The sequence below is a fragment of the Aquabacterium humicola genome, from assembly GCF_030167915.1.
GTDB lineage: Bacteria > Pseudomonadota > Gammaproteobacteria > Burkholderiales > Burkholderiaceae_C > Pseudaquabacterium > Pseudaquabacterium humicola.
In genome coordinates this window covers 56,491-170,553 of the sequence record NZ_JARGNB010000005.1, presented here as the reverse complement: position 1 = coordinate 170,553, position 114,063 = coordinate 56,491, and the positions used below count along the sequence as shown (strand labels likewise).

General features: G+C 71.1%; 94 protein-coding genes (2 of these 94 cut by a window edge). 62 read left to right on the top strand and 32 right to left on the bottom strand.

The annotated features are described in order from the left end of the window. The 3 genes in view from P1K89_RS21980 to P1K89_RS21970 are tightly spaced (at most 42 nt apart) and all read right to left on the bottom strand, a layout consistent with a single transcriptional unit that may run on beyond the window. On the bottom strand, positions 1 to 547 hold the 5' portion of the coding sequence (locus P1K89_RS21980; protein ID WP_284618667.1) for a zinc-dependent alcohol dehydrogenase. 440 nt of this gene lie to the left of the window's left edge; the window shows 547 of its 987 coding nt (coding positions 1-547); it begins with the start codon at positions 545 to 547; its stop codon lies off the left edge, out of view. A gap of 18 nt (positions 548 to 565) precedes the next feature. Continuing rightward, positions 566 to 1,471 (bottom strand): lysophospholipid acyltransferase family protein, encoded by a 906-nt coding sequence (locus tag P1K89_RS21975; protein WP_284618666.1) that lies wholly within the window; start codon positions 1,469 to 1,471, stop codon positions 566 to 568. 42 nt (positions 1,472 to 1,513) lie between these two features. Beyond that, complete coding sequence (locus P1K89_RS21970) at positions 1,514 to 3,421, bottom strand: alpha/beta fold hydrolase (protein ID WP_284618665.1); 1,908 nt, start codon at positions 3,419 to 3,421, stop codon at positions 1,514 to 1,516. Positions 3,422 to 3,553: 132 nt separating this feature from the next. Here P1K89_RS21970 and P1K89_RS21965 point away from each other — a divergent pair, with 132 nt between their 5' ends. Both P1K89_RS21965 and P1K89_RS21960 read left to right on the top strand, forming a co-directional pair. Beyond that, positions 3,554 to 4,150, top strand: coding sequence for an MBL fold metallo-hydrolase (locus P1K89_RS21965; protein WP_284618664.1), 597 nt, complete (start codon positions 3,554 to 3,556; stop codon positions 4,148 to 4,150). 134 nt (positions 4,151 to 4,284) lie between these two features. Next, a complete protein-coding gene (locus tag P1K89_RS21960) occupies positions 4,285 to 5,700 on the top strand; it encodes a S41 family peptidase (protein ID WP_284618663.1) in 1,416 nt (471 codons plus the stop codon). Here P1K89_RS21960 and P1K89_RS21955 read toward each other — a convergent pair. From P1K89_RS21955 to P1K89_RS21945, 3 genes are read right to left on the bottom strand one after another with little or no spacing between them, the layout of a single operon-like run. Further along, positions 5,583 to 6,269, bottom strand: a complete 687-nt coding sequence (locus tag P1K89_RS21955; protein ID WP_284618662.1) for an aspartate/glutamate racemase family protein — start codon at positions 6,267 to 6,269, stop codon at positions 5,583 to 5,585. The genes P1K89_RS21960 and P1K89_RS21955 overlap by 118 nt on opposite strands. A gap of 7 nt (positions 6,270 to 6,276) precedes the next feature. Further along, on the bottom strand, positions 6,277 to 7,032 hold the full coding sequence (locus P1K89_RS21950; RefSeq protein ID WP_284618661.1) for an MBL fold metallo-hydrolase: 756 nt from the start codon (positions 7,030 to 7,032) through the stop codon (positions 6,277 to 6,279). A gap of 7 nt (positions 7,033 to 7,039) precedes the next feature. Continuing rightward, positions 7,040 to 8,035 (bottom strand): GlxA family transcriptional regulator, encoded by a 996-nt coding sequence (locus P1K89_RS21945; protein ID WP_284618660.1) that lies wholly within the window; start codon positions 8,033 to 8,035, stop codon positions 7,040 to 7,042. Between the two features lie 51 nt (positions 8,036 to 8,086). On the opposite strand from P1K89_RS21945, the gene P1K89_RS21940 reads away from it, so the two are divergent. Further along, positions 8,087 to 9,220, top strand: a complete 1,134-nt coding sequence (locus P1K89_RS21940; RefSeq protein WP_439898026.1) for a DJ-1/PfpI family protein — start codon at positions 8,087 to 8,089, stop codon at positions 9,218 to 9,220. Between the two features lie 58 nt (positions 9,221 to 9,278). Here P1K89_RS21940 and P1K89_RS21935 read toward each other — a convergent pair whose 3' ends face one another. Continuing rightward, the gene (locus tag P1K89_RS21935; RefSeq protein ID WP_284618658.1) at positions 9,279 to 11,918 is read right to left on the bottom strand and encodes a winged helix-turn-helix domain-containing protein; all 2,640 of its coding nucleotides are present in this window, start codon (positions 11,916 to 11,918) and stop codon (positions 9,279 to 9,281) included. Positions 11,919 to 12,055: 137 nt separating this feature from the next. On the opposite strand from P1K89_RS21935, the gene P1K89_RS21930 reads away from it, so the two are divergent. Continuing rightward, positions 12,056 to 13,102, top strand: a complete 1,047-nt coding sequence (locus P1K89_RS21930) for a LacI family DNA-binding transcriptional regulator (protein ID WP_284618657.1) — start codon at positions 12,056 to 12,058, stop codon at positions 13,100 to 13,102. A 75-nt stretch (positions 13,103 to 13,177) separates the two neighbouring features. Here P1K89_RS21930 and P1K89_RS21925 read toward each other — a convergent pair whose 3' ends face one another. The 4 genes from P1K89_RS21925 to P1K89_RS21910 are packed head-to-tail and all read right to left on the bottom strand — an operon-like array spanning position 13,178 to position 19,211. Further along, complete coding sequence (locus P1K89_RS21925; protein WP_284618656.1) at positions 13,178 to 13,987, bottom strand: peptidoglycan recognition protein family protein; 810 nt, start codon at positions 13,985 to 13,987, stop codon at positions 13,178 to 13,180. A gap of 11 nt (positions 13,988 to 13,998) precedes the next feature. Further along, positions 13,999 to 15,993 carry a peptidoglycan-binding domain-containing protein gene (locus P1K89_RS21920; protein WP_284618655.1) on the bottom strand — a complete coding sequence of 665 codons (1,995 nt, stop codon included), beginning with the start codon at positions 15,991 to 15,993 and terminating at the stop codon, positions 13,999 to 14,001. Between the two features lie 17 nt (positions 15,994 to 16,010). Further along, a complete protein-coding gene (locus tag P1K89_RS21915) occupies positions 16,011 to 17,480 on the bottom strand; it encodes a cell wall hydrolase (protein WP_284618654.1) in 1,470 nt (489 codons plus the stop codon). Positions 17,481 to 17,489: 9 nt separating this feature from the next. Continuing rightward, positions 17,490 to 19,211, bottom strand: a complete 1,722-nt coding sequence (locus P1K89_RS21910; RefSeq protein WP_284618653.1) for a hypothetical protein — start codon at positions 19,209 to 19,211, stop codon at positions 17,490 to 17,492. Positions 19,212 to 19,553: 342 nt separating this feature from the next. On the opposite strand from P1K89_RS21910, the gene P1K89_RS21905 reads away from it, so the two are divergent. From P1K89_RS21905 to P1K89_RS21885, 5 genes are all read left to right on the top strand, one after another. After that, positions 19,554 to 20,738 carry an ABC transporter substrate-binding protein gene (locus tag P1K89_RS21905; RefSeq protein WP_284618652.1) on the top strand — a complete coding sequence of 395 codons (1,185 nt, stop codon included), beginning with the start codon at positions 19,554 to 19,556 and terminating at the stop codon, positions 20,736 to 20,738. Positions 20,739 to 20,782: 44 nt separating this feature from the next. Continuing rightward, complete coding sequence (locus P1K89_RS21900; RefSeq protein ID WP_284618651.1) at positions 20,783 to 21,763, top strand: carbohydrate ABC transporter permease; 981 nt, start codon at positions 20,783 to 20,785, stop codon at positions 21,761 to 21,763. A 5-nt stretch (positions 21,764 to 21,768) separates the two neighbouring features. Next, positions 21,769 to 22,596, top strand: a complete 828-nt coding sequence (locus P1K89_RS21895) for a carbohydrate ABC transporter permease (protein ID WP_284618650.1) — start codon at positions 21,769 to 21,771, stop codon at positions 22,594 to 22,596. Between the two features lie 82 nt (positions 22,597 to 22,678). After that, positions 22,679 to 24,001, top strand: a complete 1,323-nt coding sequence (locus P1K89_RS21890) for a GH1 family beta-glucosidase (RefSeq protein WP_284618649.1) — start codon at positions 22,679 to 22,681, stop codon at positions 23,999 to 24,001. 16 nt (positions 24,002 to 24,017) lie between these two features. After that, positions 24,018 to 25,091: an ABC transporter ATP-binding protein gene (locus tag P1K89_RS21885; RefSeq protein WP_284618648.1), complete on the top strand. Its 1,074-nt coding sequence runs from the start codon at positions 24,018 to 24,020 to the stop codon at positions 25,089 to 25,091. Between the two features lie 15 nt (positions 25,092 to 25,106). On the opposite strand, the gene P1K89_RS21880 is transcribed toward P1K89_RS21885, so the two are convergent. Next, positions 25,107 to 25,838, bottom strand: a complete 732-nt coding sequence (locus tag P1K89_RS21880; protein ID WP_284618898.1) for a glycoside hydrolase family 16 protein — start codon at positions 25,836 to 25,838, stop codon at positions 25,107 to 25,109. Between the two features lie 451 nt (positions 25,839 to 26,289). On the opposite strand from P1K89_RS21880, the gene P1K89_RS21875 reads away from it, so the two are divergent. The 6 genes from P1K89_RS21875 to P1K89_RS21850 are packed head-to-tail and all read left to right on the top strand — an operon-like array spanning position 26,290 to position 35,208. After that, positions 26,290 to 29,391, top strand: a complete 3,102-nt coding sequence (locus P1K89_RS21875; protein WP_284618647.1) for a TonB-dependent receptor — start codon at positions 26,290 to 26,292, stop codon at positions 29,389 to 29,391. Positions 29,392 to 29,427: 36 nt separating this feature from the next. Beyond that, entirely contained in the window at positions 29,428 to 30,975 is a 1,548-nt protein-coding gene (locus P1K89_RS21870) for a tryptophan halogenase family protein (RefSeq protein WP_284618646.1), read from the top strand. Between the two features lie 24 nt (positions 30,976 to 30,999). Next, positions 31,000 to 31,725 carry a SapC family protein gene (locus P1K89_RS21865; RefSeq protein ID WP_284618645.1) on the top strand — a complete coding sequence of 242 codons (726 nt, stop codon included), beginning with the start codon at positions 31,000 to 31,002 and terminating at the stop codon, positions 31,723 to 31,725. Positions 31,726 to 31,733: 8 nt separating this feature from the next. Next, the gene (locus P1K89_RS21860) at positions 31,734 to 32,759 is read left to right on the top strand and encodes a cupin-like domain-containing protein (protein ID WP_284618644.1); all 1,026 of its coding nucleotides are present in this window, start codon (positions 31,734 to 31,736) and stop codon (positions 32,757 to 32,759) included. Between the two features lie 29 nt (positions 32,760 to 32,788). Then, the gene (locus tag P1K89_RS21855; protein WP_284618643.1) at positions 32,789 to 34,363 is read left to right on the top strand and encodes a tryptophan halogenase family protein; all 1,575 of its coding nucleotides are present in this window, start codon (positions 32,789 to 32,791) and stop codon (positions 34,361 to 34,363) included. Further along, positions 34,360 to 35,208, top strand: coding sequence for a polysaccharide deacetylase family protein (locus tag P1K89_RS21850; protein WP_284618642.1), 849 nt, complete (start codon positions 34,360 to 34,362; stop codon positions 35,206 to 35,208). The genes P1K89_RS21855 and P1K89_RS21850 overlap by 4 nt, the downstream gene beginning before the upstream one ends. Here P1K89_RS21850 and P1K89_RS21845 read toward each other — a convergent pair. Beyond that, entirely contained in the window at positions 35,205 to 37,238 is a 2,034-nt protein-coding gene (locus tag P1K89_RS21845; protein WP_284618641.1) for a tetratricopeptide repeat-containing protein, read from the bottom strand. The genes P1K89_RS21850 and P1K89_RS21845 overlap by 4 nt on opposite strands. A 74-nt stretch (positions 37,239 to 37,312) precedes the next feature. Between P1K89_RS21845 and P1K89_RS21840 the strand changes: the two genes are divergently transcribed. The 6 genes from P1K89_RS21840 to P1K89_RS21815 all read left to right on the top strand — a co-directional run bounded on the left by P1K89_RS21840 (position 37,313) and on the right by P1K89_RS21815 (position 43,008). Beyond that, positions 37,313 to 38,377, top strand: coding sequence for a lipase family protein (locus tag P1K89_RS21840; RefSeq protein WP_284618640.1), 1,065 nt, complete (start codon positions 37,313 to 37,315; stop codon positions 38,375 to 38,377). Positions 38,378 to 38,381: 4 nt separating this feature from the next. Beyond that, entirely contained in the window at positions 38,382 to 40,049 is a 1,668-nt protein-coding gene (locus tag P1K89_RS21835) for a serine protease (RefSeq protein ID WP_284618639.1), read from the top strand. A 58-nt stretch (positions 40,050 to 40,107) separates the two neighbouring features. After that, positions 40,108 to 40,629 carry a GNAT family N-acetyltransferase gene (locus P1K89_RS21830; protein WP_439898025.1) on the top strand — a complete coding sequence of 174 codons (522 nt, stop codon included), beginning with the start codon at positions 40,108 to 40,110 and terminating at the stop codon, positions 40,627 to 40,629. Between the two features lie 33 nt (positions 40,630 to 40,662). Then, positions 40,663 to 41,070, top strand: a complete 408-nt coding sequence (locus P1K89_RS21825) for a hypothetical protein (protein ID WP_284618637.1) — start codon at positions 40,663 to 40,665, stop codon at positions 41,068 to 41,070. Between the two features lie 35 nt (positions 41,071 to 41,105). Further along, positions 41,106 to 42,110, top strand: a complete 1,005-nt coding sequence (locus tag P1K89_RS21820; RefSeq protein WP_284618636.1) for a hypothetical protein — start codon at positions 41,106 to 41,108, stop codon at positions 42,108 to 42,110. Between the two features lie 79 nt (positions 42,111 to 42,189). Beyond that, positions 42,190 to 43,008, top strand: a complete 819-nt coding sequence (locus P1K89_RS21815; protein WP_284618635.1) for a class I SAM-dependent methyltransferase — start codon at positions 42,190 to 42,192, stop codon at positions 43,006 to 43,008. Between the two features lie 52 nt (positions 43,009 to 43,060). Here P1K89_RS21815 and P1K89_RS21810 read toward each other — a convergent pair whose 3' ends face one another. The 3 genes from P1K89_RS21810 to P1K89_RS21800 form a co-directional block, all read right to left on the bottom strand. Continuing rightward, complete coding sequence (locus P1K89_RS21810; RefSeq protein WP_284618634.1) at positions 43,061 to 43,585, bottom strand: hypothetical protein; 525 nt, start codon at positions 43,583 to 43,585, stop codon at positions 43,061 to 43,063. A gap of 155 nt (positions 43,586 to 43,740) precedes the next feature. Next, positions 43,741 to 45,462 carry a helix-turn-helix domain-containing protein gene (locus P1K89_RS21805; protein ID WP_284618633.1) on the bottom strand — a complete coding sequence of 574 codons (1,722 nt, stop codon included), beginning with the start codon at positions 45,460 to 45,462 and terminating at the stop codon, positions 43,741 to 43,743. Positions 45,463 to 45,529: 67 nt separating this feature from the next. Next, positions 45,530 to 45,742, bottom strand: coding sequence for a hypothetical protein (locus P1K89_RS21800; RefSeq protein WP_284618632.1), 213 nt, complete (start codon positions 45,740 to 45,742; stop codon positions 45,530 to 45,532). Between the two features lie 134 nt (positions 45,743 to 45,876). Between P1K89_RS21800 and P1K89_RS21795 the strand changes: the two genes are divergently transcribed. Continuing rightward, entirely contained in the window at positions 45,877 to 46,686 is an 810-nt protein-coding gene (locus P1K89_RS21795) for a helix-turn-helix domain-containing protein (protein WP_284618631.1), read from the top strand. Positions 46,687 to 46,712: 26 nt separating this feature from the next. Here P1K89_RS21795 and P1K89_RS21790 read toward each other — a convergent pair whose 3' ends face one another. Continuing rightward, positions 46,713 to 47,204, bottom strand: coding sequence for a GFA family protein (locus P1K89_RS21790; RefSeq protein WP_284618630.1), 492 nt, complete (start codon positions 47,202 to 47,204; stop codon positions 46,713 to 46,715). Between the two features lie 63 nt (positions 47,205 to 47,267). Between P1K89_RS21790 and P1K89_RS21785 the strand changes: the two genes are divergently transcribed. Further along, the gene (locus P1K89_RS21785; protein ID WP_284618629.1) at positions 47,268 to 47,927 is read left to right on the top strand and encodes a tRNA-uridine aminocarboxypropyltransferase; all 660 of its coding nucleotides are present in this window, start codon (positions 47,268 to 47,270) and stop codon (positions 47,925 to 47,927) included. Between the two features lie 26 nt (positions 47,928 to 47,953). Here P1K89_RS21785 and pepF read toward each other — a convergent pair whose 3' ends face one another. Next, on the bottom strand, positions 47,954 to 49,756 hold the full coding sequence (gene pepF, locus P1K89_RS21780; protein ID WP_284618628.1) for an oligoendopeptidase F: 1,803 nt from the start codon (positions 49,754 to 49,756) through the stop codon (positions 47,954 to 47,956). 265 nt (positions 49,757 to 50,021) lie between these two features. Here pepF and P1K89_RS21775 point away from each other — a divergent pair, with 265 nt between their 5' ends. Further along, a complete protein-coding gene (locus tag P1K89_RS21775; protein WP_284618627.1) occupies positions 50,022 to 51,584 on the top strand; it encodes a toll/interleukin-1 receptor domain-containing protein in 1,563 nt (520 codons plus the stop codon). Positions 51,585 to 51,657: 73 nt separating this feature from the next. Here P1K89_RS21775 and ggt read toward each other — a convergent pair whose 3' ends face one another. Beyond that, positions 51,658 to 53,568, bottom strand: coding sequence for a gamma-glutamyltransferase (gene ggt / locus P1K89_RS21770; protein WP_284618626.1), 1,911 nt, complete (start codon positions 53,566 to 53,568; stop codon positions 51,658 to 51,660). Positions 53,569 to 53,768: 200 nt separating this feature from the next. Between ggt and P1K89_RS21765 the strand changes: the two genes are divergently transcribed. From P1K89_RS21765 to P1K89_RS21740, 6 genes are all read left to right on the top strand, one after another. Then, positions 53,769 to 54,344: a YdeI/OmpD-associated family protein gene (locus P1K89_RS21765; RefSeq protein ID WP_284618625.1), complete on the top strand. Its 576-nt coding sequence runs from the start codon at positions 53,769 to 53,771 to the stop codon at positions 54,342 to 54,344. 485 nt (positions 54,345 to 54,829) lie between these two features. Next, positions 54,830 to 55,900, top strand: a complete 1,071-nt coding sequence (locus tag P1K89_RS21760; protein ID WP_284618624.1) for an alpha/beta fold hydrolase — start codon at positions 54,830 to 54,832, stop codon at positions 55,898 to 55,900. A gap of 120 nt (positions 55,901 to 56,020) precedes the next feature. Next, positions 56,021 to 56,479 carry a PaaI family thioesterase gene (locus tag P1K89_RS21755; protein ID WP_284618623.1) on the top strand — a complete coding sequence of 153 codons (459 nt, stop codon included), beginning with the start codon at positions 56,021 to 56,023 and terminating at the stop codon, positions 56,477 to 56,479. Positions 56,480 to 56,483: 4 nt separating this feature from the next. Beyond that, positions 56,484 to 57,482 (top strand): NADPH:quinone oxidoreductase family protein, encoded by a 999-nt coding sequence (locus tag P1K89_RS21750; protein ID WP_284618622.1) that lies wholly within the window; start codon positions 56,484 to 56,486, stop codon positions 57,480 to 57,482. A gap of 138 nt (positions 57,483 to 57,620) precedes the next feature. Beyond that, positions 57,621 to 57,869, top strand: coding sequence for a pyridoxal-dependent decarboxylase (locus P1K89_RS21745; protein WP_284618621.1), 249 nt, complete (start codon positions 57,621 to 57,623; stop codon positions 57,867 to 57,869). Positions 57,870 to 58,607: 738 nt separating this feature from the next. Then, positions 58,608 to 59,198, top strand: a complete 591-nt coding sequence (locus tag P1K89_RS21740) for an NADPH-dependent FMN reductase (RefSeq protein WP_284618620.1) — start codon at positions 58,608 to 58,610, stop codon at positions 59,196 to 59,198. Positions 59,199 to 59,495: 297 nt separating this feature from the next. Here P1K89_RS21740 and P1K89_RS21735 read toward each other — a convergent pair whose 3' ends face one another. Both P1K89_RS21735 and P1K89_RS21730 read right to left on the bottom strand, forming a co-directional pair. Continuing rightward, positions 59,496 to 60,758, bottom strand: coding sequence for a lanthionine synthetase C family protein (locus tag P1K89_RS21735; protein WP_284618619.1), 1,263 nt, complete (start codon positions 60,756 to 60,758; stop codon positions 59,496 to 59,498). Positions 60,759 to 60,799: 41 nt separating this feature from the next. Beyond that, positions 60,800 to 62,125, bottom strand: a complete 1,326-nt coding sequence (locus tag P1K89_RS21730) for an aminotransferase class V-fold PLP-dependent enzyme (protein WP_284618618.1) — start codon at positions 62,123 to 62,125, stop codon at positions 60,800 to 60,802. Positions 62,126 to 62,146: 21 nt separating this feature from the next. Between P1K89_RS21730 and P1K89_RS21725 the strand changes: the two genes are divergently transcribed. Beyond that, the gene (locus tag P1K89_RS21725; protein WP_284618617.1) at positions 62,147 to 63,181 is read left to right on the top strand and encodes a hypothetical protein; all 1,035 of its coding nucleotides are present in this window, start codon (positions 62,147 to 62,149) and stop codon (positions 63,179 to 63,181) included. 30 nt (positions 63,182 to 63,211) lie between these two features. Then, on the top strand, positions 63,212 to 63,769 hold the full coding sequence (locus P1K89_RS21720; protein WP_284618616.1) for a dihydrofolate reductase family protein: 558 nt from the start codon (positions 63,212 to 63,214) through the stop codon (positions 63,767 to 63,769). A gap of 88 nt (positions 63,770 to 63,857) precedes the next feature. Here the strand turns inward: P1K89_RS21720 and P1K89_RS21715 are convergent, their stop codons facing one another. The 3 genes from P1K89_RS21715 to P1K89_RS21705 form a co-directional block, all read right to left on the bottom strand. Beyond that, positions 63,858 to 65,756, bottom strand: coding sequence for an adenylate/guanylate cyclase domain-containing protein (locus tag P1K89_RS21715; protein ID WP_284618615.1), 1,899 nt, complete (start codon positions 65,754 to 65,756; stop codon positions 63,858 to 63,860). A gap of 88 nt (positions 65,757 to 65,844) precedes the next feature. Beyond that, positions 65,845 to 67,530 (bottom strand): calcium-binding protein, encoded by a 1,686-nt coding sequence (locus tag P1K89_RS21710; RefSeq protein ID WP_284618614.1) that lies wholly within the window; start codon positions 67,528 to 67,530, stop codon positions 65,845 to 65,847. A 142-nt stretch (positions 67,531 to 67,672) separates the two neighbouring features. Further along, positions 67,673 to 68,578 carry a bifunctional helix-turn-helix transcriptional regulator/GNAT family N-acetyltransferase gene (locus P1K89_RS21705; protein ID WP_284618613.1) on the bottom strand — a complete coding sequence of 302 codons (906 nt, stop codon included), beginning with the start codon at positions 68,576 to 68,578 and terminating at the stop codon, positions 67,673 to 67,675. A 288-nt stretch (positions 68,579 to 68,866) separates the two neighbouring features. Between P1K89_RS21705 and P1K89_RS21700 the strand changes: the two genes are divergently transcribed. The 19 genes from P1K89_RS21700 to P1K89_RS21610 all read left to right on the top strand — a co-directional run bounded on the left by P1K89_RS21700 (position 68,867) and on the right by P1K89_RS21610 (position 90,106). After that, positions 68,867 to 70,870: a proton-conducting transporter transmembrane domain-containing protein gene (locus tag P1K89_RS21700; RefSeq protein WP_284618612.1), complete on the top strand. Its 2,004-nt coding sequence runs from the start codon at positions 68,867 to 68,869 to the stop codon at positions 70,868 to 70,870. Further along, the gene (locus P1K89_RS21695; protein WP_284618611.1) at positions 70,867 to 71,799 is read left to right on the top strand and encodes a respiratory chain complex I subunit 1 family protein; all 933 of its coding nucleotides are present in this window, start codon (positions 70,867 to 70,869) and stop codon (positions 71,797 to 71,799) included. The genes P1K89_RS21700 and P1K89_RS21695 overlap by 4 nt, the downstream gene beginning before the upstream one ends. Next, positions 71,799 to 72,410, top strand: coding sequence for a hypothetical protein (locus P1K89_RS21690; protein WP_284618610.1), 612 nt, complete (start codon positions 71,799 to 71,801; stop codon positions 72,408 to 72,410). The genes P1K89_RS21695 and P1K89_RS21690 overlap by 1 nt, the downstream gene beginning before the upstream one ends. After that, positions 72,407 to 73,837, top strand: coding sequence for a complex I subunit 5 family protein (locus tag P1K89_RS21685; RefSeq protein WP_284618609.1), 1,431 nt, complete (start codon positions 72,407 to 72,409; stop codon positions 73,835 to 73,837). The genes P1K89_RS21690 and P1K89_RS21685 overlap by 4 nt, the downstream gene beginning before the upstream one ends. Further along, positions 73,837 to 75,336 (top strand): hydrogenase large subunit, encoded by a 1,500-nt coding sequence (locus tag P1K89_RS21680; protein WP_284618608.1) that lies wholly within the window; start codon positions 73,837 to 73,839, stop codon positions 75,334 to 75,336. Before P1K89_RS21685 ends, P1K89_RS21680 begins: the two co-directional genes overlap by 1 nt. 8 nt (positions 75,337 to 75,344) lie before the next feature. Next, complete coding sequence (locus tag P1K89_RS21675; protein ID WP_284618607.1) at positions 75,345 to 76,136, top strand: NADH-quinone oxidoreductase subunit B family protein; 792 nt, start codon at positions 75,345 to 75,347, stop codon at positions 76,134 to 76,136. 26 nt (positions 76,137 to 76,162) lie between these two features. Then, positions 76,163 to 76,918 carry a fused MFS/spermidine synthase gene (locus tag P1K89_RS21670; RefSeq protein WP_284618606.1) on the top strand — a complete coding sequence of 252 codons (756 nt, stop codon included), beginning with the start codon at positions 76,163 to 76,165 and terminating at the stop codon, positions 76,916 to 76,918. 83 nt (positions 76,919 to 77,001) lie between these two features. After that, positions 77,002 to 77,229 carry a ribbon-helix-helix protein gene (locus tag P1K89_RS21665; RefSeq protein ID WP_284618605.1) on the top strand — a complete coding sequence of 76 codons (228 nt, stop codon included), beginning with the start codon at positions 77,002 to 77,004 and terminating at the stop codon, positions 77,227 to 77,229. A gap of 176 nt (positions 77,230 to 77,405) precedes the next feature. Then, on the top strand, positions 77,406 to 79,421 hold the full coding sequence (hyfB, locus tag P1K89_RS21660; RefSeq protein WP_439898024.1) for a hydrogenase 4 subunit B: 2,016 nt from the start codon (positions 77,406 to 77,408) through the stop codon (positions 79,419 to 79,421). A gap of 4 nt (positions 79,422 to 79,425) precedes the next feature. Next, the gene (locus P1K89_RS21655; RefSeq protein ID WP_284618603.1) at positions 79,426 to 80,373 is read left to right on the top strand and encodes a respiratory chain complex I subunit 1 family protein; all 948 of its coding nucleotides are present in this window, start codon (positions 79,426 to 79,428) and stop codon (positions 80,371 to 80,373) included. Between the two features lie 11 nt (positions 80,374 to 80,384). Then, a complete protein-coding gene (locus tag P1K89_RS21650) occupies positions 80,385 to 81,044 on the top strand; it encodes a formate hydrogenlyase (protein ID WP_284618602.1) in 660 nt (219 codons plus the stop codon). Between the two features lie 3 nt (positions 81,045 to 81,047). After that, on the top strand, positions 81,048 to 82,508 hold the full coding sequence (locus P1K89_RS21645) for a hydrogenase 4 subunit F (RefSeq protein ID WP_284618601.1): 1,461 nt from the start codon (positions 81,048 to 81,050) through the stop codon (positions 82,506 to 82,508). Between the two features lie 4 nt (positions 82,509 to 82,512). Then, complete coding sequence (locus tag P1K89_RS21640) at positions 82,513 to 84,063, top strand: hydrogenase large subunit (protein ID WP_284618600.1); 1,551 nt, start codon at positions 82,513 to 82,515, stop codon at positions 84,061 to 84,063. Further along, complete coding sequence (locus P1K89_RS21635; protein WP_284618599.1) at positions 84,063 to 84,590, top strand: NADH-quinone oxidoreductase subunit B family protein; 528 nt, start codon at positions 84,063 to 84,065, stop codon at positions 84,588 to 84,590. Before P1K89_RS21640 ends, P1K89_RS21635 begins: the two co-directional genes overlap by 1 nt. 20 nt (positions 84,591 to 84,610) lie before the next feature. Then, positions 84,611 to 85,540, top strand: coding sequence for a LysR family transcriptional regulator (locus tag P1K89_RS21630; RefSeq protein WP_284618598.1), 930 nt, complete (start codon positions 84,611 to 84,613; stop codon positions 85,538 to 85,540). An 81-nt stretch (positions 85,541 to 85,621) separates the two neighbouring features. Continuing rightward, the gene (tcuA, locus tag P1K89_RS21625; RefSeq protein WP_284618597.1) at positions 85,622 to 87,028 is read left to right on the top strand and encodes an FAD-dependent tricarballylate dehydrogenase TcuA; all 1,407 of its coding nucleotides are present in this window, start codon (positions 85,622 to 85,624) and stop codon (positions 87,026 to 87,028) included. Then, the gene (tcuB, locus tag P1K89_RS21620) at positions 87,015 to 88,199 is read left to right on the top strand and encodes a tricarballylate utilization 4Fe-4S protein TcuB (protein ID WP_284618596.1); all 1,185 of its coding nucleotides are present in this window, start codon (positions 87,015 to 87,017) and stop codon (positions 88,197 to 88,199) included. Before tcuA ends, tcuB begins: the two co-directional genes overlap by 14 nt. A 29-nt stretch (positions 88,200 to 88,228) precedes the next feature. Beyond that, positions 88,229 to 89,206 carry a Bug family tripartite tricarboxylate transporter substrate binding protein gene (locus P1K89_RS21615; protein WP_284618595.1) on the top strand — a complete coding sequence of 326 codons (978 nt, stop codon included), beginning with the start codon at positions 88,229 to 88,231 and terminating at the stop codon, positions 89,204 to 89,206. Between the two features lie 123 nt (positions 89,207 to 89,329). Continuing rightward, positions 89,330 to 90,106 (top strand): N-acyl amino acid synthase FeeM domain-containing protein, encoded by a 777-nt coding sequence (locus P1K89_RS21610; RefSeq protein ID WP_284618594.1) that lies wholly within the window; start codon positions 89,330 to 89,332, stop codon positions 90,104 to 90,106. Between the two features lie 34 nt (positions 90,107 to 90,140). On the opposite strand, the gene P1K89_RS21605 is transcribed toward P1K89_RS21610, so the two are convergent. After that, a complete protein-coding gene (locus P1K89_RS21605; RefSeq protein WP_284618593.1) occupies positions 90,141 to 91,673 on the bottom strand; it encodes a methyl-accepting chemotaxis protein in 1,533 nt (510 codons plus the stop codon). Positions 91,674 to 92,001: 328 nt separating this feature from the next. On the opposite strand from P1K89_RS21605, the gene P1K89_RS21600 reads away from it, so the two are divergent. The 7 genes from P1K89_RS21600 (at position 92,002) to P1K89_RS21570 (ending at position 101,252) form a co-directional block, all read left to right on the top strand. Next, on the top strand, positions 92,002 to 94,575 hold the full coding sequence (locus P1K89_RS21600) for an ATP-binding protein (protein ID WP_284618592.1): 2,574 nt from the start codon (positions 92,002 to 92,004) through the stop codon (positions 94,573 to 94,575). A 231-nt stretch (positions 94,576 to 94,806) separates the two neighbouring features. Further along, positions 94,807 to 95,352 (top strand): PEP-CTERM sorting domain-containing protein, encoded by a 546-nt coding sequence (locus P1K89_RS21595; RefSeq protein ID WP_284618591.1) that lies wholly within the window; start codon positions 94,807 to 94,809, stop codon positions 95,350 to 95,352. Between the two features lie 89 nt (positions 95,353 to 95,441). Further along, entirely contained in the window at positions 95,442 to 96,635 is a 1,194-nt protein-coding gene (locus tag P1K89_RS21590; protein ID WP_284618590.1) for a M20 aminoacylase family protein, read from the top strand. A gap of 168 nt (positions 96,636 to 96,803) precedes the next feature. After that, positions 96,804 to 97,430, top strand: coding sequence for a LysM peptidoglycan-binding domain-containing protein (locus P1K89_RS21585; protein ID WP_284618589.1), 627 nt, complete (start codon positions 96,804 to 96,806; stop codon positions 97,428 to 97,430). A 20-nt stretch (positions 97,431 to 97,450) separates the two neighbouring features. After that, positions 97,451 to 99,595: an OmpA family protein gene (locus P1K89_RS21580; RefSeq protein ID WP_284618588.1), complete on the top strand. Its 2,145-nt coding sequence runs from the start codon at positions 97,451 to 97,453 to the stop codon at positions 99,593 to 99,595. A 5-nt stretch (positions 99,596 to 99,600) separates the two neighbouring features. Further along, positions 99,601 to 100,497 (top strand): hypothetical protein, encoded by an 897-nt coding sequence (locus P1K89_RS21575; RefSeq protein WP_284618587.1) that lies wholly within the window; start codon positions 99,601 to 99,603, stop codon positions 100,495 to 100,497. Beyond that, positions 100,494 to 101,252, top strand: a complete 759-nt coding sequence (locus P1K89_RS21570) for a hypothetical protein (protein ID WP_284618586.1) — start codon at positions 100,494 to 100,496, stop codon at positions 101,250 to 101,252. Before P1K89_RS21575 ends, P1K89_RS21570 begins: the two co-directional genes overlap by 4 nt. 468 nt (positions 101,253 to 101,720) lie before the next feature. Here P1K89_RS21570 and P1K89_RS21565 read toward each other — a convergent pair whose 3' ends face one another. Further along, positions 101,721 to 104,723, bottom strand: a complete 3,003-nt coding sequence (locus P1K89_RS21565; RefSeq protein WP_284618585.1) for an ATP-binding protein — start codon at positions 104,721 to 104,723, stop codon at positions 101,721 to 101,723. A gap of 277 nt (positions 104,724 to 105,000) precedes the next feature. Between P1K89_RS21565 and P1K89_RS21560 the strand changes: the two genes are divergently transcribed. The 3 genes from P1K89_RS21560 to P1K89_RS21550 all read left to right on the top strand — a co-directional run bounded on the left by P1K89_RS21560 (position 105,001) and on the right by P1K89_RS21550 (position 107,807). Next, entirely contained in the window at positions 105,001 to 105,993 is a 993-nt protein-coding gene (locus P1K89_RS21560; RefSeq protein WP_284618584.1) for a hypothetical protein, read from the top strand. An 11-nt stretch (positions 105,994 to 106,004) separates the two neighbouring features. After that, positions 106,005 to 107,273, top strand: coding sequence for an MFS transporter (locus tag P1K89_RS21555; protein WP_284618583.1), 1,269 nt, complete (start codon positions 106,005 to 106,007; stop codon positions 107,271 to 107,273). Between the two features lie 66 nt (positions 107,274 to 107,339). Next, entirely contained in the window at positions 107,340 to 107,807 is a 468-nt protein-coding gene (locus P1K89_RS21550) for a DUF1579 domain-containing protein (RefSeq protein WP_284618582.1), read from the top strand. 18 nt (positions 107,808 to 107,825) lie between these two features. Here P1K89_RS21550 and P1K89_RS21545 read toward each other — a convergent pair whose 3' ends face one another. From P1K89_RS21545 to P1K89_RS21525, 5 genes are all read right to left on the bottom strand, one after another. Beyond that, a complete protein-coding gene (locus P1K89_RS21545) occupies positions 107,826 to 109,712 on the bottom strand; it encodes an ABC transporter substrate-binding protein (protein WP_284618581.1) in 1,887 nt (628 codons plus the stop codon). Positions 109,713 to 109,818: 106 nt separating this feature from the next. Next, entirely contained in the window at positions 109,819 to 110,229 is a 411-nt protein-coding gene (locus tag P1K89_RS21540; protein ID WP_284618580.1) for a DUF1801 domain-containing protein, read from the bottom strand. A 95-nt stretch (positions 110,230 to 110,324) separates the two neighbouring features. Then, positions 110,325 to 110,732 carry a VOC family protein gene (locus tag P1K89_RS21535; RefSeq protein ID WP_284618579.1) on the bottom strand — a complete coding sequence of 136 codons (408 nt, stop codon included), beginning with the start codon at positions 110,730 to 110,732 and terminating at the stop codon, positions 110,325 to 110,327. Next, a complete protein-coding gene (locus P1K89_RS21530; RefSeq protein ID WP_284618578.1) occupies positions 110,729 to 111,235 on the bottom strand; it encodes a helix-turn-helix transcriptional regulator in 507 nt (168 codons plus the stop codon). Before P1K89_RS21530 ends, P1K89_RS21535 begins: the two co-directional genes overlap by 4 nt. Then, positions 111,232 to 112,161, bottom strand: coding sequence for a LysR family transcriptional regulator (locus P1K89_RS21525; protein ID WP_284618577.1), 930 nt, complete (start codon positions 112,159 to 112,161; stop codon positions 111,232 to 111,234). Before P1K89_RS21525 ends, P1K89_RS21530 begins: the two co-directional genes overlap by 4 nt. Positions 112,162 to 112,284: 123 nt before the next feature. On the opposite strand from P1K89_RS21525, the gene P1K89_RS21520 reads away from it, so the two are divergent. Continuing rightward, positions 112,285 to 113,289: a zinc-dependent alcohol dehydrogenase family protein gene (locus tag P1K89_RS21520; protein WP_284618576.1), complete on the top strand. Its 1,005-nt coding sequence runs from the start codon at positions 112,285 to 112,287 to the stop codon at positions 113,287 to 113,289. On the opposite strand, the gene P1K89_RS21515 is transcribed toward P1K89_RS21520, so the two are convergent. Beyond that, positions 113,273 to 114,063, bottom strand: partial view of an MFS transporter gene (locus tag P1K89_RS21515; protein ID WP_284618575.1) — the 3' portion only. Its footprint extends 379 nt past the window's final position; only the last 791 of its 1,170 coding nucleotides appear in the window; the start codon falls outside the window, past its right edge — the gene reads right to left on this strand; the stop codon is at positions 113,273 to 113,275. The genes P1K89_RS21520 and P1K89_RS21515 overlap by 17 nt on opposite strands.

Below are 114,063 nucleotides of genomic sequence, written 5' to 3'. Positions count from 1 at the left end.
CTGGCTGCACGTCGACCAGCTGCACCGCGCAGCCCGGCATCCGGGCCGCGAGCCACGCGACCAGCGCGCCCAGCGTGCCGCCGCCGACCACCGCGATGCGGTCGCCGATGCGCGGCGCGGCATCCCACAGCGCATTGACCGCGGTCTCGAGGTTGGCGGCCAGCACCGCGCGTGCGGGCGGCACGCCGTTCGGCAGCGGGTGCACCGCATCGGCCGGCACGACGTAGCGCGTCTGGTGCGGATGCAGGCAGAACACCACGCGGCCCAACAGTGCCGCCGGGCCTGCTTCGACCACGCCGACGCTGGCATAGCCGTACTTGACCGGGCCCGGGAACTCGCCCTGCTGGAACGGCGCGCGCATGCGCCGGTGCTCGCTGGCCGGCACTTCGCCGCGGAAGACCAGCGTCTCGGTGCCGCGGCTGATGCCGCTGTGCAGCGCACGCACCAGCACGTCGCCGTCGCCGGGCGTGGCCAGCGGCTCGTCGCGCAGCTCGGCGCGGCCCGGTTCGGCGAGCCAGCAGGCGCGGGCGGGGGCGGGGGCCTTCATCGGGCCTTCATCGGGCCATCAGCGGCGCGCCAGCGCCGCATCGTGCGCCGGTGTGCCGGCAGGGGGCGCCGTGCCGTCGGCGGCGGCCGCGGCGATCAGGCGCGCCATCTGGTCGAGCACCGCGGCATGCAGCGCGCGGGCATCGGTGCCGGCCAGCGGCGAGCCGAAGGCGACGCGCACCTGGCCGCGCTGGTAACGCGCCAGGGCCACCTGCAGCGCGGCGCCGAGCTTCTCGCGGTCCTCGGGCCGCCGGCGCAGCCGGGCCAGCGGGTGGCCTTGGGCGCCGGCGTCGAGCACGTGGCTGGCCAGTGCCGGCAGCACCACCGTGCGCGGCACGCGGCGCACGAAGAGCGCGAAGCTCGCCGACCAGACGGCCAGCGACGCCAGTGCCGGCGGCGCGCCGGCCAGCGCCGGATCGGGCTCGATGCGGGCGGCCGGGAAGGTCAGCAGCGCGCCGCCCGCGCGCAGGTGCTCGACACCCTGGCGCACGACGGCCAGCCGGCCGGCCTCGTCATCGGCCGGCACGAAGATCAGCCGCGGCGCCACCGCCGGCAGCGCGCGCAGGAAGGGCCGGTCGAGCGCGATCACGCGCAGGTCGGGCCGCACCGCGAGGCTGGCGATCAGCGCCACCGTGTCGGTCATGCCGGGATGGTTCGCCAGCACGCACAGCGGCCCGTGCGCCGGCACCTGTGCCGCCCCCTGCACCTGCAGGCCACCGGCCATGCGTTCGACCATCCACGCGCTGCCGCCGGCGAAGCCCCGTTCGGCGACGGCCCGGTCGAAGGCCATCGCGATGTGCGCGAAGCGCCGCGCCGGCCGCCTGAACAGCCGGCGCAGCGGCGTGCGGCGCCAGCGCACGAGGCCGGCGGCATCGAGCAGGTCGTCGACGTTGATCTCGGTCAGCGTGTCGAGGGTGCTCGACATGGCGGCGCGGGCGGGTCCAGGATGCGCCGAGTCTAGGCGGGTTCATCGCAGCGGCTGCAACAGCACGCTGGCCAGCGGCGACACCCGCCCCGGCATCACGACGTGCCGCGAGACGTGCGGCGCGTGGCCGTCCGCCTCGACGGTCAGCACGAACTCGCCGGCGGGCAGGTTCACGAAGCTGAAGACCGCGCCGTCGGCATCGTCCCGATCGTCCAGGAAGGCGGGCAGCAGGTCCGGCCGTTCGCTGTGGCGCGGCACCAGCGTGCGCACGCCGCCGGGGCCCTGCAGCACGATGCGGCGCACGGTCGCGCGGGTGTGCGGCGCGCGGTAGCTGCCGGCGGGCTGGCGCAGCGGGTCGCCGGCGACGTCGATCTGGCCGAACAGCGTGCCTTGCGGGGCGAGCGTGAAGTCCAGCGCCGTTTCGCCGCCGGGCTCGACCGTGACGCGGCGCCGCGCCGGTTGGGTGCGGAAGGCCGGCGCGGTGGCGCTGACCTCGTAGACGCCGGGCGCCACCGGCCCGACGCGGGTGAGGCCGGCCCCCGGGGTCAGCGACATCACCTGCGGCGTGCGCGGGGTGTCGGGCCCGCCCACCGGCGTCAGCGTCAGCGTGGCCAGCGCCGCCAGCAGCGATTCGGCGCGGCCGTCGGGCGCCGCCAGCCGCACCTGCAGCCGGCCGCCCGCCGGCATCGCGCCGGGGCGGTCGGCGGCGGCGAGCAGGGCCTGCACATGCTCGATCACCGTCGGCGCGGCGAGGATGCTGTCGTGGTCCTCGTCGAAGCCGGTGACCATGCGGGCCTCGGCCTGGGCCTCGGGGCGCAGCTGGCTGGCCAGGGTCACGGTGCCGTCGGTGGTCGGGCGCAGCAGGTTGTAGCCGCCGCGGTGGCCGAACAGCAGCAGGTGCCGCACGGACGGCGGCAGCGGCCGCGCATACAGCTGCGTCAGGAAGGCTTCGCCGGGCTGCATGTCGCGCCACGATGGCACCACCGCCGGCGAGTGCTTCACGCCCAGCGCGGCGCCGGATTCGCCGCCCCAGGGCGTCGACAGCGAGACGAAGGCGCCGACCAGGGAGCCGAGCTCGGCGCCGTGGTCGAGCAGCAGCCGCCGCACGACGAGGCCGCCCATGCTGTGCGCGACGATGTGCAGCCGTTCGACGCGGTGCCGCACCTGCAGGTTGAACAGCTTCCAGTACAGCAGGTGGGCCATCGAGTCGAGCGACGAGCCCGACGGGTACTGGAACACCCAGGCCTGGTAGCGCCGGCGGTCGAGGCGCGAGAGGAAGGGTGCGAAGTCCTGCGCCGAGCCGAGCGCGCCGTGCACGAACAGCACCGGCGTGCGCGCCGGGTCGTAGGGCTCGGCGAAGTAGATGTTGCCGCCGGTGCGGCGGAAGGCCTCCATCGGCGACCAGTAGCCCTGGCGCCCGGCCTCGGCCGAGAAGGCGGGCTCGTCCAGCCGCAGCGGCGCACCGACCTGCGTGCTGTGGCGCGGCGGCGAAGGGGCGTCGGCGGGCAGCGCGCGTCGCAGCGCGGCGGCCTGGCCGGGCGCGAGCACCAGGTCGAGCTGCAGCAGCAGGCCCTGGCTGCGCACCTCCACCGGCGCCGGCTGCAGCGCCGCCGGGTCCCCGTCATCGGGCCGGCCGTTGCCGTCGGCATCGCCGAAGGCCACCACGGTGGTGAGCCCGTCGGGCACGATCAGCTCGTAGCCGCCCGCCTCGTGCAGGCGCACCTGGTGCACGACCTGGCGGCGGCCGTCGGCGCCTTCGGCCACGGCGGCGACGACCACCGGCCCCTGCCAGCCCGCCGGCACCGCGACGCGCCCGGCCAGCACGGTGGCGGCGTAGAAGGCGCGGGCCTCGTCGCGCAGCGTGACCAGCGTGCAGGACGACAGCAGCGGCACGGCCAGCAGGCAGGCGAGCAGCAGGCGCAGCGGACGCAGCGGGCGGACAACGGGCATGGGCAGGACGGCGCAGGTGACGGCGCGCGCGAGCTTATGCGATGCCACCCGGCCCGAGGTCTGGGGCCAGGCCTTCGACACGTCGGGGCGGGGGCGCAGAATGCATCTCCGCCACACCCCGGAGATGCCGGCATGAAGCGCTTGCACCGCCCCGATCTCTACGGCTGGTCTGTCTTCGACGAGAGCCGCGACATCGACTTCAACGGCCTGGCGTGGATCCGGCCCGGCGGCAACGTGCTGGTCGATCCGCTGCCGATGAGCGCGCACGACCGCGCGCACCTCGAGCGCCTGGGCGGCGCGGCCTGGATCATCGTCACCAACTCGGACCACACGCGCGCCGCGGGCGAACTGGCCCGGCAGTTCGGCGCCACGCTGGCCGGTCCGCGCGCCGAGCGCGAGGGCTTCGCGCTGCCGTGCACCGCGTGGCTCGGCGACGGCGACGAGCCGGTGCCGGGGCTGCAGGTGATCGAGCTGCACGGCGGCAAGACGCCGGGCGAGCTGGCGCTGGTGCTCGAGCACACGACGCTGGTCACCGGCGACCTCGTGCGCGCGCATGCCGGCAACAGCCTGCACCTGCTTCCGGACGCGAAGATCGGCGACCGCGCCGCGGTCACCGCCTCGTTGCACCGGCTGCTCGAGCGCCATCCGCGCATCGACGCGGTGCTGGTCGGTGACGGCTGGCCGATGTTCCGCGGTGGCGGCGCCGCGCTGCAGGCCCTGGCCGGCTGACATCGCGGCGCCCGCGGGGTGACCCGCTGCCGCGCGGTATGCGACAGGCCGTCGATCCGGCCGACCGAACTGCACGCGGCAGGCGGTCCGCATCGCGCACAGTGGAGGCTTCGTTCACCCCCGAAGGACGCCCCGTGCTGCACCGATTGGCCGCTTCCTGCCTGGCGTTCGCCGCGCTGTGTCTCACTGCCGGCGCCGCGCGGGCGCAGACCTGGAGCGCGGACACGGTGCGCGCCGACCTGGCGCAGTTCCGCCGCGAGTTCTTCGAGCCCGACCGGGCCTACAGCGCGCCGGCGCGGCAGGCGGCGCAGGCGCGGCTCGCGCTGCTGGACGCCCAGGCGCGTGAACTGGATCCGGTGCGCTTCGGCCTGGCGCTGGCCCAGGTGGCGGCGCTGGCCGACAACGGCCACACGCTGAGCTACGGCGGGCCGCGGCTGGCGCGCAGCAACCGGGTCGGCCTCCGCCTCGCGCCCTTCGGCCGCGACTTCGTCGTGCTGCGGGTGCGCACGGCCGATGCCGACCTGCTGGGGGCTGCGCTGCTGGCGATCGATGACGTCCCATTGGAGCGGCTGCGCGAAGCCGCGCATGGCCTCACCGGCGGCCTGCCGTCGTGGCGCGACCGCCAGGCGCCGCTGCTGCTGGAGAGCCCGCAGCAGCTGCAGGCGCTGGACCTGGTGAAGGACGCGGCGGCCGCGCGCTACCGCTTCCTGCTCGCCGATGGGCGGGTGATCGAACGCCGGCTCGTCGCCGAAGCGCCGTCGCCCGACCGGCCGCGCTCGGACACCAGCCGCCTGCTGCTGCCCGACGTGGTGCCGGAGACCCGCGACGGCACCGACACCGGCTGGCGTTCGCTGCTGAGGGCCGGCGCGGCGCCCTGGTCGCTGCAGGAAGGCGGCCGGGCCTTCCGCTGGCGCCATGCGCCCGAGCTGGCCGCCGTGGTCATCGAGCTGCGCCAGACCCACGACGCCCGCGAGTCGACGCTGGCCGCCTTCTTCGCCGAGGTGCGCGCGGCCGTGCAGCGGCACCAACCGACGCACCTGGTGCTGGACCTGCGCCTGAACGGCGGCGGCGACCTGACGCAGGCACGCGACTTCGCCGAGAGCCTGCCGGCGCTGGTGCCGGGGCGGATCTATGCGCTGACGAGTCCGTGGACCTTCTCCGCGGCGATCTCGATCACCGGCTACCTGAAGCAGGCGGCGCCGGCGCGCGTGCGCATCGTCGGCGAGCCGGTGGGCGACCGGCTGGAGTTCTTCGCCGAAGGCCGGCCGGTGACGCTGGCGCACTCCGGCGAGGTGTTGCTGCCGGCGACCGAGCGCCACGACTACCGCGACGGCTGCCGCCGCTTCACCGACTGCCATGCGCCGGTCGTGCGGCGGCCGATCGCCGTCGAGTCGCTGGCGCCCGACCTCTTCGCGCCGTGGACGCCCGACGCCTACCGGCGCGGCATCGATCCGGCGATGGACGCGGTGGCCGCCGACCAGGCGTCGATCAGCAGCGTTTCGATGTCGTGCACCGGGCGGCCGGTGGCGCGGGCGATCGCCTCGCGGTAGGGCGGCATGTTGGTGCACTCGAGCACCAGGTCGCTCACTTGCGGGTGGCGCGCCACCAGCGCCTGCGCGGCCGCGACCACGTCGCGCTCGGCCTCGGCGAGGTCGAGCACCGGCTGATTGCCGAGCAGGCGGCGCTGGAACTCGCAGCCCGGCGCGACGCCTTGCACCGGGGTGCCGTCCGGCACGCCGGCGGCCTGCAGCAGCGCGGGCGTCAGCGACGCGGCATCGATGGTCACGATGCCCGGCCGCGGGTATCGCGCGGCCTGCAGCAGACTGGAGGTGATCACCGGCACCTGCACCGCCTGCGCGAGCGGGTGCTGCCAGGCGGCGAGGAAGCCGCAGCTGGTGGACAGCAGCGTCGCGCCGTCGGCGGCCAGCGCGCGCGCCGCATGGACGAAGGGCTGCAGCAGCGAGGGGTCCGACTCGCGCACGATGCGCTGCGGCGAAGCGCCCTGCACGGTGACGTAGCGCACCGGGATGCCGGCGCGCGACCAGGTCGACGGGTTGCCGATGTCGCCCGGCGGCCGCGGGAAGCGGGTGTCGAGCATCAGCAGGCCGAGGAAGCTCATGGCCGGTTCACAGCGCGATGCGCTCGCCGTCGGCCGGGATGCGCAGCCGCGCGGCCAGCGCCGGCTTCGGCGCGAACCAGGTGCGCAGGTCGGCGCGCGAGACGGTCGCGTGGTCCACCGCGTCGAGGTGGGTCGCGATCACCTGCGCGCCGGGCGCCTCCGCCAGCACCGCCTCGACCATCGCGCAGTCCATCACCAGCGGCGCGAGGCCTTTCCAGTCGGCGCCGCAGGCATGCACGACGATGCAGGCGGGTTGCGTGGCCGCGATCGTCCGCGTGACCTCGGGGCAATGGATCGAATCGCCGACCCAGTACAGCGGCCCGTGGCCCGGGGTGCGCAATACGAAGCCGTGCACCGCGCCCATCGCCTCCAGCACCGCATCCGGGCCGTGCCGGCCGGGGGTCATCTGCAGCGAGAAGCCGGCATGGGCGAAGGTGTCGGCGATGCCGGTCACGTTCGTGAAGCCGAAGGCCCGCAGCCCCTCGGCCACCGGCGCCGGGCACCACAACGGCTTGGTCGCCGGCAGCAGCGCGCGCGCCGCGTCGTCGAAATGGTCCGAATGCAGGTGCGATACGAACACCGCGTCGGCCTCGCGCACCAGGTCCTCGGCCGGCACCGGCAGCGGCACCAGCGGGCTGCGCACGGTGCCGGCATAACTGCGCCCTTCGCCGGGCGCGGCGAGGTAGGGATCGACCAGCAGCACGAAGCCGTCGATGGCCAGGCGCACGGTGGCGCTGCGGATCAGCTGCAGTTGCAGGGTCATGCGGTCCTCACGCGTCACGTTGCTGATAGGCCTTCGGCGTCTCGCCGTGCACGCGCACGAAGGCGCGCTGCAGCGCATCGACCGAGCCGAAGCCGCTGTGGTCGGCGACCTTCTGCTGCGTCCACGCGGTGTGGCGCAGCAGGTGCGCGGCCGCGTCGACACGCGCGCGTTCGACGAAACGCGCCGGCGTGCAGCCGGTCTCGGCGGCGAAGGCGCGGGCGAAGTGGCGCGGGCTCATCGCGGCGCGTTCGGCCAGCGAATCGACCGACAGGTTCTCGCCGAGATGCGCGCCGATCCACGCCACCAGCTCGCGCAGCCGGTGCGTGGCCGCGGCCTGCGCCTCGAGCGCCGGGCTGCGCTGCGGCTGGTCGCCCGAGCGCAGCAGCGGCAGCGCCAGCGTGCGCGCGACGTCCATCGCCACCGCGCGCCCGAGGTCGTCCTCGACCAGCGCCAGCGCGAGCTCCAGGCAGGTGGTGACGCCGGCGGAGGTCCAGACCGCGCCGTCGCGCACCCAGATGCGCCCGTGCTGCACCGCCACCTGCGGGCGCAGCGCCTGCAGCAGGTCGCAACTGCTCCAGTGCGTCGTCGCCTGGCGCCCGTCGAGCAGCCCCGCGGCGGCGAGCACGAAGGCGCCGGTGCAGACGCTGGCGATGCGGCGCATGCGTGGCGCGGCCTCGGCGAGCCAGGCCGCGAGGCCTTGTTCGAGGATCGCGGCGCGCACGCCGGCCTCGTCGCCGCCGGCGACGATCAGCGTGTCGATGGCCGCGGGCAGGGCCGACAGCGGCAGGGTCGCCGCCAGGTCGAGCCCGGCATTGCTGTGCACCGTGCCGCCGAGCGGCGAGGCCAGGTGCAGCCGGTAGGCGCCGGGCCGCAGCAGCGTGGCCTTCGCGAACACGCTGGCCGGGCCGGCGACGTCGATCGACTCGACGCCGTCGAAGACCACCAGCACCACGTCCCTGGCAGGAATCGCGGTTTCTTCGTCGTGGTGCACGGTGGGGGCCATTCCTAGACTGGTCCGATGAAGCCGATGTTCTACCAATTCGCAGGCGCGTCGATGTGGCGCCGTGTCGGGCGGCTGGCCGCCGTCGTCGCGATCGGCGGTGCCGGGCTGGCCGCCTGCGGCGGTGCCGGCCCGCTGCCGCCGGCGCTGGCCGATCCGGCGTTGCGTGAGCAGCAGCGCCAGGCCTTCGTCGATGCGATGAAGCCCGCGCGCGCGGGCCGGCCGGTGGTCGCGATCGTCGCGCTGAACGAGGGCACGGAGGTCACCGACTTCCTGCTGCCGCATGCGCTGCTGCAGCGCGCCGGCGTGGCCGACGTGCAGCCGGTGGCGGTGCAGCGCGGGCGCGTGCAGCTGACGCCGGCCCTGGCGGTCGACCTGCCGCAGAGCCTGGCCGACTTCGACCGCGCGCATCCGCGCGGCGCCGACATCGTCATCGTGCCGGCGATGGTGCAGGACGATCATCCGGCGGTGAGCGCCTGGCTGAAGCGGCAGGCGGGGCAGGGCGCCCGCATCCTCGGCATCTGTTCGGGCGCGCGGGTGGTCGGCCAGGCCGGCCTGCTCGACGGCCGCCGCTTCGCCGGCCACTGGTTCGACCGGTCGACGCTGCTGCGCCGCCATGCCGGCGCGGTGCACGTGCCGCACCAGCGCTACCTCGCCGATCGCGGCGTCGCGACGACCACCGGCATCACCGCGTCGCTGCCGGCGATGCTGGCGCTGGTGGAGGCGCTGGGCGGGCGGGAACGGGCGTCGGCGCTGGCCGCCGAGATCGGCGTGCCGGACTGGGCGCCCGAGCACGACAGCGCGCCCTTCGGCCTGACGCTGCCGCGCGCGGCGAGCTACCTCGCCGCGAAGGCGGCGTTCTGGCGCCATCAGCGCCAGTTGGTCGACGTGCGCGACGGCGCCGACGACATCGCGCTGGCGCTGGCTGCCGACGCGTGGTCGCGCACCGGCCACGTGCAGGTGAATGCGGTGGCCGAAGGCGCCGGCCGCGTGCGCCTGGCCAGCGGCCTCGCGCTGCAGGTGGGCGGGGCCGACGCGGGCCTGCCGCGCATCGTGCTGGCGCCGGGCCTGAAGCCGGCGGCGCAGCTGGACCGCACGCTGTGCGAGATCGACAGCCGCTTCGGCGCCGCGCGGCGGCAGTGGGTGATGCAGGAGATGGAGTACGCCGGGCCGCTGGCCTGCGGCTGAGGCCGAGGCCGAGGCGGCCGAGGCGGCCGATGGGGGCGGTGGCCGTGTCTTTCGGACGTCAGGCCTGTCCGCGGTACCAGGCGGCGGCCTGCCCACGCGAGCCGAGCGCCAGCTTGTCGAGGATGTTCGCGACATGGCGCTTGACGGTGTGCGGGCTCAGGCCCAGCGCGCGGGCGATCAGCTTGTTGCTGTCGCCGGCGGCGATGTGCTCCAGCACCTCGAGCTCGCGGCTGCTCAGGGCCTCGATCGCACCGCCACCCGCTGCAGCGGGCGGCGCCGCGGGCAGCGGCGCGGCCATCGCCGCCAAGGGGGCGACGCGCCGCAACCAGGCCGCCAGCTCGTCGCGGTCGGGCTCGTCGAGCGCAGCGCGCCAGTCGTGCCCGGCGAGGAACGGGGCCGCGGCCCGCGCGAACAGCGCCGAGCCGGTGGCGCCCTGGCGTGAGCGCTCCTGGAAGCCGACCAGCGGTGCGGCCGCGTCGCGCCAGCGGTTCGCGCGTGCGCAGGCCGCGGCCAGGAAGAGCCGGGTCGGCGCGTCGAGCCGGGTGCGCACCAGGTTCACCGGGTCGGCCAGCGCCCGCTGCCAGGCATCGATGGCGGCGTCGACGTCGCCGCGCAGCCACGCGACATGGCCTCGGGCGATGTCGGCCACGATCGCGTGCAGCCCGGGCAGCGCGCTCTCGACCGGCGTCGACTCCAGCACCGCGAGCTGCTCGCGCAGGGTCTCGGCATCGCCGACCGCGGCGGCGCAGCCGGCGATGTAGTTGGCGACGATCCAGCGCGCGCGGTGGCCCTGGCCGGTGGAGGGGCCCTGCAGCAGCAGCGCGGCCGCCTCGCGCGTCGCGGCCGCGTCGCCGGCCGCCGCGGCGATCTGCAGCTGCAGCACGGTGGCCAGCGCATTGACGCCGGTGGGTTCGGCCAGCCAGCGCAGCTCCTGCCGCGTGGCCTCCAGCGCGCCGCGTGCGCCGGCGATGTCGCCCTGCACCAGCAGCCGGTGCCAGCCGCGCGTGATCAGCGCCATCGCCTTCAGCGTCAGCGGCTGCTCGCCGCTGGCGCGCAGCGCGCCGTCGATCCAGCGCTCGATCAGCGGCCCCATGCCGGGGATGTGCACGCCGACCGTGCCCAGGTTGCCCTGGTACCACAGGTGCGGCTCATGGCTGCGCTCGAGGTGCGCCAGCGTCGACGCATAACGCCGCCGCGCGTCGTCGAAGCGGCCCTCGTCGATGTCCGCCCAGGCCAGCGCGACGCCGGTGACCACGTGCGGCGCCGGCGCGGTCGCGCGCAACTGCTCGACGCCGAGCGCGCGCAGGCCCTGGCGGCTCAGGAAGTTCAGCGCGATCGCCCGGTAGCCCAGGCCCATGTCGGCGACCTCGATGTCGCCGGCCGCTTCGCCCAGCGCCTGCGCGCTGCGGGCCGACGCGTCCATCGTCGGGAAGTCGCCGGTGCCCCAGGCGAGCAGGCACTGCGACAGGTGCCAGGCGGGCAGCCGTTCGCGAGTCGTGGCATCGAAGGCCGCCAGCATCGTGCGCACGGTCGGCAGCGCGCCGGCGGTGATCCACACCGGTGTCGCGTTCAGCAGCACCTGTGCCGCGGCGGCGGCATCGCCCGCGCGCAGCAGCAGCGTGATGGCGCGCACGGCATCGGCCTCGCCGGCCGCCGCGCGCTTCAGCAGCTGCGGCACCAGCGCCGGACGCTCGCGCTGCAGCCGTTGCTCCAGCGCGGCGCGGAACAGGTCGTGCAGCTTCAGCGTCGGCTCGTGCGCATCGAGCGCCGTGACGAACAGGCCCATCGCCTCGACCCGGTCGAGCAGCCGCGCCGCGTCGGGCAGGCCGGTGACCGCGGCCGCGCGCGACGCGGTGATCTCGGGCAGCACGCTGACCTGCAGCAGGAAGTCGCGCAGCTCGTCGTCGAGCGTGTCGATGACCTCCTCGCTGAGGAAATCGTGGAACGCGCGCTCGGTGCCCAGCGCGGCGCCACTGCCCGCGGTGCCGCTGCCCGTGCCGCCCACGCGCAGCGCCAGTTGCACGCCCGCGGCCCAGCCCTCGGTGCGCGCGAGCACGGCATCCAGCCGCTCCGGCGCCGCACCGGCCGCGGCCAGCCATCCGGCCAGCTCGTCGCGCGTCCAGCGCAGCGCATCCTGGCGGAATTCGGCCAGCTCGCCGGCGACGCGCCGGCGCGGCAAGGCCAGCGGCGGATCGTGGCGCGTGAGGATGACCGCCGTCCAGCGGGACCCCAGCCGGTCGATGAAGGCGTCGAGGAAGCGGTGCACGTCTTCGTCGACGATGCGGTGCAGGTCGTCGATGACGATCACGCCGTGCGGCACCTCGGCCGCTTCCAGCGCGTTGAGCAATTCGGCGGTGAAGCGGTTGCGGCCCGCGGCATCGCCCGCACCGGCGACCAGCGCCTCGGGGGCCGAACGCCACGGCAGGTCATAGGGTTCCAGCGCCGCGACCAGGCATTCGAGCAGGCGCGGCAGGTCGTCGCCCGCATCGGCCGCCACCCAGGCCAGCGCGACGCCGTCCGGCCAGTGCTGCAGTTGCTGCGCCATCAGCGCGCTCTTGCCGTAACCCGCCGGCGCGCTGACCAGCACCAGCCGCTGCGTCGCCAGCGCCTCGCGCAAGGGCGCGTCGATGCGCGGCCGCTGCAGCAGCACGCGGCCGCGCGGACGCGGGGGCTGGATCTTGGTGCGGGCGAAGGTCATGGGCGGTCGACGGGCGGCCTGCGCGACGCGGCGTGGGCAACGAGTGTAGGGGCGGCTCGAGGTCGATGGCACGCGGGCCATGAAAGCGCATGCACAATCCCCGCCCATCGCCTTCGCGCGGACAGAAGAACACACCGATGCGCAGCAAGTCCTCGCCCGCCCGCCACGCCGCTTCCGGCGGCAAGGTCACGCTCGAGATGGTCGCTCAGCACAGCGGGGTGTCGCCGGCCACCGTCTCGCGCATCCTCAACGGCACCGCCGTGGTCAGCGACGAGAAGCGCGAGGCGGTGGACCGCGCGATCGCCGAGCTGGGCTTCGTGCCGAACCCGATCGCACGCGGCCTGGCCGGCGGGCGCACGCTCAGCGTCGGCGTCATCACGCAGGCCATCGATTCGCCCTTCTACGGCGTCGCGCTGCGCGGCATCGAGGAGGTGCTGGACAAGGCGGGCTACATCCCGCTGTTCGTCAGCGGCCACTGGGATGCCGACGAGGAGAAGCGCTGCATCGAGGTGCTGCGCTCGCGTCGCGTCGACGGGCTGATCGTGCTGACCGGGCGGCTGGGCGATGCCGAGCTGGGCAAGGTGGCGAAGACGCTGCCGACGGTGATCACCGGCCGCGTGCTGAAGGCGCCCGGCCTCTATTCATTGCAGTTCGACGACTTCGAAGGCGCGCGGCTGGCCACCGAGCACCTGCTGCAGCTCGGCCACCGCCGCATCGCTTTCATCGCTGGCGACCCGGTGCACCCGGACGCGGTCGAGCGCCTGCGCGGCTACAAGGCCGCGCTGCAGGCCGCTGGGCTGAAGCCGCGCGCGGCGCTGCAGCTGCAGGGCAGCTTCATCGAAGAAAGCGGCCGCGAGGCGGTGCAGCGGCTGCTCGCCAGCGGCGAGCCGTTCAGCGCGATCTTCGCGGCCAACGACCAGATGGCCTTCGGCGCCGCGCTGGCGCTGTACGAACACGGCCTGCGCGTGCCCGAGGACGTGTCGCTGGTCGGCTTCGACGACCTCGCCGGTGCGACGCACTCGATCCCGCCGCTGACCACCGTGCAGCAACCGGGCCTCGAGATGGGCCGGCTTGCCGCGAGCAGCCTGCTGCAGCTGCTGGCCGGCGAGCGCCCGAAGGTGACGCTGCCGAAGCCGCAGCTGGTGGTGCGGGCGTCGACGCGGCGCATGGTGGCCGGCGGCTGAGAAGTCGCGAACGGGTCCGCAGGCCCGCCTGACGCGAACCCGGCGGGGCCGCGAGGCGCGCCTCCCCTGGCGACGCTACACGTTCGTATGCGGCAGGCGGACCCAGGTCTTCGGACCCACGATTCCATCGGGCACCAGCCCGTGCATGCGCTGGAATGCGCGCACGGCGGATTCGGTTCGCGGGCCGAAGGCGCCATCGACATCGGACAGCCCGAGCGCCTGCTGCAGCTTCACCACCAACGGCCCGCCGCTGCCGCGTCGCAGCGTGGGTCGCGGCGTCGTGCCGGTCGTCACGGTGGGTTCGGCGGCCGGGATCAGCGGCAGCGGTGGCACGCCACCACTCAGCAGTGCCGCGACTTCCTGGCGGAACGGTGCCATCTCGAACAGCGGGTCCGGCTTGCGGCCCGCGGGCAGGGCGTACTCCTTGTGGCCCACGCACCAGTCGGCGGACCGCCCTGCATGGCGCAACAGCGCTGCGACCCCGTGGCGCAGCGAGCGCGTCTGGATCTCCGGCCAGGGCATGTCGGCAGGCTGGCCGCTGTGCTCGCATTCGACGCCGATGAAGTGGCTGTTGCCGGCCTGGATGCCGTTCCACAGGCCCTTGCCCGCGTGGTTCGCCCGGCCCGCCGCGATGACGTACCAGGTTCCGTCCCGGCCGAGTCCGAGCTGGGACAGCGGCCCCGGCAGGTCGGCCCGGCCGTCGCGCAGCGTGCGCAGCGTCGGCATGTTGCCCATCGCCTGCGAGGCCGTGGCGGTGTGATGGATCATCACGCCGAGCACCTGCCCCATCTCGGCACGGCCCCGGCCCTGCCAACCGGGGTCTTCCGCCACCTTCAGGCCCGCTTCCAGCAGCACGCCGGGCATCCAGGTCAGTGCAAAGGCCATCGGAGCTCCCTTCAGGTCTCGTCGACGCCGCCGCGCGCTGCCGGCAGGTGCTCGTCCGGGGTGGCGTCGTCGACCGGACAGCCGCAGCCTTCGCCGTGTTCGTCGTCGTGCGCCGGCGCACCCGGGGGTGCGGGCGCCGGCGGCGCCGGTGCGGCCGCGGTGTTGTCCGACCCGGGCGCACTGCGCATTGCCTGCAGCTCGCCGATCTGGAACGCACTCAGCTCGCCGGTGGCGGGCAGCAGGCCGCGAGCTTCCTGCCAGGCCTTGATCGCGCGTCGCGTCGGGCCGTCGAACCAGCCGCTGACCTCGATCTCCTGCATGCCGATGCCGCGCTGCACGCGTTGCACCTCGGCCGTCGTCAGGGCGCGCTCGCTGTCGTTGAGCGCATCGCTCATCGCTTCGGGTGCGCCCCCTGCGCCGGTCCCGCTGCCCGTCATGCCAGCGGGGGGTGCAGGCGGCGTCAGCAGGCCCTGGCCCGCGGACTTGGCGCTGTCGCCGGCCGGCGGTGATGCCTCGGGACGGCCACCGGAACCACGCAGCCGCACCAGCTTGCTCAATGCATCGAACCAGAACGGCGCGCCGAGCGTGCAGGCCAGCGCCACGATCAGCCACCCGACCGGCATCAGGGCCCAGTCGGCCCATTGACGCTGGGCGCGATCGCATTCCGTTCCCTTCCGATCGGCCGGGCACGGGTCGGTGAACATCGTCGGCTGCGCGGAGCCCGTCCAGCCGATCGGCAGTCCCAGCTGCTGCAGGGTACCCAGGTCCTGGATCGTGCCGCAGAGCGCCTTCCAGTCCGCGTCGCGCGGGGCTTCCGGGCCGGCGCAGACGGCGCTCAATCGCCGGGGCACGGGCGCCGCCTTCTCTTGCTTGCCGGGGTCGAGCACGCGTGCGACGCTGGCCGAGAGTTCTGCGAAGCGGTCGATGAGCTGCTTCGGCGCCACTTCGGGAGGCAACTTCGCCGCGACGGCGGCAACGCGGTTCTGCAGTGCACGCACGGCGGGATCGTCGGCGCGGCCGCCGGCGGCACGCCACGCGCCGATCGCCTTGTCCAGCGTGAGCACGTCGTTGAACAGGGGTTTGAGCCGCGCGTCCGCCGTGGTCGAGATGCCATTCATCGCCGACCAGACGCCGTGCACCGCCGCCTCGACATCGGCTGCAGTCGCGGTGCCTGCCGGGCCCGTAGGCGCGGGCGTGGGCGGGCGCGTGGGCGATGCTGCCGCAGACGCCGGGCCCGCCGCTGGTGCGAGCAGGCGATCGGCGGCCGTGGCACCCCCGGACGCTTGATTTGCGGCATAGGTTTCGCTGGCCCGCTCGGCAGCCTTGACCACCGCATGTCGCAAGGGTTCGTCGGTCCACAGGCGCGACGCGATGACGATCGGGTTGATGTTCGCGGCTATCGCGACGAGCAAACCGATGGTGAACACGCCGGCCTGGGTCTTGCGCTTGAACCAGCCGGTGGAGCGTTCGCCGACGGCGTCGTACCACGCCGCCAGCCGGGCCTCGAAGGCTGGCCAGTCTTTCTCGACGCCCATCACCAGCGACGACAGGCCCCGCACGAACAAGGCGTTCGGGCGGACGGCGCCGGCGTTGGCCAGTCCGGTCGCGTTGACCTGGGGCGCCACCGCCGGCGCGGGGCCGGTCAACGCGGCTCGCAGCGCCTCGATCAATTGCAGCGGCGTCTCCGGCCGCACGCCCGCCGCATGGGTGTCGACGAGGTGGCCGAGCAGCGCAGCGACGATCGCATCGGCCTTGATGTAGCTGGGGCGTCTGTCGTCGTGCGCTTCCTGCTTCTGCGGCGACAGCGCAGCGAGCAGCGGATGGCCCATCAGCGCCGTTGCGAAGGTGTCGTCGTCGCCGACGAAGGAGGCGATCGCCTGCCGCAGCACCTTGCCGCGCAACCCGGTGGAGCTCGAGTACACCTCCTGCAGCGCGGTGACCAGCAGGCTGACCAGCGCGAAGACCAGCGCCAGGCCGATCGCGACGTCGATGACACGGGAGTCCATGTCCAGGCCTTTCTGCGTTAGGCGACGCCGGTGAAGAAATCGTGCCCACCGATGCGCGCGCAGGGCACGAGGCCCTGGGCCCAGCGCGGCCGGCGCACCCGCGCCGGGGCGTAGTAGTGAGTGGCGCCTTCGGTCGTGTCCAGGCGCGCGCGGCTGCCATCCGCCTTGCGATGGGCGGCGTGCACCCGCGCGGCGATGTCGACGGCGAGCGCGAAGCTGGCATCGGCTGCACTGACCTCGAGCAGGCGGCGTCGATTGGGGTCGTTGGCATTCCAGCAGCTGAATTGCCAGGGCTTGCGGCAGACCTCGATCACGCTGCCGCCCCACCAGCGCGCGGCGTCGACTCGGTTGCATACGACGTGTGCGACGGCCTCCATGCCGGCGCGGCCTTCCCCGCGCGCTTCGCCGTACATCGTGCGCGCCAGCACGTCGATCGCTTCGTCGTCGGGCGACACCGCGTGTGGGGCGATGCCGTCGCCGGCCGGCGACGGCCCCAGTCGCCGTCCTGAGACTGCCGCGGGGCGCCGCAAGGGATCGCCGCGGCGCACGACGCTCGCGCCGACCCACTGCAGGATCGGCCCGATCGGAACCGCGTACGCATGCGCGACGCCGTCGATCACCGCGCCGCCGGCATGGATCGCGACCAGTTCGTCGCGGGCGTTCCAGAGCGGCGCGCCGCTGTCCCCACCCACGGTGAGTTCGCTGCATTGCCAGTCGATGCCCTCGCCGAGCACATAGGCGCGGCTGTCGTCATGTGCGGCGCGCAGGGTCACGGAGCACAGTTCGAAGCCGCGACCGGCGATGTCGCGGCCTGGCGCCCGCAGCCGCAGCGCGTCGTCGCCGAAGAGCGGCGCCGAGCCGGTGGGCCACAGGTCGCGCTGCGCGTGCAGCGCCGCGAGGTCCTCGGGTTGCACTTCGGCGATGCCGGCGTCGATGTCGCAGCGCTCGTCCATGCGGGCGAAATTGGGCTGCCAGTCGAGCAGCGGACCTTCGAACCACAACGCGCCGTCGTCCCGGGCCTCGAAGTGCATCGTGTCGCCACGGCGCACGCCGGGCGCGGCGCCGCAGACATGACCGGCGGTCAGCGCCAGCAGGCGCTGCGGCTCGTCCAGCAGGCGCAGGATGGCGCCGAGCGCGCCGTTGCCGCGCTTGTTGGACCGGTTCCAGGCCAGCAGGGACGATTGCAGGCGCGGCACGGCGTCGCAGCGCTGGATATGCACCGGAATGGCTTCACCGTCGAGCGGCGACCTCACGGTGCGCGGCAGGGTGCGCGACGGGCACGTGGCGTCGACCAGCAGTGTCAAGGCACGGCAGCGTGCGCCGGCGTCGTCCGCCGCATGGCGGGCGCCCTGACAGGCCGCCGCTGCCTGCGGCGTCAGGCCGAGCCGTCGCGCGAGCAGGGTGTCGCGACCGCGCGTGCGGGCGAGCTCGGCCAGCGCATGGCGTGCGGCGTGAAGATGATCCAGCGGGCTCGGAGCCGAGGTCACATCCTGCCTTCAGGAAACCGGCGCGGTATTGGCCTTCTTGACCGCGGGTACGGAGGCCGCCGGCGCCGGTTTGGCCGCGGCGGCGCCGGCGTCGGCCTTCTTGACCGGCTCGTTGGCCGGCTTGTCCGCCGCGCCGTTCTCGGCCTTCGCGTCCACCGTCGCGGCGATGATGCGCAACAGCACGAAGTGGTGCGCAGAGCCGCCACCGTCGGTGAAACGCAGCGCCACCACATCGCCCGGCTGCGCGCTCGCCGGCGGCGTGTACTCGAAGCGGAACTGGCCGCCTTCGGTGCGCATCGCGACCTCCGACTTCGGACCCACGACAACCTGCGCCGAGGGCGCGCCGCTGCCGCCGGAGACGAAGAAGACCGCGCTGCTGCCGACCGCCACCGAGATCTCGCCGGCGGCCGGCGAGACCTTCAGCTCGATGCCCGTGGTGCGCACCGAGCAGGCGTTGATCGCTTCGCGCAGCGCGCTGTCGGTCAGGCCGGTGAACGGATGCACGAGGGCTTCGAGCGAAATGCGCGCGCGGGCCAGGCGCTGTGCGGCATCCAGCAACACGTTCATGGCCCGACGGTCCTCGGCCGTTTCCGGGCGCGGCTTGCCGCTCGACTGCTGTTGACCTTCGCGGGGCGTCTTCCTGCGGTCCAGCGCCGCGAAGTCGAGCCCGCTGATCGAACCGGCGACCGACGGCATGCCCTTGGCCGCGGCCAGCACCGACGCCAGGTCGGGCACCGTCTTGTCGACTTCCGCACTCACCTTCAGCTGGATGTTCAGCGACTTGTGCCACAGCGCAGGTCCCGCGGCGGCCAGCGCGCGGACCGCCGCATCGGCGCTGGTTTCGGTGGCCTGCGCCCGCCTGATCTCGCGGTCCACGGCGCTGAAGGCCGACAGCAGCGCCGGCGGCGCTTCGAAGGTCTCGCGCTCTTCCGTCGGCGGGCCACCCGGTACCAGCCTGGTGCGCGGCGGCCTGGCCTTGCACTCGTCCACCAGCGCGCGCTTGCGCGCCGGCGAAGGATCGTCGATGGTGTCGCAGTTCTCGGCAATCGGCACCCGCTTCGGCGGTGCCGGCCGAAGCGTGGTGAGGGTGATCGGCTGGCGCAGCGCGTCGAACTGGTCGATACGGCCTTGCGCGTGCAGCTCCTGCTCATTGAGCCGTCGCAGCGCACCGTAGACCGTGCGCTTGGCCGCGTCGTCGTCGGCTGCACCGAGTTGCGTGCGCCCGACACGCAGCGGTTCGACCGCCGTCATCGCGCACGACAGCGCCTCGGCGCCGGCGCGGTACACATCGAGTCTCGGCCGCGAGATCAGCGTGTTGCCATAGGCCCAGCCGGCGCCACCGAGCACGCCGGCGCCGGCGAGGTCCTTGGTGTTCGGATGGGTGACGCCCTTGAACAGCGAAACGGCAGACAGGCCGATCAGGGCTGCCGAGAGCTTGGGCATCGCATTGCCCTGCTCGGCAATGGCGGAGAGGTAGCGGCGCTGAGCCTGAGCGGCGTCGGCGTAGGCTGCGTCGAGCGTCACGGCGTCGTTGTCCGCGCCTCCCTGCGGCGCGGGCGATTGCGGCGCAGGCGACTGCGGCGCAGGACGCTTCGGGTCGTGGATGCGGTCGGAGAAGACGTGCGGATCCAGCGTGCCGCAGCTGGCCAGCAGCCACCCGGTGGCGACCAGCGCCGCGCTGGCAGGCAGGAGGCGCCGGCATCGGCGCGCCCGGGGCGTCGAATCTTCCACATGGCCTCCCTGTGGCAGCGGCGGGACGCCGCAGCACTGGCGGGCACTCTAGATGTCGCGAGGCGTCGGGCGCATCGTCAAGATGTGTGAGGCCGTGCGGGTGCCCGGAGCCCGCGAATACCCTGAGTTGACGCTTCAGCGCAGGCCGCTCAAAATGCTGAAAGCGCTTTCAACGTAGCCCAACGCAGCTTCATGTCTTCTCGCGGCCGTTCTTCTGACTCGAGCCTCCGGCGCCGTCGTGTGCTGGGGTGGTCGGCGGCCGTGATCGGTGCGGGTCGCCCGTGTTCGGCGCTGCTGGCGAGCAGTCTGGCGGCGTCACGCGCCACGGGTGCGTCGGGCGCCGTGAAGACGCTGACGGTCGCGGCCTTCCCGGCCATCGACAAGATCGTCGCCGGCGCGATCCCCGCGTGGCGCGACCTGCATCCGGACATCGAGCTGAAGATCGTCAGCCGGCGCGCGTCGGACCACCACGTCGCGATGACGACGGCGCTGTCGAGCCAGAGCAACCTGCCGGACCTGTTCGCGCTGGAGGCGGACTACGTCGGCCGCTTCTCGCTCGGCCACGGGCTCGAGGACCTGCGGCGCGCGCCGTTCAACGCCGAGGCGCTGCGGCCGCGCTTCGTGCCCTATGCGCTGCAGCAGGGCACCAATGCGCGCGGCGAGATCGTCGCATTGCCGACCGACGTCGGCCCCGGAACGCTGCTGTACCGCGCCGACCTGCTGCAGCGCGCGAGCCTGGTGGAGGCCGACCTGACGCGCAGCTGGGACGGCTTCGTCGAGGCCGGCCGGCGCATCCAGGCGGCCACCGGCGCCTACCTGCTCGCGCATGCGCGCGACATGAAGGACATCCTGATCCGCGCCGGCGTGACGCCGGGCGACGGCATCTACTTCGGCCGCGACGGCACCGTGCGGGTGAACTCGCCGCACTACGCGCGCGCCTTCGAGCTGGCGCGGGCGGTTCGGCGCGCGAAGCTCGATGCCAAGGTCGGCTCGTGGTCGTCGGACTGGACCGAAGGTTTCCGCCGCGGCGGCATCGCGACGCAGATGATGGGCGCCTGGCTCGCCGGCCACCTGAACAACTGGCTCGCGCCGACAACACGCGGGCTGTGGCGCGCCGCACAGCTGCCCGAAGGGTCGTTCGCCGCCTACGGCGGCACGTTCTACGCGATCCCGCGTGCATCCGACCCGGCGACCAAGGCCCTGGCCTGGGAGCTTGCGACCCTGCTGACCACCGACCGCCGGCTGCAACTGCAGGCCTTCCAGCAGCACGACGCCTTCCCGGCCGCGGTCGACACCTACGAGGACCCGTTCTTCGAGCAGCCGATCCCGTTCCTCGGCGGCCAGGCCGCGCGCACCGTGTGGCGCGAAGCAGCGCGCCGCATCACCGCGCCGGCGGTGCACAAGCAGGACCGCTTCGCCGAGGAGGTGATCAACACCGAGCTCGACAAGGTGCTGCTGCGCGGCAAGGACATCCCGACCGCGCTGGGCGATGCCGAGCGGCTGCTGAAGCAGCGCGCGCACCGCTGACGAAAGCCGCGAAGATGGCGCTCGACGGAACCACCACGTCCCCGATGACCACCCCACCGTCCCTGCGCGGCGCGGGCCCCGCGGCCGCGCCCGCGCTGCCCACGCGCCGGCTGCGCGTGTCAGCGCGCAGCGCCCCCTACGTGCTGCTGCTGCCCTTCCTGGCGCTGTTCTGCGTCTTCGGGCTGTTCCCGCTCGGCTTCTCGCTCTACCTCGCGTTCCAGACCTGGGAGCCGACCAGCGGCCTGGGCGCCATGCAGTTCGTCGGGCTGTCCAATTTCGCCTTCGCCTTGAGCGACGAGTGGTTCTGGAAATCGATGTGGAACACGCTGTGGCTGGCGGTGGCCTCCGGGGTGCCGCAGCACCTGGTGGCGATCCCGGTCGCGTGTTTCATCCACGCGGCCTTCAAGCGCTATCGAAATCTCATCCTCGGCGCCTGGTTCGTGCCCTACATCACGTCGACGGTGGCGGTGGCCATCGTCTTCACGCTGCTGTACTCCACCGACTACGGCCTGATCAACCAGGTCATCGCCGGCATCGCGCGCTGGCCGGTGATCGGCGCGCTGATGCCCGAGCAGTCGATCGACTGGATCAACGACCCCGAGCACCTGAAGCCGGCGATCGCGGTGCTGGTGTTCTGGCGCTACGTCGGCTTCAACATCGTGCTGTACCTCGCCGGGTTGCAGGCCATTCCGCGCGACCTGTACGAAGCCGCGACCATCGACGGCGCCAGCCCGCTGCAGCAGTTCTTCCACATCACGCTGCCCGGACTGAAGCCGATGATCCTGTTCGGCGTGACCCTGAGCGTGGTCGGCGGCCTGCAGCTCTTCGAGGAGCCCTTCATCCTGACGCCCGACGGCCGCGGCGGCTCGGACCAGGCCGGCATGACGGCGGCGGTGTACCTGTACCGCACCGCCTTCGACTTCAACGACTTCGGCGCCGCCAGCGCGATGTCGTGGCTGCTGTTCATCGCGGTGGGCGGGATCACGTGGTTGATCCACAAGACCATCGGCCGGGGGCTGAAGTGAGGACGATGAAGACCGCCGCGCGCGGCACCTGGGCTGCCTACGCCATCGTCGGCGCCGGTGCGCTGCTGATGCTGGCGCCGTTCTGGTTCATGTTCGTGTTCGCGACGCACTCGCGCACCGAGATCTTCAGCCTGCCGCCGCCGTCGTGGTTCGGCGACGACCTGCTGGCGAACCTGAAGATCCTGGGCGAACGCATCCCGTTCTGGCGCAACCTCGGCTGGAGCCTCTACGTCGCGCTGATGTCGACCGGGCTGACGCTGCTGTTCTGCTCGATGGGCGGCTACGCGTTCGCGATGTTCGAGTTCCGCTTCAAGAAGGCCCTGTTCGCGCTGGTGATCGGCACGATGCTGCTGCCGTCGTTCATGAGCATGATCCCGACCTTCATGATCATGGACGTGCTGGGCTGGATCGACCAGCCGCGCGCGCTGTACATCCCCGGCGCGGCCAGCGCCTTCGGCATCTTCCTGATGCGCCAGTACGTGACGAGCGCCGTGCCACGCGAGCTGATCGAGGCCGCGCGCATGGACGGCTGCGGCGAGCTGTCGATCTATGCGCGCATCGTCCTGCCGCTGCTGAAGCCCGCGCTCGGCACGCTGGGGCTGGTGACTTTCATCAGCTCGTGGAACAACTTCATCGGGCCGCTGGTGGTGCTGCGAAGCCCGGAGAACTACACCCTGCCGCTGGCGCTGCGCAGCCTGCAGAGCCCGGCGGATACCGAATGGGGCGCGCTGATGGCCGGCGCTGCGGTGGCGGTGCTGCCGCTGCTGGTGCTGTTCGCGCTCGCTTCCCGGCAGTTGATCGCCGGACTGACGGTGGGTGCCGTGAAGCAGTAGCGGCCACTCGCTCCCCTTTTCTTCTCAACATTGCACGCCGGCCTTGCAAGGCGCGGCCTCGACCATGAACGACCCTCTCGGGATGACGCCCCCCTTTCCGCCCGGCTTCGTATGGGGCGTGGCCACCAGTGCCTATCAGATCGAAGGCGCGGCCGGCGTCGATGGCCGCGCGCCGTCGATCTGGGACACCTTCTCGCACACCCCCGGCGCCATCGCCGACGGCTGCCACGGCGACATCGCCTGCGACCACTACCACCGCTGGCCGCAGGACCTGGACATCGTCGCGTCGCTGGGCGTTCAGGCCTACCGCTTCTCGGTCTCGTGGCCGCGTGTGCGGCCCGACGGCGCCGGCGCCTGGAATGCCGCCGGCATGGACTTCTACGAGCGGCTCGTCGACGGCGCACTTCACCGCGGCGTCACGCCCTACCTGACCCTGAACCACTGGGACCTGCCGCAGGCGCTGCAGGACGAGGGCGGATGGGGCGCGCGCGACACCGTGCACCGCTTCGTCGAGTACGCGCAGCATGTCAACCGGCGCCTCGGCGACCGCGTGCGCTCGATCACCACGCACAACGAGCCGTGGGTGATGGCCGTGCTCGGCCACCAGACCGGCGTCTTCGCGCCGGGCCTGAAGAACCGCGCGCTGGCGATGCAGGTGTCGCACCACCTGCTGCTGAGCCACGGACTGGCGCTGCAGGCCCTGCGGGCCGACGGCGCCCAGGCCGAGCTCGGCATCGTGCTGAACCTGTCGCCCTTCCACCCGGCGACGGACTCGCAGGCCGACCGCGACAAGGCGCGGCTCGAGGACGGCCAGCTGCGCCGCTGGTACCTCGATCCGATCTATCACGGAAAGTACCCGGATGACGTGCTGCAGGCGCTCGGCCCGGACGCACCGCTGGTGCAGCGCGGCGACATGGCCGACATCGCGCAGCCGATCGACTTCCTCGGTGTCAACTACTACACGCGCTCGGTCGTCAGCGCCGCCGAACCCTGGGATGCGAAGGACGCCGGGCACGAGACCACCGACATGGGCTGGGAGATCTATCCCCGCGGCCTGACCGAGCTGCTGGTGAACCTGGGGCGGGACTATCCGGTGAAGTCGCTGATCGTCACCGAGAACGGCGGCGCCTTCGCCGACCAGGTGGTGCACGGCCGCGTGCACGACGAGGACCGGGCGCGCTACCTCGCGCAGCATGTGGCGGCCGTCAGCGACGCGATCGCGCAGGGCGCGCCGGTCACCGGCTACATGGTGTGGAGCCTGCTCGACAACTTCGAGTGGGCCTTCGGCTACGGCAAGCGATTCGGCATCGTGCATGTGGACTACGCGACGCAGCGGCGCACGCTGAAGGACAGTGCACTGTGGTTCCGCGACTTCCTGGCCCGGCAGAAAGCCGCGCGGCCCTGAGCAGGAGATTTTCGCGATGGGACAACTCTCACTGCGCGGCCTGCGCAAGCGCTTCGGCGATACCGAGGTCATCAAGGGCATCGACCTCGAGATCCGCGACGGCGAGTTCATGGTCTTCGTCGGGCCTTCGGGCTGCGGCAAGTCGACCACGCTGCGCCTGATCGCCGGGCTCGAGGAGATCAGCGACGGCGAACTGCAGATCGACGGCCGGCGCGCCAACGAGTTGCACCCGGCCGACCGCGGCGCGGCGATGGTGTTCCAGAGCTATGCGCTGTACCCGCAGATGACGGTGGCCGAGAACATGGCCTTCGCGCTGCGCATGGCCGGCGTCGGCAAGGCCGAGCGCGAGCAGCAGGTGCGCAAGGCGGCCGACACGCTGCGCATCACCAAGCTGCTGGACCGTTATCCGAAGGACTTGTCGGGCGGCCAGCGCCAGCGCGTGGCGATCGGCCGCGCGATCGTGCGCAACCCGCGCGTCTTCCTGTTCGACGAGCCGCTGTCGAACCTCGACGCCAGCTTGCGCGTCGACATGCGGGTGGAGCTGGCGCGGCTGCGCGACGCATTGGGCACGACGATGGTCTACGTCACGCACGACCAGGTCGAGGCGATGACGCTGGGCGACCGCATCGCGGTGTTCAACGACGGCCGCATCGAGCAGCTGGGCGAACCGATGGCGGTGTACCGCGCGCCGGACACCGAGTTCGTCGCCGCCTTTCTCGGCGCGCCGCGCATCAATTTCATCGATGCACCGCCGTCGGCGGGCGCCAGCGCCGAGCATGTCGCGTTGTGGCAGGCCGTGGCCCAGTCGGCATCCGGTGCGCGCTTCGCGACGCCGCCGCGGCGCATCGGCCTGCGGCCCGAGCACCTGCAGTTGTGCACCGTCGACGACGGCATCGCCGCCACGGTCGCCCTGGCCGAGCGCCTGGGCGACAGCGTGATCGCCCACGTGCGGGTGTTCGGCATCGAGCCGCTGCTGACCTTGCGCATCAACGACGGTGCGTCGATGCTCGAGGCGGGCCAGGTGGTCTACCTGCGCGCGATGCCCGATGCGGCGATGGGCTTCGGCGCCGACGGGCGGCGGCTGCACTAGCCGCCGCCGCGCCGGTCACGGCGCCTGGTAGACCCGGACGTGCTCGATCTCGTACTTCACGGGAAAGATCGCGTCGTCGACCGGCCCGCCCAGGTCGCCGCCGATCGCCAGGTTCAGGATCAGGAACTGCGGCGCGTCGAAGGGCCACTGCGCCGCGCCGCTGCCCTTGTTGTCGACGACGTGATGCACCCGGCCATCGACCGCGAAGCTCACGCGCTGCGGCGTCCACAGCATCTGGTAGTCATGGAACGCGGTGCAGGCGGTCGGCAGCGACGTGGCGCCGGTGACGCCCTGGGCGCCATGGCCCGACGTGGTGTGCACCGTGCTGAACACCCTCTCCGGCGCGCTGCCCTGGTGCTCCAGGATGTCGAGCTCGCCGGTCGCCGGCCACTGCCCCAGGCCCAGCATCCAGATTGCTGGCCAGGTGCCGAGCCCGCAGGGCATCTTCGCGCGGACCTCGAAGAAGCCGTAGGTCCACTCGGCCTTGCCGCGCGTCAGCAGCCGCGCCGAGCTGTACTTCTGGCCACCCCAGTCGGCCTGGTCCCGCATCTCCTCGCGCCGCGCGGTGATCACCAGCCGCCCGTCGCGCACCTCGCTGTTCGCGAGCCGCGCCCGCGCGTAGTACTGCTTCTCGTTGTTGAACCAGCCCTGCTTGTTCATGCCGGTGTCGTAGTCCCAGCGCGACGCATCGGGCAGCCCTGCCTTGTCGAACTCGTCCGCCCACACCAGCCGGTAGCCCGCCGGCACCGCCAACGTCTGCGGCGCCGGTGCCGGCCCAGGGGAGGGCGCCGGTGCCGGCTCAGGCGCCGCACCCCCGGTCCCGCCACACCCCGCCATCACCGCCCCACCCAGGACAACACCCATCAACCGTCCAGCTCCAATCAAGTCAGCCCCCTCGCGGATGTAGGCACCCGCAACTCCGGGGTGACTACTGAAGTTAAGAACACAACGGATGTCTGCCGTCCCTCGCAACGCGCGTTCGAACCGCACAACTCCGGGTGACTACTAGGTCAAACAAGCCAACAAGGTCTCTATCATGCTGAAAGCGCTTTCAAGCGTCAATCGCTGAAAGCGCTTTCTAGAACCGGAAACTCGAACCACAACCCTCGTCCCGACACCGAGCGCTGCAGGCCCGAAGGGCTGCCGCCAAGACCGCCTGCAGCGCCACGGGTCCTTCTTCTCACCGGAGACAACGCTGATGAATTCCTTGCCCTCGGTCCACTCGGGTCACGGCCGGCGCCCGGTCCTTCGCATCTCGGCGCTGGCGGCGGCCTGCGGGCTGGCGTGCGGCGGGGTCGGTTCCGCGCTGGCGCAGACCGCTGCCACGCCGCCCGCGGCGGCGGCCTCCGCTTCTGCGCCCGCAGCGGCGGCGTCGGCGCCCTCGGCCGCAGCGCCGGCCCCCACCGTCGTCGCGCAGGCCACCACGCCCGCCACCGCACCGGCCGGCCAGGCCGCCGCGGCAGGCCAGGCCCCGATGACGGTGGTCGTCACCGGCATCCGCCGCAGCCTGGAATCGGCGATGGACCTCAAGCGCAACGCGCAGGGGGTCATCGACGGCATCGTGGCCGAGGACATCGGCAAGTTCCCGGACACCAACCTCGCCGAATCGATGCAGCGCATCACCGGCGTGTCGATCGACCGCTCGATCGGCGAAGGCTCGCGCGTGACGGTGCGCGGCGTCGGCCCGGACTTCAACCTCGTGCTGCTGAACGGCCGGCAGATGCCGGCCTCGCGCATCGAGGAGACCAGCGCGTCGAACTCCCGCGCGTTCGACTTCGCGAACCTGGCGTCCGAATCGGTCGCCGCGATCGAGGTCTACAAGACCAGCCGCGCCAGCACGCCCACCGGCGGCATCGGCGCGACGATCAACATCAAGACCGCGCGCCCGCTGGAGAACCCGGGCCTGCGCACCAGCATCGGCATCAAGGGCGTCAAGGACGACTCCGCCGGCCGCCTGCCGGATCGCCTGCAGGGCGACTCGGTGACGCCCGAGATCTCCGGCATCTTCAGCAATACCTTCGGCGACGGCCGCTTCGGCATCGCGATCAGCGGCAGCTACCAGGAACGCCACCTGGGCTACAACCAGGCCGCGGTGCCCAACGGCTGGCGCGCGTTCAAGGGCGACGAGAACAACTGGGGCACGATTCCCCAGCCCGGCACGCCCGGCAGCGAGAACATCACCAACCGGCCCGGCCCGAACGACATCTACTCGGTGCCGCAGAACCTGCTCTACAGCTTCAACGGCGTCGAGCGCAAGCGCACCAACGGCCAGCTGGTGCTGCAGTTCGAGCCGTTCAAGGGCCTGCGCGCCACGCTCGACCACACCTATTCCGAGAACAAGGTCCATACGCGGCGCAACGAGCTGTCGGCGTGGTTCAACTTCGGCCCGACCGTCACGTCGTGGACCAACGGTCCGGTGGCCGCGCCGAAGACCTACTCGGAAATCATCGTGCCGGCGAACAGCGACATCGCGATGGCTGGCGCCGACTACGCGACGAAGAACGAGAACAACTCCACCGGCTTCAACCTGGCGTGGAAGGCCTCGGACAAGCTGAGCTTCGAGTTCGACGCGCACAAGTCCACCGCCACGTCCGGTGCCAACAGCCCCTACGGCACGAACTCGGTGCTCGGCGCGGCCAGCCACACTCGCGGCACCACGACCGTCGACTTCACGAAGGACTTCCCGGTGCTGAGCATCGCCGGTCCCGGCATCGACGCGTCGAAGATGCTGGTCACCGGCTCGTCCTTCCGCAACAGCTACATGAAGGCCGGCGTCGAACAGGCGCAGGTCTCGGGCAAGTGGAAGATCGACGACGTGTCGCAGCTGAACTTCGGCGTCGGCGCGACCAAGGTCGACAACCGTTCGGCCTTCTCGAACGTGCAGCGCGACACCTGGGGCGGCGCGACCAGCGCGTCCGACTACCCGGACGACCTGTGGCGTGCCGACACGATCCGCCAGTACTTCGGCCAGATGCCCGGCAGCGGGGACTCGAACCTCTTCAACCAGTTCTTCGTCTGGGACTTCGAGAAGGTGCGCGCGATCGCCGCGCAGGTCGGCGGCGATCCGTCGCTGTACCTCGCCTCGGACAAGTTCACCACCGACCGCCGCGTGCGCGAGAACTCCACCAGCGCGCACGTGCAGTGGGACCGCGACTTCGAGCTCGGCCTGCCGATGCACGTGGCCGCCGGCGTGCGCTACGAGAAGACCAAGGTGACGTCGACCGCGCTGGTGCCCACGGCCACCGGCATCCTGTGGACCGGCAACAACGAGTTCTCGGTGCAGTTCGGCGCGCCGGGCTTCACGACGCTGACCGGCAAGTACGAGTACGTGCTGCCGAGCCTGGACTTCGACGTCGACCTGACCGACAACATGAAGCTGCGCGCGAGCTACGGCGAATCGATCGGCCGGCCGGGCTGGGGCGACATCCAGGGCGGGCAGACGCTGAACCAGCTGGCGCGGGTCAACGGCGGCACCGGCGCGCAGGGCAACCCTGGGCTGAAGCCGCTGGAATCGAAGAACTTCGACCTGTCCTTCGAGTGGTACTACGCGAAGTCGAGCTACCTGTCGCTGGGCGCGTTCCACAAGGCCATCGACAACTACGTCGGCGTGCAGACGATCACCCAGTCGCCGTTCAACCTGGCGACGCCTGCGGGAGGCGCACTGTTCAACGAGGCGGTGTCGCGCGGCGGCTGCTCGGCCACCGATCTCGGCTGCATCCGCACCTGGATCTTCAACAACTACGACGGCCGCAACGGCGTCAACAAGGCCGCCGGCACCATCCTCGGCCAGCCGGGCGATCCGATCGCCACCTTTGCGATCACCGTGCCGGCGAACCAGAAGTCCGCGAAGCTGAAGGGCCTGGAGTTCAACGTCCAGCACGTCTTCGGCAATACCGGCTTCGGCGTCTCGGCCAACTACACCAAGGTGTCGTCGGACCTGAAGTACAACAACGCGAGCCTGGGCGAGCAGTTCGCGCTGGAGGGCCTGTCGGACTCGGCCAACTTCGTCGGCTTCTACGAGGACAAGAAGCTCTCGGTGCGGGCGGCCTACAACTGGCGCGACAAGTTCCTGGTGGCGCGCGTCGACGGCAGCGGCCTGCCCAACCCGGTGTACGCCGAGCCCTATGGCCAGTGGGACGTGACGGTGGGCTACAAGCTCACCGACAATCTCACCGTGCAGGCGGAGGTGATCAATCTGAACGACGGCGTGCAGCGCCTGCACGGCCGCGCGAAGGAGCAACTGGTCTACATCACGCAGACCGGCCGCCGCTACATGCTGGGAGCGCGCTGGCAGTTCTGACGCCGCTGGCGTCGGCGCAGTAGGCGAGGGGGTTCGATGCAGCAGGTCCGCCAGGTGGTGATCGTCGGCGGTGGGTCCGCCGGCTGGCTCGTGGCGGGTGTGCTCGCCGCGCGCCACCCGGCGGGCGAGCCGGGCGGCCTGCAGGTCACGCTGCTCGAATCGCCCGACCGCGCGCCGATCGGCGTCGGCGAAGGCACCTGGCCGACGATGCGCGACACGCTGCGCACCATCGGCGTCAGCGAAGCGGGGCTGGTGCGCGAATGCGACGCCAGCTTCAAGCAGGGGTCGCGCTTCGACCGCTGGATCGGCGGCCGCGATCCGCTGGCCGACGGCGATCGCTACTACCACCCGTTCACGCTGCCCGAGGGCTACGGCGACGCCGACCTCGTCGCCGGCTGGCTGCACGGCCCCGCGCACGTGCCCTTCGCCGACCTCGTGGGCCCGCAGCCGCATCTGTGTGCCGAGCATCGTGCGCCGAAGCAGGCCCAGACACCCGAGTACGCGTCGATCGCGAACTACGCCTACCACTTCGATGCCGGCAAGTTCGGCCCGTGGCTGCGCACGCACTGCGTCGAGCGCCTGGGCGTGCAGCATGTGCTCGACGAGATGGTGGCGATCGAGTCGCGCGACAACGGCGACATCGCCGCGCTGAAGACACGCGACCATGGCCTCGTGGCCGGCGATCTCTTCGTCGACTGCACGGGGCTGCCGTCATTGCTGCTCGGCCGGCACTTCGGCGTGCCTTTCGTCTCGCAGCGCCACGTGCTGTTCTGCGACACCGCGTTGGCGCTGCAGGTGCCGTATGCACGTGACGATGCGCCGATTGCATCGCAGACCATCTCGACCGCCCAGGCCGCGGGCTGGATCTGGGACATCGGGCTGTCGAGCCGGCGCGGCATCGGCCACGTCTATTCGAGCGCGCACACCGATGACGCGTCCGCCGAAGCGGCGCTGCGCGCCTACATCGCGGCGAGCGGTGGCCCGCGCGACATCGGCGCCCCGCGCAAGATCTCGTTCGACCCCGGTCACCGTGAACACTTCTGGCACCGCAACTGCGTCGCGATCGGTCTGTCGGCCGGCTTCATCGAACCGCTGGAAGCCTCGGCCCTCGCGCTGATCGAACTCTCGGCGGCCATGCTGGCCGACGACTTCCCGCGCGACCGCGCGGCGGTGGACATCGTCGCGCGCCGCTTCAACGAGGCGTTCACCTACCGCTGGGCCCGCATCATCGAGTTCCTGAAGCTGCACTACGCGCTGTCGAGGCGCGACGACAGCGACTTCTGGCGCGACAACCGCCGCGAGGCGTCGATGCCCGCGCGCCTTCAGGAGCAACTGCAGCTCTGGCGGCACCGCAGCCCATCGCGGGTGGACCTGACGCGCAACGACGAGGTGTTCCCGTCGGCCAGCTGGCAGTACGTGCTCTACGGCATGGGCTTTCGCCCCGACACGCTGCCGCGGCCCGATCGCACGGCGGACGGCCATTTCCGTGCCGCTGCCGACCTGACGCGCCGTATGCTCGCCGGACTGCCCGACCACCGCGCGTTGATCGAGCACATCCGCCGCCACGGCCAGTCCGCCGTCTGATCCTTCTCCTTGCGAGCAAACCCGATGACCCGCCCCGTGCTGCTGAACAACATCGACCACCGCGACCTGCGCGTGCGCACCGAACGCACGCCCGAGCTCGGCGACGCGGTGATGTCGGCGATCACCTTTCCTGCCGAGTTCCGCAGCGTGCAGGCGCATTACCCGATCGTGTTCCAGAAGACCGCGGACGGCACCGGCTTCCAGCCGCTGGCGCTGTTCGGCTTCGAGGCCGGCGAGAACCTGTTCCTGTCCGCGACCGGCTGGGATGCCGCGTACCTGCCGATGGCCATCGAGCGCGAGCCCTTCCTGATCGGCCGCAGCGTGCACGAGGGCCGCGAGAGCCTGATGCTGCACGTCGACATGGACAGTCCGCGGCTGGTGGACGGTGCCGCCGGCGAGTCGCTGTTCCGCACCCATGGCGGCTCCAGCGACTACCTCGAGCGCATCACCTCGCTGCTGCGCACGCTCAACGACGGCATCGGCGCGACGCCGGCCTTCGTCGAAACGCTGTTGCAGCTGAAGCTGCTGGAATCCTTCGTCTTCGACGTCGAGCTCGACGACGGCTCGACGCACCGGCTCGCCGGCTTCTACACGATCGACGAGGAGCGCCTCGCGGCCCTGGACGGCGCGACGCTGGAGCGCCTGAGCCGCGACGGCCACCTGATGCCGATCCACATGCAGATCGCCTCGCTGTCGCAGCTGCGCGCGCTGGTCGAGCGCCGCAACCGCCGAAACCGCCGCGCCGGCTGACATCCGACATGAGCGTCCACCTGCCGATGCCGACGCCGGTGCGCGAAGTGTCCGGCATCGATCCGGCCGCGCTGCCGGTTGCGCTGCTGGACGCCACCGAGCCGCTGGTGATCCGTGGCCTCGTGCGCCCCTGGCCCGCCGTGCAGGCGGCCCTGGAAGGCGATACCGCGATCAGCGAGCTGCTGCGCCGCAGCTGGCGCGACGCCACCGTCAATGCCTGGATCGGCCCGCCCGAGATCCGCGGCCGCTTCTTCTACGACGAGGCCTTCACCGACTTCAACTTCCGCGCCGAGCGGCAGCCCTTCGGTGCGGTGCTGGACGCGCTGGCGCAGGTTCATGGCGATGCGGACGCGCCGGCGATCTACGTCGGCTCGACGACCGTCGACACCTGCCTGCCGGATTTCCGCGCGCACAACGACCTGGGCTTCGGCCCGATCCTGCAGCCGCTGATGAGCGTGTGGCTGGGCAACCGCACGCGCATCGCCGCGCACCAGGACCTGCCGGCCAATCTGGCCTGCGTGGTCGCCGGCCGGCGCCGCTTCACGCTGTTCGAGCCGGCCGAGGTGGCCAACCTCTACGTCGGCCCGCTCGACTTCACACCCGCCGGCCAGCCGGTCAGTCTCGTCGACATCAACGCCCCCGACCTCGAGCGTTTCCCGCGTTATGCCGAGGCCGCGCGCCGTGCCCGCGGCGCCGAGCTGGCCCCGGGCGACGCGATCCTGATCCCCAGCCTGTGGTGGCACCACGTCGAGGCCACCGCGCCGTTCAACGTCCTGGTGAACTACTGGTGGCGGCGCTCGCCGGCCCACATGGATGCGCCGGTGGCCGCGCTGCTGCACACGATGATGTGCGTGCGCGAGCTGCCGCCCGAGCAGCGCGACGCGTGGCGCGCGCTGTTCGAGCACTACGTGTTCGGCGCCGACGACATGACCGCGGCCCACATCCCCGAGCACGCGCGCGGCGTGCTGGCGCCGCTGGATGCCGACGCGTCGCGCCGGCTGCGCGCCCAGCTGCTGCAGAAGCTCAATCGCTGACCCGACCCGAACGACACGGAGACCCGCCGATGAACCCGACGCCTTCGAGCACCCGCACGCCGACCCGCCGCGTGGTCATCGCCGGCGGCGGCACCGCCGGCTGGATGGTCGCCGCGCTGCTGGGCAAGACGCTGGGCAAGCGGCTGCAGATCACGCTGGTCGAGTCCGACGAGATCGGCACCGTCGGCGTCGGCGAGGCGACGATCCCGACGCTGCTGGTCTACCACGACCTGCTCGAGCTGAACGAGCAGGAGTTCATGGCCGCGACCCTGGCCACCTTCAAGCTGGGCATCGGCTTCGAGCATTGGCGCGCGAAGGACCACCAGTACATCCATTCCTTCGGCCTGACCGGCCGCGACCACTGGAGCGCCGGCTTCCAGCACTTCTGGTTGAAGGGCCGCGAGCGCGGCCTGGCCTCGCCCGAATACGGCGACTATTGCGCCGAGCACCTCGCCGCGCGCGAAGGCCGCTTCGCGCACCTGCCGCGCGCCGGCATGAACTACGCGTTCCACCTCGACGCGACACGCTATGCGCGTTTCCTGCGCGGCTTCAGCGAGCCGCTGGGCGTGCAGCGGGTGGAAGGCAGGATCGTCGACGTGCTGACGCATGAAGACGGTGGCCACCATCGAGGACATGTCAAGGCGCTCAGGCTCGACGGCGGCCGCGAGATCGAGGGCGACCTGTTCATCGATTGCACCGGCTTCCGCTCGCTCCTGATCGGCGCGACGATGGGCGTGCCCTACGAGGACTGGTCGCACTGGCTGCCCTGCGATTCGGCGGTCGCGGCGCAGACAGCGTCTGTCAGCGAGGCCATTCCCTACACCCGCTCGATCGCCCGCGAAGCCGGCTGGCAATGGCGCATTCCGCTGCAGCACCGCGTCGGCAACGGCATGGTGTATTCGAGCAGGCACCTCGCGGACGAAGACGCGAAGCGCCTGCTGCTCGATCGCATCGAGGGCGAGGTCCTCGCGCCGCCGCGGGTGCTGAAGTTCCGGCCCGGCCAGCGTGCGCAAGCCTGGCGCGGCAACGTGGTCGCCATCGGCCTGGCCGGCGGCTTCATCGAGCCGCTGGAATCGACCAGCATCCACCTGATCCAGCGCGGCGCGATCAAGCTGATGCAGCTGTTCCCGTCCGAGGGCATCTGCGACGCCGACGTCGACGAATACAACCGCCAGACGCGCTGGGAGATGGAGCACATCCGCGATTTCATCGTGCTGCATTACCACGTGACGCAGCGCGACGACACCGCGTTCTGGCGCGCCTGCCGCGAGATGGACATCCCCGCGTCGCTGCGCCAGCGCATCGAGCTGTTCCAGGAAAGCGGCCGCGTGTTCCGCGCACCGAACGAGCTGTTCGCCGAGAACTCGTGGATCCAGGTGATGCTGGGGCAGGGCATCGTGCCGCGCCGCGGCAATGCCACCGCCGACCTGATGGGCGACGAGGAGCTGGGGCACTTCCTCGAGAGCATCCGCGCCGGCGTGCAGCGCACGGTGATGCAGCTGCCGAAGCACGAGGCCTACGTGCGCGACTACTGCGCCGCCGCCGCTGCGCGGATGGGGGTCGGCGCGGCCGGCAGCGTGCCGGCGGCGGCGATGCAGCGGTGAGCCGCCGCGCGCGGCAGCGCCTCGCGTTCGTGCGGGTGGTGTTGCTGGCGCTGGTGGCCTTCTGTGGCGCGCCTCGTGCTGACGCGCAATCGCAGCGGCCATCCGACACGCCGTTCGCCTGGCCCGGCGGTGCCCGCATCGCCGTCAGCCTGTCCTACGACGATGCGCTGCCGTCGCAGCTGAACCATGCGCTGCCGGCGCTCGATGCGCTCGGCCTGAAGGCCAGCTTCTACCTGACGCTGGCCAGCGAGACGGTCGCGAAGCGCCTGCCGGAATGGCGCGCCGCCGCCCGGACCGGCCACGAGCTGGGCAACCACACCGTCTTCCACCCCTGCTCGCGCACGGCCGGCCCCGGCCGTGACTGGGTGACGCCGCCGCGCGACCTCGACCGCACCACGGCCGCCGCGGTGCGCGACGAGATCGCCACGGCCAATGCCTTCCTGCACGCGATCGACGGTCGCACCGAACGCACCTTCACCGCGCCCTGCGGCGACGTGCTGGCCGGCGGCGAGCCGTTCCTGCCACTGGTGAAGCCGATGTTCGTCGCGATCAAGGTCAGCGAGGGTGGCGTGACCGCCGACGTGCTGGCGCAGGACCTGCATGCGATCGGCTCCTGGGCGCCGGTGAATGCCGACGCGGATGCGCTGATCGGCTTCGTCGAACGCGCGGCGGCCGGTTCGAACGGCCGCGCACTGGCCAGCATCATCCTGCACGGCATCGGCGGCGACTACCTGTCGATCCCGGTCGACGCGCACCAGCGCCTGCTGCGGCACCTGGCCGCGCATCCGCAGCGCTACTGGGTGGCGACCTTCGGGGATGTGGCGCGTTGGGTGCGTCGGCGCTAGCCGAGCAGCTCTCGCGCGTCGAGCTCGACCACCTTGAACTGGTGCTTCCGCGCTTCCTGGAGCAGATGACGGGTTCCGCCGGGACCGTCGGCATCGAGGACGGGATTGAACAGTGCAATCAGCGTGAGATGGCTGGCCTGAAGCGAGAGGGCGGTGAACATCATCCAGAGATTGTTGCGCTGCCACACATCGTAGCCCCCGTGCTCGGCAAGCCACAGCGGCATGCTCTCGGCATCTTGCAGTACGCGCGCCGCGGCTGTCGCACGCAGTTGGCTGAAGCGCTCCACCCACGAAGGTCCGCCATGCTGCACCGAGGTGACCTGAAAACGATCAGGGGGCAGTGCCAGCCACACCTTGTGGTCGATGCCGGCTGCAGCGGCGGCTTCATGGAACAGGATGTCCGCACCGCATGCACCGCCGGCGAGCGCCAGCGAGATGGGGCCGAGATTCGACTCTTCCTCCAAGGCCTTCCGGATCATCTGCTGCGCGATCTGCTCTGCGCGTTCGGTGCGTGGGAAACGGGGATGGGGGCGCCCGAGGCGGTCGACCATGTGCCCGGTGAAGAGCACGACACGCTGTGGCGGAGGCGGATCCACCGCCGGGTGCAGGCTCGCGACTTCCTGCAGGGCAGCGCTCGTCGCCGGCTCGAACAACTCCAGGTGCTGGAAGACTTCGAGATTCCGGCGCGTGGCTTCGACCGTGAACTGGTCTGCCGAGCTGAGCGCGCCAACGTAGGCTGCGCGAACACGCTCTTCGTCGTCCGGCCGTGTCAGCAGGACGAGTTCGGCGATGCTGCTCTTGCCCCAGTCATCCAGATCCGCCGGGCGGCCAACCACAGGGTCGCGGTCGAGCGCCAGCTCGAGCAGTGCGGCCACGCGATCGGCGGTGCGCGTACGCTGCTGCAAGGCGCGCGCGGCATCGTCGTTGCCCTCGAAGCGCGCCTGCCAGACCTGGGGTTCTGCGGCCGCCAGCGCGGCCTGGATCTTCAGCAACGCGAGCACATTGATGGCCGGGTAGTGGCGATCCAGCCGATGGCGCATCGCACCGAGGTAGGCATCGAGGGCATTCTGCAGGTGGGCCGAGCGCAGGGCCTGCCGCGCGAGCGAGGCGGGCGCGGCAGCGCGGCATTCGTCGATCCAGCGAGTCTTGGCGTTGCTGCCGAGCAGCGCTTGTGCCTCGGCTCGGTCGACACCGTTGCCGGCCGCCGCGAGTGCCTGCTTCACCGCCAGGTCGGAACGCGTCAGCAGGTCCGCCCGGTCCGTTTCAGGTGCGGTGCGCGACAGGCGCTGGTAGATCGTTCCCAGGCGCTGGTTCGCCAGCAGATCGTTCGGGTCGACCTCGCGCAAGGCTTCGAACGTCACCCGCGCACCATGGTTCGCCTTCAGCATGAACTGCGCATTGCCCACCAGGCGCAAGCCTTCGGTTCGCCACTCGAGGCCGTCGAGCTCCTGCGCCATCAGACGCAGCTTGCCGACATCGCGCGTGCTGACTGCGCGCGCGATCTCCTCCTGGAAATCTGCCGGCGCCGGTATCAGTTCGCTGCGCGCGTGCGGCCTGAGCTTGGGCAGTTGCTGGAAGACCGGACTGTCCTTGCCCGGGTCGGCAAGGCTGAGCCGAAGTGTCTCGGCGAGCCGGTCCACGCCGTCCGCGAGCTTCTCGCGGTCGTACAGGAAATAGCGGTCGCTCTGCAGGTCGAAGGGATAGGAGTTCTTGTCGTCGACTTCCGATCGCAGCAGCACGGTGTGTCGCTGTTGCAGGCCGTGGCGGATGCCAAGCTCGTAGAACACGTTGGCGTTGTGGATGGACACGTCGGCGATCACGAGATCACTGACCACGAGCTGGCGGAACATGTCCGTGCGAATGTTTCCCTGCTTGACGATCTCCCCGGTGGTTCCGCCAGTCACGCGAATGCCGTGGCGCGCTTCGAGCTTCGCCAGTGCGGGACGGATCAGGGCCGATTCGACGAGGTCGAAATCGAAGCCGCCCTTGATGCCGAAGGGACGCACGATGAACAGGGAGTAGAGGGGCATGGTCGTCTCCGATGGGAAAGCATAGGAGTCGCGGGCCGAATGCGTGGCCTGGGTTCTCGTCCGGTTCCTCACAATTGACGACAGCGCAGCTTGCGCACTCTTTGTCCTGCGAGGCAAAGTCGCCTTTCCGTCGCCCCGATGCGGGAGGTCTCGTGAGCGCTGCCATCGTTTTCATCCACGGCCTGGCGAAGAAGCCGCCGCCCGAGAAACTGCGCGAGATCTGGATCGACTGGCTCGGGCGGGACAACCCGATGCCGTCGGCGTTTGAGCCGCCGAACGATGGGCTGGTGCTCGAGGCCGAGGGCATCACCGATCACTTCGTGTATTGGGCCGATGTCTTCTACGGCAAGGCGTACGACACGGACTACTCCGCTTACGAGTCCTTCGAGGGGCTCGAAGTCGTGCGGGCCGAGGTGCTCGGTGGTGCCGATGCGCCGGCGCCGGCCGCCGTGCCGGCCAACGCGCGTGAAGCTGCTTTCCTGGCCGGCTTCGAGGCCAAGCTGAGCGCACAGCCCGTGCTCCAGCCGGCGCCGCCTTCGACGCACGAGGGCGCCGCGGCGGCGGGTCTCGAGATCGCCAGCTGGCTGCCCGAGCCGATCAAGCAGGCCGTGATCAAGAAGGCTGCGATGGAGGCCTACTACTACCTGTTCGACAAGGAGTTCGACAGCCCCGGTGGCCAGCGCGTGAAGGTGCGCCAGCACCTGCGCTCGCTCGTGCTGGCGCAGGTCGCGCAGGCGCGGCAGCAGGCCGATCGTGTGATCGTCGTCTCGCACAGCATGGGCACGATGCTGGCCTACGACGTGCTGCGCAATTGCGCGGAATGCCCGCCGGTCGATACGCTGTTCACGCTGGGTTCGCCGCTCGGGGTCCAGGAGGTCCAGGACGAACTGAAGGCCCAGGGCCAGGACAGTGTCGATTTTCCGGCCGAGAAGCTGGGGCACTGGATCAATGTCTACGACCCGCTCGATCCGGTGTGCGGCGCGGATCCGAAGTTCGTCAACGACTATGCCGAAGTGAGCGGCAAGCGGGTGGTCGACATCGAGGAGTCGAACTGGGGCAAGTGGCGGCACACCATCACGCACTACCTCGCCGGCACGCAGCTTCGTCGCGAACTCCGGCGGGCGGCCACAGAAGGTTGATGCGATGCGGCCGGCGACACCTGAGGAACGCGCCCGGATTCTCCTGACCGGAAAACTGCCCGACGCACAGCCCTGGGAGCTTGGCGAAGCCGCACAGTCGATTGCCTCCGAGTTGCGCGACGCCAGATGTCCGGTCACCCGGGAAGGCGTTCAGAAGGCGGCTACGGTACTGAACTCGGCGCGCCATTTCGAGGCCAGCCGCTCGATCACCGAGGCGTGGCAGGCTCTGCGAGCGCCGGATGCCACGATCGCGCGACTGCAGGCACAGGCGCTGATCGAGCTGAATGCGCTCGACGCGGCGGAGCAGGTGTTGAATCGGAGCATCGCCCGCTTCGGGCAGGGGGCCGATGCGCCGTCGCCGAAAGAGGCCGCCGAGCACCAGGGCCTGCTCGGCCGCATCGAGAAGCAGCGGTTCGTGGCCGACGGCGAGCCGGCACGGCTGCGCGAGGGCATCAAGCGCTACCTGACCACCTACCGCCAGCATCCGGCCCGGCCCTATTGGCATGGCATCAACAGCGTGGCACTGCTGTGCCGGCAAGAGCGTGACGGCCTCGGATCGATTGCCGACGACGGGACGACCGCATCGAGCCTGGCCAATGAGCTGCGCCAACAGTTGCTGGCGCAGTGGTTGCGCAATCCCGGTGACTACTGGATGGCAGCCACGTTGTCCGAAGCGGCCTTGGCACTCGACCTGCCCGAGGACGCGGAGTTGTGGCTGTACCGCTTTCTTCATCACCCGGACACCACACCGTTCGCGATCGACAGCTACGACCGCCAGCTGCGCGAGATCTGGGAGGGCCGCGCCGTCGGCCCCGGTCCGGCCCTGGCAAGCCGTCTCACTGGGATCATCGCATCGCACCTGCTGCGTACCCAATCGCGCATGACCGTGTCGCGCGATCAGTTGCGCGACATGGCGCGCCAGCTCGATGCCGACCCCGCGCACCTGGAGAAGAATTTTTCCGGCGAACGCGGCATCAGCCTGAGCCTGCTCACGCGCATGGTGCAGTCGTGCGCATCGATCGGCTGCGTCTCCAATCGCTCCGGTGAACGTCTGGGCACGGGTTTCCTGGTCGCCGGCAACTGCCTGTCGGAGGCCTGGGGGCCGGCGCCCGTGTTCGTGACGAATGCGCATGTCATCAGCAATGACGTCGCCAACGCCATTGCCCCGGGTGACGCGCTGGTCAGCTTCGAAGTCGAATCGCTGGCCACCAAGGCGCCGGTGTTCCATGAAGTGGCCGGCAACCTGCTCTTCTCGTCGAAGCCGGCCGAGCTGGGGTATCGATGCGCCGACGGCGATCACCTCGACGTCTCGGTCGTCCGTCTTGCCAATCTGGCCCCGAGCCATGCAAGCCTGGAGTGCAGCTTGCCGCTGCCGACGCTTCAGGGCAAGGCCAAAGCGTTCGTCGTTGGCCATCCGCAGGGCAGCGGTCTGCAGGTGTCGCTGCACGACAGCCTGCTGCTGGACATCGACGATGACAAGCGGTTGGTGCACTACCGGACGCCCACCGATCCTGGCAGTTCAGGTAGCCCGGTCTTCAACAGCGTCTGGAAGGTCATCGCGCTGCACCATGGCGGCTCCGCCACCACGCCGCGCCTGCACGGCGAGGGCAGCTACGAAGCGAACGAAGGCATTTCCATCGCAGCGATCAAGCGAAGGGCCTCCGCGGCCTGAGCTCGAAGGGCGGCACGTCGACGCACTGGCTTAGAGTGCGTCGATGGCCTCGCTCCAGATCGCCCCCGCCCGCGTCGCGCTGCGCCCGATGACCGACGACGACCTGCCGATGCTCCAGCAATGGATCGGCCGCCCGCACGTGGCCGAATGGTGGGACGCCGACGAAGCCGCGTGGTCGTTCGAGCGCTTCCGCGCCAGCTACCTGCCGCGCGTGATGGCCGAGGAGAAGGTCACGCCGTACATCGTGCAGCTCGACGGCCGCCCGGTCGGCTTCGCGCAGTCGTACGTTGCGATGGGCAGCGGCGACGGCTGGTGGGAGGACATCACCGATCCCGGCGTGCGCGGCATCGACCAGTTCATCGGCGAGGCCGATCTGCTCGGCCGCGGCCTGGGCACGGCGATGGTCAAGGCGCTGGTGCGGCAGCTCTTCGCCGACCCGGCCGTGACGCGCGTGCAGACCGATCCCGACCCGACCAACGCCCGCGCGATCCGCTGCTATCAGAAGGCCGGCTTCCGCGCCGTGCGCGAGATCGTGACGCCGGACGGGCCGGCGCTGTACATGCTTTGCGAGTGCGCCTGAGCCGGTGCGCGGCTTGCCCGGCTGGTCCTCCGCATGAAGCTCGACCCCTTCGTCACCGTCGACGACCTGCCGTTCACCACGACGATGGACGAGCTGCGCCGCCTGCACGGCGTGCCGCGCCGCGAGGCGCTCAACGACGTCGGCCTGCACGAGCTCGACTACGGCCACGTCGTCTACCGGTTCCAGGACAGCACCGGCCGGCTCGAGGAGGTGACGCAGCGCGCGACCGTGCTGTACCTGCCGGGCGGCGTGGCCGTGCCCTTCGCGTCGTTGCAGGCCTACCTGCGCGAGCACGACCCCGATGCTTTTCGCGCTGGCGGCTTCTTCGTCAGCCCGCGCCACGGCCTGGCTTTCGATCCGGCCGATTCGAACTGGGTGACCGTTCTGGCGGCACACTGCCTGCCGCAGTGGCGTGCGCTGGCGACGCATCCGCCGCCTTGAAGCGGGCACGCCCGAAGACGACAGGGAGGACTCCGATGTTTCTCAGACTGCTGCTGCTCTCGGCGCTGGCGTTCGTGCTGCCGGCGCGAGCCCAATCGGACGCGAGCCCGGCGGCCACGGCGCTGATCGCGGACACGGCCTTTCCGGCCGGTCAAGGCGCCGGCTTGTTCTTCCACCTGGCGGAGGTCGACGGCCAGCCGGTGGCCGACGACGCAGTCCGCGCCAGCCTGTTCGCCAGCCGGGGCCGCGGGCGAAACATGGTGCTGGTGCAGGTCACCCGTTCCGTGCCTTCGGGCCGGCATCGGTTGAAGGTCGTCGCGCGCACCGCCTTTTCGGCGCCGATCGAGTCCTTGTTTCGGGCGGCGCCGGCGACCTTCGAAGGGGTCCTCGAGGTGGACCTGGCGCCGTACGAGCGCTATCAGGTGGCCGGCGCGCTCGATGCCTTCCGCCGCGAGCTGTGGATCGAGCGTGCCGGGGGCGAGATCGTCGGCCAGAAGCTGATCGACGCGGGCGATCCCGATGGCCAGTCGGCCGAGATGGCGGGGGCCGCGTACACCTGCTGCAACCTGCACTACGACGGCGACTGGATCAGCGATGCGAACTGGAGCACTCTGCCGCTGATTCCCGCCGGCGCGCGCATCGTGGTCAAGGACTGGGGCCGGCACCGCGCGCACGTGCTGATCAACGGCCGGCCGATGCGCATCGGCCTCGACTACGGCCGCGAGCGTCTGACGCGCGAGCAGCTGCTGGCGTCGTTGATGGTCAAGGACGACCCGCGGGTTCGCCTCGCAACCTTTCCCGAAGCCGTGCAGCGCGCCGTGCGCGCCGGCCTCGCGATGGTCGGGATGACGCGCGAGCAGGCGCTGATGGCGCTGGGCCCGCCGCGCGCGGACCAGACGCCGTCGCTCGACGCGCTGCGCTGGACCTACTTCACGCAGCAGGAAGATCCGTTCGTGCTCGTCTGGGATGGGGAAGGGCGCATCGTGTCGATCGAAGCGGACCCGGCGGTGACGGCCATCGTCGTGCAGCCGGTGCCTTGACGACAGGGGGCCCGTGGCCCGGCCCGCCGCGCGCCGCGTCCTAACATCGTGTGCTGCCAGGACCACCGGACCGCGCACGATGAGCACCTCCTCCACCTTCGTCGCCCACGACGGCGACGGCTACGAATTGCTGATGGGCCGCTGGAGCCGGCAACTCGCGCCGGCCTTCGCCGAGTTCGCCGGCGTGAGCGACGCGCACCGCCAGGTGCTGGACGTCGGATGCGGCACCGGCCACCTCGCGCGCACGGTGGCCGAACGGCATCCGGCGGCGCAGGTTCAGGGGGTCGACCTGTCGCCGGCCTACGTGGACCATGCGCGCCGGCATCACGCCGGCGAGCCGCGGCTGGCCTTCGCGGTCGGCGACGCCTGTGCGCTGGATTTCGCCGACGCGCGCTTCGACGCGGTGCTGTCGATGCTGGTGCTGCACTTCGTGCCGCAGCCCGAACGCGCGGTGGCCGAGATGCGCCGCGTGGTGCGGCCGGGCGGCGTGGTCGCCGCGGCGGTGTGGGATGCACGCGGCGGCTTCGTCGCCAACCGCCTGTTCTGGGACACCGCGGCGGCGGTCGACCCGCAGGCCGTGGCGCGCCGCGCGCGCAACTACACGCGGCCGATGACGCGGCCCGGCGAGCTGGCGCGGGCCTGGCGCGAGGCCGGCCTGCAGGACGTGCAGGCGGACACCATCGGCATCCGAATGGACTTCGCCTCGTTCGACGACTACTGGGCGCCGTACGAAGGCCAGGACGGGCCCGGCGCCGAATACGTCGCGACGCTCGACGCCGCGCTGCGCGAGCGCGTGCGCGACGCGGTGCGCGCCGCCTACCTCGATGGCGAGGACGACGGCGCGCGCTCGTTCGCCGCGCTGGCGTGGTCGGTGCGCGGCAGGGCGCCCGGCGCGTAGCGGTGCTGCGGTCACGGTCACGGTCGCGGCGCGCGGGCCGCGCCGCGGTGCGTCACTCCTGCACCAGGATCACCACGCACGAGACGCAGGCCACCAGCAGCGGCATGCCCGAAGTCGGCACCACCTTGTACTTGCAGCGCGCGATCGCCCGCGTGACGCCGGCGAAGCGCCCGGTGCCGCCGCTGACCGGGCCCTCCAGGCCGGCCAGCAGGTAGAACTGCCCGTCGCTGCCCTGGGTGACGCCGACGGCCGTCGATGCGCCGAAGTCGGGCACCACGGTCTGGCCGTCCCAGCTGATGTCGCCGTACACCGGGAAGCGGCCGAGGTCCAGCGCATGGCTCGCGCGGGCCGGCTGGCCGTTCGGGTAGTACAGCGGGCAGCTGATGGCCAGCGCCGGCGCCTGGTCTTCCGGCGACTGGCCGATCAGCACGTCGGCCGATCGCCACAGGCGCGGCAAACCGTTGGCGGCCGAAGCTTCGGCGGGCAGCAGGGCCGCGGCGCCGGCGAAGGCGGCGGTCCAGGCGGCGGGCAGGGCCCCGCCGGTGCGCAACAGGGCGCGGCGTGTCGTGTCGATCATCTGCAAGCCTCCTGTGAGGCCCCGCACCCGAAGACGGTGGGCACGGCGGCAGACGAAGGCTAGGGCGCGCCGCTCGGCGCGGCTTCCAGCGAATCACCCACGCCGGCGGGCGACGGGCTGCGTGATTTCACCCAGCCGGCCCGCCGGCGCGGCGCTCACACCAGCTTGTGCTCGTAGGCCCAGGCGGTGGCGGCGGCCCGGGAGGCGACACCGAGCTTGGCGAACAGGTTGCCCAGGTGGCGGTCGACGGTCTTCGGGCTCAGGCCGAGCTGGCGCGCGATGGCCTTCGTCGTCAGGCCGGTCGCCACCAGCCGCAGCACCTGGCGCTCGCGCTCGGTCAGCGCGGCGGTCGGATCCGTGGCCTGCGCCGATCGCGCGGCGTGCGGCGCCGGCACCTGGGCCTGCGCACGCTGCCGTAGCGCGTGCAGCGCCTGCAGGTCCGGCAGCGCACCGAGACGCTCGAAGGTGTCGTGGGCACCATCGATCTCCAGCAGCGCACCATCGGCATCGCCCAGCGCCAGCCACGCGCGCGCCAGCAGCACGCGCAGCCGCGCCAGCCGCAGCGGCGCGCGCAGCTGCAGCCACACCTCGCGCGCCGGCCCGATCGTCGCGGGCAGGTCCGTGGCGCGGCCGTCGCACAGCAGCAGCGACGCGGCGGCTTCGCGCGCCTGCGCCGCGAACACCGGCGTCCGCCAGGTGGCGGCCACCTGCGCCAGCTCGGCGGCGGCGGCGCGCGCGGCGTCGACATCGCCCGCGGCCAGCATCGTGTCCAGCTGCGCCGGCAGGCAGCGTGCACGCGCCAGCGGATCGGTCAGCGTGCCCAGCAGCCGGCGCATCGTCGCGGCTGCGGTGTGCAGCTCGCCGGTCTGCAGCTGCAGCAGCGCGCGGCCGGGCTGCGGATCGAGCCCGCAGCGGCTGGCCTCGCGGTACGCGCCGTCGGCCAGTGCCGCATCGCCGCGCTGGCGATGGATCTCGGCCTGCTCGTAGTGCGCCAGGCCCAGCGCGTCGCGGTCGAAGTCGCCGACGCACAGGGCCACCGCGGCGCGCGCTTCGTCGAGCGCGCGCACCCAGTCGCCGTCGAGCGCGAACACCTGCGCGCGGTGGATGCGGCAGTGGCCCTTGAAGAGCACCAGCTGCGGCCGCTCGCCGCACCAGCGGTCGAGCGCGGCGGTCCATTCGCGCATGCGGTCGAGGGCGCCCACACGCTGGCAGGCGGCGATCGCGCTGCAGTAGACGAGGCCGGTGACCACCGGCGCCAGCTGGCCCGAACCGACGGCGATCATCGCCTCGTCCATCAGCGCCAGCCCTTCGTCGACACGCGCCTGCCGCAGCAGCGCGCGACCCTGCAGGTTGCTGGCGAAGGCCAGCAGGTCGCGGTCGGCGCGGCGCTCGGCCAGCACCACCGCGCGCGCGGCGGTCTCGCCGGCGGCGCGGTCGTCGCCGATGTTCATCAGCCGCTGCGCCTGCGGCAGCAGCAGGTAGCCCTGCTCGACACACTCCGGCCCGACCTCGTCGGCGAGCTTGTGCGCCCGTGCCAGCCAGGCGCCGGCGCGGCTGGCCTCGCCGCGTGCGAAGAGGCGAAAGCCCAGCCACAGCGCGGCGCGCGCGGCGCCCTGCAGGTCGGCGGCCTGCACCCGCGCGTCGTGCAGGCGCTCCAGCAGCACCAGCATCTGGTCGTCGCGTGTCGTCAGACCGGCCGACCAGGCCAGGCGGTCGAGGTCCTCGGCCACGAGCGGCGACGATGCATCGACCTGCGTCAGCAGATGGAAGGTCGATTCCCACTCGTGGCGCGCGTAGCTCTGCCGCGCGAGCGTCAGCACCGAGGGCGCGTCGGTGGTGGTGGCGGGTCCGGTTGCGGCGTCCGTGTGGCTGTCCAAGACGGGCCTCCTCTCTCCCGGAGAGAGCCCGACTTATACGCCGCCGCCGCGGCGTCGTGAATCGTGGTCAGGCCAGGACGGCGGCGGCGGGCGTGCCGCACAAGCAGCCCTGCTCGCCGGCATCGCAGCCGCAGTTCGGGCCGCAATGGCAGGCCGGTGCGGCCGCGGCCTGCATCGCCGGCATGGCGCTGCCGTGCTGGCAGCCGCAGGTGCAACTGGCGCCGGGGCAGTTGGCGCATTGGCAGCGGCGGTCCATCGAAGCGGTGGTGGTCGTGTACATCGGAATCTCCTGGGGTGGTTGAACAAGCAGCGGATCGGTGGATCCGTGAGGGCGAATTCTGGTGATCGGGGCGCGGCGCGACTTGAATGAAGCGGCTGTTCTCATAGACTGCCGCGGCAGCCTCTGGAGTGCCGATGCAGACGCAGCCCGCGATCGCCGCGAGAGCCCCCCGCCGCCCGGTGGCCGGTGTGGGCCGCGTGCTGCTGTGGAGCGGCGGCAGCCTGTGGATCGGCCGCCAGGCGGGGCGCGTCGAGACGCATGCGCACCATGCGCTGCAGCTCACCGTGACGCTGGACGGCAACCCCTACCTGCTGCGCGATGACACCGCCGGCTGGACCGAGCACCACGGCAGCCTGGTGATGCCGCACTGCGAACACCAGTTCGACGGCTGCGGCGGCAGCGTCGCCCACCTGTTCGTCGAGCCCGAGACGGTGCAGGGGCGCGCGCTGCTGGCGCGGCATGCCGGCGCGCGCATCGCCGACCTGCCGCCGGCGGCCGCGCAGGCGCTCGTGCAGCCGCTGCGGCACGCCCATACCCGGCAGGCCGACGACACGACGCTGGCCGCCACGGCGCGCGCCGCGCTGGCCGCGCTGGTCGGCCCGCTGCCTGCACCGGACAGCGTCGACCCGCGCATCGCCCGCGTGCTGGCGGCGCTGCGCGAACGGCTCGCCGATCCGCTGTCGCTGGCCGATGCCGCGGGCGTCGCGCACCTGTCGCCCAGCCGCTTCCGCCATCTCTTCGTCGCGCAGACCGGCATCTCGTTCCGCGCCTGGCTGCTGTGGGCGCGCGTCGAGCGGGCGGTGGCCGCCGCGATGGGCGGGCAGTCGTGGACGGCCGCGGCGATGGACGCCGGCTTCGCGGATTCAGCGCACCTCAGCCGCACCTGCCGGCGCATGTTCGGCATCGCGCCGGCGACGCTGGTGCGCGAGGCGGCCGCGCGCTGACAAGGCGCGCGCCTCGCGCTCGAACATCAGTCCAGGTCGCCCGCGACGAACGGATTCCCGGCTTCGTACTCGGCCCGGGTCTTGCGGCGGTGCTCGCCGGCCAGCCGGGCGCAGGCCATCGCCCGGTCCACGTAGATCTCGGACCGCAGCGGCCAGGCGCGGGCCGCGTCGAAGAGGCCCGGCATCAGCTCGTAGGTGCGCGGCTGGCCGCCTTCCTCGACATCGTTGAACCACAGGTGCGAGCCGCAGCGCGCACAGAAGGCGCGTTCGGCGAACGAGGACGACCGGTAGCGCGTGACCTCACCCGTGACGGTGACTGCGCAAGCGTCCGCGTTGAAGCACAGGAACAGGCCCCCCGACCAGCGCTGGCACATGCGGCAGTGGCAGGCACCCACGCGCGGGTCGTGTTCGCCGGCGACCGTGATCGACACGGCGCCGCAGAGGCAATGCCCGGTCAGCGCGGCCGGCGGTGGGGTCGTGGCAGGCGCGGTGTCGGATGCGGTGCTCGGTGCTTGCATGGTCATGCCTTCTTCGAGGGTGAGGCCGATTCTGGCGCCGCTTCGCTGTGCCACGATGCCGGAGTGAACGCTCCCGCCACCCCCGGCCGCGCGACCTGCGCGCGCTGCCTGCGCCCGCAGCCGACCTGCCTGTGCGCGCTGGTGCGGCCCACGGCCCACCGCACCGAGGTGCTGGTGCTGCAGCATCCGCAGGAACAGCGCCAGGCGAAGAACAGCGTGGCGCTGCTGCGCCTGTCGCTGGCGCACTGCGAGGTGGTGGTTGGCGAGCGCTTCGCGCCCGAGGCGCTGCAGGGGCTGCTGCATCCCCCCGGCCGGCAGACGCGGCTGCTCTACCCGGACGTGCCGGCCGCGCCCGCGCCGCCGGACGTGGCACCGGAGGCGCCACCGGCGGCAGACGGGTCGCTGCGGCTGGTGGTCATCGACGCCACCTGGCGCAAGAGCCTGCGCATGCTGCTCGAGCACCCGGCGCTGGCCGCGCTGCCGCGGCTGTCATTGGACGCGCCGGCGCCGACCCGCTATCGCGCGATCAGAGCGGCCCGGCGGGCCGACCAGGTCTCGACGCTGGAAGCCACCGTGCAGGCGCTGGCGATGCTGGAGGGGCCGGGCTTCGACGCCGCCCCGCTGCTGGACGCCTTCGGATGTTTCGTCGCCGGCGTGGCCGCGCGGCAGCGGCGGGTTGAGGCCCCCACGTCGCTTCGCTCCTGCCCCCCGAGGGGTCGCTAGCCGCCTTGGGGCGGCCCGGCGGCGGCTCAGTCGAACGAGCGCTCCAGCTCGTCGATCAGCCGGCCCACGTGAGCCACCGCGTCGTGGATCGGCTGCGGCGAGCGCATGTCGATGCCGGCCAGCTGCATCAGGTCCAGCGGCGGCCGCGTGCCGCCGGCCTTCAGCACCTCGAGCCAGCGCTGCACGGCGACGGGGCCTTCCTGCTCGACCCGCAGCGCCATCGCCGTCGACGCCACCAGCCCCACCGAGTAGGTGTAGGGGTACAGGCCCATGTAGTAGTGGGGCTGGCGCATCCAGGTCATGCGCGCGCCCTCGTCGATTTCCACCGTGTCGCCCCAGAACGCCGACAGGATGCGGCCCTTGCGTTCGTTGAGCACCGCCGCGGTGATCGAGCCGCCGCCCTCGGCCAGTGCAATCACCTGGCGCTGCAGCTCGGCTTCGAGCAGGTGGGTGACGAAGTTGTGGTGGTAGGTGCCCAGCACCTGCATGATGACCGAGCGCCGCAGGCGCGTCTCCTGGCTCCTGGCGAGGATGTGCTGCGCCAGCAGCATCTCGTTCATGATCGACGGCGCCTCGACGAAGGGCATCGCGCAGCGCATGTTCGTGTAGCGCTGGTGCTTCATCGCCAGGCCGAAGTGCCCGCCGTGGCCGAGCTCGTGCGCCAGCGTGAAGACGTTGCGCATCGTGTCCGACCAGGTGATCAGGATGTACGGATGCACGCCGTAGGGTGACGCGCAGAACGCGCCCGACGACTTGCCGATGTTGTCTGCCCGGTCGACCCAGCGCTGCTGCATCGTCTTGCGTGCGAAGTCGCAGTACTCGGGCCCCATCACCTGCAGCGCCTCGAGGATCAGCGCGCAGCCGTCCGCGTACGACATGCGCGGATTGAAGTCCGGGTCCAGCGGCGCCTTGATGTCGCAGTACAGCAGCGAGTCCAGGCCCAGCACCCGGCGCCGCAGCCGCGCATAACGCTGCATGTGGGGGGCCAGCCCGGTCTGGATGATGTCGAGGATGCTGGTGTAGACCGCGTGCGGGATCTTGTGCGGCTGCAGCAGGAACTCTTCGGTGCTGCGGTAGTTGCGCAGCCGCGCCATCGCCACGTTCTTGTTGACCTCGGTCGCGAAGGTGGCCGCCCAGGTGTGGTTGTAGGCCTTCAGCCCGGCGCTGAACGACGCCCACGCGCCGCGGCGCACGCTGGCATCGGCGTGGCTCTCGTAGTTCGACTCGAAGCCGTTGACCGAATTGGCGTAGACGGTGCCGGCGGCGTCGGTGAACGGCGCGAAGTGCAGGTCGCTGGACTTCGACCGGCTGTAGACCGTGTAGGGCGCGTCCAGCACCTGGCCCAGCGCGGCGAGGGCCCGCTCGGTGTCGGCATGCAGCCGATGCGGACGCAGCTGCAGCAGGTCGTCCAGCAGCGTCTTGAAGTCCGCCAGCCCCGGCTCGTCGGCCATGAAGCGCTGCAGCAGGCCGTCCGGAAAGGCCAGGATCTCGGACTCGACGAAGCTGGTGTCGGCCTCGAACCGCGCCTCCAGCGCCGACACCCCCGCCACCGCCGCCTGGTGCTGCGCATCGGTGCCGTCCTGCGCATTGCGCAGGTGCGCGAACGTGTCCACGCGCATCAGCCGCACCTGCACGGCCTCCACCGCGTTCAGGCAGGCCAGCAGCGTGGCGGCGTCCTGGCCCAGCCGGCCCTGGTACGCGGTGAGCGCCTGGCGGGCGTCGTCGATGGCCTGGACCTCGGCGGCCCAGGTGGCGTCATCGGGGAACAGGTCGTTGAGGTCCCAGGTGGTCTCGACGGGGACTTCGGCGCGGGAGAGGCGGGTGTGCATGCTGTCGTGGCTTCCGTTGCGTATGGCGTGGCATTCTCCAGCGTCAGGTGAAGGCGACCGGGGAAGGGCTCGCGCTGGATGAACGCCTTCAGGCTTGCCTGCGCCGCGGTTATGCGCGGTTGCTCTTGCTCTGGACCGCGCAGTGCTGAGCGCTCGTCCGTTCGGTAGTTGAGACTGCAGGTTGACATAGCGGGACGGGATAGGCAGCCTCGACCTTCCAGAGTTCCCCGGGTTCGCCCGGTCGCCGCGTGTCCTGGAGGTGTGCATGCCCACGACGCTAAACCTGTTCATCAGCTACGCGCGCGAGGACGAGATCATCGCCAACGCGGTCCGCGCGGCGCTAGCAAACGCGCTACCGACGCCGCCCGCTTTCGTCGACATGGACAAGTACACGATCGAGGTGGGTGCAGATTTTTCGGCTGAGATCAAGAAGAAGCTCAACCGTGCACACGTACTGGTGCTCGTGCACACCGCGCGCCCCAAAGAAAGCTTCGGATGGACCGGCCAAGAACTGGGTTACTTCAGGGCTCAGCAAGAGATAACACCGAAGCTCGACGAAATCGAACGGCGCATCGTCTTTGTGTCGCTAGCCGAGGATGTGCCTCCAGGCACAGAGATGCTAAACGGCATTCGCATCACGATCTCCTCGAAGGACCTCGACCTGACCAAGGAGGAGTATGCGAACCGCCTTCGAGTCACGGACGACGACACCTTCGTGCAGTTCCTCAACCAGATGCAAGGCGTCGTCGAGGAGATCTGGAGGCGTGACAACTACCCGGGCGTACCGCCCACCCGTGAGCGAGATCACGCCGAGTTCGCGAAGGACATGTACGTCGAGATCTTCGGCAACCTGAAGGCCAGTGTCGACGTCAATCGATCCACGCGGCCTCAGAAGCAACTGACCATCGACACCTCGGACACTGATCTGGACGCCCATCTGCCCGACCTTCCTCCGTCGGCCCAGTTGACTCCGGGTTCCGCGGGGGGACTAGGCATCTTCGGACTTCCCGAGGCGAGCCTTACTTGGACGGACTTTTGCGCGCAAACGCAGGGTCGTAAGAACGGGAGCGTGTGGACCGGCGCGATCCGGGCCGTCGTGACGTCGACGCTTCCCAACCAGGTGTCGGTCGACAACGGGCAGGTCATCTTTGCCCATGACGACGGGAAGATGTATCGTGTAATTTTGACGAGCGGCCTGCGCTACTTTGACGGCAGGCGCCGGTTCACGATCTACTTGGTCGAGGGCCTCGCGCGCACAGAGTTCGGTCGCGAGGAAACGAGCCTGCTTCTGAAGGGCCTTGAACTGGTCTGCCGCTACCGCTTCATGTTCCTCGAGGCAGACAGTCCGTTCGTCTACGAGAACATCGAGGTAACCCGCGACGAGGATCTCCACGACCGCGCCGCCAGCGTGATGCGCGAACTCGACTGGCTGAAGCGCGACGCGAGGCAAGCACGACTCGACGACACCGTTGTGTGGGCGCGGATGCTGAGGGGCTATGACCTCGTAAAGAAGATGGCGAAAGCCTATGGCGAGAACGAGCCTGCAGTCATCGCCGCCGCGAATGCGGTCCTCCGGTCCCGCACGGAGCCGCTGAAACTTCCGGAATTGAGAGCCCAGCTTGCGGGGGCAATTCGCGCCCTGGCGGAGGCGACCGACGACATCAATCGCAGGATGATGGTCCGGCTTATGGGCGTGCTGAAACGCTACATCGATGAGGAGAAGGCCAAGGTTCGGCCGGTGGAGGATCCGCAGGCGACAACGGATGGGGGGCCGCTATCGCCGAAGCAGTCCTCCACGCCGTCGTCCATGCAAACCCGGCCTTCTTAGGTGCCACCATCGACAGAGATCGAGATCGAGATCGAGATCAACCGCCGCAGTCTCCGCGTCCGCCTGACCGGCGCTACTTGCCTTGCGGCCGCGGCAATCCGATCACCGTGCCTTCGCGCCGCTTGTCGGCCCCGCCGTACTGCTTGCCCGTCTGACGGTCGAGGATCACCGCCTGCACCGAGCCGATCTCCGACGGCGTCAAGGTGTAGCCGAGCGCGCCCAGGGCATCCAGGCTCGCCTGCGGGAAGCCGGGTTCGATCGCGATGCCCGAGCCCGTGCCGGTGATGGAGATGCGCGGCGCATCGATGGCTTCCTGCAGCCCCATCTTGTGGTCGATGAGGTTGAGGGTGACGTTGAGCACCGAGTTGATGATGGTCGCGCCCCCCGGCGAGCCGTAGGCCACCAGCGGCTGGCCATCGGGCGAGAAGATCATCGTCGGATTCATGCTGCTGCGCGGCCGCTTGTTCGGCTGCACGTCGTTGAACCCCGGCGAGCCGGTGTAGGGGTTGGTGGTGGGCGCGGTGTTGAAGTCGGTGAGCTCGTTGTTCAGCAGGAAGCCGTGGCTCCTGAACGAACCATCGGCCCGTTTGTAGCCCGCGAAGACGCCGATGCCGTAGCCCGACTCGATGGTGTTGGTGTACGTGACCAGGTTGCCCCACTTGTCCACCACGACGAAGTGCGTGGTCGTCTCGCCGGGGCCGGTGACCGGCTCGGCCACCGCCAGGCGCGGGGAGGGGCCGGCCTTCGCGCTGTCGTAGAGCCGCGGGTCGCCGGCGGCCGGGTTGGGGAAGATGCGCGTGCCGGGCACGATGGCGGCGCCGCGCTGGCCGACGTAGGTGGGATGCAGCAGGCCCTTGGCGGGCACGGGCACGAAGTCGGCATCGCCCATCCACACCGCGCGGTCGGAGAACGCGATGCGCATCGCATCGGCCATCACGTTCAGCGTCTTGGCCGAACCGAAGCCATAACCCAGGCTCGCGTCGCCGATCGGGAAGCGCTCCAGCATCTTGAGCATCTGGATCATCGTGAGGCCGCCGGAGCTGGGTGGCGACATCGACTTGATGGTGTAGCCGCGGTAGGTGCCGACGATGGGCTCGCGAATGACGGCGTTGTAGTTCTCGAGGTCGGCGTAGCTCATGCTGCCGCCCTTGCCGCCGGGCGCCTGCGGCCGGTTGAACTTCTGGCCCTCGACGATGCCGGTGGCGATGTCGCAGCCCTTCTCGGGCATCAGCTTGTAGAAGCAGTCGGGGCCGTTGGCGGCGATGAGCCGGAAGGTGTCGGCCAGCGGCTTGTTGGTCACCAGCGCACCCGCCGGCACGGGCGCGCCGCCGGGACAGAAGTAGTCCTTGACCTCGGGCGAGTTCGCCGAGCGTGCCGTGGCGCCGCAGCCGATCGAAGAGGAGAAGCGCGGTGTCGCGGCGAAGCCCTGGTCGGCCAGCCGGATGGCGGGCTGCAGCACATCGGCCAGCGACAGCCGGCCCCATTGCTCGATGGCCATCGCGGTGCCGCGCACCATGCCCGGCACGCCGACCGCCACGCCCTGCAGCGAGCTGTTCGGCACGCCGACGAACATCGTCGGCGTGGCGCCGGCCGGCGCCTTCTCGCGCGTCTCGACCACGAAGGTGCGGTTCTCGGCGGCCAGGTGGATCATCATGAAACCACCGCCGCCAATGCCGGCGGACTGCGGCTCCACCACGTTCAGCGCGTAGGCAATGGCCACGGCCGCGTCGATGGCATTGCCGCCGCGCTCGAGTACCTGCGCGCCGGCCTCGGCGCCATAGGGATTGGCCACCGACACCACGCCCTGCCGGAAGGCCTTGCCGGCCCAGCTGGGCGGCGTGCCCTTGCCCTTGGTGGATGCGGGCACCGGCGAGATCACACCGAGGGTTTCGTCGCCCTCGTCGGCGTGCACCGGCGCCATCGCCATGCAGGCGATCAACGTGGCACAGCGGATGGCGGTCAGCGTGTGGGCAGTGCGGGCCATGGGGTGGGGAGGTGAGGGTGGGGGTCGGGCCATTACAGGGCTGCAGCCGGGGCAGGGCATTGGTGCCTTCCCTAGACCGGGCGCAGCCATTGCGCGGCACTGCAAGCCCGCCGGGCAGGCCAGGCGCACGCGGCCCGCGTTGCGGCACACTCGATGCGATGCCGGCCCTCCCGTCCACCCGTCAGGCCACGTCGGCCCCGATGTTGTTCAAGAACGCCCAGGCCTTCGAGCGCTGGCTGAAGACGCACCACGCCACCTCCGACGGCCTGTGGCTGAAGATCGCCAAGCGGGGCGCCGACGAACCGAGCGTGACCTATCCCGAGGCGGTGGAGATCGCGCTCTGCTGGGGCTGGATCGACGGCCAGAAGAAAGGCCTCGACGACCAGCACTTCCTGCAGCGCTTCACGCCGCGGCGCGCGCGCAGCGTGTGGTCGAAGATCAACGTCGACAAGGTGGCCGCGCTCATCGAGGTGGGCCGCATGCAGGCGCCGGGCTACGCACAGATCGAGGCCGCCAAGGCCGACGGACGCTGGGCCAAGGCCTACGACGGCGCCCGCACGTCCGCGGTGCCCGAGGACCTGCTGGCGGCGCTGGAAGCCGAGCCGAAAGCGAAGGCCTTCTTCGCGACCATCAACGCGGCCAATCGCTACGCGGTGTTGTGGCGCATCCAGACCGCCGTGAAACCCGAGACGCGCGCCAGACGCATCGAACAACTGGTGGCAATGCTGGCGCGCGGGGAGGTGATTCACATCTTCAAGCCCAAGGAGAAGGCGTGAGCATGGGGCGCGTGCGGGGCCTGGTGGCCAGCGGCTGATGAAACGGTGCTGGGGTGGCGATACGGCCCCAGTGACGTGTTAGCTGCACCGCAGCGGATCGAGCTTCAGGTCAAGGCTGAAGCCGGTTGCTCACGAATGGCCGAGTGACGGCAGCGACGATCACGGTCCTTCGATGAACAGACGCTTGATCGACCGCTTCAACTTCGCGTCACCGGTCACCTGACGCTGGCCGCCCTTGTTGGACGAATCGCGAACGACTGCTTGCGCCTGAAGTGAAGGGCCGTTCCCGACCCATTGCTGCCGGTGGACCAGGTCAGGACCGGTCGTTGGCCGACGTGCGTGTCGGCCAACGTGCCGACACCGGTCTAATCTGGCGCTCTCGTGTGAGGCGGCTTTGGCAGTAAAGTCGAGTGGAAGACTGGGCGCAGAAACACTGCGGCGATGAGTCGGCCCGGCGAACGGGTGGTGGGCCAGGAAGGAACTCTATGGGCCATGCGCGCGACATCGAGTTCGTCTCGTCTCGGGACGGGGTCCAGCTCGCCACCGCGCGCTACGGCGCGGGCCCGACGTTGATCAAGGCGGCAACGTGGCTTACGCACATCGAACGTGCCGCGCCCGGAACGATCCAGCAGGCGTTGATCGACGAGTTCGCTCCTCGATTCAGTTACGTCGAATACGACACGCGCGGCTGCGGCCTGTCGCAGCGCCGGGTGGACGAACTTTCCTTCGAGGCCTGGGTGCACGACCTGGAAGCGGTGGCGGACGCACACGGCCGCGAGCCGTTCACGCTGCTGGGATTCACTTGTGCAGCCGGCATCGCGGTCGAATACGCGGCCAGGCATCCCGAGCGCGTGAGCCGGCTGATCCTGTTCGGCGGGTTTGCGACCTCGTATCACAGCACCAGCCATCCCGATCCGGCAATTCGCCGCGAAGGCGACCTGATGATCGAGCTGGCCGAGCTGGGTTGGGGAAACAGCTCGCCCGCGTTCCGGCAGGTCTTCGTCTCGCGTTTCCTGCCCGCTGCCACGCAGGCGCAGTGGATGGCCTTCGACGAGAAGCAGCGCACGACCGCGACGCCCGACGTGGCGGTGCGCTACCTTCGGGCGATGTACGGCATGAACGTCAAGGAGGCGGCCGCGCGGGTGCGCTGCCCGACGCTGGTGCTGCATCCGAAGGATGACGAGATGGTCAGGTTCGAGCAGGGACGACGTCTTGCATCGCTCATTCCAGGCGCGCGCTTCGTGCCGCTGGAGGGTCGCAACCACATCCCGTTCCCCGACGAGCCGGCCTGGGAAGGCTTTGTGCGGGAGACCCGGCGCTTTCTCGGCACGAACGACGAGCCGGCCGGGCGCGCTGAGATCCGCTTGACCGAACGCCAGCTGGAGGTGCTGCGCCGGATCTCGCTCGGCCAGTCCGACAAGCAGATCGCTGCGGCGCTCGGCCTCAGCCCGCGCACCGTGGAGATGCACGCGGCTCGAGCCCTGCAGGCGCTCGGCTGCCGAACCCGCGCCGAGGCGGTGGGACGCGCATCCGAGCGCCGAATGCTCGCGACCTGACGCTTCACCGCCCTACCGGGATGCCCCGGTATCCACCAGAACGGCTACCGTAGTCGGCCGACTGTCGCTCGCGCGGCGACCCGTCGCAGACTCGCGGCACGGAGACTGCGGAGAACAAACATGGACGGACGCCCGCTGCAGGATGTGCGGAAGGTCCAGTGCTACGGATGCGGTGCGCTGAATGCGCACGGGATGCAGATCAAGAGCCACTGGGACGGCGGCGACGAACTGGTGTGCAACTGGCAGCCGCAGCCGTATCACATCGGTCATCCGGGCGTCGTCTACGGAGGAACGATCGCGTCGGTGGTCGATTGCCACGCGGTCTGGACCGCCCTGGCAACCCGCTGTCGCGATGAAGGCATCGACCTGGCGCAGGGTGCCCTGCCCTTTGCGGTGGTGACCGGCCGCCTCAGCGTGAGCTTTCTCAAGCCGGCCGTCATCGACCAGCCGCTGGAGCTGCGGGCGAAGGTGGTCGAGGCGGGGCCGCGTCGGGCCACCGTCGCGTGCCGCGTGCTGCAGCAGGGCAGCGAATGCGCAACTGCCGAGGTGGTGACGGTGTGCGTCGCCGCCATGGGGTGACCCGATGAGGGCGATCCTTTGCGCCGGCTTCGCCGCCGAACCGCAACTGCAGCTCGGCGAGACGACGGCCCCCACGCCCGGACGGCATGACGTCGAGGTCGCGGTACATGCCGCCGCGGTCAGCTTCATGGACTTGCTGATGGCCCAGGGGCGTTACCAGATGCGGCCGGAACTTCCCTACGTGCCCGGCACCGATGCGGCCGGCGTGGTCGTGTCGGTAGGTGCCGAGGTCACGCGCTTTCACGTCGGCGATCGCGTTGCCTGCGGCAACTGGCACGGCGCATGGGCCGAGAGGATGGTGGCCCCGGAAAGCAGCACGGTGCCTCTGCCGGCGGGCGTCGACTTCCAAACGGCAGCTGCTGTTCGCTACGCCTACGGGACGGCGCGTTATGCACTCGTCACGCAGGCCCGTCTGCAGGCCGGCGAAACGCTGTTCGTGACAGGAGCGGCCGGCGGCGTTGGGCTGGCTGCTGTCGACCTGGGCCGCCATCTCGGCGCACGGGTGATTGCTGGCGTGGGTTCGCGCAACAAGGCTGCTGTCGTGCGCGACCGCGGCGCCGAGCACGTGATCTTCTACACCGAGGAAGACCTGCGCGAGCGCATCCGGTCGCTGAACGGCGACCGCGGTGTGGATGTGTGCCTCGATCACGTCGGCGGTGACGTGTTCGCCGCCATGGCACGCTCGATGGCCTGGGGCGGCCGCCTGGTGCCCTTGGGCTTCGCCTGCGGGCAGATCCCAAGCGTCGCGGCCAACCTGCCATTGCTGAAGAACTACTCGGTCGTCGGCGCCTACTGGGGCGCATGGGCTGAGCGCCATCCGCGCGAGAGTGCCGCGGCCGACGAAGTACTGATGCGCCTGGTGGGGACCGGAGAGTTGCGCCCGCACGTCGGATGCACGATGTCCTGGGAGGAATTCGGCGTCGCGCTGGAGCTTCTGCGCCGTCGCGAGGCCCAGGGCCGCGTCGTGCTGCAGGTGCTGCAGCCGGGTCAGCCGCTGGAGTGAGGAAGCGACGATGACCGTCTCAGATGGATGCAACGCGGCGCTCACCGTGGGATTGAAGACAATGATGGCCCGCTCGGGTGCGGCGCTCGACGAGTACCTCCGGTTCCGGCACACCGATGCGCTGCAGGACGCCGAACGGTGGCGCCCCTGCGCGAAGCCATGGCTGAGGACCAGGGGGCGCGGCTGCTGCCAGTGGCCGCCGTCGCCACGACGGGCACCATCAGCACCGGCGCGATCAACCCACTGCGCGCCATCGGCGGGATAGCGCGCGAGCACGGCGTGTGGTTTCACGTCGACGGCGCCTATGGATTACCCCGTTTGCTGGACGGGCTGGCGGATCCGGCCATCGTGGACCAGCACAAGCGGCTCGGGCCTCCGTCGGCGTGACGGCCACCTACGTCCGGGATCGGGACCTGCTGCGGCGTGCGCTCATCCAGGACCCGGCAGACTAGCTCGTGGGCGCCGTCGAGTGGGCCGTCTTCGAGCCGGCGCTGCCCCGGTGGTCGAGCGATGATTTCGAAGTCCCGTACTAAGACCTCGGCGTGGAGCCGAGTTCCCCGTCGCGTGGCGTGGTGGTCTGGGCGCTGCTGAAGGAAATCGGCATCGGCGGGCTGCGCCGGCGCGTGCTGCGCCACAACTACGGGCTGCGTACGTCGCAGAAGTGGCGCGCTCGCATCCAAACCTCGAACTGCTGCTCGAGCCGAACGACAGGTCAGCGCCGGTGAACTCGAGAGCTACGACGCCATCTTCAGTTCGCCGGCCCAGTCCCCACGGCCGGATGCCACGCTGGGCTCGTCAGTCCGCTTATGGCCGGGCCGAGCCGAAGTGGAGCTCAAACTGACCGCCGTAAACCAGTCATCCAAGGCGGGCCAGAAGGGGAAGTTGTGAGCGGATCGCCAGGGGCCGGTTATGGCCGAGACGCGTCCCTCGCTTTGCGAGAGCACTTGGAGCAGCGAGCCCAGTGTCCAGGTCACATCCACCCGCCGGCCGGCGCGGCGCCCAAGGACAGCCCGCGTGCAGGCACGTCGGCGATGTACAGCGGCCGAGGCCAGAGCCGGCGACTGTGCGCCACGCCGGCCGACTGCGTGCACGGCTAGACTGAATGTACGCACGACGGAGCGCGAGATGGTCGACAAGATCCTGGTGTTCTACGGTTCCTACCGGTCCGACCGCATGGGCATTCGCCTGGCGGACTTCATCGTCGACGGGCTGCGGCAGCGTGGCGCCGAGCCCCAACTGGTCGACGCGAAGGCGCTCAACCTGCCGATGCTGGACCGCATGTACAAGGAGTACCCGCCCGGAACTGCGCCCCAGGCGCTGGAGACCCTGGCTCGCGAAATCAAGGGGGCCGACGCCTTCGTCTTCGTGACGGGCGAATACAACTGGGGGCCCCAGCCGGGCTTGAAGAACCTCACCGACCACTTCCTGGAGGAGTGGTTCTGGCGGCCGGCCGCGATTGCCAGCTATTCCGCCGGGCGCTTCTCGGGTGTGCGCTCGGGCACCCTCTGGCACGGCATCCTCAGCGAGATGGGAATGGTGGTGGTGTCGAGCACGCTGGCGGTGGGTCCGATCGCCCAAACGCTTGACGCCGCTGGCCAGCCGGTCGGCGCCTCGGGCGAGTCGCTGCGCAAGGCCTTCAGCCGCTTCGCCGACGACTTGGCCTGGTGGACCGAGGCGGCGCGAGCGCAGCGGGCGCGCCAGGCGCCGCCGTACTGAGGCTTCGGGGCAGCGGCAACCCCTTGCCAGCCCTCTGTGCTTCTACGGAAAGCGCTCTCTCGTGGCGGACCGCTCCTGGCCGGGACGTTCCACTCGACTCGCCGCCATGTAGCGGCCGTTCGACGACCGCGCCGGCAGGATGTCGGGCGCGACCGCGCTCCACATCTCGGCGTCAGGCCCATCCTCGGACGAGGTCACTCCATGATCGACCCGTCCTGCCCGGAGGAGTCTGAGTGTCGATAGGTGGGCATTTGAACTGTCTGTCGATCGGATCGGGCCCGCCAGCGTGGCTTTGATCTACGCCTTGGCGCTGGCGGCGGACATGCCGGTCACCGGCGCCGCGAAGAAGACATCCAGCGTCGGAAACTGCGCCCGCTCGCGCAGGCAATCCCACAGGAAGATCGCCAGGCCGACGTCTCCCGTCCACAGTGAATGCCGCAACCGGCCGACGCGGGCGGTCTCGTCCTCGAACTGGGCGATGGCGTGCATCGCGAACGCGCGGGCCCGCTCGCGCCAGCGCGGCTCCCGCGTGCGGGCGAGCAGCACCAGGAACGCATAGCCGTTGCCGGCCGTGCCGTGGCACAGGTTGGAGCCCTTGGCGAGCGGGCCCGCGGCCCAGGTGGCCTCGCCGGCCGCGGTCAGCAGCGCATCGAGCGCGTGGCCCGGCAGATCGGCCAGGCAGATGACGAAGCCGGGCGCACCGTGGCAATACTGCATCAGCCACTTCTGCGGCGTTCCGGGCGGCTCGTCGATCTGGCAGGGCCAGGTCGCGCGGCCGTCGTCGCGGACGGCTGTATGGGCCACCGTCGTCTCGATGCAGGCCTGCCATTGCAGCCAGTCGGCCTCGGGCAGCAGGTGGCGGCCCAGCAGCAGTGCGCGCGCGGTGGCGACGAAGCCGTGCACGGCGTCGATGTAGCGCGACTGGCGGCCGTACAGGTCCTGCGTCCAGTAGTGGCAGGCATGGCGCTGCGACCACTGCAGTTGTTCGCGCAGCCGTTGCGCGATGCGCCGGAAGAGAGCGGCCCAGCGCGCGTCGCCGCTCGCGCCGTGCATCATCGCGGCGGCCAGCAGCGAGCCGGGTGAGCCCCACATCAGTTCGCGCGCCGGATGATCGATGTTGCGCTCGATCAGCGCGGCGATCGTGTCGGCACGCACGGCCCTGAGCGGCCCGGTCGGCGCGTGGCCCCAGGCCATCATCTCGAACGGCAGGTCGCCCATCAGCCAGCTGCCGGTGTTGTCGCCGGGCATGGCGGCCACAGCGGCGCGGTTGCGTTGACGCAGCGGGTCGAGGTATGGCGCGAACGACGGGCTCTTCGCGGCGCCGGCCGCGCGCAGCCAGTCCAGCGCCCAGATCACGCCGGCCGCCCCGTAGTAGAGGTTGGTGACCGGCGCGTCGGGATCCTCGCCCGATTCGACGTCGCGCGGGTGCACGGGCCACAGCCCGTCGGGCGTGAACGCTGCCACCGTCTCGTCGACGATGCGCGCGATCGTGGCGCGCACGCGTGCTTCGTCCCACGCCATCGTGCGCAGCGGTTCATGGCGGGCAGGGTCGTGCAGCATCGTCGTGTTCCCAGGGTTGTCCGGCGCCATGGCAGGGCAGGTCAGTGCAGCGCGCAGTGGTCGTCGATCGCCTCGGCGAAGCGCTGAATGTCGCCGAGCTCGTTGTAGACCTGCGTGGCCACCCGGGCCCACAGGCGCCCGGCGCGGGCGAAGAGGGACAGTTCGATGCGGCGCTCGAAGAACAGCCAGTCCTTCAGGCGCTCCGCCGCGGCGCGGTCGCTGCCGAGTTGCGCCGGCAGTGGAACCGCGGCCATGCAGCCCACCATGCTCTCGGGTGTGCGCCAGGGCAGCCCCCAGCGTTCGCCGAGCATCCGGGCCGCCTGCCATGCGAGGCCGTGGTTGTGCTCGCGCATCGCCTCGGTGCCCAGGAACCCGGTGATGAAGGCGATGCCGTCGGGCGCACACAGAAAGGGTGTGGGGTCGCGCGTGCCGGTCCATTCGAACTCCTGGTGCCAGCCGACATCGAGCCCCCAGGAAATCACGTTCGGGTGCAGGCCCTCGCGCCGGCTCGGGCCCGCCCACAGCACGCCGCAGGCACGCGGTGCGAAGGCCCACTTGTGCAGGTTGGCCACGTACCAATCGACGCCGAGCATCGGGATGTCGACGTGGATCGCCCCCGGTGCGTGGGCGCCGTCGGCCAGCACCGGCACCCCCTGCTCGCGACACAGCGCCGCCATCTGCGCCAGCGGCATCACCAGCGCCGTCTCGGAGCTGATGTGGTCGAGGATGGCGATGCGCGTGCGGGGCGTGAGGGCCGCGGCGAGCGCCGCGATGCAGGTCGATGGATCGGCGACGGGAAAAGGCAGCGGCACCGTCACCACCCGCGCACCGTGCTGGCGTGCCACGAAGTCCGCGGTGCGAACGACCGCCCCGTAGGCGCTGTCGAACAGCACGATCTGATCGCCCGGCTGCAGGCGCAGCGAGCGCAGCACCGCATTGACACCGCTGCTGGCGTTGTCGACGAACACGATGTCGTCGCCACTTGCCCCGAGGAACGCGCCGACCTGGTTGGCAGCGCTTCGAAGCAATGTCGGCTGCGAGGGTGGCTGCGCCGCGAGGCTCATCAGCTCGCGGCCGAGAAAACGCGCCGGGTGGCGTTCGATCCTCTCGCGCAGCGCCTGCTGAGCCGCCATGACGCGCTTGGGCGTGACGCCGAAGGTGCCGTGGTTGAGGTACACGTCGGCCGGGTCGAGGGCCCAGTGCTGAAGCATTTCACGTCCGAAGCGCACGCCAGGATCCTTCGCAGCGACTTGATCGGCGCACAGGCTAACAAACGCCCCGCGCGGCAACCAGTGAAACAAGCGACAGGCCGGCTTGCAGGCCTGCGGCAACACGCCTGAAGCGGCACCGGCGAAGAATCTCCGCATCCACGCTCACGCCAATCGCTCATGTCGGTGTTCGGAAACCTCTGCCTCGTCGGCACGGCGCTGTGCCTGCTGGGCCTGCTCAACCTGGCCGTTCTGCAGAAGGCGCCCGGCGGCGATGCCGGCGTCGGCCACGCCTGGGCGATCGTCATCCTGTGCGTCGGCCTGCTGATCGTCGCGGGCCTGACGACGCTGGCCGTAGGGCTGCGCGGCGGCTTCGACCGCTTCGGCGACAGCGCGGGCGCGCGGGCCCTGGTGGGCGTGGGCTGGTTCGCGTTGACCGCGCTCGGCTTCTACCTGCTGTCGGACCCCGGCACCTTCCTGCCGAAGGTGGTGCGCGTGGCCGGCAGCTTCGTGCTGCCCGTGCTGGTGCTGGCCTGGGCTGCGGTGCACCTGAACGACGGCCTGGCCCGCGCCTTGCCGGCCGGCGCCGCCACTGCGCTGACCCTCGGCATCATCGCGCTGAGCGGCCTGCCGCTGGTCGGCATGGCGGCGGGCAGCGTCGCCCGGACCGTGGCCGGCATGGCGCAGCGCGGTGAGTTGGACAGCTTCCAGCAGGGCATCGTCCAGCACATCGAAGCGACCGACGTGCAGCAGGGCATCGCCACGCTGCTGGTGCACACGCCCGAGGGGCGCCATCCCATCATCCGCGAGCGCGCGCTGGCCAGGATCAAGTCCCGGGCCGACTGGCAGGACGAGATGGTGCGCCTGCTCAGGAGCGACGCCGCGCCCGAGGTGCTGGGCTTCCTGTCCGCCAACGAGGTGGACAACGCGGCGATGTTCGCCGCGGCCGTGCCCGAGGGTCTGCAGCGGCAGGCCGAGGCGATTCGTCGGCGCATCCGCAACTGCAACCATCCCAGCAACCTGTACGCGGGCATGCTCCATACCGAGGTCCGCCTGGCACTGGAGGTGGCCGGCGCCTATCAGGCCAAAGGCGCGGACGTCCGGCCGGCCGTGCAGGAGATGAAGCGCGCATTCGACGAACCCACGCCCTACCCCAGGCCGGCTTTCGCAGCCGTCGACCTGATCGACCGCTGGCTGGCGAAGCAGGGCCGCTAGTCCACCGTCAGTCCGGCCTAGACTCGCCGCATGGGACGCCTGATCTTCAGCATCAATGTCACCCTGGACGGCTGCCTCGACCACCAGGAAGGCATCGCCGACGACGAGACACACGCCTTCTTCACCGGCCTCCTGGACGACGCCGGGGCGATGCTGTGGGGCCGCGTCACCTACGAGATGATGGAGAGCTACTGGCCGGCGGTCGCCCGCGGCGACGAGGTGGCCCCGCCGGCGATGCGCGAGTGGGCGCTCAAGCTGGAGGCCAAGCCGAAGTACGTGGTGTCGTCGACGCGAAAGGACTTTCCGTGGACCAACAGCCACCACGTCGCCGGCGACCTGCGCACGGGCGTGCAGCGGCTCAAGGACGCGACCCCGGCCGGCGTGCTGCTCGGCAGCGGCAAGCTCGCGACCGAGCTGGATCGGCTCGATCTGATCGACGAGTACAAGGTGCTCGTCCACCCCCGGATCGCCGGCCACGGCCCGACCCTGTACCAGAGCGGGCTGCCCAGCACGCGACGGCTGGAACTGGTCTCGGCGAAGCCGCTGCGCAACGGCGCGGTCGCCATGCACTACCTGCGCGCGCGCTGATTCGGAGTCACGCGCCGCAGCGGCGCGCCGCGGGTCATCAGGAGTCTGCGAGAGGGCGACCGGTGAGCAAGCGCGATGCGCGATGTGATCACCGCTCCGGAATCCCCGCCTTCCGCAGCCCGCTTTCCAGATGCTCGCGCACCTGCTGCAGGAACAGCGGCGCGTCGGAGAGCCGGCGGTAGAAGTTGTTCTCGATCGTCAGGCCGGGGCGTTGCTTCAGCAGCTCCGCGCGGGCCAGCGCCGTTCTCGCCGCGTCCCCCTGGTGCGCGTAGATCGCGGTCAGCAGCATCTGGTCCTCGTACCAGCGCACGCGGGCCGCCGCGCGTTCGCAGTCCGGCGCGGCCTCGTCATGGCGGCCCATCAGCAGGCGCGTCGCGCACAGCGAGCGCAGCATGAAGGGATCGCCGGGCGGGTCGACGGCGATCGCCTGCAGGTAGCCGGCCTCCGCCTCGGCCTGCCGGCCGACACCGCTGTGCAGGTTGGCCTGCATGGCGATGTAGTTGGGCTTGTAGGGCGCCAGCGTGATGGCCCGCTCGATCGCGGCGAACGCCTCGCCCCAGCGGAACAGGTACGACAGCGCCACCGCGCGGGCCATCCAGGCCTCGTCGTCGAGGGGATCGACCGCGATGGCGCGGGCCGTGGCCGCCTCGAAGGCCGCCAGGGCCGCGGTGTCGCGCACGTCGGCCGAGTTGCATTCACGCTCGAGCGTCCAGGCGCGCTGCACGAGGGCGGGCATGAAGGTCGGGTCGATCTGCAGCGCCTTGTCGTAGTGCACGCGCGCCGCGCGCCAGCCGGCGTTCTCGTCGTTGGACCAGGCGGACGATGCCAGCGCCATCTGCACCGCGACGGGATGCGCGGACGCTTGCCCGGCCTCGCGCTCGAACGCCAACGCGGAGATGGCGTTGCGCGCGCGGTGGGCCAGGCGCTTCGCCATCAGCGCCTTCTGCTGTGACGTGGGCGGGGAGCCCGTCTCGAAGTCGCGGGCCCAGATCTGCGTGCCGCCGCGGGTCTCGACCAGGCGCACCGTGATGCCCACCTTGTCGCCCAGCGCACGGATGTCGGCCTCGACGAGGTAGCGAACGTCCAGTTCGCGGCCCACCTGCTTCGCGTCGATGACGCGTCCCCGGTACGCCTGCACCCGGCCGGGCGCGGTCACGCTGACCCACTTCCACTGCGAGAGCGCCGTCGTCGTCGATTGCGTCAGCGCGTCGGCCCAGGCGCCGTCCGTCGCGCCGCCGTCGGCGACGAAGGGCAGGACCGCGACGGTGATCGGCCAGAACGAGGCCTGGGCAGGCTCCTGCGTGCGCCACTGCCATGTGCCGAGCGCGCCGGCCGCCAGCACCAGCGCCAGCACGGCCCCGATCAACGCGGCCAACGCGAACGGGCGCCGCCGAAGCAAGCCCGCGGACCGTCGCCAGCGCCGCCCCGGCGCCTGCGGCGACTCGACGTTCGCCGCCTGGCGCAGGCCGTACACGTGCACGGGCTCGGCGATGTTCTTGACCGCCTGCGTCCCCATGTCCTCGAAGCCCACGCCGGCTCGCCCGCCCACCGCGCCGCGCACCGCCTCGGACACCGCCACGCCGCCCGGCGTGGCCAGCGCCTGCAGCCGCGCGGCGATGTTGACGCCGTCGCCGTACACGCTGCCGTCGGCCTTCTCGATCAGCTCGCCCAGGTGCACGCCCACGCGGAAGTGCAGGCGCCGGTCCGGACGCTCGCCGGTGGCGCGCGATTCGATCGCCTGCTGGGCCGCGAGCGCGGCGGCGATGGCCGCGCTGGCGGTGTCGAACACCGCCAGCACCGAATCGCCGGCCATGTCGACGACGCGGCCGCGATGGGCCTCCACGGCTTCCCGGAACGCCGCTCGCGCGGCGTCGAGAGCGGTCACGGTGGCCGCCTCGTCCAGCGCCATCAGCCGCGAGAACCCCGCGGCGTCGGCCGCGAGGATCCCCGCCAGGCGTCGATGTTGATCCAGCTCCGGAACGGCCACCGCATCTCCCTGCCGGTTGCGGTGCCGACATCGTAGCGAGGTCGCCGGGCGCCCCCAAGGGGCAGGGCGCGGGCGGATCGGCGCGCCTTCAGCCGGCGAAGTCGGTGCCGATCAGGGTCACCATCGTGCCGGACTCGATGCCCGCGCCGAAGACCGAGGCCGGCACGTCGTTGAACACCGCGATGTACTCCCAGCCGGAGGCGGCGGTGTTCGCGGCCAGCCAGGTGTCGTCGCCCGACTGGAACACCAGCAGGTAGTCCTCCAGGTCGATCGGCGCCACGCCGTCGGCAAAGAAGCCGCGGCTGAAGACCAGCTGGTCGTGGTACGGATTGAAGCCATTGACGGTGTCGAAACCGGTGTGCCCTGCGAGCCAGCGCAGGTCCTGGTCGCCCACCACCAGGTTGATGGTGTCGTTGCCGGCACCGCCGATCAGCACGTCATTGCCGCTGGCCTGCAGCACGTCGTTGCCCGCGCCGCCGTCGATCGTGTCGTTGCCGTTGCCGCCGTTCAGCGTGTCGTTGCCGGCGTCGCCGAAGAGCTGGTCGTTGCCGTCGCTGCCGTAGAGCGCGTCGTTGCCGTCGCCGCCGCGCAGCACGTCGGCACCGTCGCCGCCGATCAGCACGTCGTCGCCGCCCTGGCCGTGCAGCGTGTCGTTGCCGCCCTCGCCATCCAGGGTGTCGTTGCCGTCGGCCCCGTAGGCGTAGTCGTTGCCGCCGCCCAGGTCGGCGTTGTTGGCGGCGTTGTTGCCCAGGAACGAATCGCCGCCATTGCCGAGGCGGAACACCTCCAGGTTCTGGAAGGTATCGGTGCTGGAAGGGCCGATCACCATGCCGCCGCCGCTGCCGTTGAAGACGACGGTGGTGCCCCACATGCCGCTGAAGTCCCCGGTGTCGGTGCCCGCGCCGCCGTCGATGATGTCGTTGTCCGGGCCGCCGACGATCGTGTCGTTGCCGCCCATGCCGTTGAGGATGTCGGGCCCGGCGCCGCCGTCGAGCGTCTCGTTGGCATTGCCGCCGACGATGACGTCATGGCCATCGCCGCCATAGGCCTCGCCGTCCTCGCCGATGAAGAGCGTGTCGTCGCCGTCGTTGCCGTACAGCTTGTTGAAGCCGTCCTGGCCGTACAGCCAGTCGTTCTGGTCGCCGCCGTAGAGGTCGTCGTTGCCGCTGCCGCCCTCGATCAGGTCCTGGCCGGTGCCGCCGAACAGGTCGTCGTTGCCGTCGTCGCCGCGGACCGTGTCGTTGCCGGCGTCGCCGCGGATGACGTCGTTGCCGGCACCGCCGTGCAGCGTGTCGTTGCCGCCGCGCCCGTCGATCTCGTCGTTGCCGTCCATGCCGGTGAGGAAGTTGGCCGCGGCCGACCCCATGAGGATGTCGGGCTGCGCGGTGCCGTAGATGTCCTCGATGCTCACCAGGTAGTCGACGCGGGAGGACCACTGATTGGTGTCCGTGGAATAGCCGATCGCATACGCGCGGCCGAACGACGGGTCGTAGGCCAGGTCGACCACCATGCCGGCGTTGGACTGCGAATAGAACACCGTGTCGACGCCGGATCCGCCGTCGAAGAGGTCGGCGCCGCCGTGGTCGTGGTTGGCGCCGAGTCCGTTCTCCGCCATGAACGAATCGTTGCCGCCATGGCCGTAGAGGTAGGTGTTGTGGAAGAAGCTGCCGGTCACGCCCGGCTCCGTGACGAGGTTGCTCTGATCGACGAGGATGTCGTCGCCTGCGCCGCCGTGAACAACGGCGGTGTAGGAATTGGGGGCTGGCACGCTCATGGGATGTCCTCTGAAGGGTTGCAAGGTGGGGGGTCGCACTGCCTGATCGCCGGTGCGCGCCGGGCCCGGTGGGCCTGCGGCGCTGTGCCGACGAAGCAGTTGCAGTGTTCCGAAGCCCCAGGCCGTTGGCCTTCAGCGCGGCTTAAGACTTGTTAAAAGCGCGGCCCGCCGCCGGCAGACGCTTCTCGAAGAAGACGTCGGGGTAGGGGTCGTCGTTGAAGCGCGGAATCTCGGTCCAGCCCGAGGTCCGATAGAGCGCGACGGCTTCCGACAGTGCGCTGTTGGTATCCAGGCGCAGCACGCCGATGCCCAGCTGGCGCGCGATGTCCTCGATCGCGGCCATCAGGCGGCGCGCCAGCCCCAGCCCCCGCGCGGCTGGCGCCACCCACAGCCGCTTCACCTCCGCCACCGCGCCGCCATCGCCCTTCAGGCCCACGCAGCCCACCGGGAGTCCGTCCGACCAGGCGAGCAGGAACGTGCCGCGCGGGCGCACCATGTCCGCGGCATCCGGATCGCGCGAAAGCGCGACGTCGAAGCCGGAGGCGAAGCGCTGGTCGAGCTCCCGGTAGTAGGCCCGCAGGCAGGCACGGGCCGGTTCGCTCGTCGCGTCGGTTTCCTCGATGACCGTGCGGGCGCGCTGCAATGCACAGGCGATCACGTCCATCGCGGCCAGCAGCTTCTGCGGATCGGGATGCTGGGCCAGCATCGCGCCCGCCTGATCGTCGGACAGCTTCTCGTAGGCCCGGAACTCCCGCTGGCCTGCGCGCGTCAGGCGCGCCACCCGGCGTCGCGCATCGTCCGGATGTGCGACGGTCTCGACCAGGCCTTCTTCCTCCAGGCCGCGCAGCAGCCGGCTGGCCAGGCCCGAGTCGAGGCCCAGCGACTCGCGCAGGCGGGCCACGTCGGTGATGCCCCGCCCGATCGAGTTCAGCACGCGCGCGGCGCCGAGAGGCCGGCCCCGGCCGAGGAACGACGTGTCGAGTGCACCCACCTCGACCGTGACCGCCCGGTTGAAGCGGCGTACCCGTGCAACGGCGTCCGGATCCATATAGCTGACTTTAGTCAGGCAAATTGGGGGCGTCAACACCGGTGCGCTCGCTTGCTCGTGCGCCTGCGCAGAAACCAGCCGGGCGATGCGCCAGACAGCCGCACCGCCGGACCGATGGTGTGCAGTCCGTCGCCTGCATGGCATGTCTATAGCATTAACATAGTAGTATCATGCAACACACCTTGGATGACACCGGCCCGCCGTGACCCCGACCGCTCGCCACCGGCCTCTGCGCATCGGGCGCCCGCTCGGCCGGTGCGCTGACCAGGACCGGCGCGGGGGTTGACCGTGACCGCGCTGCTGGCGACCCAATGGGTGCTGCTGCTGGGGGCGGCAGCCTGCCTGCTGCCGCTGCGCAATGCCCACCGGGCCGCCATCGGCATCACCACGCAGGCGCTCGCCACGGTGCTGGTCTGGATGGCTGTCGCGCCGGTGCTGATGGGCGGCGCGCCCCTGGTGGCCGACCTGCCGTGGGCCCATCCCGTGGGCACGCTGCGCATCCGGATGGATGGCCTGGGCGCGTTCTTCCTCGCCTGGTCGGTGCCGATGACGCTGCTGGGCAGCGTCTACGCCGCCGGCTACCTGAAGCCCCATTTCGATACGCAGCGGCATGTCGGCGTGCACTACGCGCTGCTGAACATGACGTCGCTGTCCTTCGTGCTGGTCTACAGCGCCGACCACGCGCTCGTCTTCCTGCTCGGCTGGGAAATCGCGGCGCTGGCGGCCTGGCTGCTCGTGATCTGGGACTACTCGAACCAGAAGGTGCGCTTCGCCGGCTTCAACTACCTGGTGTCCACGCACATCGGGCTGATCTTCCTGGTCGCCGCGTTCATGATCCTGTACACGCACTCGGCGTCGTGGGAGCTCGGCAGCTTCGGCCAGTGGCTGCGCGATCAACCCGGCTCCGAGCGCAACCTCGTCTTCCTGCTGCTGCTGACCAGCTTCGCGCTCAAGTCGGCCTTCTTCCCGTTCCACTCGTGGCTGCCGCGCGCGCATGCCGCTGCGCCGGCCCATGTCTCGGCGCTGATGTCCGGCGTGATCCACAAGGCCGGCCTCTACGCCCTCGTGCGCTTCCTGCTGCTGATGGGGCGGCCGGACGAGTGGATGGGCTGGTTCCTGCTGGGCTTCGGCGCGTTGTCGGCCGTCATCGGCGCGCTCTACACCGTCGGCCAGCGTGACCTGAAGCGGCTGCTGGGCTACTCCTCCACCGAGAACGTCGGCATCGCCGCCATGGGCCTGGGGGTCGGCTGCCTGGGCCTCGCCTGGCAGCAGCCGATGCTGGTGGCCCTGGGCTTCGCGGGCGCGCTGATGCACGTGCTCAACCACGCCTTCTTCAAGTGCCAGCTCTTCTACGCGGCCGGGGCGGTCTACCAGGCCGCGCACGGCGTGGACATCGAGAAACTCGGCGGCCTGGCCCGGCTGATGCCGTGGACGGCGATCAGCTTCCTGGTCGGCGGCATCGCGATCTGCGCGCTGCCCCCCTTCAACGGATTCACCAGCGAGTTCCTCATCTACTCGGGCCTGTACACCGACCAGCCGGTACCGGTGCGGGCCAAGGTGGCGCTGGCGGCAGCGGGCGCGTTGCTGGCTTTTGTCGGCGCCGTGTCCGCGCTGAGCATCACGCGCGCCTTCGGCGTGGTCTTCCTCGGTGCGCCGCGCGACGAGTGCGCGACGCACGCCACGGAGGTCGGCTGGTGGATGCGCGTGCCGCTGCTGCTGCACGGCCTGGGCGTGGCCGTGCTCGGGCTCGTGCCGATGCTGGGGCTGGCGCTGGTGCAGCCGACCGCGGCGCTGGCGCTGGCCGGGCTTCCCGCGGCCACGGGCCACGAGCTGGCCGAGGTGGGCACGACGCTGGGCCGCATCGGCGCGCTCTCGGGCCTGCTGGTGCTGGCCATCGTCGCACTCTGGTGGCTGCGGCGCGCGGTCGCGCGCAGCGCGAGCGCATCGCACGTCACCTGGGGCTGCGGCTACACGGCGGTCGGTCCGCGCATGCAGACCACCGGCGCCGGCTTCTCGTGGGACTTCGCGAGCCGTTTCCGCGCGCTGATGGTGCTGCTGTACCGCCGCAAGGGGCCGCAGGCCTACTTCCCGAACGATGCCTACGTCATCACCGACTGCGTCGATGCCGTCGAGCGGCGCCTGTATTCGGTGATCGGCCATGGCGACACTTCCGCCGGCGAGCTGTCGCGCAAGCTGCGCGAGGACGACCCTCGGCTGGCCTTCGCCGCCGGCCTGATCGCGCTGGTGGTCATCGCCGGGTTGATCGTGATCTCCGGCGGGGCGCTGAGTTGAAGCCCTTGCTGATCGCCGTGCACGTGCTGCTGGTGCTGGTCATGCCGATCGTGATGGTCGGGCTGGTCAACCGCACCAAGTCCTGGTGGGGCGGCCGCCGCGGGCCGCGCATCACCCAATCGGCCTGGGACCTGCTGCGCCTGCTGCGCAAGCGGCCGGTGGTCAGCGAGGTCACCACGCCATTGTTCAAGGCCGGCGCGTGGGTGGTGCTGGCCGCGTCGCTGCTGGCCGCGATGATGGCGCCTGTGCTGGGGTCCGTCGCGCCGCTGCAGTTCGGCCGCGATTTCATCGTCTTCGCCTACACGCTGGGCCTGGCGCGCATGGTCCTGATGCTCTCGGCCATGGACACCGGCAGCTCCTTCGAGGGCATGGGCAGCGCGCGCGAGGCGTCCTTCACCGCCTTCATCGAGCCGGCGCTGTTCCTGCTCATCGGAACGGCCGGCGTGCTCACCGGCCAATCGAGCTTCGCCGACCTGGTCGGCCACTTCGGCCGCATCGGTCACCACGACGGCGCGGCGTGGCTGGCCGTGCCGATGGTCGCCGTGCTGTTCGTGCTGCTGCAGGCCGAGGCCGCACGCGTGCCGGTCGACGACCCGCTCACGCACCTGGAGCTGACCATGGTCCACGAGGTGATGGTGCTCGACCACAGCGGCCCGGAGCTGGCGGCCATGCAGTACGCCGCGGCGGTGAAGATGTCGATGTATGCGGGCCTGATCGCCACGCTGCTCAATCCCTTCGATGCCTGGCGCGAGCCGTTGCCGGCGATGGTCGCCGCCGTCGCCTTGATGGCGGTGGTGGCCGTGGCGGTGGGCTGTGTCGAATCGCTGGTGGCGCGCCTGCGCATGAAGCGGGTGCCGCGCTACCTGCTGCTGGCCACGGCAATCTCGGCCGCCGCGCTGCTGGCCAGCGGCTGGATCGCGAGGCCGTGATGACGCTGCCGATCACGCTGTTCCTGATCGCCGTGGTGGTGCCGGTGTTCTTCGGCCGCATCCGCACGGCGCCGGCCTGGCTGCTGGTGCAGGCGGTGGCGCTGGGCTGGGCCGGTTTCGTCCAGCATCCGCAGCTGTCGGGGCACGCCGTGGCGGCGCTGGCCGAAGTGATCGTCGTGCGGGCGCTCGTCGCGCCATGGCTGCTGGGCCGCGCGATCCGGGCGCGCGGCGAGCCCGACCTCGACCTGATGCCGTCCAACCTGTTCGCCTGGGCCGTGGCCATCGCGCTCATCGTGCTGGCCTTCCAGTTCGGTGCCCCGGCCGCCGACGACCGCCACGCGATGACCCTGGGCGCCGTCGCCGCCACGGTGGCGGTGGCGCTGCTGCTGCTGTCCACCAACGCCGCGTCGCCGGCGCAACTGGTGGCGCTGCTGACGATGGAGAACGCGCTCGGCCTGTTCGAGACCCTGCTGCCCGAGCCCTGGCCGCTGCCGGTGCATGCGGCGCTGGGGCTCATCTACTTCGGCACGGTCGGCGTGGGCGCCTGGCTGATCGGCACGCCGGACGAGGCGAGGGTGGCCCCGCTCCCGCCCGAGGGGGAGCGCGCATGACGATGCCAGCCGCCGCCGCGACCGAGTCGCTGCGCCGGGGCTTGCCGGGCGCCTGGGCCGGCCCGGCGCTGGTCATCGTGGCGCTGGCCTTTCTGGTCGGCTGGTCCGTCACCTACGCGCGGCTCACGCTGGCCGGGCTGCCGCTGGTCTTCGCGCAGCGCTTCCTCGTGCTCGACGCCACGTCGATGCTGTTCCTGCTGGTGGTCAACGCCGTGTTCCTCGGCATCAGCGTCTACATGTCCTCGCGGGCCAGCACCTCGCGCGTGCTGGCCGCGAACATGCTGCCGCGCAGCGCGCTCACGCTGGCCTTCATGGTGGCGATGAACCTGGGCCTGATGGCCAACCACCTGCTGTTGCTGTGGGCCTTCATCGAGCTGACCACCTTGTGCCTGGCGCCGCTGGTGGCCCAGGGCGACGCGCTGGCACCGCGGCGCGTGGCCTGGCACTACCTGCTGTACTCCAGCATGTCGCTCGCGCTGACCTTCCTGGGCCTGCTGTGCCTCGCGCGTTCGGCCCAGCTGCAGGGCATCGAAATGAGCTTCATGCTCGACGAGATGGCCGCCACCGTCTCGTCGAAGGGCGACGGCTGGCAGCGCCTGGGCCTGGCGCTGATGCTGTTCGGCCTGGGCGGCAAGCTCGGCCTGGCGCCGCTGTATGCCTGGCTGCCCGAGACCTACGAGGCCGCGCCCACCAGCACCAGCGCGCTGCTGGCGGCCATCCAGTTCAACATCAGCATCGTCGCGGTGCTGCGCATCCTGCAGGTCTTCCGCGGGCAGGACACCGGCTTCGTGCTGCACGAGCTCTTGATCCTCGGCTGCCTGACGCTGACCGTGGCCGCGATCCAGGTGATGGCCGCGCGCAACTACAAGCGGCTGATCGCCTACGCCTGCATGGCCTCGTCGGGCGTGATCGCCATCGGCCTGTCGGTGGGCCGCGCGGCGGCCTACGGCGTGCTGCTCTACGTCGTCAGCAATGCCTTCGTGAAGAGCCTGCTGTTCCTCACGGCAGGCCGCATGCGCGCGGTCTACCGCACCAACGAGACCGCGCCGCTGGCCGGCGTGGTCCGCGTGCTGCCGTTCTCCGGCGTGCTGTTCGCGGTGGGCACCTTCGCGCTGCTGGGCTTTCCGCCCTTCGGCAGCTTCCTGGCCGAGATGCTGATCCTCTCGGGCATCGTGCAGGCGGGCAACCTGATCGCCTTCACGCTGATGTGCACGATGCTGACGATCATCTTCGTGGCCACCGGCCGAGCCATCTTCCCGATGTTGTGGAATCCGCCCGAGCAGCACCGCCCGCCGGTGCGCGAAACCTGGGTGACGGCGCTGCCCAAGCTGGGATTCGTCACTGCGCTGGTGCTGCTGGGCGTCTACACGCCGGCGCCGATCAGCGACCTGCTGGCGCAGGTGGCGCAATCGATCGGGGGGCACTGATGGCCGACCTGCACCCGCCCGTCCCGCCCGCCCCGTGCGTCGCGCTGCGCCTGACGGCGGAACTCGCGCCGACGTCGCTCGACGCCTGGGCCGCACAGTGCGAGCAGGCGCTGGCCGCCGGCGCGCGCATGCTCACGCTGTTCGGGCGGCGCGAGGGCGACGATGTGGTCGTCACCGCGGTGCTGCTGCCGGCTTCCGGCGCGATGCACATCCTGCGCGGGCGCGGGCCGGCGGCGACGGGCTACCCGGCCCTGACCGCACGCTTCCCGTCGGTGCAGATGCTCGAGCGCGAGCTGTGGGAGCAGACCGGCGTCGTGCCGCACGGCCACCCCTGGCTCAAACCGGTGCGCTTCGAGGGCGAGCGTCAGCGCCGCATGCACGAGTACCCGTTCTTCAGCGTGCGGGGCCAGGAGGTGCACGAGGTCGGTGTCGGCCCGATCCATGCCGGCGTGATCGAGCCCGGTCACTTCCGCTTCATGTGCCACGGCGAGACCGTGCACCACCTGGAGATCCAGCTCGGCTACCAGCATCGCGGCGTCGAAGCCCTGATGCTCGCGCGCCCGCCGCTGACGATGGCGACGCTGGCGGAAACCATTGCCGGCGACAGCAGCATCGCCCACGCGTGGGCCTATTGCGCGGCGGTCGAGGCGCTGGGCGGCGTGCAGCTGCCGTTCGAGGTGGATCGCGTGCGGGGCGTCGCGCTGGAACTCGAACGCATCGCCATGCACCTGGTGGCGCTGGCCGGCCTGGCGACCGACATCGCCTTCCTACAGGGCGGCGCCACCTACGGCCGCCTTCGCACCGCCATCATCAACGCCACGATGCGCGTGTGCGGCAGCCGTTTCGGCCGCGGCTGGCTGCGCCCCGGCGGCGTGCGCTTCGGCATCACGCCCGGGCTGCGCGCGGACCTGCTGAAGACCTTGTCCGGGTTCAGTCGCGACTTCAACGAAGTCAACGCGCTGATGCTCGCCGCGCGATCGGTGCGCGCGCGCTTCCAGGCGGTGGGCACGGTGAGCCACCAAGCCGCCGCCGACATCGGCCTGGCCGGTGTCGCCGCGCGCGCCAGCGGTGTGCCCTTCGACACGCGCAGCCGCCTGCCGGGCCGCCTGCATGACGCCCATCCGGTCGAGACCCTGATCGAAACCGCCGGCGACTGCTGGGCCCGGCTGGTGCTGCGCATGCGCGAGGTCGGCGAATCGCTGCGCTGGCTGGAATCGCTGCTGGGTGCGCCGGACCTGCCGCTCGACGCGCCGGCGCTGCAGCCGCCGGGGGCCCTGTACCCCGACACCCTGTGCGTCTGCGTGCGCGAGGGCTTCCGCGGCCCGGTGGTGCACGCCTACGAAACCGGCCCCGACGGCCGGCTGCTGCACGTCAAGCTGCAGGACCCTTCGCTGCTGAACTGGTTCGGGCTCGCGCTGGCGGTGCGCGACAACGAGATCTCCGACTTCCCGATCTGCAACAAGAGCTTCGACCTCTCGTACTGCGGAAACGACCTGTAGGCCACGCCATGTTCAAGTCGATCGCCGTTCGCCGCGCCCAGGGCAGCCAGTTCATCCCGGACCCGCGCCGCGCCGCGCCGCAAGGCTTTCGTGGCCGGCCGGTGGTCGGCGAGGGCGCTTGCGGCACCGGCTGCAGCGCCTGCGTGGATTCCTGCCCGACCCGCGCCATCGCCCTGAAGCTGACCACTGCCGCGCCGACCCCTGCCGCGCCGACCACCGCGGCGCTCACCGTCGACCTCGGCCGCTGCATCCAGTGCGGCGACTGCGCGAGCGCCTGCCCCACCGGCAAGCTCGGCTACAGCAACGACGTCCGGCTCGCCGCCACCGACCTGGCGGGGCTGGTGATCGGCGTGGACCGCCCGACGCCCGATCCGGTGCGGGTCTCGGCCGAGTTGAAGCAGCGCTTCGGCCGCTCGCTCAAGCTGCGCTCGGTGTCGGCCGGTGGCTGCAATGCCTGCGAGCTGGAAGTCAACGCGCTCACCAACGTCAACTTCGACATCGGCCGCTATGGCATCGACATCGTCGCCTCGCCGCGCCATGCCGATGGCCTGGTGCTCACCGGCCCGATCAGCCGGAACATGGCCGATGCCCTGCAGCTGTGCTGGGACGGCATGCCCGAGCCCAAGCTGGTGATCGCCGTGGGCGCCTGCGCGATCTCGGGCAGCCCGTTCGACGGCTCCGAGGCGCTGGACCGATCCTTCCTCGATCGCATCAAGCCCACGCTGTACGTGCCCGGGTGCCCGGCGCACCCGCTGACCTTCCTGTGCGGCCTCCTGGACCTGCTGGGCATCCCGTCCTGATCGCTGCATCCTTCCCGCCTCGAGCCATGCCAGAAACCATCGACCCCGCGCAGCACGTCCGGCCCTTCGTCTACGAAACGCTGACGCGCAAGGCGCTGCACTTCTCGATCTGCGAGACCCAGAGCCGCATGGACCTGCGCGATCCGCATGCGCTCGACCTCGAGTACACGCGCACGATGATGGCGTTCCTGCTGCTGGTGCCGCAGCCCCGGCGCATCGCGATGATCGGCCTCGGCGGTGGGTCGCTGGCGAAGTTCTGCCACCGCTACCTGCCGGACACGCAGATCCACGTGGTCGAGATCAATCCGCATGTGATCGCGCTGCGCGACGAGTTCCACGTGCCGCCGGACGACGCGCGCTTCCGGGTCATCGCGGGCGATGGTGCGCACTACGTGCGCTACCGCGCGACGCGAAGCGACGTGCTGATGGTCGACGGCTTCGACAGCAACGGGCTACCGGACGCACTGTGCTCCCAGCGCTTCTACGACAACGCCTACGAGATGCTGCAACCCGGCGGGGTGATGGTGGTCAACCTGCACTTCGGCCATCGCGACCACCCGCGCCACGTCGAGCGCATCCGCCGCAGCTTCCATGGCGCGATCCTGGTGGTCGACGACGGCGAATGCAGCAACAGCATCGTCTTCGCCTGCAAGGGCCCCGCGCTGGCGCGATTCAGCGCGGGCGTCGTGCGCCCGCCCAGGGGCCTGGCCCGCGAAGCCGTCAAGCCCTTGCTCGCCTCCTTCGCGCTGTTCAGATCGGCCTGGAAGGATCAGTACGCATGAGCGGCGCGACGCCGCTTCCCGCACGAAACCCCTGAGAGTACGATGTGCATCCGAACAACATTCAATTGGCATACCGAGGATCTATGGAGCTGAAGACCGCGCGCTTGACGCTGCTCATCGATCCCAACAAGAAGGCTGCCTTCGAGCGCCTTTGCGCGCAGCAGGACCTGACGCCGTCCCAGGTCGTGCGCCGCTTGATACGCGATTACCTGGCGCACCACGGCGTGGCCTACCAGCCCAGCGGCACCGGTGACGACGACGAAGAGGCCTCCGCACCCGCCAGACGAGGGCCGCGTCCGCGCAAGGCCTGAGAGGCTGAGAGTCTTTCGATCATGCCCGCTCATCACGCCAGAAGACGCCTGCTCGTCGTTGCAAATGCTCGCCATAGCCCGGGCTATGGCTGCGCTTTGCGCCTAGATCAGACGCCTTCTGGCGCGCTGCTCGGGCACGCTCGAAAAACTCTCAGCCTCTGAACCCCGTGGCGCACCTGGTGGCACCGGCCGAATGGCTGGCCATCGACTGGCTGATGGCAGTCGGCCTCGGCTGGCTGGTCGTGGGAGCCGCTGGTGTGCTGATGCTGCATCGCCTGGCCCTGGTGGCCCATGTGCTGTTTCCCATCGGCGGCGTGCTCGCGCTGGCACTGGCGGGCGTGGCCGCGGTTGCGCTGACGGGCTCGCCGCAGACGGCGGTGCTGCCCATCGGCCTGCCGAGCCTGCCGCTGCACCTGCGGCTCGACAGCCTGGCGGCCTACTTCCTGCTCGTCATCGGCGCGGCGTCGGCCGGCATCTCGTTCTTCGCCGCCGGCTACTTCCGCAAGGGGGAAGGCACGCCGCCGGGCCTGTTGTGCCTGGAGTACCACGTCTTCCTCGCCAGCATGCTGGGCGTGGTGCTGGCCGACGATGCCTATGGCTTCATGGTGATGTGGGAGACGATGGCGCTGTCCTCGTACTTCCTGGTGACCGCGAACCACCGCGTGCCCGAGGTGCGCAGCGCAGGCTACCTGTACATCACGATGGCCAGGGTCGGCGCCATCGCCATCCTGCTGTGCTTCGGCGTGCTGCAGGCCAATACCGGCGACTACACCTTCGCCAACATGCGCGCGCAGGCGCTGACGCCGTTCTGGGCCTCGGTGGGTTTCCTGCTGGCCCTGTTCGGCTTCGGCGCCAAGGCCGGCATCCTGCCGCTGCACGTGTGGCTGCCCGAGGCCCATCCGGCCGCGCCGTCGCCGGTCTCGGCGCTGATGAGTGGCGTGATGCTCAACACCGCGATCTACGGGATGCTGCGCGTGGCGATGGACCTGCTCGAGCTGCGGCTGTGGTGGTGGGGTGCGCTGCTGCTGGCCGCCGGCCTGGCGACGGCGCTGTACGGCGTGATCTTCGCCGCCGTGCAGACCGACATGAAGCGCCTGCTGGCGTACTCGTCGATCGAGAACATGGGCCTGCTGTTCGTCGGCATGGGGCTCACGCTCATCTTCTCGGGCTACGGCATGGCGCCGATGGCCGCACTGTCGCTCACCGCCACGCTGTACCACGTGGCCAGCCATGCCTTCTTCAAGAGCCTGCTCTTCCTGGGCACCGGCAGCGTGCTGCACGCCACCGCCGAGCGCAGCCTGGGCCGGCTGGGCGGCCTGATTCGCACCATGCCCTGGGTGGGCTGGTTCACGCTGCTGGGCGTGCTGGCCAGCGCCGGCCTGCCGCCGCTGGGCGGCTTCGTGTCGGAGTGGCTGCTGCTGCAGAGCTTCCTGTTCACGCCGGGCCTGCCGGTGCCGCTGCTGACCATGCTGATTCCGGTGGTGGCCGCGCTGATCGCGCTGGTGGCTGCGCTGGCCGGCTACACGATGGTCAAGTTCTTCGGCGTGATCTTCCTGGGTCAGCCCCGGGAGGAGAAGCTGGCGACCGCGCACGACGCGGGCCTGCGCGAGCGCCTGGGCATGGGCTGGCTGGTCGCCGGCTGCCTGCTGCTCGGCCTGCTGCCGGTGCAGTTCATCGCGCTGATCGATCCGGTGACGCGCCAGCTCGCCGGCGCGGGGCTCGCCGAGCGCGTCGCGGCCAGCGGCTGGCTGCTGGCGCCCACCAGCCTCGAGCAAGCGAGTTATGGGCCGGTCATCTTCCTGCTCGGCATCCTCGGCAGCTTCGCGCTCGCCTTCCTGCTGGTGCGCTGGCTCTACCACGGCCGCCTGCGCCGCGGCATCGCCTGGGCCTGCGGCTTCCCGTGGGGCACGCCGCGCATGCAGGACACGGCCGAAGGCTTCGGCCAGCCGATCCGGCAGATCTTCGAGCCCTTCTTCCAGATGACGCGCGAGCTGCCGACGCCCTTCGACGAGCAACCGCGCTACAAGGTGGTCGTCGAGGACCACTTCTGGCGCTGGATGTACATGCCGATCGCCGATCTGGCCGGCACGCTGGCGCGCCTGATCGGCCTGATGCAGCAGGGCCGCATCTCGGTGTACCTGCTCTACAGCTTCCTCACGCTGGCGGCCACGCTGGTGGTGGTGATGCGGTGACGCGATGAACTGGGCCGGCGCGCTGTCGCAACTGCTCGAGATCGTGCTGGCGATCCTGCTCGCGCCGGTGCTCACGGGCTGGGTCAACCAGTGGCGCGCCTGGCTGCAGAACCGCTCGGCCCCGAGCCTGTGGCTGCCCTACCGGCAACTGCACAAGCTCTTCGTCAAGGAATCGGTCATCGCGGACAACGCCTCGCGCCTGTTCCGCGCGGCCCCCTACATCGTCTTCGGCTGCATGGTGCTGGCCTGCGCCATCATCCCGACGCTGTCCACCGACCTGCCGCTCGCGCCGGCCGCCGATGCGATCGCCCTGGTCGGGTTGTTCGCGCTGGCACGGGTGTTCATCTCGCTGGCGGCGATGGACGTCGGCACCTCGTTCGGCACGCTCGGCGCGCGGCGCGAGATGCTGATCGGCTTCCTGGCCGAGCCGGCGCTGCTGATGGTGCTGTTCTCGGCATCGCTGATCTCCAAGTCGACGTCGCTCACCACCATCGTCGAGACGCTGGCGCACCGCGAGTTCGCGATCTATCCCGGCCTGGCCTTCGCCGGCATTGCCTTCACGATGGTGTCGCTCGCGGAGAACGCGCGCGTGCCGGTGGACAACCCGGCCACGCACCTCGAGCTGACGATGATCCACGAGGCGCTGATCCTCGAGTACTCGGGGCGCCACCTGGCGCTGATCGAGTGGGCGGCCAGCCTGAAGCTGTTTGCCTACTCCTGCATCGGGCTCGCGCTGTTCTTCCCCTGGGGCGTCGCCGAGGCGCAGGCGCCGCTGGCCATGCTGCTGGCCATGCCGGCACTGGTATTCAAGCTGGCCATCGGCGGCTTCCTGCTCGCATTGCTCGAGGCGCTGTCGGCCAAGATGCGCATCTTCCGCGTGCCGGAATTCCTGGCGGCCGCCTTCCTGCTGGCGGTGATCGGCATGCTCGTCCACCTCCTGCTGGCGCGCTGAGGCGGGATGCGATGAACGCCCTGCTCACCCAGTTCGTCAACCTGCTCGGCGCGCTGCTGCTGATCCTGGCCTTCGCGATGATCGCGCAGCGTCGCATCCTGTCGCTGATCCGCCTGTTCACCATGCAGGGCGCGACGCTGGTGCTGGCCACAGCCGTGGTGGGTTACGTCACGCACCAGCCGCACCTGTACCTGTCGGCGGGCATCACGTTGGCGCTCAAGGTGCTGCTGATCCCCTGGCTGCTGCACCGCGTGGTCAAGCGCCTGGACATCCGCTGGGAGCTGGAAAGCCTGATCAACATCCCGACGACGATGCTGATCGGCATCCTGGTGGTCATCTTCGCGTTCAACCTCGCGCTGCCGATCTCGCGGCTGTCCAGCACGCTGGCCAGCGGCACGCTGGGCATCGCGCTGGCCTGCGTGCTGCTGTCGTTCCTGATGATGATCACCCGCGCCAAGGCCGTGCCGCAGGTGATCGGCTTCCTGTCGATGGAGAACGGCCTGTTCTTCGCCGCCACCTCCGCCACCTACGGCATGCCGATGGTCGTGGAACTGGGCATCGCGCTGGACGTGCTGATCGGCGTGCTGATCCTGGGCGTGTTCATGTTCCAGATCCGCGAGCAGTTCGACAGCCTGGACATCCGGCACCTCGAGAAGCTCAAGGAAGACTGACCCATGCTGGCCCTGGCATTCCTGTTGGCCGTGCCCCTGCTGGGCGGCATCGTGCTCGGGCTGGTCGGACACCGGGATCGCGCGCGCGACGTCAATGTCGCGTTCAGCGCCGGCACCTTCGTGTGCGCCTGCGTCTTGACGGCCGACGTGATCGCCGAAGGGCCGATGCTGGTGTGGGACCAGCACTTCTACATCGACGCGCTCAATGTCTTCCTGGTCACGCTCACCGCGTTCGTCGGGCTGACCACGTCGATCTTCTCGCGGCCCTACATGCGCGTGGAGCGCGACCACGGCAAGATGACACCGCCGCGGCTGCGCCTGTACCACAGCATGTACCAGCTGTTCAGCTTCACGATGCTGCTGGCGCTGACCACCAACAACCTCGGCATCGTCTGGGTGGCGATGGAGGCGGCGACCTTGAGCACGGTGCTGCTGGTCAGCGTCTACCGCACCGCCGCCAGCCTGGAGGCCGCCTGGAAGTACTTCATCCTCTGCGGTGTCGGCATCGCGCAGGCCCTGTTCGGCACCGTGCTGCTGTACATGGCGGCCGAGAAGGTGATCGGGGCCGAAGGCGGCGCGCTGCTGTGGACCAACCTCGACGCGGTGAAGGCCCGGCTCGATCCCAACATCATCACGCTGGCCTGGGCCTTCCTGTTCATCGGCTACGGCACCAAGGTCGGCCTGGTGCCGGTGCACAACTGGCTGCCCGACGCGCATGCCGAGGGCCCGACGCCGGTGTCGGCGGTGCTGTCCGGCCTGCTGCTGAACGTGGCGCTGTACGCCGTGCTGCGCTGCAAGGTGCTGACCGACGGCGCACTCGGCGGCAGCGCGCTCACCGGTGCGCTGATGATGGGCTTCGGCCTGGTGTCGGTGGTGGCCGCGGTGTTCTTCATCATCCGCCAGCGCGACGTGAAGCGTATGTTCGCGTACTCGTCGATCGAGCACATGGGCTTGATGACCTTCGCCTTCGGCATGGGCGGCCCGATCGCCAGCTTCGCCGGGCTGCTGCACATGACGGTGCACTCGCTGATCAAGTCGGCCATCTTCTTCGCCGTCGGCCACGCGACACAGAAGGCCGGCTCGCAGGTGATGGACGAGATCCGCGGGCTGATCCGCGTCAGCCCGACGGTCGGCTGGGGCCTGATGCTGGGTGCGCTGGCGATCCTGGGCATGCCGCCCTTCGGCGTCTTCGCGAGCGAGTTCCTGATCGTCACCACGGCGATGCGCGACCATCCCTGGGCCACGCCCTTCCTGCTGATCGCGCTGGGCCTGGCCTTCGCGTCGGTCTTCAGCCGTGTGCAGCCGATGGTGTTCGGCGAGACCACGCTTCAGCCGCTGGCGCACCCGCCGGCGCTGATCCCGGTGTTCGTGCACCTCGGCCTCGGGCTGATGCTGGGCCTGTATATCCCGCCCTACCTCGACGGCTGGTACCGGCAGGCGGCCGCCATGCTGGGGGGAGGCTGACACGATGCCGATCACCAACCTGGGCCCGAACGCCACGCGCCTGGCCGCGCCGATGGCCACCTGGCACGCGTGGGTGGATCGCGCGGCGTGGTCCGCCACCGCGGGCAAGGTGGCCGCGGCGGGCGGACGCCTCGTCGCGCTGTGGGGCATCAACGATTCCGGGTCCTCGCACAGTCCCGCATCCGTCAGCGCGGCGCTGGCCGGCGACTTCGGCCTGTTGTGGGTGGAGCTCGCGCTGGCTGACGGTTCGTCCTACCCGGACCTCACGCCCAGCTTCCCCTGCGCTTCGCGCATGCAACGCGCCGTGGCCGACCTGAACGGGTTTGCCGCCGAGGGCGCCCGGGACCACCGCCCCTGGCTCGATCACGGGCTGTGGTGCGACGGGCCGCCGTTGGCAGGCGATGCCGCGCCACGCGGGGCCGACGCCGCCACGCTGCCATCGAACTATGCCTTCGTGCGCGTCGAGGGCGATGGCGTGCACGAGATCCCGGTCGGGCCGGTGCATGCCGGCATCATCGAGCCCGGGCACTTCCGCTTCTCGGTCGTCGGCGAGAAGGTGCTGCGGCTGGAGCAGCGCCTGGGCTACACGCACAAGGGCATCGAGCGGCGCTTCACCTCCTTGCCGGCGCTCGACGGCCACCGGCTCGCCGGGCGCGTCAGCGGCGACTCGACCGTGGCCTTCGCCTGGGCCTACTGCATGGCGCTGGAGTCCGCCGCCGGCGTCGCGGTGCCCGAGCGTGCCGCGTGGCTGCGCGCGCTGCTGCTCGAACGCGAGCGTGTGGCCAACCACCTCGGCGACCTCGGCGCCCTGGGCAACGACGCCGCGCTGGCGTTCGGCCTCGCCCAGTTCTCGCGGCTGCGCGAGGACTGGCAGCGCCTGTCGAGGGCCTTGTTCGGCCACCGTCTGATGATGGACGCCGTCGTCCCGGGGGGTGTCGCCGTGGACATCGGCCCGGCGGACGCCGACCGCCTGCGTGCCCAGTGCGAGGCCATCGAGCGCGAGGTGCATACGCTGCGTGGCATCTACGACGAACACGCCGGCCTGCAGGACCGCTTCATGACCACCGGCCGCGTGCCGCGCGAACTCGCGCTGCGCCTGGGGCTGACCGGCCTGGCGGCACGCGCCAGCGGCGTCGCGTTGGATCTGCGTGTCGACCAGGCCTTCGACCCCTACCGTCGCGTCGATGCGCGGCCGAGCCTGCACACCGGCGGCGACGTGGCCGCGCGCGTGGCCGTGCGCTTCGATGAGGTCTTCGAGTCGCTGCGCCTGATCGGCCGCCTCAGCGAGGGCCTGCCCGTCGGCCCGGTGAAGCGCGACGTGCCGCTGCCGGCCGGCGACGGTGCCCGCGGCCTGGGCTGGGTGGAAGGCTGGCGCGGCGAGGTGGTGGTGGCGCTCGAACTCGGTGCGGGCGGGCGCATCATCCGCTGCCATCCGCACGACCCCTCCTGGCAGAACTGGCCGGTGCTGGAGCATGCGGTGATCGGCAACATCGTTCCGGACTTCCCGCTGATCAACAAGTCCTTCAACCTCAGCTATTCGGGGCACGATCTCTGATGTGGCGGATCCTGCGACAGATCGCCCGCACCGGCATCGTCAGCGAGCCGGCGCCGCCGGTGGACGACACGCTGCGGCGGGAGGCGGGCCGCATCCAGGACGAGATCCTCGCGACCCTCGGGCAGGCGCTGACGATACGCGAGGTGGACGCGGGCTCGTGCAATGGCTGCGAGCTCGAGATCCACGCGCTCAACAACCCCTACTACAACCTCGAAGGGCTGGGCATCCGGTTCGTGGCGAGCCCGCGCCACGCCGACATGCTGCTGGTGACGGGGCCCGTCTCGCGCCACATGGCCGAAGCGCTGCGACGCACCTACGAGGCCACGCCGGAGCCCAGGCTCGTCGTCGCGGTCGGCGACTGCGGCTGCTCGGGGGGCCTCTTCGGCGAGAGCTACGCGAGCTGCGGACGGGTCGCGGACGTGATTCCCGTGGATGTCGAAGTCCCCGGCTGCCCGCCGCCGCCGATCGAGATCCTGCGCGGCATCCTCACCGCGGTGAAACGCGACGCCGGAGCGCCGCGCCGCTGAGCGTGCGCCGCCGCGAAGCCATGGAACTGCGTCAGCTGCGCTATTTCGTCCGGGTCGTCGAGCTCGGCAGCATGGGCCGCGCCGCGCTGGATCTCGGTCTCGGAACGCCCGCGCTGAGCCAGCAGATCAGCCGTCTCGAGGGCGAGCTGTCGACGCGGCTGCTGCAGCGCACCGCGCGTGGCGTGCTGCCGACCGATGCGGGCCTGGCCTTCTTCGGCCAGGCGCAGCTCGCGATCCGCCATGCCGACGCTGCGGGCCAGGCGGCGCGGCAGGCCCGGCTCGCAGGGCACGTCAGCATCGGCCTCGCGCCGTCGACCTCCGGCGTGCTCGCGCTGCCGCTGATGGAGGCGATGCGCGCGCGTTATCCGGACGTTCGTCTGCGCCTCGTCGAGAGCCTGTCGGGCAACCTGGCGGCCCTGCTGAACGCGCGGCAGCTCGACCTGGCCGTGCTGTTCGAGACGGATTCCGCCGCCCGGCGCTGGAGCGTCCTGCCGCTGCTCGACGAGCGGCTCTTCGTCATCGGCCGGCGCGACCTGCCAGGCATGCCCACCGGCCGCAGCGTGCGCGTCAAGCGGCTGGCCGGCCTGCCGCTCGTGCTGCCGAGCGGGACGCACGGGCTGCGCGCCATTGTTGATGCCGCCTTCGCACGCGCGCGCTGCGAGCCCCGCGTCGTGCTCGAGGTCGATGGCCTGGCGGTGCTGATGGATGCGGTACGCGCCGGGCTGGCGGCGACCATCCAGCCCGGCGCCGCGACGGTGCGCCTGCCGGCCGACGAGATGGCGCGCATCGAGCTGGTGGAACGCGGTGCGCGACGGCGCAACCTGCTGGCCAGCCTCTCCGACGACGAGCTGTCGCCGGCCGCGCTCGCGGCACGCGTGGTGATTCGCAGCGTGGCCGGCGAGCTGGTCGCGCAGCGGCGCTGGCCCGGCGCGACCCTTCACGAACCCTGAACACCGCTTGCGCGGCGGCCGTCTACCGGCCCGGCGCGGCTGTTCCTAGAGTGCGTCTCCATGCGAACAGGAGACGAACCGATGGTCGACGTGCTGGTGATCGGCGGCGGCAATGCGGCGTTGTGCGCGGCGCTGATGGCGCGCGAGGCCGGCGCGTCGGTCTTGCTGCTGGAGGCCGCGCCGCGTGAATGGCGCGGCGGCAATTCGCAGCACACGCGCAATCTGCGCTGCATGCACGATGCGCCGCAGGACGTGCTCGTCGATGCCTACCCCGAAGAGGAGTTCTGGCAGGACCTGCTGAAGGTCACCGGCGGCATCACCAACGAAGCGCTGGCGCGCCTGACGATCCGCGCATCGTCGAGCTGCCGCGACTGGATGCGCAGGCACGGCGTGCACTTCCAGCCGCCGCTGTCGGGCGCGCTGCATGTCGCCCGCACCAACGCCTTCTTCATGGGCGGCGGCAAGGCGCTGGTCAACGCCTATTTCCGCAGTGCCTCGAAGCTGGGCGTGCAGATCCGCTACGACACGCCGGTCGCATCGCTGGAACTCGACGGCGACCGTTTCGTCGCCGCCCGCACCGCCGGCGGCGAGCGCATTGCCGCGCGAAGCTGCGTGCTGGCGGCCGGCGGCTTCGAATCCAATCGCGACTGGCTGCGCGAGGCCTGGGGCCGGAACGCGCGCGGCGAGTGGCCCGCCGACAACTTCCTGATCCGCGGCACGCGCTTCAACCAGGGCGTGCTGCTCAAGTCGATGATCGAGGCCGGGGCCGATACGGTCGGCGATCCGACGCAGGCGCACATGGTGGCGATCGACGCGCGCGCGCCGCTGTACGACGGCGGCATCTGCACCCGGATCGACTGCGTGTCGCTCGGCATCGTCGTCAACCGCGAAGCGCAGCGCTTCTACGACGAGGGCGAGGACTTCTGGCCCAAGCGTTACGCGATCTGGGGCCGGCTGGTGGCGCAGCAGCCCGGCCAGACCGGCTACTCGATCATCGACCAGAAGGCGATCGGCCGCTTCATGCCACCGGTGTTCACCGGCGTCACGGCGAACACGCTGGCGGAACTGGCCCGCAGGCTCGGCCTGCCCGAACAGGCGTTCGTGCAAACCGTCGCGGCCTACAACGCGGCCTGCCGGCCGGGCACGTTCGACCACACCACGCTCGACGACTGCCGAACAGAAGGCATCGCGCCCGCGAAGACGCACTGGGCACGGCCGATCGATACGCCGCCCTTCCACGGCTATGCGCTCAAGCCCGGCGTCACCTTCACCTACCTGGGCCTGAAGGTCGACGAGAGGGCGGCCGTGCACTTCGGAGGCCATGCCAGCCCGAACCTCTTCGTTGCCGGGGAAATGATGGCCGGCAACGTACTCGGCAAGGGCTACACCGCGGGGGTCGGCATGTCGATCGGCACGGCTTTCGGCCGCATCGCCGGAACGCAGGCGGCGCGGGCTGCACGCCAGGAGATCCAGCATGCAGCCGCTTGAATCGCTGGCCCTCGAAGCCGCGGCGCTGGCGACCGGCCGGCGCGCGGTCATACCCATCCTGAGCGCGCGGGAGGCCGAGGTCGGCCGCCAGATGCAGATCTGCAATGCCTGCCGCTACTGCGAGGGCTTCTGCGCGGTGTTTCCGGCGATGACGCGGCGGCTGGAGTTCGGCAAGGCCGACATCCACTTCCTCGCCAACCTGTGCCACAACTGCGGCGCCTGCCTGCACGCGTGCCAGTACGCGCCGCCGCATGAGTTTGCCGTGAACGTGCCGCAGGCGATGGCCCGGGTGCGCGGCCAGACCTATGTCGACTACGCCTGGCCGCCCGCCCTGGGCGCGCTGTACCAGCGCAACGGCCTGGCGCTCTCGCTGGCATTGGCGGCGGGCCTCGCGCTGTTCCTGATCCTGGCGGTGGCCATCAACGGCAACCTGTGGGGTGGGCCGCTCGGCGGCAACTTCTACAAGCTGTTCCCGCACAACCTCCTGGTCGGCTTGTTCGCGCCGGTGTTCCTGTTCGCAACGCTGGCCCTGGGGATGGGGGTGCGCGGCTTCTATCGGGACGTGGCCCCGGCCACCAGCGGCGCAGCGGCGAGTGCCCCGGCGGTGGCGGAAGCCACGGACGCCGTGCTGCGCCTGCGCTACCTCGACGGCGGCCACGGGGCGGGCTGCAACAACGAGGACGACGCGTTCACCCTCGCTCGCCGCCGCTTCCACCACTTCACGTTCTACGGCTTCCTGCTGTGCTTCGCGGCGACCAGCGTGGCCACGCTCTATCACTACGCGTTCGGCTGGCAGGCGCCGTACGAGCTGCCCAGCCTGCCCAAGCTGCTTGGCGTGGCCGGCGGTGTGAGCCTGATGGTGGGCACGGCCGGGCTGTGGCACCTGAACCGCCGGCGTCACGCTTCGCATGGCGACGCCGAGCAGAAACCGATGGACCTGGGCTTCATCGCCCTGCTGTTCCTCACCAGTGCCAGCGGATTGGCGCTCTGGCTGGGCCGCAGTACGCCTGCCCTGGCCGTGCTGTTGTGCGTGCACCTGGGCGCGGTGATGGCCCTGTTTGCCACGCTGCCCTACGGCAAGTTCGCGCACGGCATCTTCCGCAGCGCAGCCTTGCTGCGGCATGCGATCGAAAAGCGCCAGCCCGGCACGATCGGCCTGCCGGCCGACTGAACCACTCACGACACCCTCGGAGATCCACGATGACCAAGTTCGATCTGCTGCGCGCGACGGCGCTGACGCTTGCCGGGCTGTTGCCGGGCGTCGCCAGCCATGCCCAGGACTTCCCGCCGAAGAAACCGGTCACGCTGGTCGTCGGCTTCGCCGCCGGCGGCGCGGCCGACGCGGCGGCCCGACTGATCGCCCGGAAGCTGGGCGACAACATCGGCCAGACGGTGGTCATCGACAACCGGGCCGGCGCCGGAGGCAACATCGCGCACCAGCAGGTGGCCAATGGACCGGCCGACGGCACGGTGCTGCTGTTCGGTTCGATCGGCCCGCTGACGATTGCCCCGCACGTGATGAAGGTCGGCTACGACCCGTTCAAGGACCTGGCGCCGGTATCGGGCGGCGTCAACTTCCCGAACGTGCTGGTGGTGCACAAGGGCGTGGGGGTCAAGACGCTGGCCGAGCTCGTCGCGCTGGCCAGGAAGAAGCCCGGTGCGCTGGACTACGCGTCCACCGGCGCCGGCTCCGCATCGCACCTGGCCGGCGAGCTCTTCAACCAGCGCGCGGGCATCGAGATGATCCACGTGCCCTACAAGGGCGGTGCGCCGGCCCTGCAGGACCTGCTCGGTGAGCGCATCGCCGCGTACTTCTCGGCACCGCCGACCGCGCTGCCGCACGTGGAAGCCGGCAAGCTGGTGCCGCTGGCCACCACCGGACCGACGCGTCCGGCCTACATGCCGCAGGTCCCGACCGTCGCGGAGTCCGGCTACGCGGGTTTCGAGGCGCTGAACTGGTATGCCTTCGTCGCGCCGGGCAAGACGCCCGCGCCGCTGCTGGATCGCTGGAACCTCGAGATCGTGAAGGTGCTCAACGACCCGGGCGTGAGAGACGCGCTGAACAAGCACGGCCTGAGCCCCCAGCCCACCACGCGGGCCGAGTTGGCTGCCTTCATGAAGAAGGAGGACGCCAAGTGGAGCGCTGTCGTGCGGGAGCGCCGGATCACTTCGGAGTGACGCGCACGACCGGGCCGTGTCCGGTCGATGGCAGGCAAGCGTCTGATCACCGTTCTCACGATTCGGCGCAAGCTGCAACATGCTGGACCCTGTGGCGGCAGGCCTGCGGCGTACATTGCCGCGATGGATTCGGCGAACGACGCAGCGGCGGTGCGAACGGCCGACGAGGCCGACGACGTGCTGCACTCGATGCTGTTCGACGGCGACGAGCCGGCACCCTCCGCCGAAGTCCTGAAGGCCCGTCACTGCATGGTGATCCGGGCCGCGGACACCGAAGGCCACCGCAGCGCGGCGCACGTGCTCGTCGAACGCCGCTATGCCGACAGCGGCTACACCACCGCACCCTCGGCCGGCGCGCAGACGCCCGCCCGCTTCACGCTGACCGCGGAAGTCAACGACACCGTGCAGGGCACCTTGACGATCGGCTTCGACGGCAGCGGCGGGCTGCTTGTCGACCAGTGCTTCGGCGATGCCACCGCGCGGCTTCGCGACGAAGGCGCGACGCTGTGCGAGTTCATCAAGTTCGCCGTCGACAGCGTCGCGCATTCCAAGCGCGTGCTCGCGGCGCTGTTCCACACGGCGTTCATCTACGCCTATGTGATCCGCGGTTGCGACCGCATCGTGATCGAGGTGAACCCGCGCCATGTGCGCTTCTACGCGCACATGCTCGGCTTCGAGGTGCTCGCCGACGAACGCATCAATCCGCGCGTGAACGCACCGGCGGTGCTGATGTCGATCGACCTGCACTACGGCGCGGAACGCATCGCGATGGCGCATCGCGAGCCGGGCCGGCGCAGCGAGCGCTCGATGTACCGCTACTTCTTCTCGGCCGAAGAGACGCGCGGCATCGTCAGGCGGCTGCTGGCCAAGGACGAGCCGGCCCCGGCCCTGGCGCACTGAAGGCCGCGCGTCGTCCCGGCTCGACGACGACGCCTCAGCGGAACACCGACACCGCCTCCACCAGCCGCTCGGCCTGCTGCTGCAGGCTGGTCGACGCGGCGGCGCCCTGTTCCACCAGCGCGGCGTTCTGCTGCGTGATCTGGTCCAGGTGCGACACCGCCTGGCCGACCTGCGCGATGCCGGTGTTCTGCTCGCCGGTGGCGCTGCTGATCTCGGCGATCAGGCCCGACACCCGCGAGACCTGCGCGACGATCTCCTGCATCGTGCGGCCGGCGTCGTGCACGGTCTTCGAGCCGGCGTCCACCTTCTCGACGCTGGCGGCGATCAGCGACTTGATCTCGCGCGCCGCGTCGGCGCTGCGGCCGGCCAGCGCGCGCACCTCGCCGGCCACCACCGCGAAGCCGCGGCCCTGGTCGCCGGCGCGCGCGGCTTCCACCGCGGCATTCAGTGCCAGGATGTTGGTCTGGAACGCGATGCCGTCGATCACGCCGATGATGTCGGCGATCCTCTTCGAGCTGGCGCTGATGTCGTCCATCGTCGAGATCACCTCCGACACCGCGCGCCCGCCGGCCGCCGCGGCATCGCTGGCGGTGCCGGAGAGTTCATTGGCCTGGCTGGCGGTGTCGGCGTTGTTCTTCACCGTCGCCGTCATCTGCTCCATCGACGAGGCCGTCTGCTGCACGCTGGCCGCGGCCTGCTCGGTGCGTGCGCTCAGGTCGTTGTTGCCCTGCGCGATGTCCTTCACCGCGGCCTGCACCGTCATCACCTGCTGGCTCACGTCGTCGATCAGCCAGCGGAACATCAGGCCGAGCTGGCTGATCGTGCGCAGCGTCATGCCGATCTCGTCGACGCGGTTCATGTGCGCCACGCTCTGCGTATCGCCGCTGGCCACGCGCAGCGCCTGCGCGCGCACCTGCTCCAGCGGCGTGGCGATCTGCGATTCCAGCCACCACGACAGCAGCCCCAGCACCCCCGCGCCGATGCCGAAGGCGGCCGCGCCGGCGCCGACCATCCAGCCGCCGAGGCCCATCACCGGCAGCGCCGCCAGCAGCGCGCCGCGGATGCGCCAGCGCACGCTCATCGTCTGCCCCAGCGATCCCAGCCGGCCGAGGCCGCTGCGCACGATCAGGCCCTTGTGGAAGCGGCGGTTGCCGGCGCGGTTGTCGCGGAAGTCGCGGTAGAGCTTCTCGGCGGCCTCGATCTCGGCGCGCTCGGCTTTCGTGCGCACCGACATGTAGCCCACCGTGCGCCCCTGGCGCACCACCGGCGTCGCGTTGGCGCGCACCCAGTAGTGGTCGCCGTTCTTGCGGCGGTTCTTCACCAGCGCGGTCCACGGCTCGCCGCCCTTGAGCGTCGCCCACATGTCGGCGAAGGCCTGCCTGGGCATGTCCGGATGCCGCACCAGGTTGTGCGGCTGGCCGGCGATCTCGTCGCGGCTGAAGCCGCTGACGTCGATGAACGCCTGGTTCGCGTAGGTGATGCGGCTCTGCGTGTCCGTGGTGGACATCAATGTCGCGTTCTCGGGAAACTGAAACTCTCGCTGCGTGACCGGCTCGTTGAGTCGCATCGTGTGGGCTCCCTGGTGGTGCCCCGGAACGCGGGGCGTCGTTGCTGGTGATCGGCCGATCGTCGATGACGGTACAGGGCCGCAAACGTGCGAAATGAGCGGCAGACGCCTGATGAAACCGCGCCGATGGAGAACACCGAAGCGCCGCGATGGAGGGCTCCGTTCACGGGGGTCGAGATCGCTTGTCGGGACTGTGGGGAGTGCTCGAAGCCGAGCCTTGACATGGTCAAGCCGCCGGGTCGATGCGCCGCGCTGTGCGCCGGGGTCCCGAGGGGGCTCTCGAACGCCGACGGGCGACGCGGCGCATGCCTACACTCGGCCCCCTGCCATGTCGAACATGTCGAACCCGCCGCCGCTGCCCGCGGTCCTGCGTTTCGGTCGCTTCGAGCTGCGGTCGCTCGAGCAACGCCTGCTCGCCGACGGCGAGCTGGTGCCGCTGGGCGGCCGCGCCTTCGACCTGCTGCTGGCGCTGGCGCAGCGCGCGGGGCAGCTGGTCACGCGCAACGAGCTGATCGAGCAGGTCTGGCCCGGCCGGGTGGTCGAGGAAAACAACCTCAGCGTGCAGGTCAATGCGCTGCGCAAGGCGCTGGGCGCCGAGTGGCTGGTCACCGTGCCCGGCCGCGGCTACCGCTTCGTGGCGCCGGCGCAGCCGGTGCCGAGGGCCGCGGCGCCGCCGCCCGAGCCGCCGCGCGGCCCGCGCACCCGCCTGCCGGCGGCGCAGCCGCTGCTGATCGGCCGCAGCGAGGACCTGGCGGCGCTGGGCACGCTGATCGACCAGCACCGGCTGGTCACCGTCGTCGGGGCTGGCGGCATGGGCAAGACGCGGCTGGCGCAGGCGCTGCTGCAGCTGCGCGCGAATGCCTACGCGCAGAGCGTGTGCTGGGTCGAGCTGGGGCCCGTCGCGACCGCCGAGGCGCTGCCCGCCGCGGTGGCCGCGGCGCTCGAACTGCCGCTGCCGCCGGGCGATGCGCTGGCCCAGCTGTCGCAGGCAATGCGCGGCCTGCAGATGCTGGTGGCGCTGGACAACGCCGAGCACCTGCTCGACGACGTCGCCCGGCTGGCGCAGGCCCTGCTCGATGCGGCGCCGGGCCTCCGCCTGGTCGTCACCAGCCAGGCGCCGCTGCGACTGTCGTCCGAGCGCGTGCTGCGCCTGGGGCCGATGGCGGTGCCGCAAGGCGTGCTGCCGGCGCGCGAGGCGCAGGCCTTCGGCGCGGTGGCGCTGTTCTGTGAGCGCGCCGCCGCCGCCGACCACCGCTTCGTGCTGGCCGATGCCGACGTGCCCGCGGTCATCGCGCTGTGCCAGCGCCTCGATGGCCTGGCGCTGGCCATCGAGCTGGCGGCGGCCCGGGCGCCGCTGCTGGGCCTGGCCCGCCTGCTGGATGCGCTGACCGACCGGCTGGCGCTGCTGAAGTCCAGCCGCAGCCGCCTGGCCCCGGCGCGCCAGCAAAGCCTGCGCGCCGCGCTGGAGTGGAGCGTCGGCCTGCTGACGCCGATCCAGCAGCGGCTGTTCCGCCGGCTGGGCGTGGTGGCCGGCAGCGCGGGGCTCGACCTGGTGCAGCAGCTGGGCGCCGATGCGCCCGACGGCACCGCGTCCGATCCCTGGGCGGTGGTGGACGCGCTGGACGAGCTGATCCAGCGCTCGCTTGTCGACGTGCAGGTCGCCGACGGCGACGGCACGCCGCGCTACCGGCTGCTGGAATCGCCGCGCGCGCTGGCGCTGGAGCGGCTGGCCGAAGCCGGCGAGGAGCAGGCAGTGCGCGAGCGCCATGCGCGCGCGCTGCTCGACGCCTTCGAGCGGGCCGAGTGGACCATGCTGGCCGGCGCCCAGGACGTGGCCGGCTGGCGTCGCGACGGCGAGCCCCTGTTCGTCGACATGCTGCAGGCGCTGGCCTGGGCCGAGAAGGCCGCCGACCACCGGCTGTCGCTCGGGCTGGCCACCAGCCTGCTGGGACGCGTGCCCGACCCGCGCCACGTCGAGACCCGGGACGCCGTGCGCATCTGCGAATCGCAGCTCGCGTCGGGCGAGATCGCCGACGACCTGCTGGCCTGCCGCGCCTGGTCGGTCGTCAGCCTGGTGACGTTCCGCGGGCCGCAGCGCAGCCAGGAGGCCACGACGCGGGCGCTGGCGCGGGCGCGGCGCCTGGGCGCGTCGGACGACGAGCGCTTCATGCGTTACGACGTGCTGTGCGAGGCGGCCCGGGTGCGGGCCGCCGGCCAGGATTTCGAGCAGGCCCAGGCGCTGCTGGAGGAAGCCGATGCGCTGGCCGACCCGGCCTGGGCGCCGGTGCGCCTGCGCAACGCGCAGCGCGCCCGGGCCTTCCTGGCGCTGGCGCAGAAGCAGCCCGAGCTGGCGCTGCACCACATGCGGCAGACGCTGGCACTGAGCCTGGCCGCAGGCGACCCCAGCCTGGCGACCCGCCTCAACATCGCCGACTTCGAACTGACGGCCGGGCAGGCTGCCGCGGCCGTCGAGACCGGTCGCGCGCTCGTGCAGGCGCTGGCCGGGCGGCGCGCCACCGGCCTGCTGCAGCTGGCCCGCCTGAACCTGGCCGCGGCGCACCTGGCGCTCGAACAGACCGGCGAAGCGCGCGAGCTGCTGCAGGCCGCGTGGGACGCGTCGCGCAGCGTCGGGCGCGACTGGCCGCACCTGGCGCAGTACCTGGACCTGATGGCCCTGCTGTGCGCGCTGCAGGGCCGGCACGAGGCCGCTGCGCAGTGGCTCGGTGCGGCCGACGCGCGCTACGAGGCCGTGTCCGGCGGGCGCACGGCCAACGAGCAGTGGGCCGTCGGGCGCACGCTCGGCCTGCTGCACGACGCCTTGCCCGCGCCCGTGCGCGACGCGCTGCGCGCGCAGGGCCGCAGCCTCAGCGACGCCGAGCTGGCCCAGCTGGGCAAGAGCTGAGCGTCGCCCTCCCGCACAGCCCGGTGACGCTGCCCGTCAGCGCGCAAGCCGGCGCTGGCGATCGAAGCGCGCCGGCGACGACGCCGGCAGGCGATGCAGCGCCCGACGTCGATCCGCGGCCGCATGACCAATGGCCAAGCGGCGTGCTCGCGGCGAGTGAAGTCCGTCACTGCAGTGCGGGCGGGCGATCAATACATTGTGTTGCATCCAACCCGCCTTCGGAGAACGAACATGTCGCTCACTTCATTCGTCAGCACCGGCGTCGCCGTCCTGCTGGCGACGGCCCTGGCCGGCACCGCGCACGCCGAGACCGTCACGCTGAACCTGAAGGCATCGGACTTCGTCAACGTCGGCATTTCCTATCCGGGCTACGACGGCGAGATCGATGTGAACCTGACCTGGGACACGAACGACAAGGCCGATGCGATCCAGTCGTTCCTGAGCATCGACATCGAGATCGCCGGCCACCAGTACACGATGGCCGAGGTCGGCATCGCGAACCAGGGGTCGACGCAGACCGCCATCGGCGGCGTGCTGCGCGGCGCCAACACGGTCGTCGGCGATGGTGCCGGCGACGACTTCCTGATCGTCTTCGACCGTGTCGTGCCGAAGATCGATGCCTTCGCCTACTCGATCGCCGGCAAGTTCAATGCGATCTGGTGGACGCCGGCGCACACGAGCGCCGCATACCGGGAGAACACCGTGCCCGAGCCGTCGAGCGGGGCGCTGCTGCTGCCGGCGCTGGCCTGGCTGGCGCTGAGGCGCCGACGCGGCTGAGGCCGTGGCCGCGGCGGCGGCGGCGGGGCAGGTCCCGCCTGCCGCCGATGCACACTCGCGGGTTGCTGCCCTGACGGAGAAAGCAACCCATGGATGCCCGCTACAAGACGCTGTGCACCGTCGGCGACCTGGCCGATTCGGCCGAGTGGCTGACGCAGGTCCGCCGCCACCTGCACCAGCATCCCGAGCTGTCGTTCAAGGAAGCGGCGACGGCCGAGCTGGTCGCCGCGCGGCTCGTCGAATGGGGCTACGAGGTGACGCGCGGCGTCGGCGGCCATGGCGTGGTCGGCACGCTGCGGCGCGGCGACGGGCCGCGCAGCGTCGGCCTGCGCGCGGACATGGATGCGCTGCCGATCCTCGAGCAGACCGCGCTGCCGCACGCCAGCCGCCACGCCGGCGTGATGCACGCCTGCGGCCACGACGGCCACACGACGATGCTGCTCGGCGCCGCCCGCCACCTGGCCGCGCACGGGCGCTTCTCGGGCACCGTGCACCTGGTGTTCCAGCCGGCCGAAGAAGCCGGCCGCGACAGCGGCGCCCAACGCATGATCGCCGACGGCCTGTTCGAGCGCTTCCCCTGCGAGGCCATCTTCGGCCTGCACAACCACCCCGGCATGCCGGCGGGCAGCTTCGCCTTCGGCAGCGGGCCCTTCATGTCGGCCTCGGACACGGTGCACATCACGATCCATGGCCGCGGCGGCCATGCCGCGCGGCCGCACCTGGCGGTGGACCCGGTGCTGATCGCCGGCAGCCTGGTGATGGCGCTGCAGACGGTGGTCTCGCGCAACATCGACCCGACGCAGACCGCGGTGCTGACCATCGGCAGCATGCATGCCGGCAGCGCGCCGAACGTGATCCCCGAAAGCGCCACGCTCGGCCTGAGCGTGCGCTCGTTCAGCGAAGCGGTGCGCCAGCGGCTGCGCGAGCGCATCACCGAGCTCGTGCAACTGCACGTGCAGGGCTACGGCGGGCGGGTGGAGATCGACTACGAGGAGGGCTACCCGGTGCTCGTCAACAGCGAGGCCGAGACCACCTTCGCGCGCGAGGTGGCCGAGGCCCTGGTCGGCCCGGAGCGCGTCATCGCCCCCTTCGGCCCGGTGACCGGCAGCGAGGACTTCGCGTACTACCTGCAGCATCGCCCCGGCTGCTTCCTGCGCCTGGGCAACGGCGAGGACAGCCCGATGCTGCACAACGCCGCCTACGACTTCAACGACGCGAACCTGACGGTCGGCGCGGCGTACTGGACGGCGCTGGTGGAGCGTTTCCTGGCCGCGGAACGCTGACGTCGGCCGGCACGCCTTGTTACCGCGGCCGCCCCGGCCGCGCGGCCCCCCCAACCCGTGCCCCCCGCGGATGACCAACGTCATCGGTCGTGCCGGGCCCGCTTGGCTAGAGTGCGGCCAGCAACGTGCCCGCGGGCATGTCCCGCAGCAGCAAGGCGGCCCTTCACCATGCCCATCCACATCGTCGAGCAAGGCGATCACCTGTCGAGCATTGCCGAGAAGGCCGGCTTCCACGACCTGCGCACGATCTGGGACCATCCCGAGAACGCCGCGCTGAAGGCGCTGCGCAAGAACCCGCACGTGCTGCAGCCGGGCGACAGCGTCTTCATCCCCGAGAAGGAACAGCGCACCGAGCAGCGCCCGACCGACGCCCTGCACAAGTTCCGGCTGTCGAAGGAAGTGCTGAAGCTGCGGGTGAAGCTGCAGAAGGTGGACGGCGAGCCGGTCGAGGACACGATCTGCGGCCTGCTGATCGACGGCAAGGCCTCGCGCGAACCGATCTCGGCCGGCCTGCTCGACAAGCCGATCGCCCGCAGCGCGCGCAACGGCAAGCTCGAGCTCGCCGACGACCAGATCGCCATCGGCATCGGCGATCTCGATCCGGTGGAAGAACAGTCCGGCCAGCTCGCGCGCCTGCTGAACCTGGGCTACTACCGCCGCGCGCTGGACCCGGTCGACGAGGACGAGCGCAAGTCGGCCGTCGAGGAATTCAAGTGCGACCATGAGCTCACGCCGGTGAACCCCGAGTGCGACGCCGCGACGCAGGCGAAGCTGCTCGAGATCCACGGCTGTTAGGCGACGGCGGAAGGCACGACATGTCTGGCGGCATCTCCGGCACCCACACCCTCCAGGTCGATCACCTGCTGCGCGCGGGCCCGACCACCGAGGACAAGCACAACACCTACCGCATGGCGCTGGTGCCGCTGGCGTGCTGGCACATCAAGGACGTGCGCTTCGAGTTCGATTCCTCGTTCGTGCTGCCCGATGCCGCCGACGAGATGCAGATGCTCGCCAAGCTGCGGGCCGAACATCCGGGCGCGCCGATCTCGGTGTTCGGGCATGCCGACCCGGTGGGCAACGACCAGTACAACAAGGAGCTGAGCGGCCGCCGCGCCATCGCCGTCTACGCGATGCTGATCCGGCGCGAGGCGATGTGGGAAGAGCTGTACAAGAAGCCGCACTCGATGGGCGGCGACGTGTGGGGCCAGAAGTCGATCAACCGCATGCAGGATGCGCTGGGCCAGCCGCATTCCACGGTGAGCAAGCCGGTCGACCGCGCGATCCTGTTCCGCGCCTACATGGACCTGGTGTGCGGCGAGATGGTGCTGACGCCGGGCGACTTCCTGGCCCGGGGCGCGGACCCGGACGGCAAGGGCGACTACCAGGGCTGCGGCGAGTTCAACCCGCTGCTGGTGTTCTCCACGAAGGAGACGCAGGACCTGGACAAGAACCACAAGAAGCGCAACGAGGAGAACGCGCCGAACCGGCGCGTGCTGGCCTACCTGTTCCGGCCCGGCTCGGTGGTCAGCCCCGGCAAGTGGCCGTGCCCCCGGGCGAAGGAAGACACCGCGGGCTGCACGAAGCGGCTGTGGTCCGACGAGAAGGTGCGGCGCAACCCCTCGGGCGACCGGCGCGAGTTCGAGGAGACGAAGGACACCTTCGGCTGCCGCTTCTATCACCGGATTGCCGTGGAGTCGCCCTGCGAGCGCGCCAAGGCGGTGGTCTTCTTCATCAAGGACCTGCGCTTCGAGCCGGAGAAGGCCTTCTGCGGCGACAAGGTCAAGCTGCTGGCCACCACGAACCTGCCCGACGGCACGGCGGTGCGCTTCCAGCTCAAGGCGAAGCAGGGCTCGTCGACCTTGAAACCGCTGGACGTGATGCCCGCGGGCGGGCAGTTGAGCCACGAGTTCGAAGTCAAGGATGTCGACTTCAAGAACGGCAGCAGCTTCTTCGACAAGGTGGTGATCGAGGCCACCGTCGATGCGGCCAGCCCGGCCAAGGCGCTGGTCGATCCGGGCAGCAAGCCGCTGACGGTCGAGGCCCTGCTCGACGCGCCGGACGAGGAACTCTCCGAGCACCGGACCTGGAGCGGTTTCGGGAACGACTCGAAGTTCCTGATGAAGATCGACAAGTTCAAGGCCAAGGTGCATCCGGAATTCAAGATCATGAAGGTGTGGGGGGCCTACATGGTCGACCTCAACACCTTCGGCATCACCGGCACCGCCACGAACGGCCCGGGCAGCGCCGGCTGGCGCTGGGCGCGTGTCACCGGCAGCAATACCTTCATGCCCGACCAGTACCACGACGGCACGCGCTGGAAGGCACTGCCGGCCGGCTTCAAGGCGGCGGCGGATGCGAACGCGGTGTTGTACACGGCGATCGGGCTGATCAAGAACGGCGCGCAGTTCGTGCCGAAGCAGCCGAACACCGGCGGACCGTTCCCGACCACCTTCACCGACTACGACTTCAACGACCCGAAGCTGGTTGCCAAGCGCGACAAGTGGGTCAAGACCTCGCACGACAAGTGGAGCGCGGTGTGGCAGCTGCGGCGCAAGGACTGCCACTCGGGCAACGCGGTGCGATGCTGCCGCTACGACGTCGAGGTCGACGTCAAGCTCACGACGGTCACCGTCGACGGGGCGGACGTGATCGGCGTCGGCCGCGAGACCTTCCGCTCGAATGCCGGCACCTTCTTCATGGGCGATCCGCGCGATACGCTGCTGGCGCACGAGGCCGGCCACCACATGGACAACCCGGACGAGTACACCGGCGGCGCGGTCGATCCGGCGATGTCCGGCGATGGCGCGGTGGCCGGCATCGACAAGGATTCGATCATGGGCCAGAACCACACCAAGGTGAAGAAGCGGCACTACCACGCCTTCCCCGAGCTCATGAAGAAGAAGTCGATCAAGAACAAGTACGGCCGCGACTACGACTACCTCGTGGTCGACAAGGTGTAGGCGCCATGGCTGCCATCCAGGCCGTCTTCGATCGCATCCTCGCGGGGGATGCCCACCTGCTGGACGGCTTCGCGGTGCAGCGCGTCGTGACCTCCGGGCGCCGCACAGAGTCCGGCATCTGCATCCACGAGGACCGGCTCGACATCGCGGGCGACGGCCGCGTGCGGCTGGCGCTTCACCGTTCGTTGTCCGACATGCCCGGCCGGCAGGTGGGGGTCTTCGAGACGCAGGTGCCGATCGACGTGATCCTCGGCCTGGTGCGGCTGCTGAAGGCCCATCCGTTCGACGCGATGCCGCCCTCGCAGGTGCGGCCGGCCGACACGGTGATGCGGGTGTCGGTGGTCGCCGGCGGCCTGGTGTCGGAATTCGTCTTCCCGTCGTCCGACCGCGCCGCGGCCGCGGCGCTGCGGCCGCTGCTCGGCGAGCTGGCGTCGCTGCTGACGCAGGCCGAGCAGCATCCGTCGATGACGCTGGGCATGATGCTCGCCGCGCCGCAGCGCATCGCGATCACCGACAGGCGCCTGGCGCTGTCGGTGGTCTTCGGCAACTTCGGCGCCCAGGGCTGGTGGATGACGCACCCGGCGCGCCTGGCCGACGGCGACGACCTGTTCGCGCTGTACTACGGCCACCTGCCCGAAGTGCGCGACGACGTGATGCCGCCGCCGCTGGAGATCGCGCGCGTACCGCTCGAAATGAGCGTCCAGGACGTGCCCGAGCTGATCTGGATGGGGCCGCGCACGAAGGTGACGATCGAGTGCTCGGCGGACGTCCGGTTCCAGGCCGCCGGCCCGCACTTCATGCGCGCCGGCTACTGCGCCTATCGCGGCGAATCGACGGTGGCGTCGCAGCCGCGTTTTGTCGGCGGGGTCTTCTCGAGCGACGTCGAGGTGCAGGTGGCGTGAAGCGGCGATTCGCGCTCGCCGCGGCGGTGGGGCTGGTCCTCGCGACGGGAGGCATCATGGCCGCGACACCGGATTTCCGCTTCGAGTACGCGCAGAGCGCCGGCATCGGGCCGGCCGACAGCCGCCTCGAGATCGACGGCGACCAGGCCACCTGGTACCACGAGCCGCCGGTGGCGGTGATCGAGCGCGGCGCGATCGGCGTCTTCCGCACCGCCGTCAGCGCCGCCGAGCGCCAGGCGCTCGAAGCCGGGCTGCCGGCGCGTTCGACGCCCGGCCTGCGGCCGGGCATGCCGGCGCAGACGGTGCGGCTCAAGCGCGCCGGGCAGGAACAGGTGCTCGCGCTGGCGCCGGGCGACCCGGCGGCGGACCGGCTGAAGGCCGAGGCGCGGAAGATCATCGAGCGTGCGCGCGCGCAGCCCTGGCGCGCGCTGCGCATCGACCTGCTGCGGGCGCAGCCGGCCCGGGTGCGCATCGAGAACCTCGGCTCGCAGCCGCTGGTGCTGGCGCTCGACGAGCGATCGCTCTTCGTCGAGAGTTCGCCGGTGTCGGCGGTGGAGTGGCAGCGCGCCGGCCAGCGGGCGTGGCGCAAGACCGTCACGATCGCGCCGGGCGCGCACGAGGACCTCGATCTGCCGGCGGTGATTCCGGCCGGCCGGCCGCGCTGGCTGCGTGCGCTGTTCCAGCGCCCGGCGGCCGACAGCCTCGAGGACATCGGCGGCACCGCGTCCTCGCAGCACGTGCAGCTGGCGCGCTGACGCGCTGACGCGCTTCGGGCGGGCCGTCGTGGGCCCGCAGGTCGACGCTCACCAGATCGCGCTGATCACGCTGAACGACATCGCCGGCGCCACGAGGCCGAAGCAAAGCACGAAGGCGGCGATGCACAGGTTGTCGAAGAAGGCGTTCATGGTGGCTCCTGCTGCTGTCGTTGCCGGTGCGACATTCGCGCCGGGCTGAGAACAATGTAGGCGGCAGGCCCCGTTCTTCCGAGACGAAGACTGCAAACGCAGGGAGTGCGGTTTGTCACTGCGGCACCGGCGCCGCGGCGTCGTTCGCGACATCGCACCGCGACATCACCGCGACATCAGACCGCGATGTCGACGACGAGCGGGAAGTGGTCGCTCAGCGCGCTCCAGTCCGGACCATGCAGCACCTCGGCCTGCAGGCCGCGCCGCGCCGGCGCGGTCCGGCGCAGCGTCCCGACACCGCAGCCTGCCCGGCGACGTTCAGGACGACGCGCCGGGCGGCGGGCGCAGCGCGACGGCCAGCTTCGGCAACCCGTGCCCGGCCAGCGCGTCGATGCGTCGCACCAGTTCGTCGAATGCCGGCGCAGGCGCGTCGTGCGGTCCGTTGGCCTGCCACGCCGCCAGGAGCGCCAGGTGGTCCTCGCGATCGGCCGGCTGCGCCAGCGGGTGCGCCACCGCGGCGCGCATCACGTGCGCGGCGCAGGCCGTCTCGCCATGTGACGCCAGGATCTGCGCGCACAGCGCCACGCCGGCGATTTGCCACGTCGGCCGGGCGATCGCGATGGCCATGCGCAGGCCCTCGCCGAGCGCGACCAGCGCGGCATCCGGATCGCCGCGATGCAGCGCGATGTGGCCGAGGTCGAACTGCAGCGCCATCATCAGCGCGCGGTAGCCGTTCGCGCGCGCGAGCTCCAGGGCCCTCAGCGCATGGCGTTCGGCGGTGGCGAAGTCGCCGGCCGTGCGCGCGTGTTCGACCAGGGCGCCCAGCGCGGACGTGCGCAGTGTCACCAGGTCGTGCCGCTCGCACAGGGCCAGCGCCTCGCCGAGCCGCAGCCGCGCGGACTCGAGATCGCGCCGCTTCAGGTGGGCGATGCCCAGCACCACCAGGCCGGCGGCCTCGCCGGCGACGTCGCCGATCTGGCGACGCACCTGCAAGGACTCGGCCATCAGGCGCAGCGCGTCGTCGTAGCGGCCCTGCTCGGAAGCGAGCACCGCCAGGTTGTGAAGCATCGCCCCCGCGCCGTGCGGGTCGACTTGGGGCGGCGCCAGTGCCAGCGCACGTTCGAAGTGCGGCCGCGCCTCGTCGTAGCGCCCGAGCCGCAGCGCACTGGCGCCGAGCACGCCGCAACTCTGCACCTCGGCCTCGACGTCGTCGGCGGCACGCGCCGCCTCGGCCGCCGGACGGGCCATCGCCTCGGCCTCGGCATACCTGTCGCGGCGCAGCTCCAGGTGGGCGGCCAGGGCCTGCAGCAGGGGCCAGGGCGGCGCGCGGTCGGCGAGCGCCGGTGCGGCGAGCGCGGCTTGCAGCAGCGCGAGGCCATCGGCAAAGCGGCAGCGGTGGTCGTAGAAGTCGGCCAGGGTCGATGCGCTGCCGCGCACGCTGTCGAGATCGCCCTGCGCGACGGTCCACAGCCAGGCGGCCCGGCAGTTCTCCAGCTCGGTGTCGATGCGCGCCAGCGCCTCGCGTTCGCCGTGTTCCGCGGCGCGCTTCAGCTGGCGCAGCAGGTGGTGGAAGTACTGCGCGTGCGCGCGCCGTGCGGCCTGTTCCTCGCCGCCGGCGGCCAGCCGGGGCTCGACCATCTGCTGCACCAGCGGGTGCAGCGACAGCCGCGCACCGTCCTTGCGCAGCAGCGACTTGTCGACGAGCGCGCCCAGCACCGGCAGCGGCGCGCCGGCCAGCGCCCGCGCGGCCTCGAACGAGCAGCCGCCGCGAAACACCGCCAGCCGCGCGAGCGTCTCGCGCTCGGCGGTGGTGAGCAGGCTCCAGGAGTGTTCGAACACCGCCTCGATGCTGGCGTGCCGCGACGGCCGGGTGGCATCGACCGCGCGCAGCAGCTCGGTGCCCTGCTGCAGCTCGGCGGCGATCGCCTCGCACGACAGCACGCGTGTCCAGCCGGCGGCCAGCTCCAGCGCCAGCGGCAGCCCGCCGGTGAGGCGGCAGATCGCGACGATGGCCGCCGCTTCCGCCGACGCCTGCAGCGCCGGCTCGACGCGACGTGCCGCGTGGATGAACAGCCGCGCCGCGTCGAAGGCCTCGACGCGGTCGACGTCCTCGTCCTCGGGGCAGGGCAGGCCGTCGATCGGCAGCAGCCACTCGTCGGCGATCGACAGGCGCACGCGCGAGGTGGCCAGCAGCGTCAGGCCGGTGCAGCCCTGCAGCAGCCGCTCGATCGCCGCCGCTGCGCCGTCGAGCTGTTCCAGGTTGTCGAGCGCCAGCAGCTGCGAGCAGCCCGCCAGCGCGGCGATCACCTGGTCGATCGGATCGCGGTTTCCGGCCAGCTTCACGCCGAGCTCGCGGGCGAGGCGCGGGCCGATCTCGTCGGCGCTGCGCAGGTCCTCGAAGCCGATCCAGGTCGCACCGTCGGCGAAACGCGGTGCCAGCTGGGCCAGCGCGCGGCGTGCCAGCCGCGTCTTGCCCGCGCCGCCCGGGCCGAGCAGGCAGAGCAGCCGGCAGCCCGGCTGCTGCAGCAGCTCGGCGATGTGTGCAAGCTCCACGCTGCGGCCCACGAAGCCGTCGGCATCGGCCGCCGTGGCCGCCGAATGGCGGGCCACCGCGCCGACGCGCGCGTCCGCCGCGTCCGCACCGGCGAGCGTCTCGTGCAGGGCCTTCAACGCGGTGCCCGGCGCGAGGCCGAGCTCGGCCTGCAGGCGCACGGCGAACTCGCGGTAGACCTGGTGCGCGCGCGCGGCCTGTCCGCTGCGGCCGAGCCAGCTCATCTGCGCCGATACGGCGGCTTCGTCGAGCGGGTCGGCCTCCAGCAGCTGCGCGGCCAGCGCCAGCGCGGCGACGGGCTCGATCGGGTCGGCCAGCCGCGCGAGGGCCGCGCCGCGCCACGCGTCGCGCAGCCGGTGGCGTTCGAAGCGCAGCCACTCGGTCCACGCCGGATTCGCGTCGTCGTCGAAGCCCGCGAGAAACTCGCCGCGCCGCAGCGCGAGCGCGTCGTCGAACCGCGTGCCGGCGATGGCGGCATCGAACGCTGCGACGTCCGTCGCCACCACGAGCCGCAGCGCGTTGCCCTGCAGTTCGGGTTCCAGCGCCCAGCCCACCAGCTGCAGCCGGTGCAGCGTCTTGCGCAGGTTCGCCAGCGCCGCCGCGTTGTCGAGCTCGGGCCACAGCAGCGCCGCCAGCTCGGCGCGGCCGACCCAGTCGCGCCGGCAGGCCAGGAATACCAGCAGCTGGCTGCGCCGCTCGGACGGCAGCGTCTGCGGGCCGGCGTCGCCGGCCACGGCCGGCGCACCGAAGAGGATCAGCCGTACGGACATCGCTGGACCTGCACCTTGAAGCCGCTGCATGCCCCGGCCGGCGCACCGGCGCGGCCACTCCCGCGGCCATTCTCGCGGCCATTCTGACAGTGCCCAGCGCTGCTGGAACGCCGTGGGACGGTCGTGCCACGGTCCTGCTCGCACAGTGCGCTCCGCACGCAGGACACGAAGCGCTTTACCGATCCGGGACCTGCGCGGCACGCGCGCCGGCGGCACCCGATCCGGGCTCCGCACGGCGCACCCATCGACCCTTTCCGAGCCCACAGGACGACCCACCATGACCCTGCCGACCCCGACCGCCCCCGCCGCCGACATCCAGCGCCAGCGCTACGCCAAGTGCGTCGAAGCCTCGAAGCGCGTGCGCTGGGACATCGATCGCGACATCCTCCGCGACCGCCGCTTCGACTACAGCCGCAGCTTCCTGCCGCGCGGGCTCTCGCTCGTCGACGAGCTGCCTTTCCTGACGGCTGACGAACGGCGCCTGCTGAGTCAGGTGCAGGGCCGCACCTACGCCTACCTGTTCGGGCTGGTGGAACGCTTCATCGCCGTCAAGACCATGGAGCTCGGCCGGGCCGAGGCCTTCGGCGACCAGACCGCCGTCGAGGCGCTGGTGCGCATGACCGACGAGGAGCTCAAGCACCAGGAGCTGTTCCGCCGCCTCGAGGCGATGATGGCCGCCGACATGCCGGCCGGCTACACGATGACCGCCGCGCCCAACGACGTTGCGCGCGCGGTGCTGGGCCAGAGCAACTGGGCCGTGCTGGCGCTGACGCTGCACATCGAGCTCTTCGTGCTGGCGCACTACCGCGCCAGCATCGAACCCGACACCAGCCTCAGCGAGCTGTGGAAGGACGTGTTCCTGTTCCACTGGAAGGAAGAGTCGCAGCACGCCACCATCGACGAGCTGGAACTGCTGAAGGAGGACGCCAAGCTCACGCCCGCGCAGCGCGATGCCGCGGTCGACGAGCTGATCGGCCTGGTCGGCGCGGTCGACGGCATCCTGCAGGCGCAGGCCAGGGCGGATGCCGCGTACTTCTGCGGCATGACCGGCCGCACGGCCCCGAGCGACGAGCGCCGCCGCATCGAGGACGGCGTGCTGAAGGCCTACCGGTGGCAATACATCGTCTCCGGCGTGATGGAACCGCGCTTCCAGAAGGTGCTGTTCTCGCTGGTGAACGAGGCGCAGGCCGCCCGCATCCAGGCGGCGCTGGCGCCGCTGGCCTACGCCGTGCCCGCGCAAGCCGAGCCGGCGCTGGCCGCGGCCGCCTGACGAGGCGCACGATGGACCGCCGCGCCTGGCTCGTCACGCTTGCCGCCGCCGCGCTGATGGCGCTCGCCTCGGGCCTGCGCGCGTCGGGCGGGCTGTTCGTCTCGCCGCTCAACAGCGCCAGCGGCCTCGGGCTGGCGACGATCAGCCTGCTCTTCGCCACCGGGCAGCTCGCGCTGGGCCTGGCGCAGCCGGTCATCGGCGCCTGGGCCGACCGCCACGGCAGCGCCCGCGTGGTGGCCGGCGGGGCGCTGGTGCTGGCGCTCGGCACGGCCCTGCTCGCGCTGCCGGGCGCGGGGCTCGCGCCAGGCGCCGCGCTCGCGGCGCTCGCCGTGGCCCTGTGCGCCGCGGCGATGGCCAACGGCGCGGTCGGCGGCAATGCGCTGCTCGTCGGCGAGCTCAACCGGCGCCTGCCCGCGGCGCACGCGGGCGTGGCCGTCGGCGTGTTGAGCGCGGGCGCCTCGATCGGGCAACTGCTCGTCGCGCCGGCCACGCAGGCGCTGATCGAGACCCGGGGCTTCGTGCCGGCCGCGCTGGCGAGCGCGGCGCTCGCGCTGTGCGCCTTGCCGCTGGCAGCCGTGCTGCGCCGCCCGGCCGGATCGAGCGACGTCGCGCCGGCCGCGCCGCTGGGCGATGCGCTGCGCGATGCGCGCTTCCTGCGCGTGGCCGCGAGCTTCGGCATCTGCGGCTTCCATGTCTCGTTCCTCGCTGTGCACATGCCGGGCGTGATCGAGCGCTGCGGCCAGGATGCCGCGCTGGCCGGCGCGTGGATCGCGGTGGCCGGCGTGGCCAACGTCGCCGGCAGCCTGGCGGTCGGCCGTGCGATGCCGCACGTGGACATCGCGCGCCTGCTGGCCGCGCTGTACGCCGTGCGGGCGGCGGGCATCGCGGCCTTCCTGTGCGCCGCGCCGAGCCGCACGTCGCTGGTCGCGCTGGCCCTGGTGATGGGCGCCAGCCACATGGCCACGCTGCCGCCGACGGCGCAGCTCGTCGCGCGCCAGCACGGCGTCGCGCGGCTGTCGAGCCTGCTCGGCATCGTGATGCTGGTGCACCAGGTCGGCGGATTCGGCGGCATCTGGCTCAGCGGCTGGCTCGCCGAACGCACCGGCCGCGACACGCCGTTCTGGATGGTGGACATCGCGCTCGCGCTGGCCGCGGCCGCGCTGGTGTGGCCCTTGCGCGCACGACGCGTCTCGTCGCAGCCTGCAGGCTGCGCGGCGTCGCGGCGCGGCGTGGGCGAGGTGCAGACGAGCGCCCGAACCGCCGCCGACGCGAATAGCTGACATGCGCTGTCAGTGTTACGGGCCTACGCTGCGGCGCCTGTGCATCCACCCCTCCGGAGACCCGCCATGAGCGCCCACGACTTCGATTTCTTTCACGGCCGCTGGACCGTGGCCCACCGCCGCCTGAAGGACCGCCTCGCCGGCTGCACCGAGTGGGAGCTGTTCGGCGGCACCAGCGACGTGCGGCCGCTGCTGGGCGGCGCCGCCAACATCGACGACAACGTCATCGACCTGCCCGGCGGCGCCTACCGTGCCGCGACGCTGCGCTCGTTCGACCCGGCGACGAGACAGTGGGCGATCTGGTGGCTGGACGGCCGCCACCCGCATGCCCTCGATGCGCCGATGCTCGGGCGCTTCGAGAACGGCATCGGCACCTTCTTCGCCGACGAGACCTTCCGCGGCCGGCCGATCACCGTGCGCTTCCTGTGGTCGGCCATCACGCCGACCACCGCGCGCTGGGAACAGGCCTTCTCGCCCGACGGCGGCCGCAGCTGGGAAACCAACTGGGAGATGGACTTCACGCGCGCGGCGTGAAGCCCGGCGTCCCGCTTCCTAGCGCTTCTTCGACGCGTCCCGCTTCGGGCCGTCGACGTCCACGTACTGCCACCACTGGTTGCCGAACGGCGGGCGGCGGTAGCCGGCGAGCCACGGGTGCACCAGTTCCAGCGCGACGCGGTGCACGCTGTACTTCATCGGCGCGTAGGCCAGCAGCAGCTTGTTGGCATCGTTGATCGCCTGCAGGCGCTCGGGTCCGTCCGGCAGCGACTGCATGCGGTCGTACAGGCGGTCGAAGGCGTCGAGCTTGAAGCGCGGCAGGTTCTGGCCGCCCGCGGCGGGGCCGTACACGGCCTGGAAGGCATCCTGCACGTCCGGGTTGCTGGCCGAGTAGCCGAGCTGCCAGGTCATCAGCTGGCCGGCCCGCGCGCGCTTGAGCTGCTCGGGCCACTTCGCCGTGACGATCTTCGTGCGCACGCCCAGCGCATCCATGTCGTGCTTCCACAGCTCGTCGAACTGGCGCGACGACTCGTCGGGTTGCGACGCGTAGTCGATGACCAGCGGCTGGCCGTCGGGCCGGTCGCGCCAGCCGTCGCCGTCGCGGTCGACATAACCGAACAGGTCGAGCAGCGCCTTCGCGCGCGGCAGGTTGTAGTCGCCGTTCTCGCTCTTGAAGTTGTCGTCGTAGCCGAAGGTGTGCGGCGAGATCATCGACTGCGCGGGGATCGCCTGGCCGCGGCGCACCAGCGTGATCTCGCGCTTGATGTCCATCGCCAGGCCCAGCGCGCGGCGCAGCGCGACCTTGTCGGCGGTATAGCCGCCGACCACCGGGTCTTCCATGTTGTAGTACAGCAGCACGCGGTCCGGCAGCAGCGTGCGGTACATCTTCAGGTTGCGCTTGGCCAGGTTGGGCGCCAGCTGGTTGTTCGGCGCCGCGATGCTGGCGAACTCGCCCGGCACCGAGATGTAGTCGATCTCGCCGTTCAGGAAGGCGAGCCAGCGGGGCTGGCTGGCCTCGATGATGCTGATCTCGACGCGGTCGACCATCGGCAGGCGCCGGCCCTTGAAGCGCTGCAGGATCGCCTGGCCTTCGGCATCGTCGGCCTGGGGCTCGGCGTCGTACAGCAGCTCGCGGTAGTTCGGGTTGCGCTCGAGCACGATGCGCGAACTGCGCCGCCACTCGGCGAGGCGGAACGGGCCGGTGCCGACCGGGTGGGCCATCGTGTCGCCGGCATAGGCCTCGATCACCTCGCGCGCCACCGCGCCCACGGTGCTCGAATCGGCCAGCTGGAACAGCAGCCGCGGGCGCGGCGCCTTCAGGTTGAACTGCAGCGTGTAGCGGTCCAGCGCCTTCAGGCCATCGATCGGCGTGTCGTAGTCGAACGGCGTCTTGTTCTTGATCGCCCGCTCGCGCAGCTCGTCGAGGCCGATGATGCCGGCTTCCTGCCAGGTCGAGATGCCCGGGCTCTTGTTCGTCGGGTCGAAGGTGCGCTTGATCGCGTAGACGTAGTCCTCGGCCACCAGCTCGCGCTTGCGGCCCTTGAACGCCGGGTCGTCGACGAAGTGGATGCCGGGCTGGATGCGGATGGTCCAGGTCTTGAATTCATTGGTGACCTCCGGCAGCGCGGCCGCGGTGTGCGGCTTGATCTTGTACGGCCGCGCGAGGTAGTCGTACTTGTAGAGCGCCTCGAACAGGTGCGCGGTGACGATGCGCGAATAGAGGTCGCTGATCTGCGCCGGGTCGAAGCCGGTCTCGGCGATCAGGAACGCATAACGCAGCACCTTCGGCGCGGTGGCCGTCGGGGCGCCGGCCGGAGCTGGTGCCGCGGCGGGATGGAGGGCCGGCGCGGAGGCCGACGGCGGGGCGGAAGCCCCTTGGGCGCCGGCAAGGGCGGCGCCGGCGATCAGGAACAGCGACAGGGCCCGTCGCAGGACACGCTTCATGGGGAATGCCTGTGAGTTGAGGGCGGCCCGCCGGGTGGGCGGGCGCCCGAAAGCCGCGAGTATCGTCGCGCGGCTTCCCCAGGGATTCGTCAGCGCCCCCTCGGTTTCACCGCTTGCGCTGCGTGGCCGAGCGGTTGAAGTCGGCGGCGGCCTTGAACAGCGCGGTCAGCGCCTTCCTGTCGAGCTCGGCGACTTCGGCGAAGTCGATCGCGCGGCGCACGTTGCCGTCGAGGCTCGAATTGAACAGGCCCGCCGGGTCGGGCAGCGAGGCGCCGTGCGGGAAGGTCAGCTTCACGACCTTCTTGTAGCTCTCGCCGGTGCAGACGATGCCGTCCTGCGACCACACCGGATTGCTCCACTTCCATTCCTCGGTGACTCCGGGCAGCGCGGCGTGGATCAACGCGCGCAGCGTCGCCAGCAGCTCGCCGCGCCAGTCGCCGAGTTCGGCGATGCGGCCGTCGATCAGCGCGCTGGCCGAGCCGGCGGTGCCGGCCGGCGTCGTCGGCTCGCGCTTCATGCGGCCACCCGCCGCTGTCCCTGGGTCCGGTTCACGAGGGTCTCCTTTCGTCGTCATCAGTGCGATGTAGGCCAGGCACATCGTGGCCACCGGGTTCAACCGCGCGACTGGATCAGTTTCCAGCCGTTGCCCGACGGGTCGCGGAAGCTCGCGTCGACGCTGCCGTAGCGCTCCACCGGTTCCTGCGTGAACTCCACGCCGCGTCCGAGCAGGCGGTCGTACGTCGCCCGGCAGTCGTCCACCGTCATCACCAGCGGCGGCATCGCGCCCTTGGCGACCAGCGCCTTCAGCGTCTGCGCGCTGGCCGCGTCCACCGTCGGCGGCCCGGGCACGAACAGCCCGAGCTGGAACGACGGCTGGTCGGGAAGCTGCACCGTCAGCCAGCGGTAGTCGCCATTGCGGGCGTCCGTGTGCACGCGGAAGCCGAGCTTGTCGACATAGAAGGCGATCGCCTCGTCCTGGTCTCGCACGTAGAGACCCACCACCTGAACACCTTGCGTCATTTGTTTGACTCCGTTCCGTTTTCGACAGACCGGTTTGTACCGGCGTCCTCCTGGCGGCGCTTCTCCGAAACTGCTGTCGTCAGGTCGGGACGCTGCCCGGCGGCCAGGAAGCACGGCGGCACCTGGTCCAGCGCGTTCGCGGCGGCACGCGCGCGTTCGCGCACCGCGCGCGGGCTCTCGCCGGTGATGTCGCGGAAGGTGCGGCCGAAGGTGCCCAGGCTTTCCCAGCCGGTCTGGAACGCGATGTCGATGATCGGCTGGTCGGTGTCGCGCAGCAGCGTGGTCGCGCGCTCGATGCGGCGCGTCAGCAGGTAGCGGTGCGGCGGCACGCCGAACGCCTGCTTGAACGAACGCGCGAAGTGGGCCTCGGACACGCCGCTGACGTCCGCCAGCCGCGCCACCGGCCAGGCCTCCTGCGACGCGGCGTCCATGCGGTCCTTCGCGCGCAGCAGGCGGCGCAGCAGCTCGGGGTCCTGCGGCGGCGGGGCGACGGGTTTGCTCATCGGGACACGAGCCCGCTTTCCAGCGCCTGCGGCAGATCGGCCGCCAGGCGGTCGATCGCCACGCGCGTCTTCATCGGCAGGAACGGCGTGTGCGGCCACACGGCATGCACTGCCATGCGCTGCGCATGCCGGCCTTCCCACACCCAGCGCAGCGTGCCGGCCTGCACGTGCGCCGCGGCCAGCCAGCGCGGCAGCCGCGCGATGCCGTGGCCCGCGAGCACCGCGTCGGCGATCGCGTCGAGGTCGTCCATGCGGATGCGGCGCTGCACGCGAAGTTCCTGCTCGACCCCGCCGGCGCCGGCCGCGAGCCACGGCGATTCGGGCCCGCTGCGCGCGTAGACGATGCCGACGTGGCGCTCGAAGTCGTCCGCCGTCTTCGGCATGCCGTGCCGGCGCAGGTAGCGCGGCGCCGCGCACAGCAGGAAGTCGAAATGGCCCAGCGAACGCGCCGCCAGCGTGCTGCTGTCGCGCAGCGGGCCCAGCCGCAGCGCGAGGTCGATGCCGTCCTCCAGCAGGTCGATCACGCGGTCGTTGAACGAGAGCTCGAGGTCCAGGCGCGGGTGCGCGTTCAGCAGCCGCGCGAGGATGGGCGCGGCGAGGTGCCGCCCCAGGTGCAGCGGCACGCTGACGCGCAGGCGCCCCGTCAGCTGGCGGTCCTTCGCGTCCAGCGAGGCTTCGGCGGCGTCGATCTCGGCCAGCGCGCGCTTGCAGCGCTCGAAGTAGGCCTGGCCGTCCTCGGTCAGGCTCTGGCGCCGCGTCGAGCGGTTGAAAAGCCGCGTGCCCAGCCGCCGTTCCAGGCCGGCCACCTGCTTGCCGACGGCCGAGCGCGTCATGCGCAGGCGTTCGGCGGCGACGGCGAAGCTGCCGGCCTCGGCTGCCTGCACGAAGGTGGCGACGCCCTTGAGGCGGTCTGCGGCATGGGTCATTGGCGCATTCTCGGCTCGATTGGTTCCAGATCGGCAACTCTGATCGTCCGAAGATGAATCAATGGCGATGCTGTGGACCCCTAGAGTGCGTGGCAAGACAAGTCACCCCCAGGAGCATCTGCCATGCAGGCCTACCACCTTCACCGCGGCCAGGGACCGGCCGGCCTCGAACGCTGCGAGCTGCCGACGCCGCCGGTCGGCCCGCACGACGTGCGGGTGCGCGTGCATGCCGTGTCGCTGAACCACCGCGACCTGACGATCGCCGCATCGACCGCGCCGGTGCCGCCGCACGTGCCGCTGTCCGACGGCGCCGGCGTGGTCGTCGCGGTGGGCGAGGCGGTGACGCGGCTCGCGGTCGGCCAGCGCGTGATGAGCAACTTCTTCCCGCGCTGGGCCGACGGCCCGCCGACGCCGGAGAAGACCGCCGGCGCGCTCGGCGGCCGCGGGCCCGGCCTGCTGGCCGAGGAGGTGGTGCTGCCGGAGTCGGCCTGGGTGGTGCTGCCCGACGGCCTGGACTTCCGCCAGGCCGCGACGCTGCCCTGCGCCGGCGTCACCGCCTGGAACGCGCTCTTCGGCGACGACCCGGCGCGGCCCGGCGACACCGTGCTGGCGCTGGGCACCGGTGGCGTCTCGTTGTGGGCGCTGCAGCTGGGCCGCGCCGCGGGGCTGCGCATGATCGTGACGTCGTCGGACGAGCACAAGCGCGAACGGGCGCTGGCGCTCGGCGCCTTCGCGACGATCAACCACCGCAGCATGCCCGACTGGGCGCCACGCGTGCGCGAGCTCGCCGGCGGCCGCGGCGTCGACCGGGTGCTGGAGACCGCCGGCCGCGAGACGCTGGCGCGCTCGATGGCCGCGACGCGCCATGGCGGCACCGTCGCGGTCATCGGCGGCACCTCGGGCTGGGGCGGCGAAGTGGATGCCGATGCGCTGATCGACGGCGCGCTGCGGCTGCGCGGCGTGCTGGTCGGCAGCCGTGCGATGGCGGAGTCGCTGCTGCGTTTCGTCGAGACCGCGCACTTCGCGCCGCTGATCGACCGCGTCTTCCCCTTCGGCCAGGCGCGCCAGGCCTACGAGCACCTCGCCGCGCAGCAGCACTTCGGCAAGGTGCTCATCGAGATCGGCTGAGCACCGGCGACAACGCGACGCTCAGCACCACCAGCGGCAGCCCGAGGCCGAAGGTCCATCGGATGCCCCAGTGCTCGGCGACGAAGCCGAGCAGCGGCGGCGCCAGCAGGAAGCTGACGAAGGAGATCTGCGCCAGCGCGGCGACGTTGGTGGCCGCCGGCCGGTCCGTGCGCTGCGCGGCCGCCGACATCGCCAGCGGGAACATCACGCTGGTGCCGATGCCGATCAGTGCGAAGCCCAGCAGCGCCAGCGGCATCGCCGGGGCGCCGGCCACCAGCGCGGTGCCCGCCGCCAGCACCGCGAGCAAGGTGCGCGCGATCGCGCGCGGGCTGTGGCGCTCGACGAAGCGGTCGGCGACATAACGCGCGATGCCCTGGGCCAGCGCGACGCAGGTGACGGCCAGCGCGCCCTGGAACGGCACCGCGCCGAAGACGTCGCGCATGTAGATCGCCGACCAGTCGATGCCCGCGCCTTCGAGCACCAGCGCCGACAGCGAGAACAGCACCAGGCCCATGATCGCCAGCGTCGGCCGCGCGACGTGGTGGGCGGGCTCGTCGCTGGTGCCGGCACGCTGCGGCGCGTCGTCGAAGCGGCCCAGCAGCCCCAGCACCAGCAGCGCGGTCAGCGGCACCATCGCCGCCAGGTGCCACTGCGGCGGGATCGCCAGCCGTGCGGCCAGCGAACCGAGCAGCCCGGCGCCGAAGAAGCCGAAGCTCCAGAACGCGTGCGCGCGGTTCATGATGCGGCGGCCGCCCTGGTGCTCGACGCGGTCGG

What these genes read in the sequence shown, in the direction of transcription:
- P1K89_RS21775 (WP_284618627.1), top strand. Translation starts at nt 50,022, where the DNA reads ATGCCCACGACGCTAAACCTGTTCATCAGCTACGCGCGCGAGGACGAG.
- P1K89_RS21575 (WP_284618587.1), top strand. Translation starts at nt 99,601, where the DNA reads ATGGCTGCCATCCAGGCCGTCTTCGATCGCATCCTCGCGGGGGATGCC.
- P1K89_RS21590 (WP_284618590.1), top strand. Translation starts at nt 95,442, where the DNA reads ATGGATGCCCGCTACAAGACGCTGTGCACCGTCGGCGACCTGGCCGAT.
- P1K89_RS21585 (WP_284618589.1), top strand. Translation starts at nt 96,804, where the DNA reads ATGCCCATCCACATCGTCGAGCAAGGCGATCACCTGTCGAGCATTGCC.
- P1K89_RS21965 (WP_284618664.1), top strand. Translation starts at nt 3,554, where the DNA reads ATGAAGCGCTTGCACCGCCCCGATCTCTACGGCTGGTCTGTCTTCGAC.
- P1K89_RS21690 (WP_284618610.1), top strand. Translation starts at nt 71,799, where the DNA reads ATGACGCTGCCGATCACGCTGTTCCTGATCGCCGTGGTGGTGCCGGTG.
- P1K89_RS21855 (WP_284618643.1), top strand. Translation starts at nt 32,789, where the DNA reads ATGAACCCGACGCCTTCGAGCACCCGCACGCCGACCCGCCGCGTGGTC.
- P1K89_RS21900 (WP_284618651.1), top strand. Translation starts at nt 20,783, where the DNA reads ATGACCACCCCACCGTCCCTGCGCGGCGCGGGCCCCGCGGCCGCGCCC.
- P1K89_RS21530 (WP_284618578.1), bottom strand. Translation starts at nt 111,235, where the DNA reads ATGAGCAAACCCGTCGCCCCGCCGCCGCAGGACCCCGAGCTGCTGCGC.
- P1K89_RS21870 (WP_284618646.1), top strand. Translation starts at nt 29,428, where the DNA reads ATGCAGCAGGTCCGCCAGGTGGTGATCGTCGGCGGTGGGTCCGCCGGC.
- P1K89_RS21810 (WP_284618634.1), bottom strand. Translation starts at nt 43,585, where the DNA reads ATGATCGACACGACACGCCGCGCCCTGTTGCGCACCGGCGGGGCCCTG.
- P1K89_RS21545 (WP_284618581.1), bottom strand. Translation starts at nt 109,712, where the DNA reads ATGAAGCGTGTCCTGCGACGGGCCCTGTCGCTGTTCCTGATCGCCGGC.
- P1K89_RS21750 (WP_284618622.1), top strand. Translation starts at nt 56,484, where the DNA reads ATGAGGGCGATCCTTTGCGCCGGCTTCGCCGCCGAACCGCAACTGCAG.
- P1K89_RS21820 (WP_284618636.1), top strand. Translation starts at nt 41,106, where the DNA reads ATGTTTCTCAGACTGCTGCTGCTCTCGGCGCTGGCGTTCGTGCTGCCG.
- P1K89_RS21580 (WP_284618588.1), top strand. Translation starts at nt 97,451, where the DNA reads ATGTCTGGCGGCATCTCCGGCACCCACACCCTCCAGGTCGATCACCTG.
- P1K89_RS21710 (WP_284618614.1), bottom strand. Translation starts at nt 67,530, where the DNA reads ATGAGCGTGCCAGCCCCCAATTCCTACACCGCCGTTGTTCACGGCGGC.
- P1K89_RS21940 (WP_439898026.1), top strand. Translation starts at nt 8,087, where the DNA reads ATGTGGCGCCGTGTCGGGCGGCTGGCCGCCGTCGTCGCGATCGGCGGT.
- P1K89_RS21595 (WP_284618591.1), top strand. Translation starts at nt 94,807, where the DNA reads ATGTCGCTCACTTCATTCGTCAGCACCGGCGTCGCCGTCCTGCTGGCG.
- P1K89_RS21845 (WP_284618641.1), bottom strand. Translation starts at nt 37,238, where the DNA reads ATGCCCCTCTACTCCCTGTTCATCGTGCGTCCCTTCGGCATCAAGGGC.
- P1K89_RS21665 (WP_284618605.1), top strand. Translation starts at nt 77,002, where the DNA reads ATGGAGCTGAAGACCGCGCGCTTGACGCTGCTCATCGATCCCAACAAG.
- P1K89_RS21895 (WP_284618650.1), top strand. Translation starts at nt 21,769, where the DNA reads ATGAAGACCGCCGCGCGCGGCACCTGGGCTGCCTACGCCATCGTCGGC.
- P1K89_RS21950 (WP_284618661.1), bottom strand. Translation starts at nt 7,032, where the DNA reads ATGACCCTGCAACTGCAGCTGATCCGCAGCGCCACCGTGCGCCTGGCC.
- P1K89_RS21535 (WP_284618579.1), bottom strand. Translation starts at nt 110,732, where the DNA reads ATGACGCAAGGTGTTCAGGTGGTGGGTCTCTACGTGCGAGACCAGGAC.
- P1K89_RS21520 (WP_284618576.1), top strand. Translation starts at nt 112,285, where the DNA reads ATGCAGGCCTACCACCTTCACCGCGGCCAGGGACCGGCCGGCCTCGAA.
- P1K89_RS21865 (WP_284618645.1), top strand. Translation starts at nt 31,000, where the DNA reads ATGACCCGCCCCGTGCTGCTGAACAACATCGACCACCGCGACCTGCGC.
- P1K89_RS21930 (WP_284618657.1), top strand. Translation starts at nt 12,056, where the DNA reads ATGCGCAGCAAGTCCTCGCCCGCCCGCCACGCCGCTTCCGGCGGCAAG.
- P1K89_RS21640 (WP_284618600.1), top strand. Translation starts at nt 82,513, where the DNA reads ATGCCGATCACCAACCTGGGCCCGAACGCCACGCGCCTGGCCGCGCCG.
- P1K89_RS21610 (WP_284618594.1), top strand. Translation starts at nt 89,330, where the DNA reads ATGGATTCGGCGAACGACGCAGCGGCGGTGCGAACGGCCGACGAGGCC.
- P1K89_RS21970 (WP_284618665.1), bottom strand. Translation starts at nt 3,421, where the DNA reads ATGCCCGTTGTCCGCCCGCTGCGTCCGCTGCGCCTGCTGCTCGCCTGC.
- P1K89_RS21730 (WP_284618618.1), bottom strand. Translation starts at nt 62,125, where the DNA reads ATGCGGAGATTCTTCGCCGGTGCCGCTTCAGGCGTGTTGCCGCAGGCC.
- P1K89_RS21975 (WP_284618666.1), bottom strand. Translation starts at nt 1,471, where the DNA reads ATGTCGAGCACCCTCGACACGCTGACCGAGATCAACGTCGACGACCTG.
- P1K89_RS21630 (WP_284618598.1), top strand. Translation starts at nt 84,611, where the DNA reads ATGGAACTGCGTCAGCTGCGCTATTTCGTCCGGGTCGTCGAGCTCGGC.
- P1K89_RS21800 (WP_284618632.1), bottom strand. Translation starts at nt 45,742, where the DNA reads ATGTACACGACCACCACCGCTTCGATGGACCGCCGCTGCCAATGCGCC.
- tcuB (WP_284618596.1), top strand. Translation starts at nt 87,015, where the DNA reads ATGCAGCCGCTTGAATCGCTGGCCCTCGAAGCCGCGGCGCTGGCGACC.
- P1K89_RS21655 (WP_284618603.1), top strand. Translation starts at nt 79,426, where the DNA reads ATGAACTGGGCCGGCGCGCTGTCGCAACTGCTCGAGATCGTGCTGGCG.
- P1K89_RS21555 (WP_284618583.1), top strand. Translation starts at nt 106,005, where the DNA reads ATGGACCGCCGCGCCTGGCTCGTCACGCTTGCCGCCGCCGCGCTGATG.
- P1K89_RS21815 (WP_284618635.1), top strand. Translation starts at nt 42,190, where the DNA reads ATGAGCACCTCCTCCACCTTCGTCGCCCACGACGGCGACGGCTACGAA.
- P1K89_RS21760 (WP_284618624.1), top strand. Translation starts at nt 54,830, where the DNA reads ATGGGCCATGCGCGCGACATCGAGTTCGTCTCGTCTCGGGACGGGGTC.
- P1K89_RS21835 (WP_284618639.1), top strand. Translation starts at nt 38,382, where the DNA reads ATGCGGCCGGCGACACCTGAGGAACGCGCCCGGATTCTCCTGACCGGA.
- P1K89_RS21890 (WP_284618649.1), top strand. Translation starts at nt 22,679, where the DNA reads ATGACGCCCCCCTTTCCGCCCGGCTTCGTATGGGGCGTGGCCACCAGT.
- P1K89_RS21645 (WP_284618601.1), top strand. Translation starts at nt 81,048, where the DNA reads ATGCTGGCCCTGGCATTCCTGTTGGCCGTGCCCCTGCTGGGCGGCATC.
- P1K89_RS21945 (WP_284618660.1), bottom strand. Translation starts at nt 8,035, where the DNA reads ATGGCCCCCACCGTGCACCACGACGAAGAAACCGCGATTCCTGCCAGG.
- ggt (WP_284618626.1), bottom strand. Translation starts at nt 53,568, where the DNA reads ATGGCCCGCACTGCCCACACGCTGACCGCCATCCGCTGTGCCACGTTG.
- P1K89_RS21675 (WP_284618607.1), top strand. Translation starts at nt 75,345, where the DNA reads ATGTTCAAGTCGATCGCCGTTCGCCGCGCCCAGGGCAGCCAGTTCATC.
- pepF (WP_284618628.1), bottom strand. Translation starts at nt 49,756, where the DNA reads ATGCACACCCGCCTCTCCCGCGCCGAAGTCCCCGTCGAGACCACCTGG.
- P1K89_RS21825 (WP_284618637.1), top strand. Translation starts at nt 40,663, where the DNA reads ATGAAGCTCGACCCCTTCGTCACCGTCGACGACCTGCCGTTCACCACG.
- P1K89_RS21685 (WP_284618609.1), top strand. Translation starts at nt 72,407, where the DNA reads ATGACGATGCCAGCCGCCGCCGCGACCGAGTCGCTGCGCCGGGGCTTG.
- P1K89_RS21650 (WP_284618602.1), top strand. Translation starts at nt 80,385, where the DNA reads ATGAACGCCCTGCTCACCCAGTTCGTCAACCTGCTCGGCGCGCTGCTG.
- P1K89_RS21560 (WP_284618584.1), top strand. Translation starts at nt 105,001, where the DNA reads ATGACCCTGCCGACCCCGACCGCCCCCGCCGCCGACATCCAGCGCCAG.
- P1K89_RS21935 (WP_284618658.1), bottom strand. Translation starts at nt 11,918, where the DNA reads ATGACCTTCGCCCGCACCAAGATCCAGCCCCCGCGTCCGCGCGGCCGC.
- P1K89_RS21790 (WP_284618630.1), bottom strand. Translation starts at nt 47,204, where the DNA reads ATGCAAGCACCGAGCACCGCATCCGACACCGCGCCTGCCACGACCCCA.
- P1K89_RS21615 (WP_284618595.1), top strand. Translation starts at nt 88,229, where the DNA reads ATGACCAAGTTCGATCTGCTGCGCGCGACGGCGCTGACGCTTGCCGGG.
- P1K89_RS21920 (WP_284618655.1), bottom strand. Translation starts at nt 15,993, where the DNA reads ATGGACTCCCGTGTCATCGACGTCGCGATCGGCCTGGCGCTGGTCTTC.
- P1K89_RS21635 (WP_284618599.1), top strand. Translation starts at nt 84,063, where the DNA reads ATGTGGCGGATCCTGCGACAGATCGCCCGCACCGGCATCGTCAGCGAG.
- P1K89_RS21955 (WP_284618662.1), bottom strand. Translation starts at nt 6,269, where the DNA reads ATGAGCTTCCTCGGCCTGCTGATGCTCGACACCCGCTTCCCGCGGCCG.
- P1K89_RS21735 (WP_284618619.1), bottom strand. Translation starts at nt 60,758, where the DNA reads ATGCTGCACGACCCTGCCCGCCATGAACCGCTGCGCACGATGGCGTGG.
- P1K89_RS21705 (WP_284618613.1), bottom strand. Translation starts at nt 68,578, where the DNA reads ATGGATCCGGACGCCGTTGCACGGGTACGCCGCTTCAACCGGGCGGTC.
- P1K89_RS21740 (WP_284618620.1), top strand. Translation starts at nt 58,608, where the DNA reads ATGGTCGACAAGATCCTGGTGTTCTACGGTTCCTACCGGTCCGACCGC.
- P1K89_RS21860 (WP_284618644.1), top strand. Translation starts at nt 31,734, where the DNA reads ATGAGCGTCCACCTGCCGATGCCGACGCCGGTGCGCGAAGTGTCCGGC.
- tcuA (WP_284618597.1), top strand. Translation starts at nt 85,622, where the DNA reads ATGGTCGACGTGCTGGTGATCGGCGGCGGCAATGCGGCGTTGTGCGCG.
- P1K89_RS21605 (WP_284618593.1), bottom strand. Translation starts at nt 91,673, where the DNA reads ATGCGACTCAACGAGCCGGTCACGCAGCGAGAGTTTCAGTTTCCCGAG.
- P1K89_RS21680 (WP_284618608.1), top strand. Translation starts at nt 73,837, where the DNA reads ATGGCCGACCTGCACCCGCCCGTCCCGCCCGCCCCGTGCGTCGCGCTG.
- P1K89_RS21885 (WP_284618648.1), top strand. Translation starts at nt 24,018, where the DNA reads ATGGGACAACTCTCACTGCGCGGCCTGCGCAAGCGCTTCGGCGATACC.
- P1K89_RS21670 (WP_284618606.1), top strand. Translation starts at nt 76,163, where the DNA reads ATGCCAGAAACCATCGACCCCGCGCAGCACGTCCGGCCCTTCGTCTAC.
- P1K89_RS21925 (WP_284618656.1), bottom strand. Translation starts at nt 13,987, where the DNA reads ATGGCCTTTGCACTGACCTGGATGCCCGGCGTGCTGCTGGAAGCGGGC.
- P1K89_RS21550 (WP_284618582.1), top strand. Translation starts at nt 107,340, where the DNA reads ATGAGCGCCCACGACTTCGATTTCTTTCACGGCCGCTGGACCGTGGCC.
- P1K89_RS21765 (WP_284618625.1), top strand. Translation starts at nt 53,769, where the DNA reads ATGTTGTTCAAGAACGCCCAGGCCTTCGAGCGCTGGCTGAAGACGCAC.
- P1K89_RS21725 (WP_284618617.1), top strand. Translation starts at nt 62,147, where the DNA reads ATGTCGGTGTTCGGAAACCTCTGCCTCGTCGGCACGGCGCTGTGCCTG.
- P1K89_RS21525 (WP_284618577.1), bottom strand. Translation starts at nt 112,161, where the DNA reads ATGACCCATGCCGCAGACCGCCTCAAGGGCGTCGCCACCTTCGTGCAG.
- P1K89_RS21600 (WP_284618592.1), top strand. Translation starts at nt 92,002, where the DNA reads ATGTCGAACATGTCGAACCCGCCGCCGCTGCCCGCGGTCCTGCGTTTC.
- P1K89_RS21720 (WP_284618616.1), top strand. Translation starts at nt 63,212, where the DNA reads ATGGGACGCCTGATCTTCAGCATCAATGTCACCCTGGACGGCTGCCTC.
- P1K89_RS21540 (WP_284618580.1), bottom strand. Translation starts at nt 110,229, where the DNA reads ATGAAGCGCGAGCCGACGACGCCGGCCGGCACCGCCGGCTCGGCCAGC.
- P1K89_RS21795 (WP_284618631.1), top strand. Translation starts at nt 45,877, where the DNA reads ATGCAGACGCAGCCCGCGATCGCCGCGAGAGCCCCCCGCCGCCCGGTG.
- P1K89_RS21875 (WP_284618647.1), top strand. Translation starts at nt 26,290, where the DNA reads ATGAATTCCTTGCCCTCGGTCCACTCGGGTCACGGCCGGCGCCCGGTC.
- P1K89_RS21755 (WP_284618623.1), top strand. Translation starts at nt 56,021, where the DNA reads ATGGACGGACGCCCGCTGCAGGATGTGCGGAAGGTCCAGTGCTACGGA.
- P1K89_RS21565 (WP_284618585.1), bottom strand. Translation starts at nt 104,723, where the DNA reads ATGTCCGTACGGCTGATCCTCTTCGGTGCGCCGGCCGTGGCCGGCGAC.